This is a genomic window from Oceaniglobus roseus (assembly GCF_002869745.1).
Classification (GTDB): Bacteria; Pseudomonadota; Alphaproteobacteria; order Rhodobacterales; family Rhodobacteraceae; genus Oceaniglobus; species Oceaniglobus roseus.
Genome location: NZ_PNOS01000007.1, coordinates 1 through 110,721 on the forward strand (window position 1 = coordinate 1; position 110,721 = coordinate 110,721).

110 protein-coding genes, 2 tRNA genes, 1 pseudogene and 1 riboswitch are annotated in these 110,721 nt (G+C 68.8%); of the genes and pseudogenes, 53 read left to right on the plus strand and 60 right to left on the minus strand.

Annotation, left to right across the window (positions count from 1 at the left end):
* The 10 genes from A7B20_RS05115 to A7B20_RS05165 all read right to left on the minus strand — a co-directional run.
* Positions 1-577 (minus strand): DUF3618 domain-containing protein (locus A7B20_RS05115; RefSeq protein WP_157937602.1); only part of this gene is annotated, 577 nt, incomplete at its 3' end.
* Position 578: 1 nt separating this feature from the next.
* Positions 579-965 (minus strand): phage holin family protein, encoded by a 387-nt coding sequence (locus A7B20_RS05120; protein ID WP_102107483.1) that lies wholly within the window; start codon positions 963-965, stop codon positions 579-581.
* 3 nt (positions 966-968) lie between these two features.
* Positions 969-1,532: a hypothetical protein gene (locus A7B20_RS21185; protein WP_157937603.1), complete on the minus strand. Its 564-nt coding sequence runs from the start codon at positions 1,530-1,532 to the stop codon at positions 969-971.
* 522 nt (positions 1,533-2,054) lie between these two features.
* Positions 2,055-2,267 (minus strand): hypothetical protein, encoded by a 213-nt coding sequence (locus A7B20_RS05135; RefSeq protein ID WP_102107486.1) that lies wholly within the window; start codon positions 2,265-2,267, stop codon positions 2,055-2,057.
* A 382-nt stretch (positions 2,268-2,649) separates the two neighbouring features.
* Positions 2,650-3,003, minus strand: a complete 354-nt coding sequence (locus A7B20_RS21545) for a MarR family winged helix-turn-helix transcriptional regulator (protein ID WP_342747219.1) — start codon at positions 3,001-3,003, stop codon at positions 2,650-2,652.
* Between the two features lie 330 nt (positions 3,004-3,333).
* Positions 3,334-3,407 (minus strand) — tRNA-Cys (locus A7B20_RS05145).
* Positions 3,408-3,486: 79 nt separating this feature from the next.
* Positions 3,487-4,320, minus strand: coding sequence for a universal stress protein (locus A7B20_RS05150; protein WP_102107488.1), 834 nt, complete (start codon positions 4,318-4,320; stop codon positions 3,487-3,489).
* A 13-nt stretch (positions 4,321-4,333) separates the two neighbouring features.
* A complete protein-coding gene (locus tag A7B20_RS05155; protein WP_102107489.1) occupies positions 4,334-5,866 on the minus strand; it encodes a tripartite tricarboxylate transporter permease in 1,533 nt (510 codons plus the stop codon).
* A 10-nt stretch (positions 5,867-5,876) separates the two neighbouring features.
* Entirely contained in the window at positions 5,877-6,368 is a 492-nt protein-coding gene (locus A7B20_RS05160) for a tripartite tricarboxylate transporter TctB family protein (protein WP_102107490.1), read from the minus strand.
* 87 nt (positions 6,369-6,455) lie between these two features.
* Entirely contained in the window at positions 6,456-7,433 is a 978-nt protein-coding gene (locus A7B20_RS05165) for a tripartite tricarboxylate transporter substrate binding protein (RefSeq protein WP_102107491.1), read from the minus strand.
* Positions 7,434-7,609: 176 nt separating this feature from the next.
* Between A7B20_RS05165 and A7B20_RS05170 the strand changes: the two genes are divergently transcribed.
* Positions 7,610-9,016 (plus strand): helix-turn-helix domain-containing protein, encoded by a 1,407-nt coding sequence (locus tag A7B20_RS05170; protein ID WP_102107492.1) that lies wholly within the window; start codon positions 7,610-7,612, stop codon positions 9,014-9,016.
* An 8-nt stretch (positions 9,017-9,024) separates the two neighbouring features.
* Here the strand turns inward: A7B20_RS05170 and A7B20_RS05175 are convergent, their stop codons facing one another.
* The 9 genes from A7B20_RS05175 to A7B20_RS05215 all read right to left on the minus strand — a co-directional run bounded on the left by A7B20_RS05175 (position 9,025) and on the right by A7B20_RS05215 (position 17,415).
* Entirely contained in the window at positions 9,025-10,116 is a 1,092-nt protein-coding gene (locus tag A7B20_RS05175) for a zinc-binding dehydrogenase (protein ID WP_102107493.1), read from the minus strand.
* 78 nt (positions 10,117-10,194) lie between these two features.
* Entirely contained in the window at positions 10,195-11,403 is a 1,209-nt protein-coding gene (locus tag A7B20_RS05180; RefSeq protein WP_102107494.1) for a TCR/Tet family MFS transporter, read from the minus strand.
* Between the two features lie 29 nt (positions 11,404-11,432).
* On the minus strand, positions 11,433-12,782 hold the full coding sequence (locus A7B20_RS05185) for a lyase family protein (RefSeq protein ID WP_102107495.1): 1,350 nt from the start codon (positions 12,780-12,782) through the stop codon (positions 11,433-11,435).
* Positions 12,779-13,513, minus strand: a complete 735-nt coding sequence (locus A7B20_RS05190; protein WP_102107496.1) for an alpha/beta fold hydrolase — start codon at positions 13,511-13,513, stop codon at positions 12,779-12,781. Before A7B20_RS05190 ends, A7B20_RS05185 begins: the two co-directional genes overlap by 4 nt.
* 105 nt (positions 13,514-13,618) lie before the next feature.
* Positions 13,619-14,407: a 3-oxoadipate enol-lactonase gene (gene pcaD / locus A7B20_RS05195; protein WP_102107497.1), complete on the minus strand. Its 789-nt coding sequence runs from the start codon at positions 14,405-14,407 to the stop codon at positions 13,619-13,621.
* Positions 14,408-14,479: 72 nt separating this feature from the next.
* Positions 14,480-14,803, minus strand: a complete 324-nt coding sequence (locus A7B20_RS05200) for a hypothetical protein (RefSeq protein WP_102107498.1) — start codon at positions 14,801-14,803, stop codon at positions 14,480-14,482.
* A gap of 136 nt (positions 14,804-14,939) precedes the next feature.
* Positions 14,940-15,908 carry a threonine ammonia-lyase gene (locus A7B20_RS05205; protein WP_102107499.1) on the minus strand — a complete coding sequence of 323 codons (969 nt, stop codon included), beginning with the start codon at positions 15,906-15,908 and terminating at the stop codon, positions 14,940-14,942.
* Positions 15,905-16,735 (minus strand): alpha/beta fold hydrolase, encoded by an 831-nt coding sequence (locus tag A7B20_RS05210; RefSeq protein ID WP_102107500.1) that lies wholly within the window; start codon positions 16,733-16,735, stop codon positions 15,905-15,907. Before A7B20_RS05210 ends, A7B20_RS05205 begins: the two co-directional genes overlap by 4 nt.
* Positions 16,735-17,415, minus strand: a complete 681-nt coding sequence (locus A7B20_RS05215) for a haloacid dehalogenase type II (RefSeq protein ID WP_102107501.1) — start codon at positions 17,413-17,415, stop codon at positions 16,735-16,737. Before A7B20_RS05215 ends, A7B20_RS05210 begins: the two co-directional genes overlap by 1 nt.
* Positions 17,416-17,652: 237 nt before the next feature.
* On the opposite strand from A7B20_RS05215, the gene A7B20_RS05220 reads away from it, so the two are divergent.
* Positions 17,653-18,090, plus strand: a complete 438-nt coding sequence (locus A7B20_RS05220; RefSeq protein ID WP_102107502.1) for an FKBP-type peptidyl-prolyl cis-trans isomerase — start codon at positions 17,653-17,655, stop codon at positions 18,088-18,090.
* 387 nt (positions 18,091-18,477) lie between these two features.
* On the opposite strand, the gene A7B20_RS05225 is transcribed toward A7B20_RS05220, so the two are convergent.
* The 4 genes from A7B20_RS05225 to fabA all read right to left on the minus strand — a co-directional run bounded on the left by A7B20_RS05225 (position 18,478) and on the right by fabA (position 22,140).
* Positions 18,478-18,894 carry a hypothetical protein gene (locus tag A7B20_RS05225; RefSeq protein WP_102107503.1) on the minus strand — a complete coding sequence of 139 codons (417 nt, stop codon included), beginning with the start codon at positions 18,892-18,894 and terminating at the stop codon, positions 18,478-18,480.
* 224 nt (positions 18,895-19,118) lie between these two features.
* The gene (locus A7B20_RS05230) at positions 19,119-19,907 is read right to left on the minus strand and encodes an enoyl-ACP reductase FabI (RefSeq protein ID WP_102107504.1); all 789 of its coding nucleotides are present in this window, start codon (positions 19,905-19,907) and stop codon (positions 19,119-19,121) included.
* Between the two features lie 15 nt (positions 19,908-19,922).
* Positions 19,923-21,152, minus strand: a complete 1,230-nt coding sequence (gene fabB, locus A7B20_RS05235; RefSeq protein WP_102107505.1) for a beta-ketoacyl-ACP synthase I — start codon at positions 21,150-21,152, stop codon at positions 19,923-19,925.
* Between the two features lie 478 nt (positions 21,153-21,630).
* The gene (gene fabA, locus A7B20_RS05240) at positions 21,631-22,140 is read right to left on the minus strand and encodes a bifunctional 3-hydroxydecanoyl-ACP dehydratase/trans-2-decenoyl-ACP isomerase (protein WP_102107506.1); all 510 of its coding nucleotides are present in this window, start codon (positions 22,138-22,140) and stop codon (positions 21,631-21,633) included.
* 157 nt (positions 22,141-22,297) lie between these two features.
* Between fabA and irr the strand changes: the two genes are divergently transcribed.
* The gene (gene irr, locus A7B20_RS05245) at positions 22,298-22,714 is read left to right on the plus strand and encodes a Fur family transcriptional regulator Irr (protein WP_102107586.1); all 417 of its coding nucleotides are present in this window, start codon (positions 22,298-22,300) and stop codon (positions 22,712-22,714) included.
* A 169-nt stretch (positions 22,715-22,883) separates the two neighbouring features.
* Here the strand turns inward: irr and A7B20_RS05250 are convergent, their stop codons facing one another.
* Entirely contained in the window at positions 22,884-23,747 is an 864-nt protein-coding gene (locus tag A7B20_RS05250; RefSeq protein ID WP_102107507.1) for a hypothetical protein, read from the minus strand.
* Between the two features lie 130 nt (positions 23,748-23,877).
* Between A7B20_RS05250 and miaB the strand changes: the two genes are divergently transcribed.
* The 3 genes from miaB (at position 23,878) to A7B20_RS05265 (ending at position 27,302) form a co-directional block, all read left to right on the plus strand.
* Positions 23,878-25,185, plus strand: a complete 1,308-nt coding sequence (miaB, locus tag A7B20_RS05255) for a tRNA (N6-isopentenyl adenosine(37)-C2)-methylthiotransferase MiaB (protein ID WP_102107508.1) — start codon at positions 23,878-23,880, stop codon at positions 25,183-25,185.
* A gap of 482 nt (positions 25,186-25,667) precedes the next feature.
* Complete coding sequence (locus A7B20_RS05260; RefSeq protein ID WP_102107509.1) at positions 25,668-26,024, plus strand: hypothetical protein; 357 nt, start codon at positions 25,668-25,670, stop codon at positions 26,022-26,024.
* Positions 26,025-26,291: 267 nt separating this feature from the next.
* Positions 26,292-27,302, plus strand: a complete 1,011-nt coding sequence (locus tag A7B20_RS05265; protein WP_102107510.1) for a PhoH family protein — start codon at positions 26,292-26,294, stop codon at positions 27,300-27,302.
* A 378-nt stretch (positions 27,303-27,680) separates the two neighbouring features.
* Here A7B20_RS05265 and A7B20_RS05270 read toward each other — a convergent pair whose 3' ends face one another.
* A complete protein-coding gene (locus tag A7B20_RS05270) occupies positions 27,681-28,319 on the minus strand; it encodes a TetR/AcrR family transcriptional regulator (protein ID WP_102107511.1) in 639 nt (212 codons plus the stop codon).
* Positions 28,320-28,406: 87 nt separating this feature from the next.
* On the opposite strand from A7B20_RS05270, the gene ybeY reads away from it, so the two are divergent.
* The 16 genes and pseudogenes from ybeY to A7B20_RS05350 all read left to right on the plus strand — a co-directional run bounded on the left by ybeY (position 28,407) and on the right by A7B20_RS05350 (position 44,444).
* Positions 28,407-28,907 carry an rRNA maturation RNase YbeY gene (gene ybeY / locus A7B20_RS05275; RefSeq protein ID WP_102107512.1) on the plus strand — a complete coding sequence of 167 codons (501 nt, stop codon included), beginning with the start codon at positions 28,407-28,409 and terminating at the stop codon, positions 28,905-28,907.
* A 69-nt stretch (positions 28,908-28,976) separates the two neighbouring features.
* Positions 28,977-29,915, plus strand: coding sequence for a transporter associated domain-containing protein (locus tag A7B20_RS05280; protein WP_102107587.1), 939 nt, complete (start codon positions 28,977-28,979; stop codon positions 29,913-29,915).
* The gene (lnt, locus tag A7B20_RS05285; RefSeq protein WP_245866585.1) at positions 29,908-31,437 is read left to right on the plus strand and encodes an apolipoprotein N-acyltransferase; all 1,530 of its coding nucleotides are present in this window, start codon (positions 29,908-29,910) and stop codon (positions 31,435-31,437) included. The genes A7B20_RS05280 and lnt overlap by 8 nt, the downstream gene beginning before the upstream one ends.
* Positions 31,438-31,471: 34 nt before the next feature.
* A riboswitch (SAM-SAH riboswitch) is annotated at positions 31,472-31,522 on the plus strand.
* 6 nt (positions 31,523-31,528) lie between these two features.
* Entirely contained in the window at positions 31,529-32,710 is a 1,182-nt protein-coding gene (gene metK / locus A7B20_RS05290) for a methionine adenosyltransferase (protein WP_102107514.1), read from the plus strand.
* 204 nt (positions 32,711-32,914) lie between these two features.
* On the plus strand, positions 32,915-33,640 hold the full coding sequence (gene trmB, locus A7B20_RS05295) for a tRNA (guanine(46)-N(7))-methyltransferase TrmB (RefSeq protein WP_102107588.1): 726 nt from the start codon (positions 32,915-32,917) through the stop codon (positions 33,638-33,640).
* Positions 33,641-33,914: 274 nt separating this feature from the next.
* Positions 33,915-35,255, plus strand: a pseudogene (gene aroA, locus A7B20_RS05300) (3-phosphoshikimate 1-carboxyvinyltransferase); the annotation flags it as partial.
* A gap of 271 nt (positions 35,256-35,526) precedes the next feature.
* Positions 35,527-36,144: a (d)CMP kinase gene (locus tag A7B20_RS05305; RefSeq protein ID WP_102107515.1), complete on the plus strand. Its 618-nt coding sequence runs from the start codon at positions 35,527-35,529 to the stop codon at positions 36,142-36,144.
* Complete coding sequence (locus tag A7B20_RS05310; protein ID WP_102107516.1) at positions 36,141-37,139, plus strand: aldo/keto reductase; 999 nt, start codon at positions 36,141-36,143, stop codon at positions 37,137-37,139. Before A7B20_RS05305 ends, A7B20_RS05310 begins: the two co-directional genes overlap by 4 nt.
* A 135-nt stretch (positions 37,140-37,274) precedes the next feature.
* On the plus strand, positions 37,275-37,952 hold the full coding sequence (locus A7B20_RS05315; RefSeq protein WP_157937604.1) for a hypothetical protein: 678 nt from the start codon (positions 37,275-37,277) through the stop codon (positions 37,950-37,952).
* Between the two features lie 226 nt (positions 37,953-38,178).
* A complete protein-coding gene (rpsA, locus tag A7B20_RS05320; protein WP_102107518.1) occupies positions 38,179-39,855 on the plus strand; it encodes a 30S ribosomal protein S1 in 1,677 nt (558 codons plus the stop codon).
* Positions 39,856-40,208: 353 nt separating this feature from the next.
* A complete protein-coding gene (gene ihfB / locus A7B20_RS05325) occupies positions 40,209-40,490 on the plus strand; it encodes an integration host factor subunit beta (protein ID WP_102107519.1) in 282 nt (93 codons plus the stop codon).
* Between the two features lie 8 nt (positions 40,491-40,498).
* A complete protein-coding gene (locus tag A7B20_RS05330; protein ID WP_102107520.1) occupies positions 40,499-40,837 on the plus strand; it encodes a lipopolysaccharide assembly protein LapA domain-containing protein in 339 nt (112 codons plus the stop codon).
* Positions 40,838-40,859: 22 nt separating this feature from the next.
* Positions 40,860-41,501, plus strand: coding sequence for a phosphoribosylanthranilate isomerase (locus A7B20_RS05335; RefSeq protein ID WP_102107521.1), 642 nt, complete (start codon positions 40,860-40,862; stop codon positions 41,499-41,501).
* Between the two features lie 191 nt (positions 41,502-41,692).
* A complete protein-coding gene (locus tag A7B20_RS05340) occupies positions 41,693-42,154 on the plus strand; it encodes a GNAT family N-acetyltransferase (protein WP_102107522.1) in 462 nt (153 codons plus the stop codon).
* Positions 42,155-42,219: 65 nt separating this feature from the next.
* Positions 42,220-43,452: a tryptophan synthase subunit beta gene (gene trpB / locus A7B20_RS05345; RefSeq protein ID WP_102107523.1), complete on the plus strand. Its 1,233-nt coding sequence runs from the start codon at positions 42,220-42,222 to the stop codon at positions 43,450-43,452.
* A gap of 116 nt (positions 43,453-43,568) precedes the next feature.
* Positions 43,569-44,444 (plus strand): DUF7282 domain-containing protein, encoded by an 876-nt coding sequence (locus A7B20_RS05350; RefSeq protein ID WP_102107524.1) that lies wholly within the window; start codon positions 43,569-43,571, stop codon positions 44,442-44,444.
* A gap of 73 nt (positions 44,445-44,517) precedes the next feature.
* On the opposite strand, the gene A7B20_RS05355 is transcribed toward A7B20_RS05350, so the two are convergent.
* The 5 genes from A7B20_RS05355 to A7B20_RS05375 all read right to left on the minus strand — a co-directional run bounded on the left by A7B20_RS05355 (position 44,518) and on the right by A7B20_RS05375 (position 48,786).
* On the minus strand, positions 44,518-44,841 hold the full coding sequence (locus tag A7B20_RS05355) for a hypothetical protein (RefSeq protein WP_102107525.1): 324 nt from the start codon (positions 44,839-44,841) through the stop codon (positions 44,518-44,520).
* Between the two features lie 19 nt (positions 44,842-44,860).
* Positions 44,861-45,238 (minus strand): DUF2237 family protein, encoded by a 378-nt coding sequence (locus A7B20_RS05360; RefSeq protein WP_102107526.1) that lies wholly within the window; start codon positions 45,236-45,238, stop codon positions 44,861-44,863.
* 17 nt (positions 45,239-45,255) lie between these two features.
* Positions 45,256-45,972, minus strand: coding sequence for an aminoacyl-tRNA hydrolase (gene pth, locus A7B20_RS05365; protein ID WP_102107527.1), 717 nt, complete (start codon positions 45,970-45,972; stop codon positions 45,256-45,258).
* Positions 45,973-46,106: 134 nt separating this feature from the next.
* The gene (locus tag A7B20_RS05370; RefSeq protein WP_102107528.1) at positions 46,107-46,763 is read right to left on the minus strand and encodes a 50S ribosomal protein L25/general stress protein Ctc; all 657 of its coding nucleotides are present in this window, start codon (positions 46,761-46,763) and stop codon (positions 46,107-46,109) included.
* Positions 46,764-46,869: 106 nt separating this feature from the next.
* Complete coding sequence (locus A7B20_RS05375) at positions 46,870-48,786, minus strand: alpha-amylase family protein (RefSeq protein ID WP_102107529.1); 1,917 nt, start codon at positions 48,784-48,786, stop codon at positions 46,870-46,872.
* Between the two features lie 169 nt (positions 48,787-48,955).
* On the opposite strand from A7B20_RS05375, the gene A7B20_RS05380 reads away from it, so the two are divergent.
* Positions 48,956-50,125 (plus strand): alpha-hydroxy acid oxidase, encoded by a 1,170-nt coding sequence (locus tag A7B20_RS05380; protein ID WP_102107530.1) that lies wholly within the window; start codon positions 48,956-48,958, stop codon positions 50,123-50,125.
* 2 nt (positions 50,126-50,127) lie between these two features.
* Complete coding sequence (locus A7B20_RS05385; protein WP_102107531.1) at positions 50,128-50,829, plus strand: type 2 periplasmic-binding domain-containing protein; 702 nt, start codon at positions 50,128-50,130, stop codon at positions 50,827-50,829.
* A gap of 10 nt (positions 50,830-50,839) precedes the next feature.
* Here the strand turns inward: A7B20_RS05385 and trpA are convergent, their stop codons facing one another.
* The gene (gene trpA / locus A7B20_RS05390) at positions 50,840-51,631 is read right to left on the minus strand and encodes a tryptophan synthase subunit alpha (RefSeq protein WP_102107532.1); all 792 of its coding nucleotides are present in this window, start codon (positions 51,629-51,631) and stop codon (positions 50,840-50,842) included.
* 168 nt (positions 51,632-51,799) lie between these two features.
* On the opposite strand from trpA, the gene A7B20_RS05395 reads away from it, so the two are divergent.
* A complete protein-coding gene (locus A7B20_RS05395) occupies positions 51,800-51,991 on the plus strand; it encodes a hypothetical protein (protein WP_102107533.1) in 192 nt (63 codons plus the stop codon).
* A gap of 81 nt (positions 51,992-52,072) precedes the next feature.
* Here A7B20_RS05395 and A7B20_RS05400 read toward each other — a convergent pair whose 3' ends face one another.
* Complete coding sequence (locus tag A7B20_RS05400; protein ID WP_102107534.1) at positions 52,073-53,068, minus strand: endonuclease/exonuclease/phosphatase family protein; 996 nt, start codon at positions 53,066-53,068, stop codon at positions 52,073-52,075.
* Between the two features lie 421 nt (positions 53,069-53,489).
* Between A7B20_RS05400 and ychF the strand changes: the two genes are divergently transcribed.
* From ychF to A7B20_RS05420, 4 genes are all read left to right on the plus strand, one after another.
* Entirely contained in the window at positions 53,490-54,587 is a 1,098-nt protein-coding gene (gene ychF / locus A7B20_RS05405; RefSeq protein ID WP_102107535.1) for a redox-regulated ATPase YchF, read from the plus strand.
* Positions 54,588-54,653: 66 nt separating this feature from the next.
* Positions 54,654-55,253 carry a hypothetical protein gene (locus tag A7B20_RS05410; RefSeq protein WP_102107536.1) on the plus strand — a complete coding sequence of 200 codons (600 nt, stop codon included), beginning with the start codon at positions 54,654-54,656 and terminating at the stop codon, positions 55,251-55,253.
* A gap of 111 nt (positions 55,254-55,364) precedes the next feature.
* Complete coding sequence (locus A7B20_RS05415) at positions 55,365-55,589, plus strand: AbrB/MazE/SpoVT family DNA-binding domain-containing protein (RefSeq protein ID WP_102107537.1); 225 nt, start codon at positions 55,365-55,367, stop codon at positions 55,587-55,589.
* A 17-nt stretch (positions 55,590-55,606) separates the two neighbouring features.
* Positions 55,607-55,981, plus strand: a complete 375-nt coding sequence (locus tag A7B20_RS05420) for a type II toxin-antitoxin system death-on-curing family toxin (RefSeq protein ID WP_245866588.1) — start codon at positions 55,607-55,609, stop codon at positions 55,979-55,981.
* On the opposite strand, the gene A7B20_RS05425 is transcribed toward A7B20_RS05420, so the two are convergent.
* Together A7B20_RS05425 and A7B20_RS05430 are read right to left on the minus strand one after the other, a co-directional pair.
* Positions 55,978-57,393 (minus strand): UdgX family uracil-DNA binding protein, encoded by a 1,416-nt coding sequence (locus A7B20_RS05425; protein WP_102107539.1) that lies wholly within the window; start codon positions 57,391-57,393, stop codon positions 55,978-55,980. The two genes, A7B20_RS05420 and A7B20_RS05425, sit on opposite strands and share 4 nt — an antisense overlap.
* Positions 57,393-58,628 carry a putative DNA modification/repair radical SAM protein gene (locus A7B20_RS05430; protein ID WP_102107540.1) on the minus strand — a complete coding sequence of 412 codons (1,236 nt, stop codon included), beginning with the start codon at positions 58,626-58,628 and terminating at the stop codon, positions 57,393-57,395. Before A7B20_RS05430 ends, A7B20_RS05425 begins: the two co-directional genes overlap by 1 nt.
* Before the next feature lie 112 nt (positions 58,629-58,740).
* Here A7B20_RS05430 and A7B20_RS05435 point away from each other — a divergent pair, with 112 nt between their 5' ends.
* Positions 58,741-59,532, plus strand: a complete 792-nt coding sequence (locus A7B20_RS05435) for a 3-deoxy-manno-octulosonate cytidylyltransferase (RefSeq protein WP_102107541.1) — start codon at positions 58,741-58,743, stop codon at positions 59,530-59,532.
* A complete protein-coding gene (gene kdsA / locus A7B20_RS05440) occupies positions 59,532-60,371 on the plus strand; it encodes a 3-deoxy-8-phosphooctulonate synthase (protein ID WP_102107542.1) in 840 nt (279 codons plus the stop codon). Before A7B20_RS05435 ends, kdsA begins: the two co-directional genes overlap by 1 nt.
* Positions 60,372-60,407: 36 nt before the next feature.
* Here the strand turns inward: kdsA and A7B20_RS05445 are convergent, their stop codons facing one another.
* From A7B20_RS05445 to A7B20_RS05455, 3 genes are all read right to left on the minus strand, one after another.
* Complete coding sequence (locus tag A7B20_RS05445; protein WP_102107589.1) at positions 60,408-61,796, minus strand: phosphohexomutase domain-containing protein; 1,389 nt, start codon at positions 61,794-61,796, stop codon at positions 60,408-60,410.
* Between the two features lie 145 nt (positions 61,797-61,941).
* Positions 61,942-63,087 carry an iron-containing alcohol dehydrogenase gene (locus A7B20_RS05450; protein ID WP_102107543.1) on the minus strand — a complete coding sequence of 382 codons (1,146 nt, stop codon included), beginning with the start codon at positions 63,085-63,087 and terminating at the stop codon, positions 61,942-61,944.
* 121 nt (positions 63,088-63,208) lie between these two features.
* A complete protein-coding gene (locus tag A7B20_RS05455; protein ID WP_102107544.1) occupies positions 63,209-64,561 on the minus strand; it encodes a glutamine synthetase family protein in 1,353 nt (450 codons plus the stop codon).
* A gap of 308 nt (positions 64,562-64,869) precedes the next feature.
* On the opposite strand from A7B20_RS05455, the gene A7B20_RS05460 reads away from it, so the two are divergent.
* The 4 genes from A7B20_RS05460 to A7B20_RS05475 all read left to right on the plus strand — a co-directional run bounded on the left by A7B20_RS05460 (position 64,870) and on the right by A7B20_RS05475 (position 70,610).
* Positions 64,870-65,358, plus strand: coding sequence for a MarR family winged helix-turn-helix transcriptional regulator (locus A7B20_RS05460; protein ID WP_157937605.1), 489 nt, complete (start codon positions 64,870-64,872; stop codon positions 65,356-65,358).
* Between the two features lie 244 nt (positions 65,359-65,602).
* On the plus strand, positions 65,603-67,510 hold the full coding sequence (locus A7B20_RS05465) for a polysaccharide biosynthesis protein (RefSeq protein ID WP_425437123.1): 1,908 nt from the start codon (positions 65,603-65,605) through the stop codon (positions 67,508-67,510).
* Positions 67,511-67,680: 170 nt separating this feature from the next.
* Positions 67,681-69,867 carry a YjbH domain-containing protein gene (locus A7B20_RS05470; RefSeq protein WP_157937606.1) on the plus strand — a complete coding sequence of 729 codons (2,187 nt, stop codon included), beginning with the start codon at positions 67,681-67,683 and terminating at the stop codon, positions 69,865-69,867.
* Entirely contained in the window at positions 69,864-70,610 is a 747-nt protein-coding gene (locus A7B20_RS05475; RefSeq protein ID WP_102107548.1) for a YjbF family lipoprotein, read from the plus strand. The genes A7B20_RS05470 and A7B20_RS05475 overlap by 4 nt, the downstream gene beginning before the upstream one ends.
* Here A7B20_RS05475 and A7B20_RS05480 read toward each other — a convergent pair.
* Together A7B20_RS05480 and A7B20_RS05485 are read right to left on the minus strand one after the other, a co-directional pair.
* Positions 70,597-71,205 carry a sugar transferase gene (locus tag A7B20_RS05480; protein WP_102107549.1) on the minus strand — a complete coding sequence of 203 codons (609 nt, stop codon included), beginning with the start codon at positions 71,203-71,205 and terminating at the stop codon, positions 70,597-70,599. The genes A7B20_RS05475 and A7B20_RS05480 overlap by 14 nt on opposite strands.
* Positions 71,195-72,046 (minus strand): NAD-dependent epimerase/dehydratase family protein, encoded by an 852-nt coding sequence (locus A7B20_RS05485; RefSeq protein ID WP_157937607.1) that lies wholly within the window; start codon positions 72,044-72,046, stop codon positions 71,195-71,197. Before A7B20_RS05485 ends, A7B20_RS05480 begins: the two co-directional genes overlap by 11 nt.
* Positions 72,047-72,200: 154 nt before the next feature.
* On the opposite strand from A7B20_RS05485, the gene A7B20_RS05490 reads away from it, so the two are divergent.
* A complete protein-coding gene (locus A7B20_RS05490) occupies positions 72,201-73,325 on the plus strand; it encodes a polysaccharide biosynthesis/export family protein (protein ID WP_102107550.1) in 1,125 nt (374 codons plus the stop codon).
* Positions 73,326-73,344: 19 nt separating this feature from the next.
* Here A7B20_RS05490 and A7B20_RS05495 read toward each other — a convergent pair whose 3' ends face one another.
* On the minus strand, positions 73,345-74,508 hold the full coding sequence (locus A7B20_RS05495; protein ID WP_245866591.1) for a HupE/UreJ family protein: 1,164 nt from the start codon (positions 74,506-74,508) through the stop codon (positions 73,345-73,347).
* Here A7B20_RS05495 and A7B20_RS05500 point away from each other — a divergent pair.
* Positions 74,507-75,319, plus strand: a complete 813-nt coding sequence (locus A7B20_RS05500) for a DUF4198 domain-containing protein (RefSeq protein WP_102107551.1) — start codon at positions 74,507-74,509, stop codon at positions 75,317-75,319. The two genes, A7B20_RS05495 and A7B20_RS05500, sit on opposite strands and share 2 nt — an antisense overlap.
* A gap of 24 nt (positions 75,320-75,343) precedes the next feature.
* Here the strand turns inward: A7B20_RS05500 and A7B20_RS21190 are convergent, their stop codons facing one another.
* From A7B20_RS21190 to A7B20_RS05510, 3 genes are all read right to left on the minus strand, one after another.
* Positions 75,344-75,496, minus strand: a complete 153-nt coding sequence (locus A7B20_RS21190) for a hypothetical protein (RefSeq protein WP_157937608.1) — start codon at positions 75,494-75,496, stop codon at positions 75,344-75,346.
* Positions 75,497-75,595: 99 nt separating this feature from the next.
* Positions 75,596-76,000, minus strand: coding sequence for a hypothetical protein (locus A7B20_RS05505; RefSeq protein ID WP_102107552.1), 405 nt, complete (start codon positions 75,998-76,000; stop codon positions 75,596-75,598).
* The gene (locus tag A7B20_RS05510; RefSeq protein WP_102107553.1) at positions 76,000-77,205 is read right to left on the minus strand and encodes a pyridoxal phosphate-dependent aminotransferase; all 1,206 of its coding nucleotides are present in this window, start codon (positions 77,203-77,205) and stop codon (positions 76,000-76,002) included. The genes A7B20_RS05505 and A7B20_RS05510 overlap by 1 nt, the downstream gene beginning before the upstream one ends.
* 109 nt (positions 77,206-77,314) lie before the next feature.
* Between A7B20_RS05510 and A7B20_RS05515 the strand changes: the two genes are divergently transcribed.
* The 3 genes from A7B20_RS05515 to A7B20_RS05525 all read left to right on the plus strand — a co-directional run bounded on the left by A7B20_RS05515 (position 77,315) and on the right by A7B20_RS05525 (position 78,621).
* Positions 77,315-77,752, plus strand: a complete 438-nt coding sequence (locus A7B20_RS05515) for a helix-turn-helix domain-containing protein (RefSeq protein ID WP_102107554.1) — start codon at positions 77,315-77,317, stop codon at positions 77,750-77,752.
* Positions 77,749-78,042 carry an FAD assembly factor SdhE gene (locus A7B20_RS05520; protein WP_102107555.1) on the plus strand — a complete coding sequence of 98 codons (294 nt, stop codon included), beginning with the start codon at positions 77,749-77,751 and terminating at the stop codon, positions 78,040-78,042. Before A7B20_RS05515 ends, A7B20_RS05520 begins: the two co-directional genes overlap by 4 nt.
* A gap of 81 nt (positions 78,043-78,123) precedes the next feature.
* Positions 78,124-78,621: a MarR family winged helix-turn-helix transcriptional regulator gene (locus A7B20_RS05525; protein WP_102107592.1), complete on the plus strand. Its 498-nt coding sequence runs from the start codon at positions 78,124-78,126 to the stop codon at positions 78,619-78,621.
* 64 nt (positions 78,622-78,685) lie between these two features.
* Here the strand turns inward: A7B20_RS05525 and A7B20_RS05530 are convergent, their stop codons facing one another.
* The 5 genes from A7B20_RS05530 to A7B20_RS05550 form a co-directional block, all read right to left on the minus strand.
* Positions 78,686-79,441, minus strand: a complete 756-nt coding sequence (locus A7B20_RS05530; RefSeq protein WP_425437124.1) for a DUF1194 domain-containing protein — start codon at positions 79,439-79,441, stop codon at positions 78,686-78,688.
* Positions 79,442-79,515: 74 nt separating this feature from the next.
* Complete coding sequence (locus A7B20_RS05535) at positions 79,516-80,208, minus strand: DUF1194 domain-containing protein (protein WP_342747220.1); 693 nt, start codon at positions 80,206-80,208, stop codon at positions 79,516-79,518.
* The gene (locus tag A7B20_RS05540; protein WP_102107557.1) at positions 80,205-80,633 is read right to left on the minus strand and encodes a VOC family protein; all 429 of its coding nucleotides are present in this window, start codon (positions 80,631-80,633) and stop codon (positions 80,205-80,207) included. The genes A7B20_RS05535 and A7B20_RS05540 overlap by 4 nt, the downstream gene beginning before the upstream one ends.
* Before the next feature lie 214 nt (positions 80,634-80,847).
* The gene (locus A7B20_RS05545; RefSeq protein ID WP_102107558.1) at positions 80,848-82,209 is read right to left on the minus strand and encodes a porin family protein; all 1,362 of its coding nucleotides are present in this window, start codon (positions 82,207-82,209) and stop codon (positions 80,848-80,850) included.
* 7 nt (positions 82,210-82,216) lie between these two features.
* Positions 82,217-83,242 carry a hypothetical protein gene (locus A7B20_RS05550; RefSeq protein ID WP_102107559.1) on the minus strand — a complete coding sequence of 342 codons (1,026 nt, stop codon included), beginning with the start codon at positions 83,240-83,242 and terminating at the stop codon, positions 82,217-82,219.
* A 208-nt stretch (positions 83,243-83,450) separates the two neighbouring features.
* Here A7B20_RS05550 and thyX point away from each other — a divergent pair, with 208 nt between their 5' ends.
* Positions 83,451-84,371, plus strand: coding sequence for an FAD-dependent thymidylate synthase (thyX, locus tag A7B20_RS05555; RefSeq protein ID WP_102107560.1), 921 nt, complete (start codon positions 83,451-83,453; stop codon positions 84,369-84,371).
* Positions 84,341-85,435: a restriction endonuclease gene (locus A7B20_RS21135; protein ID WP_109791152.1), complete on the plus strand. Its 1,095-nt coding sequence runs from the start codon at positions 84,341-84,343 to the stop codon at positions 85,433-85,435. The genes thyX and A7B20_RS21135 overlap by 31 nt, the downstream gene beginning before the upstream one ends.
* A gap of 107 nt (positions 85,436-85,542) precedes the next feature.
* On the opposite strand, the gene A7B20_RS05560 is transcribed toward A7B20_RS21135, so the two are convergent.
* Positions 85,543-85,953, minus strand: coding sequence for a YkvA family protein (locus A7B20_RS05560; protein ID WP_245866597.1), 411 nt, complete (start codon positions 85,951-85,953; stop codon positions 85,543-85,545).
* Positions 85,954-86,129: 176 nt separating this feature from the next.
* On the opposite strand from A7B20_RS05560, the gene A7B20_RS05565 reads away from it, so the two are divergent.
* Entirely contained in the window at positions 86,130-86,456 is a 327-nt protein-coding gene (locus A7B20_RS05565) for an arsenate reductase family protein (RefSeq protein ID WP_102107594.1), read from the plus strand.
* A gap of 66 nt (positions 86,457-86,522) precedes the next feature.
* Positions 86,523-86,921 (plus strand): DUF2177 family protein, encoded by a 399-nt coding sequence (locus A7B20_RS05570; protein WP_102107562.1) that lies wholly within the window; start codon positions 86,523-86,525, stop codon positions 86,919-86,921.
* A gap of 6 nt (positions 86,922-86,927) precedes the next feature.
* On the opposite strand, the gene A7B20_RS05575 is transcribed toward A7B20_RS05570, so the two are convergent.
* From A7B20_RS05575 to A7B20_RS05615, 10 genes are all read right to left on the minus strand, one after another.
* Complete coding sequence (locus tag A7B20_RS05575) at positions 86,928-88,490, minus strand: D-aminopeptidase (protein WP_102107563.1); 1,563 nt, start codon at positions 88,488-88,490, stop codon at positions 86,928-86,930.
* 125 nt (positions 88,491-88,615) lie between these two features.
* Positions 88,616-88,690: transfer RNA gene (locus A7B20_RS05580), tRNA-Gly, on the minus strand.
* A gap of 97 nt (positions 88,691-88,787) precedes the next feature.
* Entirely contained in the window at positions 88,788-89,174 is a 387-nt protein-coding gene (locus A7B20_RS05585; protein ID WP_102107564.1) for an MAPEG family protein, read from the minus strand.
* Positions 89,175-89,214: 40 nt separating this feature from the next.
* A complete protein-coding gene (locus A7B20_RS05590) occupies positions 89,215-92,661 on the minus strand; it encodes a pyruvate carboxylase (protein WP_102107565.1) in 3,447 nt (1,148 codons plus the stop codon).
* 143 nt (positions 92,662-92,804) lie between these two features.
* Positions 92,805-93,509: a PAS domain-containing protein gene (locus tag A7B20_RS05595; RefSeq protein WP_172960969.1), complete on the minus strand. Its 705-nt coding sequence runs from the start codon at positions 93,507-93,509 to the stop codon at positions 92,805-92,807.
* Between the two features lie 60 nt (positions 93,510-93,569).
* Positions 93,570-94,724 (minus strand): alpha-hydroxy acid oxidase, encoded by a 1,155-nt coding sequence (locus tag A7B20_RS05600; protein ID WP_102107567.1) that lies wholly within the window; start codon positions 94,722-94,724, stop codon positions 93,570-93,572.
* A gap of 87 nt (positions 94,725-94,811) precedes the next feature.
* Positions 94,812-95,306 carry an autoinducer binding domain-containing protein gene (locus tag A7B20_RS05605; RefSeq protein WP_157937610.1) on the minus strand — a complete coding sequence of 165 codons (495 nt, stop codon included), beginning with the start codon at positions 95,304-95,306 and terminating at the stop codon, positions 94,812-94,814.
* A gap of 153 nt (positions 95,307-95,459) precedes the next feature.
* Positions 95,460-95,582, minus strand: coding sequence for a hypothetical protein (locus A7B20_RS21695; protein ID WP_281260089.1), 123 nt, complete (start codon positions 95,580-95,582; stop codon positions 95,460-95,462).
* An 89-nt stretch (positions 95,583-95,671) separates the two neighbouring features.
* Positions 95,672-96,340 (minus strand): acyl-homoserine-lactone synthase, encoded by a 669-nt coding sequence (locus tag A7B20_RS05610; protein WP_157937611.1) that lies wholly within the window; start codon positions 96,338-96,340, stop codon positions 95,672-95,674.
* 104 nt (positions 96,341-96,444) lie between these two features.
* Positions 96,445-97,062, minus strand: a complete 618-nt coding sequence (locus A7B20_RS05615) for a helix-turn-helix transcriptional regulator (protein ID WP_245866600.1) — start codon at positions 97,060-97,062, stop codon at positions 96,445-96,447.
* A gap of 318 nt (positions 97,063-97,380) precedes the next feature.
* Between A7B20_RS05615 and A7B20_RS05620 the strand changes: the two genes are divergently transcribed.
* A complete protein-coding gene (locus A7B20_RS05620) occupies positions 97,381-99,834 on the plus strand; it encodes an ATP-dependent helicase (protein WP_102107570.1) in 2,454 nt (817 codons plus the stop codon).
* 852 nt (positions 99,835-100,686) lie between these two features.
* On the opposite strand, the gene A7B20_RS05625 is transcribed toward A7B20_RS05620, so the two are convergent.
* On the minus strand, positions 100,687-101,010 hold the full coding sequence (locus tag A7B20_RS05625; protein ID WP_245866602.1) for a DUF1127 domain-containing protein: 324 nt from the start codon (positions 101,008-101,010) through the stop codon (positions 100,687-100,689).
* A gap of 144 nt (positions 101,011-101,154) precedes the next feature.
* Here A7B20_RS05625 and A7B20_RS05630 point away from each other — a divergent pair, with 144 nt between their 5' ends.
* The 8 genes from A7B20_RS05630 (at position 101,155) to mraY (ending at position 110,717) form a co-directional block, all read left to right on the plus strand.
* On the plus strand, positions 101,155-102,219 hold the full coding sequence (locus tag A7B20_RS05630; protein ID WP_102107572.1) for an Mrp/NBP35 family ATP-binding protein: 1,065 nt from the start codon (positions 101,155-101,157) through the stop codon (positions 102,217-102,219).
* A 753-nt stretch (positions 102,220-102,972) separates the two neighbouring features.
* A complete protein-coding gene (locus tag A7B20_RS05635) occupies positions 102,973-103,470 on the plus strand; it encodes a division/cell wall cluster transcriptional repressor MraZ (protein WP_102107573.1) in 498 nt (165 codons plus the stop codon).
* 4 nt (positions 103,471-103,474) lie between these two features.
* Positions 103,475-104,476 carry a 16S rRNA (cytosine(1402)-N(4))-methyltransferase RsmH gene (gene rsmH / locus A7B20_RS05640; protein WP_102107574.1) on the plus strand — a complete coding sequence of 334 codons (1,002 nt, stop codon included), beginning with the start codon at positions 103,475-103,477 and terminating at the stop codon, positions 104,474-104,476.
* Positions 104,473-104,829: a cell division protein FtsL gene (gene ftsL / locus A7B20_RS05645; RefSeq protein WP_102107575.1), complete on the plus strand. Its 357-nt coding sequence runs from the start codon at positions 104,473-104,475 to the stop codon at positions 104,827-104,829. Before rsmH ends, ftsL begins: the two co-directional genes overlap by 4 nt.
* Positions 104,826-106,613, plus strand: coding sequence for a peptidoglycan D,D-transpeptidase FtsI family protein (locus A7B20_RS05650; protein ID WP_102107576.1), 1,788 nt, complete (start codon positions 104,826-104,828; stop codon positions 106,611-106,613). Before ftsL ends, A7B20_RS05650 begins: the two co-directional genes overlap by 4 nt.
* Before the next feature lie 16 nt (positions 106,614-106,629).
* Positions 106,630-108,129: a UDP-N-acetylmuramoyl-L-alanyl-D-glutamate--2,6-diaminopimelate ligase gene (locus tag A7B20_RS05655; protein WP_102107577.1), complete on the plus strand. Its 1,500-nt coding sequence runs from the start codon at positions 106,630-106,632 to the stop codon at positions 108,127-108,129.
* The gene (locus tag A7B20_RS05660; RefSeq protein ID WP_102107578.1) at positions 108,126-109,631 is read left to right on the plus strand and encodes a UDP-N-acetylmuramoyl-tripeptide--D-alanyl-D-alanine ligase; all 1,506 of its coding nucleotides are present in this window, start codon (positions 108,126-108,128) and stop codon (positions 109,629-109,631) included. The genes A7B20_RS05655 and A7B20_RS05660 overlap by 4 nt, the downstream gene beginning before the upstream one ends.
* A complete protein-coding gene (gene mraY / locus A7B20_RS05665) occupies positions 109,632-110,717 on the plus strand; it encodes a phospho-N-acetylmuramoyl-pentapeptide-transferase (RefSeq protein ID WP_102107579.1) in 1,086 nt (361 codons plus the stop codon). It begins immediately after the preceding gene.
* Positions 110,718-110,721: the final 4 nt, after the last annotated feature.

Consider the following 110,721-nt stretch of genomic DNA (forward strand, 5'->3'; position numbering starts at 1 on the left):
GGTCGCGCGCGGGCCGGGCCCGCCGCGCGGCGGAGTCGCGCATGTGCGAAAGGCGCCCCTCGTCGCTGTCGTCGTCGGCAGCGAAATCGCGATCGGTCTCGTCCGGGTCGTCCAGCGCGTACATCCAGGCCGGATCCGTCAGGCGGCCCGAACCGCCGCCCGGAGCGCGGGAGGCGGCGCTGCCGTAGGTGTCGGTGCGACGCAGGGCGCCGCCGCCGTCGATGCCGCGGTCGCGGTCGCGGTCTCCGTACAGCGGGTCGCGGTCGTAGGACGCGGGCCGGCGGGCGCGATAAGCGGCGCGGTCGTGGTCGTCGTCGTCGTCGTGGTGCGACCGGCCGAACATCATCATCGCCAGCCCCGCGCCGACCAGGGTCAGGCCGACCGGATTGTGCTGCGCCGTGTGGCCGATCGAGCGGCTCAGGGCCTTGCCGTAGGTCTGCACGCCGTCGGCAAGCTCATGCATCAGGGCATCGGGCGAGATCCGCGACTGGATCTCGTCAATGGAACGGGACAGGTTCGAGCGCCGTCGTTCGAGGTCGCGTTCGATGTCTTCGGGTGTGCGGGTTTCACTGGGCATTTCAGGTTCCTTTCACAACGTCTGCGTCGCGTTTGATGTTCTCCACGGTGCGGCGTGGCGTCCGGGTGGCGCGGTTCAGGCCATGCATGCCGCGGGCCAGCAGGGCCCAGCCGATCAGGCCGAACGCCGCCCCCACCACGACGGCCGCCCAGCCCGGATCCAGCCCGAGTTCGGCCACCCCCGAAGTCAGCGCCGCGGCGAGCACGTTGAGCGCCGTCAGGAACAGCGCAGCCGCGGCCACGATCATGCCGATGGCCGCGACCGCGCCGCGGATCTGCTGGCCGACCTCGGCGCGCGCCAGATCCAGTTCCGCGCGGAACAGGTCCGTCGCCTGGTTGACGGTGTCGCTGAGGAGGGTGGCGGTCGATGTTCCGCGTTCGGGCTCCATGGCTCACACCTCTCCGGTATCCGACAGCGGAGTCCGGCCGAGGGGGCCGCCGCTGCCCGCCTCCGCGGTGCAGTGCGGCGCCGCGTCGGTGTGCATCCCGTCGTGCCGGTGGGTCGACTCCGGGTGCCGGGAGGACGCCCGCGCCATCCGGCTCGCCGCGAAGCCGAGCAGCGTCGCGCCGCCGAGGAAGGCCACGGGATTGCGGCGGCCGAAGCTGCTGACGCTGCGCACCAGCTCGTCCGGGTCCCGTCCGCTCATGGAATCCGCGAAGTCGGCGAGGGAGTCCGCCATCGTGGCGAAGACCTGCTCCTGGAGGGAGCCGCGGCGCATTTCCTGTGAGGCGGTCCGCAGCGCCTCTCCGACCGACGAGACTTCGTCGGCCACGCTGTCGCGGGCATCCTCGGCGCGGTCTTGCAGGTGGTCCCGCACGCCCTCGGCCAGGCCGTGCGCCTCGCGGCGGGCGTCGTGGCGGAGGTCCTTCAGGTCGTCGCGGGCGCTGCCGCGGGTCTCGGTCGAGGCACCCGCCGCGTCGGCGGGGCCGTGTCCGGGCATGTCGTTCGAGGTCATGTCTTTCGTCCTTGATCAGTTGAGGAAGCCGATGATCGCCAGGACGATCACCACGAGGCCGACAACGTAGATGATCGTGCGCATGGTCAGTCTCCGGGCCTGTTGCTTTCAGGTCCTCGAACCGGAGGTTTGCGTAAATGTTCCAGCCCGACGCGCCCACGGTTTCGTCCGGCTCTCATGCCTTGCGAAGGCATGCCGCGAGGGACGCAGGCGCGGGGAAGCAGGCATCGCGGCGCGCTCGATCCCTGAACCCGCTGCCGCGCCCGGTCGGTTCTCGGGGGCTGTTCCAGACGGTCTGACCCCACGTCATTTCCAGCGGTTCACCGCCGACAATGAACAGGGCCGCGAGGAGGAGCCCGCGCGGCCTTTTCAAGGGATACCGAAGAAAGCTGACGCCGGGAGCTTCAGGCCATGCGATCCCCGGCCGCCTTGGAGAGCGGCGGAAGCGTGGAAAGACCCGGGGGGATGAGGTGGAGGCACTGTTGATGACATCCGTGTCACCGCCTCATGTCACTGGTGACCCTAGAGCTTGGCCGGATTGGGGATCAAAGCGCGGCGGTCGAGGCAGACCCAGCGGCCCCCGTGGACAAGGACCAGACGGCCATTCTGGTGGGCACAGACGGCAGCCGCCTCCGAGGCATCGTCGTAACGCGCGATCTGCTCGACGTAGGAGTAGGCGATGGTGACTGCGGTGGAGACCACGAGGGAGACGAGGATGGTGGTGTGGAGGCGCATGCAGCGGGTTCCTTTCAGAGGGTGCGGGGGTCGCGTGTAAGGACCGCAATGACAGCACCGCACCCTCCTCGTCCACGCGGGTCTGAAGCGCCCGTTCGATGGCCGCGAGGCCGAAGTGGGAGTGCATGATGACGCGAGCTTCAATGTGGCCGTAGGCCATTTCCTGCCACCGATTTCAGGCCACTTCGAAGCCAACTGAGGGGAAAAACCCCTAGTTTGCTCGGGCGCAGCCGTAGCTCAACTCACTATGCCACCGATGGCGGCGCTTTCCCAGGTTCCCGCGGACGGCGAGGATCGCGCGGCGGGCGATGCGGATGGAGGTGGTCCGTTCGTTCTGCGTGATTTTCCGTAAGTGGACGTTATGGGTAAAAATACTTGGTCCCTAGCGGAGGTCGTCTAAAATGTTGGCGACGAGGGAATGACCCTTCTGGGTCAGTTGCAGGAGCTTGGCCCTGCGGTCCTCGGGGTCGTCCACCCACTCGATCAGACTCATTCCGGGCTTCCCGAGGCGGTGAAGCTTGGAGAGCAGCGCGATGTTCCGCGATGCCGATGAAGAGGGCAAGTCGAGAGCGGCCCGGAGGTCACGCTGCGTTCGACCCTCGTTGAGTGCGATCCAGGAGAAGATCTGGACTTGCTGTACGGTCGTTTCCGGCCAGATGGCGAGGAAGCGTCCCATCAGGCTCATCATCACCCGGAACTGTCTTCTATCCTCGTCATTCGCCCAATTTTTTACCATTACAGCTTCCCTTTAAATTGGTCCCGACAGGCTCCTCGTTGAGTCCAGAAGGAACACGACCATTCCGCTGCCTGCGTGGCTAGATAGTGCCAAAGCTGTCACGGCAGCAAGGTATGCCGAGAGAAGTCCCACCAATTCCGTTTCGGGCAACTGAGGGAAATGGCGGCGGTGAGTCGCGGCTCTGTTGACGGGCAATGCCCAAAAGCGGTGACCTGCACTTAAGGGGTTTGTCCGGGTGGGGATCCCTCCGCGCACGAAAACGAAAAGCTTCAAGGTCGAAAGGCCAACGGGCTTCGGGGCAGCCTATTATTTCACTAAGTGGTAATGCTCTGGAGGCGGGTACCGGAATCGAACCGGTCTACACGGATTTGCAATCCGCTGCGTAACCTCTCCGCCAACCCGCCGCTGCCGCGTGTCTTAGGGTTTTCGCCTCGGCTGCGCAAGGGGGATCGGGGGCGGTTTCCCGCTCCGGGGGCGCAGGGGTCAGTGACTCATCAGCACCGGCAGGCGGGCGCGCAGCGCGATGTCGTGGGTGACGCCGCCGATCAGTCCCTCGCGCAGGGGCGAATGCTCGTAGGCGCCCATCACCAGCAGCCCGGCGCCCACCGCCCCGCAATGCTCCACCAGCGTGTCGGCGATCGAGCGGCGGTCGCGGGGCAGTTCGGTCACCGTCACATCGATGTCGTGACGGTCGAGCACCTGGGCCACGTCGACCCCCGGCAGCGAGTTCTGGAACGGCGCGCGCCCGACCGAGACGATCTCGACCGACTTTCCGGTCTCGAGGATCTGCATCGCGTCCGCCAGCGCCCTCGCCGCCGCGCGCCCGCCGTCCCAGGCGACCACGGCGCGGCCGCCGAAGATGTCGCGGGCATGGTCGGGCGGGAAGATCAGCACCGGGCGGCCGCTGTCGAAGGCGACGCGGTCGGGGTAGATCTCGGTATGGCTCTGGCCGTATTCGCTGTTCCTGTCGTGCATGCCGACCACGGTCACGTCGAACAGGCGGGCGTAGGCCGCGACCGTGCGCTGCACCGGGCCGCCGCTGTCGATGTAGTGCCGCTGCGCCTTCGGCACCGGCGCGCAGATCTGCTCGAACCGGCTGCGCACCTCGCTGTGCGAGCGGGTGTCGGCCTCGAGGATCGCCTCCTGCACCGACTTCGGCATCCAGGGCTTCACATGGTGCGACAGGGACGAGCCGCCGTGGGCGAAGAGCCCGGTCAGATGCGCGTCGTAGTGCCGCTGGAGGCTGACCGCCCCGGCGAGCGCGGCGTCCGAGCCGCGCTGGCCGTTGATCGCGACGAGGATGTTCTTCAGCGCCATGGACCCGTCCTCCTCATTCCGCCGGTTCGTCGGCGAAGCCGGTGCTCCTGCCCGTGGCGGGGCGGCGCGCGTGCTTCAGGAGGGGCAGCAGGAAGAAGATCGCGCTGACGGCGAGGAAGCTGGCGGAGAGCGGCCGCTCGACGAAGGCCAGCACGTTGCCCTGTTCGGCGATCAGCGTCTGGCGGAAGCTCTTCTCCATCAGGGGTCCGAGGACCAGGGCGAGGACCAGCGGCGCCATGGGATAGTCGGCCTTCCGCAACAGGTAGCCGCCGACGCCGAAGACGACGATCAGCCAGACGTCGTGCATCTTCTGGCTGGGCGCGTAGCCGCCGACGATGCAGAGCACCAGCACCACCGCGCAGAGCACGGTGAACGGCATCCGGAGCGCCCAGACGAAGACCGGGATCAGCGCCAGGTTCACGACCACCGCGGCGACGTTGGCGGTGTAGAGCGACGAGATCAGGCCCCAGACGAAATCCTTCTGCTCGATGAACAGCATCGGCCCCGGCACCAGCCCCCACATCACCATGCCGCCGAGCAGCAGCGCGGTGGTGGGCGAGCCGGGGATGCCCAGCGTCAGCATCGGCAGGAGCGAGCCGGTGGAGGCGGCGTTGTTCGCGGTCTCGGGCGCGGCGACGCCCTCGATGTTGCCCTTGCCGAAGGTCTCGGGTTTCTTCGACGTCACCTTGGCGAGGCCGTATGCCATCAGCGCGGCGGGGGTGGCGCCGGCGGCCGGCAGCATGCCCACGAAGAAGCCGATGAGCGAGCCGAAGGACATGGTCTTCCAGAGCCTGTTCATCTCCTTCAGCCCCGCGCCGAGCTCCTTGAAGGTCAGCTTTGCGGGGGTGACGGCGGGGGCGGATTTCGAGGTCTCGATCGTGTGCAGCACCTCGCCGATGCCGTAGACGCCGATGGCGAGCACGAGGAAGGAGATGCCGGAATAGAAGCCGGGCTGGTCGAAGAAGATCAGCCGAGGCTGGCCCGAGATCAGGTCGAGCCCCACGGTCGACAGCGCAAGTCCGAGGCAGATCATCACGATGGTCTTCAGCACGTCGTCGCCGCCGAGGCCGACGAAGGTGGTGAAGGCCAGCAGCACCAGCGCGAACTCCTCGGCCGGGCCAAAGGCCAGCGCGAGGTCGGCGAGGGGGGCGGCGAAGAGGGTGAACAGGATCACCGAGATCGTGCCGCCGACGAAGGAGGCGGTGGCGGCGGCGATCAGCGCCAGCCCCGCCTTGCCCTGCTGCGCCATGGGCCGGCCGTCGAAGGTCGTTGCGACGGCGGTGGAGGCGCCGGGGATGCCGAGCAGGATCGAGCTGATCGCCCCCCCGTACATCGCCCCGTAATAGATCGCGGCCAGCAGGATGATCGCCGAGGACGGCGGCACGATGAAGGTCAGCGGCAGCACGATGGCCACCCCGTTGACCGAGCCGAGGCCGGGCATGGCGCCGATGAACAGCCCCGCCGTCACGCCGATCAGCACGATCAGCAGGTTCAGCGGCGTGAGCGACGTTGCGAAGCCGTCGGCGAGGGAGGTGAGCAGGTCCATGGGGGCGGCCTCAGAAGAACATCGCGTAGAGCGGGATGAAGAACGGCTCGGTCAGGCCCTTCGGCAGCAGGATCTGCAGGGCGACCTCGAAGAAGAAGAACAGAGCCACGGGGGAGGCGATGGCCATGATGCCGGTCAGAAGCCAGCCGTGGCCGCCGAAGATGCGCAGGTACCAGACCAGGAACAGCGGCAGCGCGACATAGGCGCCGAGCCAGGGGATCAGGGCGACCGTGACGATCAGCGCGATGACCACCTGCACGACCGATTGCAGCGTCTCAGGGTCGAAGAAGTTGCCGGAATACTGCGAGCGGCCGCGCAGGGAGCGCAGCAGGATCCCGCCCGCGGCCAGGAACATCCCCGCCGAGAGCCAGAACGGGAAGGCGCCGCCGCCGGGGCCCCCCGTCCGCCCGTTCCAGCCGATGGGCAGAACGGTGGCGTGCCACATGAAATAGGCCGACAGCACCATCAGGGCTGCCGCGATCAGTCGGTCTGCGGTGATCATCGTCTTTGGTCCGGATGCGGAGAGGGGCAGGGGAGGGAGCGGGGCAGGGCTGCCCCGCTCGCCGGGCTCAGGCCGTGCGGGAGAGGATCACGAGCCTTCGCCCATCGACTTCAGCAGCGCGGCGTGCTTGTCGCGCTCCTTCAGGAAATAGGCCTGGAGTTCGTCGCCGGTCATGTAGTCGGCGTCGAGCGAGTTCTCCTGGGTGTACTTCTGCCATTCCTCGGACTGGTTCAGCTTGTCGAACATCTCGGTGTAATAGGCGACCGCCTCGGGCGACATGCCGCCGGGCGCCACGAAGGAGCGCTGCATGGTATATTCCAGCGGGTGGCCAAGCTCGGTCATCGTCGGGGTGTCGGGGAAGGCCTCGATCCGCTCGGCGGTCAGGGTGGCGATGGGGCGCAGCTTGTCCGCCTTGTAGAAGCCGATCGCCTCGGAGGGGTTGTTGACGCTCGAGTCGATGTGGCCGCCGACCAGCGCCTTGGCCACGTCGCCGCCGCCGTCGAAGGGCACGTAGGTCATCTTGATGCCGAACTCCTGCTCCAGCATCGCCGTCACCAGGCTGTCCTCCTGGCCGGTGCCGGTGCCGCCCATCTTCCAGCTGTCGCCCGCGGCCTGCACCGCCGCCACGTAGTCGTCGAGCGTCTGGATCTCGCTGTCGGCGTTCACCCAAAGCACGAAGGTGTCGAGCGCCATGCGGGCGAGCGGCGTGAACTCCTCGATGTCGACGCCGATGTCGGTGCGAAGCGGCGTGGTGTAGTAGCTGTTCAGCGTCGCCATGATGACGTGGTCGTCGCCCTGCTTGTCCTTCAGATAGCGCAGCGCCTCGGCGCCCGAGCCGCCGCCCTTGTTGACGGGCAGGACCGGCATCTTCGACAGGTTCTCCTTCTGGATGATCGACTGGAACAGCCGCGCCAGCCGGTCGGCGCCGCCGCCGGTGCCGGCCATGATGACCATCTCCACGGGCTTCTGCGGCGACCAGTCCGCGGCGGTCGCGGGGGCGGCCGCGGCAAGGGCGGCGACGGCCGCGACAGACAGACGGAACCGGCGGATGAAGCTGTAATCCATGTAATGTCCTCCCTCAGACGTTTGCGCTGACCCGGGACGCTGCTGGCGGAAGCCGTTGTGCCTCGGGTCACTTTCAATATGGATGACCTAAGCAAAAGGAAAGAAAGTTGCACGATAAACCGGGTCCACATGTTAATTCTTGCGCACACAGATCGCGATAGTGTAAACTTGTAAACATGAAGAAGACCCTCGTCGGCTCCCAGCTGCGCCAGCTCCGGCGCGCCCGCAACCACACCCAGGCCGAGATGGCGCAGCAGCTGGGGGTGAGCCCGGCCTATGTGAACCTGCTGGAGAACAACCAGCGCAGTCTGTCGGTGAAGATGCTGCTGGCCCTGACCGAGGCCTATGGCGTCGACTGGCGCAAGCTCGTCAACAGCAACGAGGGCGTGCGGCTGGCCGACCTGCGCGGCGCGGTGCGCGACCCGGCCTTCGCGGGGCTGGAGCCCGACCTCCAAGAACTGCGCGCCGCCCTCGACCACGCGCCGCGGCTGGTCGAGCTGTTCCTGCACCTTTACCAGAATCACCGCAAGCTGCTCGACAACATGCTGCGGCTCTCCGCCAGCGGCCTGGTGTCCGAGATGATCGTGGCCTCGCCCGAGACGATGATCCACGACTTCTTCCGCGACCACTCGAACCATTTCGAGGCGCTGGAAGCCGCCGCCGACGCCGCCCGCGCCGCCATCGGCGGGGCGCCCGACGACCTTTACGGCAACCTCAAGCGCCACCTGCGCGAGGCCCACGGCATCGACGTCGCCGTGCGGGATCCAAGCGACATGACGGGAACCCTGCGCCTGTTTCAGGCGGAGAAGGGGCAGGTCCTGCTCTCGGCCGCGCTGGACCAGGTGAATCGCAACTTCCAGCTGGCCCATGTGCTGGCGCTGGCGGGGTGCGGCGAGCTGCTGGACGACCTGACCAACGACGCCGGGATCTCATCCGACGCCGGGCGCGCGCGCTGCCGGGTGGAGCTGGCGAACTACTTCTCCGCCGCGCTGCTGATGCCCTACGACGCGATGCTGGAGCTGGCCGAGGCCACCGCCTATGACATCGACCGCATCGCCGCGACCTTCGGCGTCTCGTTCGAGCAGGCGTGCCAGCGCCTGACCACGCTGCAACGGCAGGGGGCGCAGGGGGTGCCGTTCTTCTTCCTCAGGATCGACCGGGCGGGCAACGTCACCAAGCGGTTCAACGCCACCGCCTTCACCCTAGCCGAGCAGGGCGGCGCCTGCCCGGTCTGGAACATCCACAGCGCCTTCGCCGCGCCCGGCGTGATCGTGCCGCAGTTCGTCGAATTGCCGGATGCGGGGCAGTATTTCACCATCAGCCGCACCACCGACCGCCCCGTGGTCAGCCGGGTGAGCCAGGACCGCCGCCTTGTCGTGACGCTCGGCTGCGAGCGGGCGCATGTGCGGCGCATCGGCTATGCCGCCGCCTTCAACCCCGAGGACGAGGCGAACGTGGCGCGGATCGGCATCAACTGCCACGTCTGCACCCGCCAGGCCTGCGCGCAGCGCGCCCACGAGCCGCTGCATGCCGACCTTCCGGTGGACACCAACCGCCGCGGCTCCACCCGCTACGAAAGCTGAGGGCGCGCTCAGGCCTCGCCGAAGACGATGACGTTGCGCCGCGCGCCGCCGGTCTTGGTGTCGGCGATGGCCTCGTTGATCTGGTCGAGCCGCCAGCGCCCTGAGATCAGTTCGTCGAGCTTCAGGCGGCCCTGCCGGTAGAGGTCCACCATCCACGGGATGTCGCGCTGGATCACCACGTCGCCCATCTTCGAGCCGACCATGCCCTGTCCCGTCGCCGCCAGCATCACCGGCTCGTAGCTCGCCATCGCGCCGGAATGGGGCATCCCGACCATCACCACCTTGCCGCCCCGGGCCAGGTAGCGCGGCGCGGCCTCGTAGGCGGGCACGGCGCCCACCGTCACGATCACCGCGTCGGCGCCCCGGCCCATGGCGCCGATCGCCGCGTCCCAGGGCCGCTCGGCGGTCGCCAGCACGCCGTCGGTGGCACCGAACTCCTTCGCCATGGCAAGCTTCGTCTCGCTCATGTCCACCGCCACGATCCGCCGCGCCCCGGCGATCCGTGCGCCCTGGATCGCGTTCAGCCCGACGCCGCCGCAGCCGATCACCACCACGTCCTGCCCGGGGCGCAGACCGGCGGCGTTCACCACCGCGCCGACGCCGGTGATGACCCCGCAGGCCAGGAGCGACGCGGCCTCCATCGGCATGTCGGCGGGCAGCAGCGCGATCTGGCTCTGGTCCACCACCACCTTCTCGGCGAAGGCGCCGCTCGCCATAGCCTGGTGCAGCTTGCCGCCGTCCGCCGTCTTCAGCGGCCCGAGGTCGCCGTCGTAGGGCGTGGAGCAGGCCACCGGCGCGCCCGAGGCGCAGGAGGGGCAGGTGCCGCAGGCGCGGATCAGCGTGACCACTACCGGATCGCCCACCTTGCAGCCCTGCACGTTCGGCCCGATGGCCGAGATCCGCCCCGCCGCCTCGTGCCCGTAGACCGCGGGCAGGGAGCCGCCCCAGCCGCCGTCGATATAGGTGATGTCGGAGTGGCAGATGGCGCAGGCGGCCAGCGTCACCTCCACCTCGCGGCCTTCGGGGGCGCGCAGCTCGACCTCGTCGATGGTGAGGGGCTGGCCGAATTCGTGGCAGACGGCGGCTTTGATCCTGGGCATGTCGGTCTCCGGTTTTGCGGCGAGCCTGCGGCGGGGCGGACGCGCCTGCAAGCCGGAAAACGACGTCGTCCGGGCGACTTACGCCGGGGCAGGGGCGCGGCGGGTCAGGTAGACCGCGCCGCAGGCCACCATCAGCGCCATCGAGACGAGGAAGGGCGCGCCGGGCAGGTGGACGGGGGCATCGGCGGCGGTGAAGGCGCTGAAGACGCGGGTCATCAGCAGCGGCGAGACGATCATCGCCAGCGCCGCGGTGGAGGACAGGACGCCCTGCAGCTCCCCCTGCGAGTCGTCGGGTGCGGTCCGCGACATGATCCCCTGGAGCGCGGGCGTGACGACGGCGCCGAGCGCGGTCAGCGGCGTCAGGATCAGCGCCACCGTGCCATCGGTGACGAGCGCCAGGGCGAGGAAGGCGCAGAAGTTGAAGCAGAGGCCATAGATCACCGTCCCGCGGTCGCCGAGCCGCTTCAGGATGACGCCGATCAGCGCCCCCTGCACCAGCGCGATGGAGATGCCGAAGGAGGCGAGCGAGATCCCGATCATCCCCGGCGCCCAGCCGAACCGTGCCTCTGTGTAATAGGCCCAGACGGACGGGTAGACGAAGAAGGCGACCTGGTAGAGGAAGAACATGGCGATCAGTCGCCCCACGCCCGGCAGCGCGCCGATGTGGCGGAAGGCGCCGAAGGGATTGGCGCGCGCCCAGGAGAAGGCGCGGCGCGTGCGGTCGGTCACGGTCTCGGGCAGGATGAACATTCCGAAGACGAGGTTCAGCGTGGCGAGCGCGGCGGCGGCGTAGAAGGGTGCCCGCGTCCCCATCTCGCCCAGCACACCGCCAAGGAGGGGGCCGAGGACGAAGCCCACCCCGAAGGCCGCGCCGATCAGGCCGAAGCGGGCGGCGCGCTTCTCCTTCTCGGTGATGTCGGCCACGAAGGCCGAGGCGGTGGACTGCGTCGCCGCCGTGATCCCGCCGAGGATCCGCCCCGCGAGGAGCAGCCAGATCGAGCCCGCCAGCGCCATCACGAGATAGTCGAGCGCCATCACGGCGAGCGAGACCAGCAGCACCGGGCGGCGGCCGAACCGGTCCGACAGGCTGCCGACGGTGGGGCCGAAGAGGAACTGCATCACCGCGAAGGCGAAGGACAGGATCCCGCCCCAGACCGCCGCCTGGGCCAGCGAGCCGCCGTTCACCTCCTCGATCAGCGCCGGCATCACCGGCAGGATCAGCCCGATCCCCATGGCGTCGATCACCACGGTGATCAGGATGAAGACGAGGGGCAGGCGCGAGGGCATCCAAGGCTCCGGCTGGTGGCCGGCGAACGCTAAACCGGTGGGTTCACTTTGGCCAGTGCCCTTGCGGCGCGGGCGAACTGCCGCGCCTCCCCGGGAGCGGTGCCGAGCTGGGCCGAAGGCGTGCAGAGGGCGCGCCAGTCCTGCCCCGGGTGGTCGCGGTGCATCAGGTCGGGCAGGGCGGCGCCGGTCTGCTGCGCCTCGCGGCAGAGCGCCTTCAGCACCGCCTGTGCCTCGGGGCGGGGCATCCGGCGGGCGAGCGCGAAGGACAGGGCCTCGGCCCAGATGAGGCCGGTTCCGTCGTCGATCTGCCGGGCCATCGCCTCGGGCTCCGGGGCGGTCGTCTGCGCGATGTCGAGGGCCAGCGCCGTAGCGCGGCCCATGGCCATCAGCATCGGCGGCAGGCTCAGCCACTCGGTGAACCAGGCGGCGCCATCGCGCTGCTGGCCGTGGACCTGCGCGCCCTGCATCGCCGTGTTCAGCGCCGCCGCGTGGTGTGCGAGCGCCACCAGCAGTTCGGGGCCGACCGGGTTCTGCTTCTGCGGCATGGTCGAGGAGCCGCCGGTGGTGCCGAGGCGCACCTCGCCCCGCCCGCTCTGCGCCATCAGCGACAGGTCGCGGCCCATCTTGCCGAGGCTGCCGGTGACGGCGGCGATCCAGCCCGAAAGCTCGCCCATGGTGTCGCGGGTCGAATGCCAGCTTCCTCCCGGATCGTCGAGCCCGAGGCCCCGCGCGAGATCCGCCCTGAGTCCCGCCGGATCGGGCCCGAGCGCCGAGGCGGTGCCGGCCGCGCCCGAGAGCGAGACGCAGAGCAGGCGGGGCCGCAGCGCGTGCAGCCGGTCGAGGTGGCGCAGAAGCGGCTGTCCCCAGGACGCGACGACGGCCCCGAAGCTCGTCGGGCTCGCGATCTGGCCATAGGTGCGCCCGGCCATCGGGGTTTCGGCATGGGCATCGGCAAGGGCGGCGAGGGCGTGCAGCGTGTCGGTGAGGCGCGACTCCCACAGCAGCAGCATCTGGCGCAGGCGCAGCACCAGGGCGGTGTCCATGATGTCCTGGCTTGTCGCGCCCCAGTGGACGAACTGCGCGTGCTCGGGCGCCTCCATCGCCTTGCGGAAGGCGGCGACGAGGGCCGGGACGGGCACGCCGCTGGTCCCGGTCTCGGCGGACAGCCCGCCGGGATCGACCTGAAGCTCCAGGCTGGCGCGCTGGATCGCCTTCGCCGCCGTCTCGGGGATCACGCCGCGGGCACCCTGCACCTTGGCGAGCGTCCCCTCCACCAGCAGCATCGCGCGCACCGCGGCGGTGTCGGACATCAGCCGCTGGGTGGCGGCGTCGTGCAGCAGGTCGCGGAAGATCGCGCTGTCGAAAGGGGTGGCCGTCATGCGTCCGCGTCGCCTTCGGTGGCGATGTCGTGCAGCAGGTCGGCCAGCGCCTCGGGGTCCGCGAAGAAGGGCGAATGGCCGGTTTCGAGCCGGTGCACCGTGCCCGGCCGCCAGCCCTCCGTCATGTCGCGCTGCGCAGCGGCCGGAATGGCACGGTCCTTGCCGCAGAGGATATAGACCCGCGGCACGCCGTTGCCGCCCTCGGTCAGAGCGACGGGGGTGGTCGAGGGCGCGATCGGCTGTGGGCGCAGGCGTTCCTTGGCGAAGGCCACGGTTTCGGGCGGGCAGTCGTGGTAGAACAGCGCCTCGACCTCGTGATCGGCGAAGAAGGTGGTCAGCCCGTCGGCGCTGAACCGCGTCGCGTCCATCAGCATCTTGCAGCCCGCCGCCTGCCGCATGTCCCGCGCCGTCTGCCCGTTCACCGGCACCCAGGCGCAGAGGTAGATCAGCTTCGCGATCCTGTCCGCGGCCACTTCGGAGGCCTGGGTGATCGCGACGCCGCCGAGCGAATGGCCGAGCAGGTGCACGGGGCCGTCGAAGCCGTCGAGCGCCGCGGCGATGGCATCGACATAGCCCTGCAGCGTCACTTCGGCCGCCGGGGTCGGATCGTCGCCGCTGCCCGGCATGTCGATGGCGCGCGCGTCGTGGCCCATTTCCTCGAGCAGCGGCAGCACGTCGCGCCAGCACCAGGCGCCGTGGCCGGAACCGTGGATCAGCAGGAAATTCGCCATGTGCTCGCTCGCTTTCCGAAGGGTGCGCCTGTTGCGGGTTCGGGATGCCTCCGGCGGGAGTATTTCAGCAAAGAAGAAGGCGGGGGGACGGGAGAGAGGCGCGCGTCAGGCATGGCCGATGTCGCGCATGAAGCCGGTGAGGGCGGCCGCGAAGGCTTCGGGCTGCTCGACGCAGGGCAGGTGGCCCGCGCCGCGGATCAGCTGGAATCGGCTCCCCTTCACCAGCTCCGCCGTCTCGCGCACGAGGTCGGGCGGGGTGGAGCCGTCCTCCGAGCCCGCGATGGCGAGGGTCGGCAGGGTGAGGGTGGCGGTCGTCGCCATGAAGTCCGTGCCCGAGATCGCGGCCGAGCAGCCCGCGTAGCCGTCGGCGGGCTGGCGCACCAGCATGTTGCGCCAGAGGTGCAGCTCGGGCGTGGCGCGAAAGGATTTCGAGAACCATCGCTCCATCACCGCGTCGGCGAGGCTTTCGATGCCGCCCGTCTCGACGCCCCGGATGCGTTCGGCCCAGATCTCGGGCGTGCCGATCTTCGCGGCGGTGTTCGACAGCACCATGGCGCGCACCTGGTCGAGCCGTTTCACGGCGAGGCCCTGCGCGATCATGCCGCCGATGGAGAGGCCGACGAACAGGCAGTCGCGGATCCCGAGGTGGTCGATCAGCCGCTCGGCGTCCGAGATCAGTGTGCCCATGTGATAGGGCGCGGGCGGCGCATCGGTCAGGCCGTGGCCGCGCTTGTCGTAGCGGACAAGGCGCAGGCCCTTCGGCAGGTGCGGCAGCACCGCATCCCAGAGACGCAGGTCGGTGCCGAGGGAGTTGGCGAAGACGACCGGGGCGCCTGCCGGATCGCCCTCGTCCGTGTAGTGGACGTGGATGTCGTGCAGCTGGGCGACGGGCATGGCGGGCTCCTTGCAGGCTCGGAACCGACTGTGGCGCGATCCCTCCCGGCTTGGCAAGGGCGGGAAGGGTCGTCAGGCGGCGAGGATCAGGGTGCCGAGCAGGATGCAGGCGCCGCCCAGCATCTCGCGCGGGCCGAACTGGTCGCCGAGGAGGCAGGCGGCGGCGAGGACGGCGAGCGTCTCGAGGCCGAGGATCGTGACGTAGGTCACGCCGAGCGCCAGTCTGCGCATCGCCGCGATCTCGGCCATCACGGCCGTGCCGAGGCAGAACGCGACCAGTGCGAGGAGGGCGGGGGCCGGGCTGTGTGCGCTCGCCTTCATCGCCAGCGTGGCCCCCGCATAGCCGAGGGCGGAGATCAGGACCAGCGGCGCGGGGCGGAACAGCAGATCGGTCATCGAAGTCTCCGGGATCGGCGCGGCGGTCAGGCTGCGCCCTGAACCCAGTGTCGCCCTGGGCCGGTCAGCCGGTAAGTCCGGAAAACCTGACCCAGGGTCAAGGCGCCCGACCTGAGCTGCCAGTCTTCGAGTGCCTTCAGACCATTTCGAGCGCCCGCGCGAACATCGCCGGATCGACGTTGCCACCCGAGGCGACGGCGATGACATCGTCGCCGTCTTGCGGACTGCCGTGGAACAGCGCCGCGGCAAGGGCGATGGCGCCGCCCGGTTCCAGCACCAGCTTCAGATGCGTGAAGGCCAGCGCCATGGCGCGCAGGCAGTCCTCGTCGGGCACGACGATGCCGGGACCGCAGAGGCGCTTCAGGATCGGGAAGGTCAGGTCTCCCGGGCGCGGCGTCACGATCGCGTCGCAGATGCTGCCCGAGAGGCGGTCGTTCGAGAGGATCTCGCCGGCGGCGAGGGAGCGGGTCACGTCATCGAAGCCCACCGGCTCCACCGGGCGGACGCTGAGGTCGGGCGCCTCGGCGGCGAGCGCCAGCGCGATGCCCGAGGTCAACCCGCCGCCGCCGCAGCAGACCAGCACGTCGGCCGCGCCGATCCCGGATTCGGCGGCCTGCGCCGCGATCTCGAGTCCGGTGGTGCCCTGGCCTGCGATCACCTCGGGGTCGTCGAAGGGCTTGACCAGGGTCAGCCCGCGTTCGGCCGCGAGGCGGGCGCCGATGGCATCGCGGTCCTCGGTGGCGCGGTCATAGGGGACGACCTCGGCCCCGAGGGCGCGGGTGCCGTCGATCTTCGCCTTCGGGGCGTCGGCGGGCATGACGATGACGGCCGGTGCGCCCATGGCGCGGGCGGCGCGGGCGACGCCCTGGGCGTGGTTGCCGGAGGAATAGGCGATGATCCCGGCGCTCCGCTGCGCGTCGCTCAGGGCCGAGACCGCGGCCCAGCCGCCGCGGGCCTTGAAGCTGCCGGTGTGCTGGAGGCATTCCGCCTTGACCCAGACGCGGCGCCCCGCGATGGCGTCGAGCGCGGGGGAGGACAGCAGCGGCGTGCGGCGGATGTGGCCTTCGGCACGGGCGGCGGCGGCACGGATCTTCTCTATGTTCACAGGAGTTCGGTCCAGCGTTGGAGGGCGTCGAGCGCCTCGGGTTCGTCGAGGAAGGGAATGTGGCCGCGCCCCGGCACCTCGGCGAAGATCATGTCGGGGCGGCGGGCGCGCATCTTCGCGGCCGTATCCGTTGTCAGCAGGTCGGAGTTGGCGCCGCGGACCAGGGCGAGGGGCAGGCCCGCCATGGCGTCGAAGAGTGGCCAGAGGTCCGGCGCGGGCTGGTCGCCGGAGGCCTGGAAGGCGTCGCGCAGGGCGGGGTCGTAGTTGATCGTCAGACCGTCGGGCGTGGCGACATAGTGCTTCTTCGCCTCCTCTTCCCAGCGGCCTGCGGGCACGTCCCGGAACCCGGCCATGCGTTCGGACATCAGCTTCGCCGCCTCGGCATGGGTCTTCGCGGCGGGGTTGCGGCCGATGTAGCCGCCGATCACGGCAAGGCCCTCGGGCGCGATCTCGGGGCCGATGTCGTTCAGCGCGACGCCGAGGAGGCGGGGCCGGTGCGAATACGCCAGCATCATGGCGAGCAGGCCGCCGCGGGATGTGCCGAGGATCGCGGTCTTCTCCAGTCCGAGGTGGTCGAGAATCTCGATCGTGTCGCAGGCCTCCTGGGTCAGGGTATAGGACTTCGGATCCGCCCAGTCCGACTGCCCTCGTCCGCGGTAGTCGAGACGGATCAGGCGGTTGGCCGACAGATGGGGCGCGACGTGGTCGAAATCGGTGCCGTTGCGGGTGAGGCCGGCGAGGCAGAGGATGGGCGTGCCGGTGCCCCCGGACATGCCGGTGTCGGTATAGTGGAGCGTGAGGCCGTCGGAGGTCTGGAAGCGGGGCATCAGGCGGCGAGCTCCGGGATGTCCTTCAGGTCCTTCAGGATTCGGTGCGGACGGCCGGGCAGGCGGTCGACGGGTTCTCCCGCGCGGTTCACCCAGGCGGTGGTGAAGCCGTAGGCGGCGGCCGAAGCGGCGTCCCAGCCGTTGGAGGAGACGAACAGCACCTCGGACTTCGCGCAGCCGAAGCGCTGCCCGACCATGTTGTAGACCCGCGCGTCGGGCTTGAAGATCCTGACGGTTTCCACGCTGAGGCTGTCCTCGATCAGGTCGTCGAGGCCCGCGGAGTCGACGGCGGCCTTCAGCATCTCGGGCGAGCCGTTGGACAGGATGGCGCAGGTCTTTCCCCTGTCCTTCAGCGCCTTCAGAATCAAGGGCACCTCGGGAAACGCCTCGAGCTCCCAGTAAAGGGCGAGAAGGCGGTCGCGCAGCGCGGGATCGGTGAGCCCGGCCGCCTCCAGCGCCCAGTCGAGCCCGTCCTGCGTCACCTTCCAGAAGTCGCAGTGATCGCCGGTGATGGCGCGCAGCCAGCTGTATTCCAGCTGTTTCCGGCGCCAGTCGCGGGCGAGGGTCTGCCAGTGGTCGGCCAGCTGGCTGTGCCCGGGCTCGGACGCGGCGCGGCGGGCGGCGGCGCTGACGTCGAAGAGGGTGCCGTAGGCGTCGAAGATGCAGGTGGTGATGGGCATGGGGCCTTCCCGTGTGCGGTTCGCCCGCACGGTGCCACAGCGGGCGGGCGGGGGAAAGGCGGTGCGCGCGCTGTCGGCCCGACATGTGGCTGCAGGGCCGGATTGGCCGCATTTCTGCGGATTCTCACGATTTCCGGGGGTGGGGTTTACATCCGCGACTCGATTTGAAACCTTGCGTCCCGACTTTGGCGGGCCGAGGCGCGGCCCGTCGTCGATGCGAATTGAAAAGGAGATACCATGGCACAGGCCAAGGCAGGCGACACGATCAAGATGCATTACACCGGTTCGCTGGAGGACGGTTCGGTCTTCGATTCCAGCAAGGACCGCGCGCCGCTCGAGTTCGAACTGGGCTCGGGCCAGATCATCCCCGGCCTCGACGCCGCCGTGCAGGGCATGGCCGAGGGCGAGGAGAAGACGGTGACGATCCCCGCGGGCGAAGCCTATGGCGACCATCACCCCGAGCGGGTTCAGGCGGTGCCGAAGGCGCAGTTCCCCGACCACATCCCGACCGAGGTCGGCACGCAGCTGCAGGTGCAGACGCCCGACGGCCAGGCGATCCCGGTCGTGGTGGCGGACGTCACCGAGGACGCGGTGATGCTGGACGCGAACCACCCGCTGGCCGGCAAGGATCTGACCTTCGCGGTCGAGATCGTCGGGATTTCCCGGGCCGCCTGAGGCGGGCATCGGCGGCGGACACCGTCCGCCCCCCGTCCCACGAACATTTGCGCCGGGTCCGCCCCGGCGTCCGGACCCGCAAGGCGCGAGCGCGCCCTGCGGGTCTTTCTTCGGGATCCTTCCCCGCAGGGCCGGGTGTCCTGTCTGCCGCTGCGGGCCGCGGGCCCGCCTTTCTGAAGAAAAGCGGTGACGAAAATCTTCAGATTTTCGCTTTCCCCGCACGATCGCACGGGGCCGGGAGCCGCTTTTCTCAAGAAAAGCGGCGCGGACTTCTCGAGAAGTCCGCATGCCCGCCGGTCGCATGAAGGCGTGGCATCCGCCGCCTTCATGCGATCCGGTCCACCGCGATCCCCAGTCCGGCGCAACGCGCAGCGACGTAATCCGGGGTCAGAAGCAGCCGGAGTGGTCCTCTCCGAATCCGTGGAGGTAGATGACCGAGGGCGTGTTGCCGTTGCCGCAGACGAAGACTCCGACCCCGAACGGCCGGCCGCTGCGGGCCATGGCGGCGAGGCTGCCTCGGTCGTTGCCGCCCGCCGCGACCATCTGCGGGATGCGCGCGCGTGTGGCCTGGTCGGCGAAGACCGGATCGCCTTCGTCTTGGGGGTGGCGCAGGCCGAAGCGGTGGAAGTTGGCCCGGTCCTGCTGGATCACGCCGCCGAGCGAGGTCACGGGCTGGCCGCGCGAATTGCGCATGTCCTCGGGGCCGATCCAGGCGATGTAATAGGCCTGCTGGTTCCACTGCTGCGCCGGCAGGGGAGCCGGGAGCGTGCCAAGGGCGAGGGCGAGAATGACATTCCGAAACATGAAACTCTCCGAAATCGGTCGGGTGAAGATGTCTTGTCGTAAAATGGGGCGCGCAGTGGAGGAGGCCGCGCCGGAAGCGGGACCGGGCGCGCCGCGCGGACATTCGTGCCGCGCTGCGCTTCCGGACCTGACGCAAGGGTAGGTCGCGCCGCGGGGAACGGGCAAGCGGAATCGAGAGACGTTTGCGCGCAGCGCCCGTCGCGGAGAGACCGCGCGCGGGCGCCTCAGATGTGCTCGGGCTGGGGCATGCCGAGGACATGGTAGCCGCCGTCGACGCGGATGATCTCTCCGGTCGTGCAGCGGCCCGCGTCGGAGGCGAGGTAGACGGCGGTGCCGCCCACGGCCTCGAGCGTGGCGTTGGCGCGCAGCGGCGCGTTCGCCTCGGTCTGGCGGAAGGTGCGGCGGGCGCCGCCGATCGCGGCCCCGGCCAGCGTCTTCATCGGACCGGGCGAGATGGCGTTGACGCGGATGCCCTGCGGCCCGAGGTCGTTCGCGAGGTAGCGGACGGCCGATTCCAGCGCGGCCTTGGCGACGCCCATGACGTTGTAGAACGGGGTGACGCGGTTCGACCCCTGGTAGGTCAGGGTGATGAGCGTGCCGCCCTCCGGCATGATCTGCGAGGCGCGCTTCGCCACGTCGATGAAGCTGTAGCAGCTGATCGCGAGGGAGTGGGAGAAGTTCTTGCGCGTGGTGTTGATGAACCGGCCCGTGAGTTCGTTCTTGTCGGAATAGGCGATGGCGTGGACCAGGAAGTCGATGCTGCCCCATTCCGTCGTCAGCCGCTCGAAGGCCGCGTCCATCGAGGCGTCGTCGGTCACGTCGACATCCAGCAGGAACGAGCTGCCGACGCTGGCGGCCAGCGGTTCGACCCGCTTGCCGAAGGCTTCGCCTTGGTAGGAGAAGGCCAGTTCCGCCCCTTCGGCGGCCATGGCGGAGGCGATGCCCCAGGCGATGGAATGGGAGTTCGCGACCCCCATGATCAGCCCGCGCTTGCCCTTCATCAGATCGCCCATGTGCCTCGGTCCTTCCTACTCGTTATACTTCGACAGCAGCATCGAGCCGTTCGTGCCGCCGAAGCCGAAGCTGTTGGTCATCACCGTGTCGAGCCCGGCGTCGTCCATCCGTTCGGTGGCGATCTCGTCGGGGTCGAGGGCGGGGTCCAGGGTTTCGACGTTGATCGAGGGGGCGATGAAATCGTGTTCCAGCATCAGGAGGCAGAAGATCGCCTCGAGCGCGCCGGCCGCGCCCTGCGCGTGGCCGGTCATCGACTTGGTGGACGAGACGGGGGGCGTCGTGCCCTCGCCGAAGACGCGGCGCACGGCCTGGATCTCGCCCACGTCGCCGACGGGAGTCGAGGTGCCGTGGGCGTTGATGTAGCCGACCTTCCGGCCCTCGGGCAGCGACTGGAGGGCGAGCCGCATCGCCCGCTCGCCGCCCTCGCCGGAGGGGGCCACCATGTCGTGACCGTCGGAGGTGGCGGCGTATCCCGTGACCTCGGCATAGATCTTCGCGCCGCGGGCCTTCGCGTGCTCCAGCTCCTCCAGCACGACGATGCCGCCGCCGCCCGAGATCACGAAGCCGTCGCGCCCGGCGTCGAAGGCGCGGGAGGCCTTCGCGGGCGTGTCGTTGTACTTCGACGACATCGCGCCCATGGCGTCGAACAGGCAGGAGAGGGTCCAGTCCAGTTCCTCGGCCCCGCCCGCGAACATCACGTCCTGCTTGCCCATCATGATCTGCTCGGCCGCGTTGCCGATGCAGTGGAGCGAGGTCGAGCAGGCGGAGGTGATGGAATAGTTGATGCCCTTGATCTTGAACGCGGTCGAGAGGTTGGCCGAGATCGTCGAGGACATGCACTTCGGCACCGCGAAGGGGCCGATCCGCTTCGTGGCATCGGTGTTCAGCACCGACTGGTGCGCGGCGAACATGGCCGAGGTCGAGGGGCCGCCCGAGCCCGCGACGAGGCCGGTCCTGGGGTTCACGATGTGCTCGTCGCCCAGCCGCGCGTCCTCGATCGCCTGGCGCATCGCGATGTAGGCGTAGGCGGCGCCGGGGCCCATGAAACGCAGCGCGCGCTTCTCGACGTGGTCGGCGACGTCGATCTTCAGCGTCCCCGCGACGCGCGAGCGGAAGCCGTGCTCGGCCATTTCGGGCGAGGCCTCGATTCCCGAACTGCCCGCCCGGAGCGAGGCCAGCACCTCTTCGGCGCTGTTCCCGATGGACGAGACGATTCCCAGTCCTGTGACGACGACGCGGCGCATGGAGAGTGTTCCCGTTGCTGGACTTCGGCCCTGTTTAAAGGCCAAGCGCGCGCCGACGCAACCCGTTAGCGCGCCGTCGGCCCGGCGTCGCGGCAGGCGGGCCGACCGGGTGTTGCGGCGGCGCTCCGCCCCGGGGGGGGCGCGACGGCATCGTGGGACGGGCGCCGCCGGGCGGCATCGGGCGCGGCGTGCGGGGCGACGCCATGGGGGCGGCCCGGGCCGTTCGTCGCCGCTGCGGTGGGGATCTCCTGCGGTAGGCCCGGATCGCCCGCGCCGATCCGTTCGACGCTGCGCATCTGGCGATCGGTCAAGGGCCCTTCCCGATGCCGGTCCGACGTGCTTTCGTGCGGCGGAGCCGTGCGGCGCTTGACCCTGTCCCTTGCGCTCCCCGCGAGGCGTGCGCTCCGGAGAGGACGCACTTGCGGAGCTGAGGGTCGTCACAGGGCAGGGACGAGGCGCGTTACCGCTGCGCCGACCGTCAGCTTTCGCTGAGCGCGACCTTCATGTCCCTGACCTGGTAGATCACCTCGCCGTCGGCCTCGACCGTGCCGTCGGCGACGCCCATGGTCAGCCGCCGGCTCTGCACCGCCTTGGTGAAGTCGACCTTGTAGGTCAGACGCTTGCGGTCGGGCCGCACCATGCCTGTCAGCTTGACCTCGCCGACGCCGAGCGCATAGCCGCGCCCCTGCCATCCCCGCCAGCCGAGGTTGAAGCCGGTGAGCTGCCAGAGCCCGTCGAGCCCGAGGCAGCCGGGCATGATCGGGTTGCCGGGGAAGTGGCACTCGAAGAACCAGAGGTCGGGGGTGATGTCGAACTCCGCCAGCACGTGGCCCTTGCCGTGGGCGCCGCCATCGGCGCTGATGTCGGTGATGCGGTCCATCATCAGCATCGGCGGCAGCGGCAGCTGGGCGTTGCCGGGCCCGAAGAGTTCGCCCCTCGCGCAGGCCAGCAGCGCCTCCCTGTCGAAGGTGGTCGGATAATCGGCCATGATCTGCCCCCCAGGATCGCGTCGTTGCGGTGGTGCCCTCTAGCATCGCGCCCGGCGGTCCTGCAAGCCCGGGGTCCGCGCGGACTTCCCCGAATTCCAATTGAAACCCGGGGGCCTGCGGGCCTATATGGAGGGCATGGACGACACCGCGCCCGAGATGACCGAGAATGCCCTGGCCCGCGGGGCCGGATGGCTGGCCCGCGCCGACCTGCGCCCGACCCGCCAGCGCGTGTCGCTGGCCGCGCTGCTGGTCGGCGACGGGGAGAACCGCCACGTGACCGCCGAAAGCCTGCATGCCGCCTCCCGCGCCGCCGGAGAGGCCGTGTCGCTGGCGACGGTCTACAACACGCTGCGCGCCTTCTGCGAGGCGGGCCTGATGCAGGAAGTCACTGTCGACGGCACGAAGTCCTACTTCGACACCCGCATGGACGACCATCCGCACTTCTACTGGGAGGACACGGGCGTGCTGACCGACGCGCCCGCCGACCAGCTCGAGATCGTTGGAATGCCGGATGCGCCGGAAGGAACGGAGATTTCCCGCGTCGACGTGGTGATCCGGGTGCGGCGGGTGTGAAGCCCGGGTAGGATGGGTGATATCACCCATCCTGCGACGCTACCTTCGCTCCGCAGACTCACCCTGATCATCCCGAGACCCGGCCGCCGGGCGTTCCGCCCGTGTTCTGTTCCCGGCGTCCGGGACGTTTCGGTAGGATGGGTGATATCACCCATCCTGCGTTCGCCGGTCAGAACCACTGGCCCGGCTCCATCAGCCCGAGGTCCATCAGCTGCTGGCTGTTCCAGCGGAACGGCACGGAGTTGCGCCACTTGAAGGTCGCGATGTGGTCGCGGCTCCCGGGATTGGTGCGCAGGGCCTTCGCCGTGCGGAACGAACAGACGGCGGCGGTCAGGTTGTTGTGCCAGGGGCAGGCGTAGGTGTTGTATTCCGGATCGTTGAAGGTGTGGTCGGGGCGCAGCTCCAGTCCGGGCTTGGCGCGGAACAGGCCGATCCGGTCGATCCTGCGCTTGCGCCAGGGCACGTGCTCCTCGAACCGCCAGCGCAGGCCGCCGAAGAAGTCGAGTTGACGCTCCATCGGGGCCCAGTTCCGCGCCGGATCCTTGCGGGCCTGCGCATAGTAGCCCGACTTGTCGAGCCAGGCGTCCTTCAGCCCCACGGCGTCGGGGTGGGCGGCGAGATCACCGGCGTAGAGGTCGATCACGTAGGTCAGCATCGCGTCCCGGCGTTCCTCGGTGTGGAAGGCCAGCATCTCGGCGACCGAGCGGGTCTCGGCGAAGGGGTGGAACAGGTACTCGGCGTTGAAGAGGTAGGCCATCCACAGCCCCGGGCCCCTGGCGATCACCGCGTTCACCGCCCGCTCCATCGCGCCGAGGGCGCGGGTGTCGTGGTCGACCCGGATCAGCGGCGCGTCGCCGGCGGCGAGGGTCAGCTCGGGAGGCGCGAAGAGCACGGTGGTGGCGAACCCCGCGGCGCGGTGGTGGGCGAGGGTGCTTTCCACCTCGACCAGGTCCTCGGCCAGCAGGATCAGCACCGGGCCCTTGCCGAGGTCGGGCCTGGCGGTCATGAAGGCCTCGAGCGAGGGAAGGTGCATCGGGCGGGATCCGGAAGCTGCTTGCCCGAGGGTTTGCCCGATCCTGCGGGGATTGCAAGCGTTGCGGGCGGCCCGTCAATCGGGTAGGGAGCCGTTCCAGTTCCGACATGCGACCTGCGGGAGAGCCGACATGGGCGACGCGAAGAAGCTGTTCATCAAGACCTACGGTTGCCAGATGAACGTCTACGACAGCGAGCGGATGGCCGAGGCGCTGGGCGGCGCGGGCTATGCCGAGGTCGGCAGCGCGGCCGAGGCGGACATGATCCTGCTGAACACCTGCCACATCCGCGAGAAGGCGGCGGAGAAGGTCTATTCCGAGCTTGGACGGCTGCGCGCGCTGAAGGCGGAGCGTCCCGATCTGAAGATCGGCGTCGCGGGCTGCGTCGCCCAGGCGGAAGGGGCCGAGATCCTGCGCCGCGCGCCGGTGGTGGACCTCGTCGTCGGGCCGCAGAGCTATCACCGCCTGCCCGCCATGGCCGAGGCGGCGGCGCGGGGGGAGCGGGCGCTCGACACCGACTTCCCCGAGGAGGACAAGTTCGACCATCTCGCCGCGCGGCCGAAGGCGCGGCGCGCGCCCTCGGCCTTCCTGACGGTGCAGGAGGGATGCGACAAGTTCTGCGCCTTCTGCGTGGTGCCCTACACGCGCGGCGCCGAGGTGTCGCGCCCGGCCGCGCGGATCCTGGCGGAGGCGCGGGATCTGGTCGAGCGCGGGGTGCGCGAGATCACGCTGCTCGGGCAGAACGTCAACGCCTATCACGGGCACGCGGGCGGGCTTGCCGGGCTGGTGCGGGCCCTGGCCGGGATCGACGGGCTGGCGCGGATCCGCTATACGACCAGCCATCCCAACGACATGGACGATGCACTGATCGCGGCCCACGGGGACTGCGAGAAGCTGATGCCCTACCTGCACCTGCCGGTGCAGTCGGGCAGCGACCGGGTGCTGAAGGCGATGAACCGCAAGCACACGGCGGCGCAGTACCTGCGGCTGGTCGAACGGATCCGCGCCGCGCGGCCCGACATCGTGATGTCGGGAGATTTCATCACCGGCTTCCCGGGCGAGACGGAAGAGGACTTCCGCGCGACGCTGGAGCTGGTCGAGGCCGTGAACTACGGCATGTGCTACAGCTTCAAGTACTCGCCGCGCCCGGGCACCCCCGCGGCCGAGCGGGCACAGGTGCCCGAGGCGGAGAAGGACGACCGGCTGCAGCGGCTCCAGGCGCTCCTGACGGCGCAGCAGCGTGCCTGCCAGGAGTCCATGGTCGGCCGCGAGGTGAGCGTGCTGTTCGAGAAGCCGGGGCGCCTGGCGGGACAGATGGGCGGCAAGTCGGACTACCTCCACGCGGTCCATGTCCATGCGCCGGGGGCGCAGCCGGGGGACATCGCGCGGGTGCGCGTCACGGGCAGCGCGGCGAACTCCCTGGCGGGCGAACTCGTCTGACCCCGGACCGTCGGGCCGCATCTCGCCCTCCGGGACCCATCGAACCCGGGTGCCATGGCAGAGGGCGCGCCACGGCGCGGAGAGAGAATCACCCGGCGCGCAGGCGGCGGCCCTGGCCGGGAACTGGGGCGAACGATCCGGGTCCCGCCACGGTGCCGCCAGATTTTCGCCTCATTCCCCGTGCGCGGCGCACCAGTCCTTCGAGGCCCGGGAGACCGTTTCCGGGGCGGGGACAGCGCGCCGCTAATTTTCTTCCCAAAGGCTCAAAATCATCTAAATTCCAATGATGACGCGGGTGTAGCGGGGCTTGTCCCGGCAGGCGCCGGCGCAGGGTCCGCTCGGGGACCTGCGACGGGGGCTGGTGTTCGTGTCCGCCTCGGTCCGGTCGGCTTCGGGCCGCAGGCGCCGGAACAGCGGGCGGGCAGGGAAGTGGGGTTCGCTTCCGTCCGGCAAACGTAGATGTATTCTTTTGGAGTCTCGAAATGAAAAAGATCCTTGCCCTTGCCACGGTCCTTGCCGCGGCCCTCGCCACGCCGACGCTGGCCGACCACAAGCTGAACCACCCGGCCTACCGGTTCTCGCCCGACACGCCGCCGGGACGCCTTGTCGTCACCGTGAGCTGCTTCCGCGGCCCCTGGAAGGAGATCATCTGGGACCACGCCAACCCCGTGTTCATCGACAGCCTGGTGAACGTCGGCTACAGCTATGAAAGCGCAAGCGCCATCGCCAACCGGATCTGCCGCGACAAGTCGCTGGTGAACGACAACGAGGCGCTGCGGCTGGAAACCGTGCGGGTGCTGAACGGCTCGCCCTCCTATCAGTACCACTACAAGCACTGACCGCCGGGCCCGGTGGGGGCCGATGCACGTTTCCCGACGACTCCCTTGCGCCGCAGCCCGCCCAGGTTGCGGCGCATCGCTGTCCGGGGGGCGGTGGCGCGGCTGCGATGGGCCATGGCGTGACGCGACGTCGGGCATATCTGCCCGCCAGGCGTGCAGCCCTCCCAACATCTTGCGTGATATTTCGATGACACGCCCAGCTTGTGCTTGCGCCGGGGGGCTTGCCTTGGCAGTCTGATCCCAGTCCGCAAGCCATGGGAGCGATTATTGGGCCTCATCCCGCCGACCCCCCCGACCGTCGACGACGCCACGCCGGAACGCTTCGTCGAATTCCAGGACAACCGCCTGCTGATCGAACTCTGCGGTGAGTTCGACCGCAACATCGCCCAGATCGAACAGGCGCTCGACGTGCAGATCGCGCGGCGGGGCAACCAGCTGGCCCTGATGGGCGAGCCCGACGCGCAGGCGCGGGCGGGCGAGGTGCTCTGGGCGTTGTACCGGCGGCTGGAGTCGGGCCGCGGGATCGAACCCGGGGACATCGACGCCGAGATCCGGATGGGCCCGTCGCGGCAGGACACGGGCGTGCTGGACGGCGACCAGATGGAGCTGTTCCAGGGCGGCCCGGTCGAGGTCAAAACCCGCAAGAAGCTGGTGGAGCCCCGGACCGAGGCGCAGAAGGCCTACGTCCGGGCGCTGTTCGCGAACGAGCTGTGCTTCGGCATCGGCCCGGCGGGCACCGGCAAGACCTATCTCGCCGTGGCCGTCGGCGTGAACATGTTCATCGAGGGGCATGTCGACCGGATCATCCTGTCCCGCCCCGCCGTCGAGGCGGGCGAGAAGCTCGGCTACCTGCCCGGAGACATGAAGGACAAGGTCGATCCCTACATGCAGCCGCTCTACGACGCGCTGAACGACTTCCTGCCGGGCAAGCAGGCGGCGAAGCTGATCGAGGAGAAGCGGATCGAGATCGCGCCGCTGGCCTTCATGCGGGGACGCACGCTGTCCAACGCCTTCGTGGTGCTGGACGAGGCGCAGAACGCCACGACCATGCAGATGAAGATGTTCCTGACCCGGCTCGGGCAGAACTCGCGCATGGTCATCACCGGCGACCGGACCCAGGTGGACCTGCCGCGCGGCGTCGGCAGCGGGTTGCAGGATGCCGAGCGGCTGCTGAAGGGGATCGACCGGATCTCGTTCAACTATTTCACGGCCCGCGACGTGGTCCGCCATCCGCTGGTGGCGAAGATCATCGAGGCCTACGAGGCGGACAGCGCCTGAGCGGCAAAAAAAGGGACCATCCCGGTGGGATGGCCCCTTGGCTATCGAAAGGATTGCTGGAAATCGCCTTGTCGTCGCTGTGGCAGGAGACTGGGTCGCTCTGCCCCTGGCCGTCTGTGTCGTCTCTCAAATCATGTTCGGAATTCCGCGTGGCGCAGGATCCCCCCGTCAATATGTTAAGGAAACACTAACGTTACTGTGCTGTCAAAGTGCAGTTGCGGCGTTTTTCATTCCGGAAAAACCGTCGGCACCAAGCGGCCCGTCGAAGGCCCCGAGGTTCGCGCAGAGGGTGTGCGCAAACGCCGCAGGCACAACAAGAAAACAACTTCAGGTATATCGAAGTCCCCCTGAGCAACTGCGGAGATAGAGAATTTTCCGTCACGAAAGTCCGTCGCGCAGGGCCCAGGGGTGCCGTTGGGTCATCGTGGGGCGGTCTTCGTCCACGTAGCTGCGAATCAGGCGGTCCATCGCGGCGCGGGAGACGGCCCCGTGATCCGGGTGATAGCCGAGGCTCGCCACCATCTTCCAGTGTCCGTACATGAGCGAGACCATGAGAAACGAAAGCTCGCCCGCGGCGACGTGGTTCAGTTCGGGGTGCTGCACCCGGATCTCCGTCGCCACCACCTGGCCGAGCAGCCCGTACTGGGCGCGCAGGTGGCGGCGCACCGCCCCGGATCCGGCGGCCAGCGCGAACATGGCGTCGTAGACCTGGTCGTCGCGCGGCTTGGCCGGGTCGGCCACGATCCCGAAGTAGAAGTCGAGGAAGACCGTCAGCCGCTGGCCCGAGGGCACGGTGGCCACGCCCTTCACCAGCGCCGAGCGGTAGGTTTCGGCCAGAAGGTCGCAGAGCGCCAGCATCAGCGATTCGGCCTCGGGGAAGTGGTATCGTACAAGCTGCCGCGAGACACCCGCGCGCGCGGCGATCCGGTCGTAGGAAACTGCGGGCAGCCCCTCGGTCATCAGCGCGTCGAAGGCGCCCTGCAGGATCTGTTGCTTGCGTCTGTCGTCGGGTGACATTCCGTTTCTCCACGTTCAGCGTGGCTTGGCCGGGCGCTTCTGTCAAACCGTGCTTGACCGCGCCCCCGCACCGCCCCAAGAGACGCCATGGCCGAGATCGACTGCGTCATCGAACATGCGCCCTGGGCAGAGGCCGGGCTGGAAGCGCTGGCCGAACGGGCCTGCGGCGCCGCGCTGGCGCATCTCGGCATCGACGAGGCGGCCGCGATCGTGGTGCTGGGCTGCGACGATGGGCGCATCGCGGCGCTCAACGCCGACTTCCGCGGCAAGCCCGTGCCGACCAACGTGCTGAGTTGGCCCGCCGAGGATCTGTCGCCGGAGGTTCCGGGCGCGGCGCCGCTTTCCCCCGAAGCCGATGCGACGGGGGCGCTGGAACTCGGCGACATCGCCATCGCTTACGAGACATGCAGGCGCGAGGCCGAGGCGGCGGCGCGGACGCTCGCCGATCATGCCACGCACCTGCTGGTCCACGGCACGCTGCATCTCCTCGGCTACGACCATGTCGAGGATGCGGATGCCGAAAGGATGGAGGCGCTGGAGGTGGCGATCCTTCACAAGCTTGACATCGCCGACCCATATAGGGGATGACGCGCGATCCCTCGGGCGTTAGATTGCACTGCCGCCCCCGGGCGGCGCGGACACATGTGGAAAGGCGAGATGGGCGACCCCGACGAAGGATCGAGACACGCGGCGCAGGGCGCGCGTACCGAAGACCACGATGAAGACGAACCTCCGCAGAACCGCGGCTTCTTCGGCCGCCTGTTCGGCGCGCTGACCCCGGCGGAGGAAGAGGAGGCGGCCGCGAACGGCGACGAAACGCCCCGACCGTCCCCCGCGCCGCAGTTCCTGGGCCTGTCGAACCTGCGCCGGATGCGGGTCTACGACGTGGCGATTCCCACGGTCGAGATCGTGGCGGTGCCCAAGGACATCGGCAAGGACGACCTGGTGAAGGTGTTCCGCGAAAGCGGGCTGACCCGCCTGCCGGTCTATGCCGAAACGCTGGATCACCCGGTCGGCATGGTCCACCTCAAGGATTTCGCGCTGCTGCACGGCTTCAACGGCAGCGACACGCCGTTCGACCTCTCGGCGATGCTGCGGCCGCTGATCTATGCGCCGCCCTCCATGCCGATCGGCGTGCTGCTCCAGAAGATGCAGAACGACCGGATGCACATGGCGCTGGTGATCGACGAATACGGCGGGGTCGACGGGCTGGTGACGATCGAGGACCTGATCGAGCAGGTCATCGGCGAGATCGAGGACGAGCACGACATCGACGAGGGCCAGTTCTGGACCGAGGAGAAGCCGGGCGTCTATCTTGCGCAGGCGAAGGCGCCGCTGGACGAGTTCGAGGCCGAGATCGGCATGAAGCTGGTCGAGCCCGAGGACGAGGAGGAGATCGACACGCTGGGCGGGGTCGTCTTCGTGCTGACCGGCCGGGTGCCCGCGCGGGGCGAGGTGATCCCCCATCCCGCCGGCCCGCAGTTCGAGATCGTGGATGCCGACCCCCGGCGGATCAAGCGGATCCGCGTGCGCATGGCCGGGGCGGACCGCGCCGCCCCCGCCGTTGCGGCCCGCGGCCAGGTCTCGGGTGGCTGACGTCTTCCTGCGCGAGCGTGCCTCGCCGCTGGCCCTCCTGACCCGCCGCCCGCGGCTGCTGGCCCTCGCCACGGGGGTGGCGGCGGGGCTCGGGCAGGTGCCGTTCTCGCTGGTGCCGCTGGCGCTGGCCGCGCTGGTGCTGGCCTTCCTGCAACTGGAGCGCGCCGGTTCGGCACGGCGGGCGGCAGCGCTGGGCTGGTGGATCGGCACCGGCTACTTCGCCACCACGCTCAACTGGATCGTCGAGCCGTTCCTTATCGACATCGCCCGCCACGGCTGGATGGCGCCCTTCGCGCTGGTCTTCTGCGCCACCGGCTTCGCGCTGTTCTGGGGCGCGGCCTTCGGGCTGGCCCATCGCCTCTCGCGGCCCGGCCTGCCGCGGGCGCTCGCCTTCGCCGTGGCGCTCGGCGGGGCCGAGATGCTGCGCTCCTACATCCTCACCGGCTTCCCCTGGGCGCTCGTCGGCTATGTCTGGAGCGAGGGGCCGGGGGCGCAGCTGGCGGCCTTCGTCGGCTCCTACGGCCTGACCGTCCTCACGCTGCTCGGGGCGGGGCTGGCGGGTGTCGCCCTGCGGCGCGGTCCGGTTCAGGGCGCGCTGGCCTTCGCCGCGCTCTGGCTGCTGCCGCTCGGCCTCGGCGCCCTGCGGCTCGCGCCCGAAGACGTGCCCGCCGATGCGCCGGTGATCCGCCTCGTCCAGCCCGACGCGCCGCAGGACGAGAAGTGGGATCCCGACCGCGCCTGGGTCTACTTCTCCCGCGCGCTCGACTTCACCGCCGCGCCCGGCGAGGCGGGGCCGCCCGCGCTGACCGTCTGGCCCGAGACCTCGGTCCCCTACCTCGTCACCCCGGGCCATCCGGCGCTGGTGGATCTCTCGCGCGCCGCGGACGGGCGGCCGGTGGCTGTCGGCGCGCAGCGGCTGGAGGGCGACGACGTCTACAACAGCCTCCTGCTGCTCGGCGAAGAGGGTGCGATCGCGGACACCTACGACAAGCCCCACCTCGTGCCGTTCGGGGAATACATGCCGCTCGCCGCGCTGGCCGGACGGTTCGGGCTCCGGGGCCTGGCCGAGGTCGGCGCCTTCGGCTTCGCCGCCGGGCCGGGGCCGCACCTGGTGGATCTCGGCCCCCTCGGCCAGGCGCTGCCGCTGATCTGCTACGAGGCGATCTTCCCCCAGGACCTGCGCGGCACGGAGCGGCCCGGCTGGCTGCTCCAGATCACCAACGACGCCTGGTTCGGCACCTTCTCGGGTCCGTTCCAGCACCTCGCCCAGGCGCGGATGCGGGCGATCGAGCTGGGGCTGCCGCTCCTGCGCGCGGCCAACACCGGGATCACCGGCGTGGTCGATGCCCACGGCCGCCTCGGCGCGCAGCTCGGCCTCGGGCAGGCGGGGTTCCTCGACGTGCGCCTGCCCCGGGCGCTGCCGCCCACGCTTTATGCGCGCACCGGCGACACTCCCCTCGCGCTGCTGCTGATCGTCGCGCTTCTGGGCCTGGCATGGACGGCGCGGCGCAATACCGATTGATCTTGCGCGGCGCGCCCTGTACGCCCGCAATCCAAACCCTCCGCAACGGCTTCCTGGCGCGGACGGGTCAATTTCCAATGGAGCACGTCCCATGACACGCAAGAGCTATACCTTCACCTCCGAGTCCGTCTCGGAAGGCCATCCCGACAAGGTGTGCGACCGGATCTCCGACGCGATCCTCGACGCCTTCCTGGCCGAGCAGCCCGAGGCGCGGGTGGCCTGCGAGACCTTCGCCACCACCAACCGCGTGGTGATCGGCGGCGAGGTGGGGCTGTCGGACAAGGGCAAGCTCGACGAGTACATGGCCAGGGTCGAGGGGATCGCCCGCGCCTGCATCAAGGACATCGGCTACGAGCAGGAGAAGTTCCACCACGCCACCTGCGAGATCACGAACCTGCTGCACCCGCAGTCGGCGCATATCGCCCAGGGCGTGGACGCGCGCGAGAACAAGGACGAGGGGGCCGGCGATCAGGGCATCATGTTCGGCTTCGCCACGAACGAGACCGAGGCGCTGATGCCCGCGCCGATCCTCTATGCCCACGCGATCCTGAAGCGGCTGGCCGAGGCGCGCAAGGACGGCAGCGAGCCGACGCTGAGGCCCGACGCCAAGTCGCAGCTCTCGGTGCGCTACGAGAACGGCAAGCCGGTGGGCATCAGCTCGATCGTGCTCTCGACCCAGCACGCGGACGAAAGCCAGACCAGCGAGGACATCCGCGCCATCGTCGAGCCCTACATCCGCGAGGTGCTGCCCGACGGCTGGATCGACGCCGACACCGTCTGGCACGTGAACCCCACCGGCACCTTCGTGATCGGCGGCCCGGACGGCGACGCGGGGCTGACCGGGCGCAAGATCATCGTCGACACCTACGGCGGCGCGGCGCCCCACGGCGGCGGCGCCTTCTCGGGCAAGGACCCGACGAAGGTCGACCGCTCGGCCGCCTATGCCGCGCGCTACCTCGCGAAGAACGTGGTGGCGGCGGGGCTGGCCGAGAAGTGCACGATCCAGCTCTCCTACGCCATCGGCGTGGCGCGGCCGCTGTCGATCTATGCCGACACCTTCGGCACCGGCGAGGTCTCGCCCGAGGCGATCGAGAACGCCGTCGCCCAAGCGATGGACCTGACGCCCCGCGGCATCCGCCAGCACCTCGGCCTGAACCGCCCGATCTATGCCCGCACCGCCGCCTATGGCCACTTCGGCCGCGCGCCCGACGCGGACGGCGGCTTCAGCTGGGAGAAGACGGACCTGGTTGAGACCCTGCAGAAGGCGGTCTGACCCGCAACCCGCCGCTGCCCTCCGGATCGGGGGACGGCGACGGCCCCACGGAAAACGCGGGGTTGGGGGGCCTTCCCCCCATCTTTGCTTCTCAAATATCCTCGGGGGAAGGCGCGCAGCGCCGCGGGGGCAGACAGCCCCCGTCCGCGCCCTCCACCGGCACGCGGCTTGACCTTCGCGCGTCCCGCCGCCATCACGCCGCCCATGACCGAGAAAAGACACCCCTCCGGCGCGCCCTGGCGCAACTTCTACGGCCGGTTCCGCGGCAAGACCCTGCGCGACAGCCAGAAGACCTATCTCGACGAGGACCTGGCGGCGCTCTCGCCCGGGCCCGTGGGCTGGGACGTGAACCCCGAGCGGCGGCCGCTCGATCCCGGCGCCGTACTCGGCGGCCGGCCGCTCTGGCTCGAGATCGGCTTCGGCGGGGGCGAGCACCTGGTGCACCTCGCGGAGCGGCATCCGGACAGGGGGATCATCGGCTGCGAGCCCTTCATCAACGGCGTGGCGATGCTGCTCGGCAAGATCCGCGAGTCGGGGGCCGGCAACATCGCGGTGCATCCCGGGGACGCGCGCGACCTGTTCGACGTGCTGCCCGACGCCAGCATCGGGCGCGCCTACCTGCTCTATCCCGATCCCTGGCCGAAGGCGCGCCACCATCGCCGCCGCTTCGTGACGCCCGAGCACCTGGCGCCGCTTGCCCGGGTGCTGGCGCCGGGCGCGCTGTTCCACGTGGCGACCGACATTCCCGACTACGTCCGCCAGACCCTGCAGCAGGTGCCGCGCCACGGCTTCGACTGGCTGGCCGAGGGGCCGGACGACTGGCGGACACCCTGGGAGGGGTGGCTTTCGACCCGCTACGAGCAGAAGGCGCTGCGCGAGGGGCGGATGCCGCATTACGTCGTGTTCCGCCGGCACGGCGGGGCGGGGTAGGGAATTCCATACCTTACGTCATGGCGGGCGGCTGTTAACGTGACGTTAATAGTTTTCGGGGATTTCGCCCCGCAGTGTCGAGAGTCCGAGTTGCATACCGACCCTGCATTCTGCTGCTGCAATTTCCAATCGCTCGCCGTCCCGTCGCGCTGACCGCGGCGGGACGGTTTTTGCGCCCGCGACCGTCCCGAACCGGTCGTTTGCGCCTTGCGCCGGGGACGCCGCCGGCTAGTATCCGCGCGATTTTCCGACAGCGGCGACAGGAGGTGCGGCGATGTCCCGCCATGGCGAACCGATCCCGATGACAGGCCACCCCTCGGGGCCGCTTTCCGGCACGGCCGAGGTGCCGGGCGACAAGTCGATCTCGCACCGGAGCCTGATCCTCGGCGCCCTCGCGGTGGGCGAGACGCGGATCAGCGGGCTTCTCGAGGGGCAGGACGTGCTCGACACCGCGGCGGCGATGCAGGCCTTCGGGGCGGAGGTGACGAGCCACGGCGGCGGGAGCTGGTCGGTGCAGGGGGTGGGAGTCGGCGGCTTCTCGGAACCTGCCGAGATCATCGACTGCGGCAATTCCGGCACCGGGGTGCGGCTGATCATGGGGGCGATGGCGACGACGCCGATCACCGCGACCTTCACCGGCGACGCCTCGCTGAACGGCCGGCCCATGGGGCGCGTCACCGACCCGCTGGCGCTGTTCGGCGCGGCCGCCTACGGGCGGCGGGGCGGGCGGCTGCCGATGACCGTCGTCGGCGCGGCCGAGCCGGTGGCCGTGCGCTACGCGACGCCGGTGCCGTCCGCGCAGGTGAAATCCGCGGTGCTGCTCGCCGGCCTCAATGCCCGCGGCGACACGGTGGTGATCGAGCGCGAGGCGACGCGGGACCATTCCGAGCGGATGCTGGCGGGCTTCGGGGCAGAGGTCTCGGTCGAGGACACGTCCGAGGGGCGGGTCATCACCCTGGCCGGGCAGCCCGAACTGAAGCCGCAGAGGATCGCGGTGCCGCGGGATCCGTCCTCGGCCGCCTTTCCTGTCTGCGCGGCGCTGATCGTCGAGGGCTCGGACGTGCTGGTGCCTGGGATCGGGCTTAACCCGACCCGCGCCGGGCTCTTCACCACGCTGCGCGAGATGGGCGCCGACCTGACCTACGAGAACCCGCGCGAGGAGGGAGGCGAGCCGGTGGCGGACCTGCGCGCCCGGTTCTCGCCCGACATGAAGGGCATCGCGGTGCCGCCGGAGCGGGCGGCGAGCATGATCGACGAATACCCGATCCTCTCGGTCGTCGCCTGTTTCGCCGAGGGCGTGACCGACATGCAGGGGGTGAAGGAACTGCGCGTCAAGGAGAGCGACCGGATCGACGCCATGGCGCAGGGCCTGCGCGCCTGCGGTGCGGCGGTGGAGGAGGGCGAGGACTGGTGGCGCGTCACCGGGCTGGGGCCGAAGGGCCTGCCGGGGGGCGCCACCGTGGCCTCGCGGCTCGATCACCGGATCGCCATGTCCTTCCTGATCGCCGGGATGGCGGCGCAGCGTCCGGTGTCGGTGGACGACGTGGGGCCGATCACGCCCTCCTTCCCGATCTTCGAGGGGCTGATGGCCGGTCTCGGCGCGCGGCTGGAGCGTCGTTCCGGCTGGGGGGGCGGGGGGCTGCCGCCCCCCGCGCGGCCTTCGGCCTCCCCCCGCCGTCATCGGGTCCCGGCATCGCCCCGGGGGGAGGGGGCGGGACCGGGGGCCAGCCCCCGGACCCCCGGGATATTTGGGAAGCAAAGATGTGGGGAGCGGTGTGCCGGTCGGCAGGGGTCGGCCAGGAGGCGCTTCGGACCGGGTTCGGGCGCTCTTTTCAAGCGGTCGGGAGGGGGCTAGGGTGGACGTCCTTTTGCGAGGCAGGACATTCATGGCATTCACGGTAGCGATCGACGGCCCGGCGGCCAGCGGCAAGGGCACCATCGCGCGGGCGGTGGCGGCGCGGTTCGGCTTCGGCCATCTCGACACCGGGCTGCTCTACCGCGCGACGGGGCGGCGGATGCTGGACGGCGAGGATCCGCTGGAGGCGGCGCGCAACCTCCGGGCCGAGGACCTGCAGCGGTCCGATCTGCGGGGCGGCGACGTGGCCCAGGCGGCCAGCCGGGTGGCCGTCGATTCGGCCGTGCGGGCGGCGCTGCTGGACTTCCAGCGCGCCTTCGCGCGGCGCGGCGGCGGCGCGGTGCTGGACGGGCGGGACATCGGGACGGTGATCTGCCCGGATGCCGACGTGAAGCTGTTCATCACCGCGAGCGACGAGGTGCGCGCCGCGCGCCGCCATGCCGAGCTGAGCGCCGCCGGGGAGGACGTTACACTGGCTGCCGTGCTGGCCGACCTGAAGCAGCGCGACACCCGCGACGCGGCCCGCGCCACGGCGCCGATGAAGCCCGCGGCCGACGCGGTCCTGATCGACACCTCGGCCATGGGGATCGAGGATGCGGTCGCGGCTGCGGTGGCCGAGGTGTCGCGCCGGCTGGAGACCGTGCGATGAGGCGGCGGCGGCTGGGGGCCTCGGGGCAGGAGGTCTCGTGCGTCGGGGTCGGGGCGCTGTCCTTCTCGGATTTCTACGGGGCGACCTCGGAGGAGAACTCGCGCGCGGTGCTCGTGGCGGCGATGGAGGCGGGGGTGGATTTCATCGACACCTCCAACATCTACGGCATGGGACGCTCGGAACGGGCGGTCGGCGCCTTCCTGCGCGACGTGCCCGAGGCGCGGGAGGCGATGAAGATCGCCACCAAGGCGGGGATCACCACCGATGCCGGGGGGCGGCGCTGTTTCGACAACGCGCCGGAGCACCTGGAGGGGGAACTCGACGGTTCGCTGCAGCGGCTCGGGGTCGATTGCGTGGACCTGTTCTATGTCCACCGGCGCGAGGCGGCGCGGCCGATCGAGGAGGTGACGGAGACGCTGGCGCGGCTGGTCGCCAAGGGCAAGATCCGCGCCTTCGGGTTCTCCGAGATCGCGCCGTCCTCGCTGGCGCGGGCCGCGGCGGTGCATCCCGTGGCCGCGGTGCAGTCGGAGTATTCGCTGGCGACGCGGGCGCCCGACCTCGGGCTGCGGCAGGCCTGCGCGGCGGCGGACACGGCGCTGGTGGCCTTCTCGCCGGTCGGCCGGTCGTTCCTGACCGACCGGCCGCTGCCCGAAAGCGCGGTGCCGGAGCTGGCCTTCCTGAAGGTGAACCCGCGCTTCCAGCCGCCGCATTACGCCGAGAACATCCGCCGCACCGACGGCTTCCGCGCGCTTGCCGCCGAGATGGGCGTCCCCGCGGCGGGGCTGGCGGTGGCCTGGTGCCTCGCGCAGGGGGGACATGTGATCCCGATCCCGGGCACGCGTTCGGGCGCGCATCTGCGGGGGTTGCTGGCGGGGGCGGAGATCGCGCTCGGGGCCGGGGACCTGGCGCGGATCGAGGCGGTGCTGCCGGTCGGCTGGACCTCGGGCGACCGTTACTCCGAGGCGCAGTGGATGGGCGTCGAGCGCTACTGCTGAGGACTTGTGCGTCTATCATGCCGCCCGATGCGGCCGGTGGCCGATTTTTCCCCGCGGTCGGTCCCGTCGATGCCAGGCTGGCGCGGGCAGGACCCGGCGCGGTCCTGCGCCGGCGTCGTTCAGGCGGGGATCGCGATGGCGACTTTCATCTACTGCCCGGTGATGACCGGGGAAATGGCCTTTCTGGCGCGGAAGTGGAACGAGGGGCGGGCGGCCATCGGCAAGCCGCCCCATCTCGTGATCGGGGCCGCCGATTCCGGCAGGACCAAGGCGCTGCGCCGGGCCTTCGTCGGCGGCGACCTCGGCGCGGTGGCGGCCGACGACAAGCTCTATCTCCTGGCCCACGGATACTGGAACGCGGGAGAGGGCGCGGTGGTCGTGGGCGCGCGGCGGGGGGACTTCCAGACCGGCGGATCGCTTCAGGGCTACACGCTGACCGGCGGCGCCGACAAGATCTACACTCCGGACCAGCTGGCGCGGCATCTGGACAAGGAGGGGCTGCGCAAGGATTTCGTGGACCTGCGGCTGTTCTGCTGCGGCACCGGGCTGGATGCGGTCAGCCAGGTGCACGGGCCGCTCGCCCCCTACGCGCAGCGCCTGAGACTCGCCATGGCGGCCCGCGGCCATGACAGGGTCGCGGTGACGGGATACCTCGGCAGCGTCTCGGCCAGCCACGACGACCGGCCGGAGGCCGGGGTCATCTCGCTTTACGGCGCGGCGTTCCTCGGCCGCCACAAGGGGGTGGTTCTCCCCGGCGACCGATACGCGACGCGGGCCAGCGACCACCGGGTGCGCTTGCCGCCCGAGGACTGAGCGCATCGCCTCCGGCGCGGGCTGCGCGCCCTTGCCAGCGGGGCCGCTTTGGCCTATACGCGCAGCCGTCGAAGGGGCGGAACAGCTTCGGGCGGGGGTTGCAGGGTCGGTCATCACCGGCCCTTCTTGTTTTCCCGATCCGTGCCGCCTTCAGGCCAAATCCTGTCAAAGACCGGCGGAGACAACCGTTCGGCCAGCAAAACAGACCAAAGGACCAAACCGCCACATGAGCGCATCCGCATCCATGGAGGAATTCGAAGCCCTCCTGAACGAAAGCTTCGAGATCGATACCCCCGACGAGGGTTCTGTCGTCAAGGGCCGCGTCATCGCCATCGAGGCGGGCCAGGCCATCATCGACGTCGGCTACAAGATGGAAGGCCGCGTCGAGCTGAAGGAATTCGCCGAACCGGGCGAGCAGCCGAACGTGCAGGTCGGCGACGAGGTCGAAGTCTTCCTCCGCCAGGTCGAGAACGCCCGTGGCGAAGCCGTCATCTCGCGCGAGATGGCCCGCCGCGAGGAAGCCTGGGACCGCCTGGAAAAGGCCTATGCCGACGAGAACCGCGTCGAGGGCGCGATCTTCGGCCGCGTCAAGGGCGGCTTCACCGTCGATCTCGGCGGCGCCGTGGCGTTCCTGCCCGGCAGCCAGGTCGACGTGCGCCCCGTGCGCGATGCCGGCCCGCTGATGGGGCTGAAGCAGCCGTTCCAGATCCTGAAGATGGACCGCCGCCGCGGCAACATCGTGGTCTCGCGCCGCGCGATCCTGGAAGAGAGCCGTGCCGAGCAGCGCGCCGAGGTGATCGGCAACCTGACCGAGGGCCAGGCCGTGGACGGCGTGGTGAAGAACATCACCGAGTACGGTGCGTTCGTGGACCTTGGCGGTGTCGACGGCCTGCTGCACGTCACCGACATGGCGTGGCGCCGGGTCAACCACCCCTCGGAGATCCTGTCGATCGGCGAGACCGTGAAGGTCCAGGTCATCAAGATCAACAAGGAAACCCACCGCATCAGCCTTGGCATGAAGCAGCTGCAGGCCGATCCGTGGGATACGGTCGAAGCCAAGTTCCCGATCGATTCGGTGCACACCGGCCGCGTCACCAACATCACCGACTACGGCGCCTTCGTGGAGCTGGAGCCGGGGGTCGAGGGGCTGGTCCACGTCTCGGAGATGTCCTGGACGAAGAAGAACGTGCACCCGGGCAAGATCGTCTCCACCTCGCAGGAAGTGGAAGTCATGGTGCTGGAGATCGACAGCGCCAAGCGCCGCGTGTCGCTGGGCCTGAAGCAGACCATGCGCAACCCGTGGGAAGTCTTCGCCGAGACGCACCCCGAGGGCACCCACGTCGAGGGCGACGTCAAGAACATCACCGAATTCGGTCTGTTCATCGGTCTCGACAACGACATCGACGGCATGGTGCACCTCTCGGACCTCAGCTGGGACCAGAGGGGCGAGGAGGCGATCCAGTCCTACCAGAAGGGCGACACCGTGCAGGCCGTCGTGACCGAGGTGGACGTCGAGAAGGAGCGCATCTCGCTCTCGATCAAGGCGCTGGACGACAGCTTCACCGGCGCCACCGAAGGCGTGAAGCGCGGGTCGGTGATCACCGTCACCGTGACCTCGATCGAGGATGGCGGCATCGAGGTGGAGTATGAGGGCGCGAAGTCCTTCATCCGCCGCTCGGACCTGTCGCGCGACCGCGCCGAGCAGCGCCCCGAGCGCTTCCAGGTCGGCGACAAGGTGGACGTCCGCGTCACCAACGTCGACCAGAAGACCCGCCGCCTGGGCCTGTCGATCAAGGCCCGCGAGATCGCCGAGGAGAAGGAGGCCGTGGAACAGTACGGCTCGTCCGACTCGGGCGCCTCGCTTGGCGACATCCTCGGTGCGGCGCTGAAGGGCGACGACTGAGTCGCCACGCGCCCCGCACAGGGCAGCAACAGGACACCCCGCGCAGCCTGCGCGGGGTGTTTTCGTTTCCGCGCCATGTTGGCGTCAGCGGCGCAATAGTACGTCCGGCTGCCGTATGGAGGGGCGGACGAATCAAGCGCGGACCAGCGCGGCCGACTTGGCCCCGACGATGCGCGGCGCGGGTCGTCGGACGCGGAGGCGACACGATTTGCGTCTTTTAACAGCGATCTAGCCGGCAGATTGGCGCCGGCGCCGGTGCGGGCGCAGTTTCGCGCCGCGGATTAATCGCCTATACTCTCCGGGCGTCCGTGGTGGACCGGAGCCGCGGAATGACGTGATTGGGGGACCGATGCATGATCCGTTCTGAATTGATTCAGAAGATAGCCGACGAGAATCCTCACCTGTACCAGCGCGACGTCGAAAGGATCGTGAACACGATCTTCGAGGAGATCATCTCGGCCATGGCACGGGGCGATCGGGTGGAACTCCGCGGATTCGGGGCCTTTTCGGTGAAGAAGCGGGATGCGAGAGTGGGGCGGAACCCGAGGACCGGTGAATCGGTTCCGGTGGAGGAGAAGCACGTGCCGTTCTTCAAGACCGGCAAGCTGCTCCGCGACCGTCTGAACGAGGAATAGGATCCCGAATGCGCTACATCCGCTACATCGTGCTCGCCGCCCTGGCGGTCGTGCTGATCGTCATCGCCCTCGCCAACCGCGAGCCGGTGGTGCTGGAGCTGCTGCCGACCGAGCTTGGCACCTACCTCGGCGTGACCTGGTCCGTGCGCCTGCCGCTGTTCCTTGTCATACTCATGGGCGTCGCCGCGGGGGTCCTCGTCGGTTTCATCTGGGAATGGCTGCGCGAGCACAAGCACCGCGCCGAGGCCGCCCGCCGCCGCCGCGAGGCCGAGCGGCTGGAGGCCGAGGTGAAGCGCATGAAGGCGCCGCGCGGCCGCAGCGACGACGTGCTGGCGCTGCTGGAATAGGCGCGGACGAAGGGCCCTTTCGATGACTGGAGTGCGGGTGAAGATCTGCGGGCTGACCGAGCCCGTGGGTCTCGACGCCGCCGTGGCGGCGGGCGCCGCCTATGTCGGCTTCGTCTTCTTCCCGCGCTCGCCCCGCAACGTGAGCCCCGAGGCGGCGGCGGCGCTGGCCGACCGGGTGCCGCCGGGGCGTTGCAAGGTGGCCTTGACGGTGGATGCGGACGACGACGCGCTGGCGGCGATCCTCGACGTCGCGCCGATCGACATGCTGCAACTCCACGGCCGCGAGACCCCGGAGCGGGTGGCGGAGGTGCGCCGCAGGTTCGGGTTGCCGGTGATGAAGGCGGTGGGACTGGCGGCGGCGGAGGATCTGTCGGCGCTCGACCGCTACGCCGGGGTCGCCGACCAGATCCTGGTCGACGCGAAGCCGCCGAAGGATGGCGTGCTGCCCGGCGGCAATGGCCTCAGCTTCGACTGGCGGCTGCTGCAGGGGCGGCGCTGGCCGGTGCCGTGGATGCTGGCGGGCGGCCTCGAGGCCGGGAACGTGGCCGAGGCGCTGCGGCTGACGGGCGCGCGGCAGGTGGACCTGTCCTCGGGGGTCGAAAGCGCGCCGGGCATCAAGGATCCGCAGCGGATCCGGGCCTTCATGGCGGCGGCGCAGGCCTGACGCGGCAGGTGTCCGCGCGGGCGTCTGCCGCGGGGAAGCGGACTTCTCGAGAAGTCCGCACCGCTTTTCTGCAGAAAAGCGGTCGCGGTGCCGGAGGTCGGAGCGGGAGACCGGAATTCTCGAGAATTCCGGTCCGCTTTTCTTCAGAAAAGCGATGCCAAGGGATCGACCGTGGAAGAAGGAGGGGGGCGATGGAGCAGCGCGACGGGGTGATCTGGCGGAAGGCGGTGCGGCAGGACGTGCCGACGGTCGTCGCACTGCTGCGCGACGATGCGCTCGGGGCCGGGCGGGAAGACGGCGACGATGCGCTCTATCTCGCGGCCTTCGACGCGATGCAGGCCGAGGGCGGCAATCACCTGATCGTCGGCGAGGCGGATGGGCGCATCGTCGCCACCTACCAGATCACCTTCATCTCCGGCCTCTCGCTCACCGCGGCGCGGCGGGCGCAGGTCGAGTCGGTCAGGGTGGATGCCGCGCTGCGCGGGCAGGGGCTGGGCACCCGGCTCATGGCGGACGCCGAGGCGCGGGCCCGTGCCGCGGGCTGTGCGCTGATCCAGCTCACCACCAACGCCACCCGCACGGGCGCCCATGCCTTCTATGCCCGGCTCGGCTTCACCCCCAGCCACCTCGGCTTCAAGCGGCGGCTCGACTAGGCTCACGGCTTTACCGCGGCCTTCGGGCGGAGTAGGGGAGGGGGCCACCAGCGGGAGGGTTCACCATGGCCAACGATCTGTTCAACAGCTTCATGACCGGCCCGGACGAGAACGGGCGCTTCGGCGACTTCGGCGGACGCTTCGTGTCCGAGACGCTGATGCCGCTGATCCTGAGCCTCGAGGAGGAATACGAGAGGGCGAAGACCGACCAGGGCTTCTGGGACGAGATGAACCATCTCTGGACCCATTACGTCGGCCGCCCCAGCCCGATGTATTTCGCCGAGCGGATGACCGAGCATCTCGGCGGTGCCAAGGTCTATTTCAAGCGCGACGAGCTGAACCACACCGGCGCCCACAAGATCAACAACGTGCTGGGGCAGATCCTGCTGGCGCGGCGCATGGGCAAGACCCGGATCATCGCCGAGACCGGGGCGGGCCAGCACGGCGTCGCCACCGCCACCGTCTGCGCCAAGTTCGGGCTGAAGTGCGTCGTCTACATGGGCGCCCACGACGTGGAGCGGCAGTCGCCCAACGTGTTCCGGATGAAGCTGCTCGGCGCCGAGGTCGTGCCGGTGACCTCGGGCCGGGGTACGCTGAAGGACGCGATGAACGATGCGCTGCGCGACTGGGTGACCAACGTGCGCGACACCTTCTACTGCATCGGCACGGTGGCGGGGCCGCACCCCTATCCGGCGATGGTGCGCGACTTCCAGTCGATCATCGGCAAGGAGGCGAAGGCCCAGCTGATGGAGCAGGAGGGACGGCTGCCCGACACCATCATCGCAGCGATCGGCGGCGGCTCGAACGCCATGGGCCTGTTCTATCCCTTCCTCGACGACAAGGAGGTGTCGATCATCGGGGTCGAGGCCGGCGGCAAGGGCGTGAACGCGAAGATGGAGCACTGCGCCTCGCTGACCGGCGGCCGGCCCGGGGTGCTGCACGGCAACCGGACCTACCTGCTGCAGGACGACGACGGGCAGATCCTCGAGGGCTTCTCGATCTCGGCGGGGCTCGATTACCCCGGCATCGGGCCGGAGCACGCCTGGCTGCACGACATCGGCCGGGCGCACTACGTCTCGATCACCGATGCCGAGGCGCTGGAGGCGTTCAAGCTCAGCTGCGCTCTGGAGGGCATCATCCCGGCGCTCGAACCCTCGCACGCGCTGGCGCACGTGATGAAGATCGCGCCGGAGCTGCCGAAGGATCACATCATCTGCATGAACATGTGCGGGCGCGGGGACAAGGACATCTTCACCGTCGCCAAGCACCTCGCATGGGACATGACGGGGAGTTCCTGAGTCACACAAGCATGTGAAATCCGCTCGCTTTTTGATGATCGGCCCTTGATGCAACCTTTCTGCGCTGCGGCGGGTTGGTGGGCCGAAGCTTAGAAAAGCTGAAAAAGGAGTAACACATGTTTAACAAGTTCATCACCTCCACCGCCACCGTCGCCCTTCTGCTTGGTGCCGCCGGTGCCGCTTCGGCGCAGTCGATGATCGGAACCACGGGGGCGACCTTCAAGGGCTCCACCGTGACCTTCCCTAACGTCGAGGCGCCGAGCGATGGCTACCTCGTGATCCACGAGGTGCGTGGCGGCCAGGTGGTCGCGCCGCAGTCGCTGGGGTATACGCCGGTGATGGCGGGCGACAACGCGAACGTCGCCGTCGACATCGGCATGCCGTTCGAGGAGGGCATGACATACCAGGCGATGCTGCATGCCGAGACCAACGGCAACGACACCTACGACTTCGGCGAAGGCATGACCGACGTCGACACGCCGGTGGTGGCCTCGGGCGCGCCGATCACGCAGAACTTCATCGTGGCGAAGGGCGGGGTCGAGATGACCGAGCCGACGTCCGAATACGCCTCGGTGCCGAAGGTCGACGCGAACGATCCGAACGACAACCGCGACAACGTCCGGCAGGACGACACGTCGACGCGGATCGGCGAGGTCCCGATGTTCGCGGAGTCCTCGGTCGCCGTCTCGGGCGACACCGCCACCTTCCCGCGGGTCGATGCCGGGCAGCCGGGCTTCCTGACCATCCACGAGATCGCCAATGGCCAGCCGGTGCTGAACGAGTCGCTGGGCTATGCCGCGCTGCAGCCGGGTGAGAACGACAACGTGACCGTGGATGTCGACGCGCCCTTCGTGAAGGGCAAGAGCTATGTGGCCATGATCCACAACGACACGAACGACAACGATCGGTTCGACGCCAACGGCGGCGCCGAGGTGGACAGCCCCGCGCTGGACAACGGGCAGCCGGTGATGCTGGAGTTCACCGCGTCGTAAGACGCCCGCAGGACGAACTGCGGATCGAGACAGGGGGCCGTCCTTCGGGGCGGCCCCTTTCGTCATGATCGCATCAGGCGATGCTGAAGAAGATCACCGTGACGTCACGCCTGCCGTCTTCGGTCGGGCCGTAGATCTCGTCGAGGATCCGGCGCAGACCGTCGCGGCTGCGGGCCTCCGCGTCATGCTCCAGCGCCAGCAGCCCCTCGGGGATCTCGTCCAGCAGGCAGCGCAGGAGGCCGGTGATCGGCGCGGTGATCCGCCCCGCGTGCCCCTCGATCTGGAGCACATCGCCGATGGACGCGGTGCGTGCCCACTTGTCGCCGTGGCGCACGGTGATGTTCAGACCCTCGTGGAAGGTTGGATTGACGAAGTCGATCGGGTGCTGTCGGCTCATCGGCGTCGCTCCGGGAGGGTCAGGTGGCGGCGCTGTCGTAGCGGTGCAGCACGTCGAGCGGCACGATGTCGAGCGCGCGGATGTGGGTGGCGGCCAGGTTGACCCTGGGCGCGCAGCCCTCGTCGTGGGCCTGGAGGAAGCGGGCGGCGCAGAGGCACCAGCCGTCGCCGGGCTTCAGCCCCGGGAAACCGTACTCGGGGCGGGGGGTCGAGAGATCGTTGCCGACGTATTTCGAGAAGGCCAGGAATTCGGCCGTCATGGTGGCGCAGACGGTGTGGCTGCCGCGGTCGGCGGCGCAGGTGTTGCAGGCGCCGTCGCGGAAGAAGCCGGTCACGGGATCGGCCGAACAGGGCAGAAGTTCGCCGCCGAGGACGTTCACGGAGTTGTCTTTTTCCATCGTGTCACCTCCGGGGGTCAGCGGAAACGGTCGGCCAGGCGTTGCAGGGGCGAGCGGGCGGGCGCCTCCTCCGGCTCGGGCCCGGGCTCCGGTCCGGGTGCAGGCGCCGGGTCGGACGTGCTGTCGCGGGGCGCTGCCGCGGGCCGGGTGCCGGTCGAGGGGCGGGGGGGCGACATGCGCAGGGCGACGGCGTTGGAGAAGCCCGCGGCGTCGCCCCGGGCCAGCGCCGGCGCGCCGTCGGAGACGCCGCGCAGCATGTCGTCGAGCCAGTCGGCGTCGGCCTTGGCGAAGTCGCGCAGCACATAGCCCGGCACGGCGTCCTTGTGGCCCGGATGGCCGACGCCCATGCGCACGCGGTGATAGTCGGGGCCGAGATGGGCGTGGATCGAGCGCAGCCCGTTGTGCCCCGCATGGCCGCCGCCGGTCTTGACACGCAGCTTGCCGGGGGCAAGGTCGATCTCGTCGTGGAACACGATCACGTCGGCGGGGGAGAGCTTGTAGAAGCGCAGCGCCTCGTTCACCGAACGGCCGGAGTCGTTCATGTAGGTCTCGGGCTTCAGCAGCACGACCTTCTCGCCGCCCAGCGTGCCCTCGCTCACCCGGCCCTGGAACTTGGCGCGGAACGGGGCGAAGCCGTGATCCCCGGCGATCCTGTCCACCGCCATGAAACCGATGTTGTGCCGGTTGCCCGCGTATTTGGCGCCCGGATTGCCGAGGCCGACGAAGAGGCGCATGGGGCCTGATCCCTTTCGTTGCTCGGGCCGACTCTAGGCAAGGGGCGCGCGGGGTGCAACGCGCCCGGATGCGGAAACGGGGCGCAGTCGCCCGCGCCCCGTTCCCGTCGTTCCGATGGCCGAAGCGGCCGCGCTCAGTCCTCGGCGTCGCCTTCGGCTTCCGGGGCTTCCGCGGCGTCCTCTTCATCCTCGGCCTCCTCGCTGCCCTCGGCCGAGACGAGGCCGGCGGGCGCGGAGAGGTTGGCGATCACGAAGTCGCGGTCGATGGTCGGGCGCGTGCCCTCGGGCAGGGTCACGGACGAGATCGTGACGGTGTCGCCGATTTCCAGACCTTCGATCGAGATGGTGACGTGATCGGGGATGTCGCCGGCGGTGCAGCGCAGTTCGACTTCCGGGCGCACCATGGTCAGCACGCCGCCCTTCTTCAGGGCCGGGCATTTGTCGTGGCCCACGACCTCGACCGGGATGAACAGCGACACGCGGGAGGTGCGGCGCAGGCGCATGAAGTCGACGTGGATCGGCAGGTCCTTCACGACGTGACGCTGCACGCCGCGGCAGATGACGCGCACGTCGTCGTGGCCCTCGACCTTGAGGTTGAACAGGGTCGACAGGAAGCGGCCGGCCTTCAGGCGCTTCATCAGCGCGTTGTAGGGCAGGTTGATGGCGATGGGGTCAGCGCCGCCGCCGTAGACGACTCCGGGCACCATGCCCTCGCGGCGCGCGGTGCGGGCGGCCCCCTTGCCTGTCCCCGCGCGCGGCATCGCCTGGATGTCTGGAATTTGTCCAGCCATGGTTCGATCTCCTAGATTCGATGTTGCGGGCGGCCTCCAAGGGTGTCCGCCCATAAGCGCGCGCGTATAGGGCAGATCGAGGCGTTTGGAAAGCCCGAAACGTCCGTCAGGACTGCGGCACCAGCCAGACCCTGCCATAGGGCGGCAGCGACAGGGTGCCGCTGCCCGGCAGCGCCTCCTGGCCGGCCAGCGCGTCGAACTGGCGCTCGGCCGGGTTCAGGCCCAGCTTGACCCCGGCCACGTTCTGCCAGTGCTCGGAGAAGTTGAACACCGCCGTCAGCGGAGCCTCGTCGCCCGGGCGGCGGAGCGCGAAGAGGGCAGGGTTGGCCAGCGGGATGATCTCGGTCGGCACCGTTCCGGCCAGCTGCGGCGTCACCTTGCGGCGCGCCATGATGTGGCGCACGCCGCGCCAGATCCAGGCCTGGGGCGTGTCGGCGGTCGCGGCCTCCCCCGCCGTAGCCCAGTCCATCCGCGGCCGCTGCATCCAGCGCCCGTCGCCCGCAAGGTCGGGATCGTCGAGATAGGAGTGGTCGTTCAGCATCCCGATCTCGTCGCCCATGTAGAGCAGCGGCATCCCCCCGAAGGACGCGATCAGCGCGTGGCCCATCAGGATCCGGTCGACCGCGAGGCGGATCATGTGCGCATCGCCCGACTCCAGCGCCGTCTCCAGCCCCGCGAGCGAGGCGAAGGTGCCGTTGGTGCGCCGGTCGCCCGTCACCTCGTTCACCTGGAAATCCGCGCCGCGGGCGAAGCTGCCGGGATGGCGGGCGGTGAAGAAGTCGGTCAGGAACTTCCGGTGGCCGGGTCCGGTCAGGGGCGGGTGGCGTTCCGCGTCCGCCTCGGTGATCGCCCAGCCGATGTCGTCGTGGCAGCGGATGTAGGTCGCCCACTGGGCGTTGCGGAAGCTTTTCGGGAAATGGTGCGCCAGAACGTCGGCCATCATCCGCGCGTCGCGGCTGGCGAGCGTCGACCAGAACTGCACCATCAGGTTGTTGTGGTAGGCGAGGTTGCTTTCCCGCCCCGCGTGCCGCCCCTGCCCGAGGTAGGGGACGAGGTCGGTGGGCCCCACGATCGCCTCGGCCTTGTGGATCACACCGGGCGCCGCGATCCGCGTCGCCTGGACGATGGCCTGGAGCAGGTCGTGCACCTCGGGGAGGTTCTGGCAGATCGTGCCCATCCGCTTCCACATGAAGGCGACCGCATCCAGCCGCATCACGTCGGCGCCGTTGTTGGCGAGGTCGAGGATGATGCCGAGCACGGCCAGGAAGACCTCGGGGTTTTCCCAGTTCAAATCCCACTGGTATTCGTTGAAGGTCGTCCAGACCCATTTCTGGATGTCGGGATACCAGGTGAAGTTGCCCGGGGCCTGGTTCGGGAAGACCTCCAGCAGGGTATGTTCGTACTGGCGGGGCAGGATGTCGGTGTCGAACATGCGGTAGAAGGACTGGTAGAAGGCGTCGCCCGCCCGCGCCCTCTGCGCCCAGACATGCTCTTTTGCGGTGTGGTTCAGGACCATGTCGACGCAGGTCGAGATGCCGGCCGCCCGCAGCTTCGCCGTCGCCTTGCGGAAGTCGGCCATGGTCCCGAGCGCCGGGTTGATCGCGCCGTAGTCCATCACCGCATAGCCGCCGTCGCTGTCGCCGGGGCGCGGCTTCAGGCAGGGCATGAAGTGGGCGTAGGTGACGCCGAGCTCCTGGAGATAGGGGATCTTCTCGGGCAGGGCCTTCAGCGTGCCCGAGAAGCGGTCGATGTAGAAGACATAGCCGACCATCTGCTGCGACAGGAACCAGCCGGGGTTGATGTCGCGCGCCAGGTCCTGCGCGCGCAGGTCCGCCGGGCGGGCATCCCATTTCTCCTTCAGCAGCGTCTTCAGGCGCTGGCCGAGGGCGTCGATGTCGGTCGCTTCGCCGTAGAGCCGGTTCAGGGGCGTCATCAGGTCCATGGCGCCCCGGTCCCAGCGCCAGCGGAACAGGGTGTCGTCGTCCACGCTGGCGATCGTCGGCGTCTTGTCCTTGGTCGGCATCGGGCCCTCCGGTCGGTGTCGTAGCGCTTTGGATACGCCGATGGGGGCAAGGGGGCAACGCCCTTGCCCCTGACCCGACCCCGGCCCTCGCCCTGCCGTGCCGGACACTTTGCGATTGCCCGGCCAGCCCGGCATTGGTAACAACTTTTGACCAATCCGGAGGAGTGCCATGCCCACCATCACCGAGATCGAGGACCTGAAGCGCATCTACAAGCGCCGGGTGCCGAAGATGTTCTACGACTACTGCGAGTCGGGGGCCTGGACCGAGCAGACGTTCCGCGAGAACTCGACCGACTTCGACCTCCTGCGCCTGCGCCAGCGGGTGGCGGTGGACATGGAGGGACGCTCGACCGCGACCCAGATGATCGGCGAGGACGTGACGATGCCCGTCGCGCTCGCCCCCGTGGGCATGACGGGGATGCAGCACGCCGACGGCGAGATCCTGGCGGCCAAGGCGGCCGAGAAGTTCGGCGTGCCGTTCACGCTGTCGACCATGTCGATCTGCTCGCTCGAGGACATCGCGCGGCACACGAGCAAACCCTTCTGGTTCCAGCTCTACGTCATGCGCGACCAGGACTTCGTGGCCAACATGATCCAGCGGGCCAAGGACGTGGGCTGTTCGGCGCTGGTGCTGACGCTGGACCTGCAGATCCTCGGCCAGCGCCACAAGGACATCAAGAACGGCCTCTCCGCGCCCCCCAAGCTGACGCCGAAGACCATCGCCAACCTCGCGACGAAGTGGGGCTGGGGGCTGAACATGCTTCAGACCCACCGCCGCACCTTCGGCAACATCGTCGGCCACGCCAAGGGCGTGTCGGACATGGGGAACCTGTCGTCCTGGACGGCCGAGCAGTTCGACCCCCGGCTCGACTGGGACAAGGTGAAGCGGCTGAAGGACCAGTGGGGCGGCAAGCTGATCCTGAAGGGGATCCTCGATGCGGAGGACGCGAAGATGGCGCTGCAAGTCGGCGCCGACGCGATCATCGTGTCGAACCACGGCGGCCGCCAGCTGGACGGCGCGCTGAGTTCGATCCGGGTCCTGCCCGAGATCGTCGAGGCGGTCGGCGACCAGGTCGAGGTCCATGTCGACGGCGGCATCCGCTCGGGGCAGGACGTGCTGAAGTGCATCGCGCTCGGCGCCAAGGGCACCTACATCGGCCGCGCCTTCATCTACGGCCTCGGCGCCATGGGGCAGAAGGGGGTCGAGACGGCGCTGGAGGTGATCCGCAAGGAGCTGGACATCACCATGGCGCTGTGCGGGCGGAAGAAGATCCAGGACGTGGACCGCGACGTTCTGCTGATCGACGACGACTTCCACCGCTGGCGGCGCAACATCTGACGATGGAACGTCCGCCGCTTCTCGAAGACCTCGACAGCCTGCCGCGGGGCGGCAGCCTGCGCGTCGCCATCAACACCGGCAACAAAGCGCTGGTGCAGGTGCAGGACGGGATCCCGCTGGGAGTCTGCCCGGCGCTCGCCCGGCGGCTGGCGATGCGGGTCGGCGCCGATTTCGTGCCGGTGGTCTATGACGGAGCGGCCGCGGTGATCGCCGATGCCGACAGGGATGCCTGGGACGTGGGGTTCCTCGCGCTCGACGAGGATCCGTCGAAGAAGCTCTGCTTCACCCGCCCGTTCCTGAGCGCGGCGGCCGCCTTCGCCGTGCGCACGGAGGGCGACCTGCACGACGCCGGGGACATCGACCGCGAGGGACATAAGGTGCTGGCCGCCGCGGGAACCGGGTACGAGATGCACCTGCGGGCGCATCTGCACCATGCCACGCTGGAGACCGCCGTCACCCCGACCGAGAGCTTCGCAGATTTCCGGGCGGGGCGGGGCGACGCGGTGGCGGGTCTGCGCGACACGCTGGAGCGCTATTTCGACGGCGACCACGCCGTGCGGATCCTCGACGGCGCCTTCGCGCAGGTCGACCAGGCGATGGTGCTGCCCGGCCCCGCGCATCCGGGCCTGCCCGCGCTCGACGCCTTCGTGGCCGAGGCACTGGACGACGGCTTCATCGACGCGGCGGTGCAGGACGCGGGCTGACGCCCGCCGCTCAGGCCCGGTGGGCGCCGTCGGACAGCGACTTCACGAAGGACAGAACCTCCTCCACGCCGCGCCCGCTGGCCAGCTCCGACACGATGGCCGAGCCGACGACGCAGCCGTCCGCGATCCCGGCGATCGCCTCGGCGGCCTCGGGCGTGCGGATGCCGAAGCCGACGATCACCGGCAGGTCAGTCTGCGCCTTGATCCGCGCGACCTCGGGGGCCACGTCCGACGGTTCGGGCGCGGCGGCGCCGGTGATGCCGGTGATCGAGACGTAATAGACGAAGCCCGAGGTGTTGGTCAGCACCTTCGGCAGCCGCCTGTCGTCGGTCGTGGGTGTCGCGAGGCGGATGAAGTTCAGCCCCGCCGCCTGGGCGGGCAGGCACAGCTCGTCATCCTCCTCGGGCGGCAGGTCGACCACGATCAGCCCGTCGATGCCGGCCGCCTTCGCCTGGTCAAGGAACTTCGCCACGCCCCGCGAATAGATCGGATTGTAATAGCCCATGAGCACGATCGGCGTCGTGTCGTCGCCCTGGCGGAAGGCGCGCACCAGCTCCAGCGTCCGGTCCAGCGTCATGCCGCCTTCAAGCGCCCGCTGCCCCGCCACCTGGATCGTCGGGCCGTCCGCCATCGGATCGGTGAAGGGCAGGCCCAGTTCGATGATGTCGACGCCCGCGCCCGGCAGGCCCTTCACCACGGCGAGCGAGGTGTCGAAGTCCGGATCGCCCGCCATGATGTAGGAAACGAAGGCCTTGCGGCCCTGGTCCTTCAGCTCTGCGAACTTGGCGTCGATCCTTGTCATGTCGTGGCTCTCCCTTGCGTCCGGGCGGGTGTGCGCGAAAGCGGCGCCGATTTCAATGCTCCGTTGCAGCACCCGTGTCGGCGGTTCCCTGCAAAGTCCCTTCTGCGGTCAGATATTTTCAGTGTTACGCCCCTTAACATTGCGCGGGGGCACCCCATCTGATGTGCCATGAACTATGTACTCGCACTTTTCCTCCCTCCGCTCTCGATCCTGTTCACGGGCCGCATCCTGCTGTCGATCCTGGTGTTCGTCATCTGGGTGCCCTCGATCCTGATCTCCGGCGGCCTCGGCCACCCGATCTTCATCCTGCTGGCCTGGATCCTGATCTACCAGGGCCACGCCGACCGGCGCGGCACCTGAGATCCGGCATCCCCCGCGCCGCATGACAGCGGCTCCGGCCCGCCCCGCCCTTGTGCGGAGCGGGCCTTTCGCGTCGGCACCTCAGAGGATGTCGAGCGTCACCGGAAAGTGATCCGAGGCCGCCATCAGCGCCTCCTTCAGGGGCTTCGCCTCTTCGCTCTGGAACGGGTTCCAGACCCGCGCCGCGCCGGTGCCTGCGGGCGTCAGGTGGCGCGAGGCGAGGATGTGGTCGATCAGCGCGTTCACCGTGTCGCCGGTGAAGATGTCGCGGAAGCGCGCCGTCGAGGGTTCCCAGCCGAAGCGCCCCCACTCCGGCGGGCCGACGTGGTTCCTGAGGATCCCGTCGGGGCTGAACAGGTCGCCCATGATGAGTTCGACCGCCGACCGCCCGAACCGCCCCTCGTAGTAGTCGAAGCCGGGGCCGTCGTTGATGTCGCCCATCACCACCACCGCCGTGCCCTCCGCCAGCCAGTCGTCCACCCGGCGGCGGATCGAGGAGCATTCGGCGAAGAGCTTGCGGCGGTTGCGGTCCGAGGTGCGCTCGTAATGGATCCGGTCCATCGCGGTGAAGATGCCCTTGGACTTGGCATGGACCACCATGGCGCGGAACGGCGGACCGCCATCGGCGCGGGTGACGGACAGTTCCAGCGGCGGGCGGTAATGCCTGTAGACCTCGCGGATGCCGTCGGCGTCGCTGTCGATCTCGAAACTCTCGTCGAAGGGTGGACTGGTTCTCGACCCCGCCCGTCCGCCCGGCGCATGGGTCGCGGCAAGCACCGCGGGATCCCAAAGCGCCGCGATCTCCTGACGGCCGGGGGAGGGGAAGCCGATGACCGCCTTCGCGGTGCGCAGGCCTTTCGCGGCGGCGAAGCCCTCCAGCGCCGAGACGGTGTCACGCATGCCGGTGGTCGTGGTGGTGTTCGGGCCTTCGGTGATGCCGATGAGGTCGGGGTCGAGGGTGCGGATCACCTGCGCGATGGCGTCGAAGCGTTTCGCCGATGTCGCGTCGGCCTTCATGGAATTGTCGGGCTCGAACAGGTCGTCGAACCATTCGATGTTGTAGGACATGATGCGCATGGGGGGCTCCGGAATGGTCTGGCTTGAAATCAATGTTGCCAGGGACGCTGACTGCAACGATACCGTTCAGCACCTAGGGCAGCCCCCGACCGCGGGCGGGGGAGAAGCCCCCGCCCGTGGGGGCGGTCGGGGGCTGCCCGGCGTTGCCGCCGGGCGAGACATCTCCGCAGTACATGCCCTGAGCCATTCGCCGAGCCTATCACAACCCTGCGATGATTTGACGACAAACCGAACCAGGCCGCATCGCCACACGTGCCCGGGCTGAAGCAAGAGTACGCAAAGCGCTTTGGACCAGAGGCGGGGAATTGTGCCGGCCGCGAAAGCTCTCGCCTCACGCCACGCACCCCCGACCGCCTTGCGTCCCCGCGCGCCGCACCCTAGAACCGGGCCGGTTCCGCACAGCAGGGCAAGGAGAACGGCCGTGGGCTTCAAGATGGGTATCGTCGGACTGCCGAACGTCGGCAAGTCGACCCTGTTCAACGCGCTGACCCGCACCGCCGCGGCGCAGGCGGCGAACTTTCCCTTCTGCACGATCGAGCCGAACGTGGGCGAGGTCGCGGTGCCCGATGCCCGGCTCGACAAGCTCGCCGCCATCGCCAAGTCGAAGCAGATCATCCCGACCCGGATGACCTTCGTCGACATCGCGGGCCTCGTGAAGGGCGCGAGCAAGGGCGAGGGGCTCGGCAACCAGTTCCTTGCCAACATCCGCGAATGCGACGCCATCGCCCATGTCCTGCGCTGTTTCGAGGACGGCGACGTCACCCATGTCGAGGGCCGCGTGGACCCGGTGGCCGATGCCGAGACCATCGAGACCGAGCTGATGCTGGCCGACCTCGAGAGCATCGAGCGGCGTCTCCAGAACCTCAGCCGCAAGGTGCGCGGCGGCGACAAGGAGGCGGTGGACCAGGTGCGCCTGCTGGAAGCCGCGCAGGCCGCCCTGAACGACGGTCGGCCCGCCCGCACCGTCGAGGTGGCGGCCGAGGACGCCCGCGCCTGGCGGATGCTGCAGCTGCTGACGACGAAGCCTGTCCTCTACGTTTGCAACGTCGAGGAATCGGCGGCCGCTTCCGGCAACGCCCAGTCCGCCCGCGTGGCCGAGATGGCGAAGGCGCAGGGCAACTCGGCCGTCGTGATCTCGGCGAAGATCGAGGAGGAGATCAGCCAGCTCGACCCCGAGGAGGCCGAGATGTTCCTGGGCGAGATGGGACTGGAGGAGGCCGGGCTCGACCGGCTGATCCGCGCCGGCTACGCGCTCCTCCACCTCCAGACATACTTCACCGTCGGCCCCAAGGAGGCGCGCGCCTGGACGATCCCGCAGGGCACGCTGGCGCCGCAGGCGGCCGGCGTGATCCACGGCGACTTCGAGAAGGGCTTCATCCGGGCCGAGACCATCGCCTACGACGACTTCGTGTCGCTGAACGGCGAGACGGGGGCGAAGGAGGCCGGCAAGATGCGGGTCGAGGGCAAGGGATACACGGTGCAGGACGGCGACGTGCTGCATTTCCTGTTCAACACCTGAGCCGCAGGGGCTTGATTCCCCGGGGCCCGGACGTCTTGATGACGTGACGGAACCCTGGGAGAGCCGATGGACCTTGCCGCGCTGACCGCCGCCGTCCCGATCGGGCTGCTGGCCTATGTCGCGTTCCTCTTCAAGGTCTCGGGCTTCCTCGTCCGCGACGAGCTGATCCTGCGGCTGCTGGTGTCGGTCGGCCTGCTTTTCGGCCTCTGCTTCCACCTCTTCCGGGCCGAACCGGCGTGGGACGCCGTCTTCGCCGAGGGGGCGATGGCGGCGGTCAACCTCTGGCTCGTCTGCGTGATCCTGGCAGAGCGCACGCGCATCGGTCTCGACGCGGCCGAGCGGCGGCTGCTGGCGGCATTCGGCACCGTCACGCCCGGGCAGCTGCGCAGCCTGTCGCGCCGCGCGGACTGGGAGGTGCTGGAGGCGTCCTGTACCCTGATCCAGGAAGGCGCGCCGGTCACGCGGCTGTTCTTCGTCGACGCGCCCGAGGTCACGCTGGTCGAGGACGGCCTTGCTCGCGTGATCGAGGGGCCAGCCTTCGCCGGCGAGACCGTGTTTCTCCGGGGCGGGGGCAACGGTCGTGTCGTGGGACCACGCCGATCTGCAGCGGATGATGCGCCGCTCGCAGCCGCTGAGGAACGCGCTGATCGCCCGGTTCGGCGGTGAACCGGCGGGCCGGCGCGCCACCGCCCAACCGATGGAGCGGGGGCTTCGGGAGGCTTGACCGCCTCAGCCGCCGTATATACATCTGTACGTGTATACGGATGGAGCCCCGCAATGTTCGAAACCAAGATCCGCAAGGTCGGCAACTCGGCCGTCATCACCCTGTCGAAGGAGGCGCTTGCCGTGCTCGACGCGGCGGAGGGCGACACGGTGTACCTGGTGCGCACCGACGACGGTTCGCTCGCCATACGCGCCCACGAGGATGACTTCGCGGCTGCGATGGAAGCGGCGGAGATCGGCCAGAACCGCTATCGCAAGTCGATGCAGGAACTCGCGTGACGGCGGATCCGCGGTGGGTGCCCATCGCAGCCGTGCGGGCGATTCATGATCGGCAGATTGCGCGGCACGGTGGAAGCCCGGGCCTTCGGGATACGGCCCTGCTTGAAATGGGGTGCGCCCGGCCGCTGAACCTCTGGGCCTATGGCGAACCGGATTTATGCGATCTCGGTGTCGCCTACGCCTTCGGGCTCGCAAAGGCGCACGCCTTCATCGACGGAAACAAGCGGACGGCGTTCCAGACGGCCTTCGCGTTTCTGTATCTCAACGGTCTCGATCTGTACGTGCCGGACAGGGAGGTCGTGGACATGATGGAAGGTCTGGCGGAAAGCCGTGTGCCGGAGGCCGAGTTCGCGGCGTGGCTCCGTCAGGGTGTGAGGCCGCTTCAGAACTAGGCTGCGCCGCGCACCATCTCGGCCACCCGGCGCAGATCCTCGCGGAACCGCTCGGTCTCGGCCTCGCGCAGGGCGGCGTCGGGCAGGCGCAGCAGGTACGACGGGTGGACGGAGAGGTAGACCGGCGTGCCGTCCTCCGTCTGCTCGACGCTGCCCCGACGCCTGGTGATGCCCTTGCCCGTCCCCGTCAGGCTCGCCGCCGCGGTCGCGCCCAGTGCAAGGATCAGCTTCGGCTTCACCAGCTGGCGCTCGGCCTCCAGCCACCACTTGCAGGCCTCGACCTCGCCCGCGTCGGGCTTCTGGTGGATGCGCCGCTTGCCGCGGGGGGTGAACTTGAAGTGCTTCACGGCGTTCGTGACGAACGCCGCCGGGCGCTCCAGCCCGGCTTCCTCCGCGATCCGGTCGAAGAGCTGCCCGGCGGGCCCGACAAGCGGGCGGCCCGCCAGATCCTCGTTGTCGCCGGGCTGTTCGGCCACGATCATCAGCGCGGCGTCCAGCGGCCCTTCGCCCGGCACCGCCTGCGTCGCATCCTTGTAGAGCGGACAGCGGGTGCAGGCGGCAAGCTGGCGGTGAAGCTCGGGGCGGGTGTCGGGGGCTTTGGGCATGGCGAGGATCCGGTCGGAGAAGACGGGCGGCAGGGTGGGCGCCGCCGCCTCCATGGCGCGGGCGCGGGACTGGGCAGAGGCGATCAGGCCCGGGATCAGTTCGGCCTCGGGCAGGTTCTTCCAGTATTTCTTCGGCATCTCCGAGGTCATGGCCGAGACCTTGAGCCGCGCGGGATTGAAGATGTTGGAGAAATAGGTCCGCCAGAGCTCTTCGGTCGCGTCCTCGGGCAGCGGCGGCTTGGACGCGCCTTCGGCGAAGCGAATCTCGCCGTTCTCGAAATGCGCGGTCAGGTGCGGCGTCTGGATCACCCAGTCCATGTCGCCGAACCGCTTGGCGAAGAAGGGCGCCGTGGGCTCCAGCGTGTAATGCGAAGGCTCGAACCAGGCGGCGAAGCGGCGCCTCGGGCCGGTGGCCTCCAGTTCTCGGAAGCGGACGAAGGCCGTCATCTTGTGCTTGTCCCGGCGCACCGCCTTTTCCATCTGGCGGAGCCTGGCAAGGGCCGGGTCGGCGCGGTCCTCCATCAGCTTCGGCCGGTCGCGCAGGCGCCAGAGCAGGGCGTAGAGGCGGGCGAATCGCTCGGGATCGGCATGCCAGACCACGGCGCGCATCAGCTCGACGAAGCTTTTCGGCACGGTCAGCGCGGCACCGGACGTCGGCGCTGGCGCGGGGTCGGCGAAGAGATCGGGCGCGGCGCTGCAGAAATGCCAGCTCAGCGCCTCGGGCGGCACCCCCGCGGCCGCCTGCGCGCGGGCGGCGTCGCGGAAGGCGGCCTCGGTGCCGATGGTGGGGAGCGTGACGGTGGGCATCAGAACAGCGACAGCTGCTCGGGCGGCGGCGCGAAGGCCGCGCGCAACCGGGCGCTGTCGGTCAGCGCGCCGGGCGACCAGTCGGTCAGCGTGATGAAGGGCCGCGCCTTCTTAAGGATCGCACCCATCCTTGTCAGGTCGTCATAGCGCAGGGAGCGATGGCGCCGCGTCGTCAGGATGCGCCCCACGGTCTTTGTGCCGAACCCCGGCACCCGCAGCAGCATCTCGCGGCTCGCCCGGTTCACGTCCAGCGGGAAGTGATGCCGGTTCGCCAGCGCCCAGGCAAGCTTCGGGTCGATGTCGAGGTCGAGGTTGCCGTCCTTCGCGCTGCCGGTGATCTCGTTCACGTCGAAGCCGTAGAAGCGCAGCAGCCAGTCTGCCTGGTAGAGGCGATGTTCCCGTGCCAGCGGCGGACGGATCAACGGCAGCTTGGCCGAGGCGTCGGGGATCGGCGAAAAGGCGGAATAGTACACGCGCTTCAGCTTGTAGCTTGAGTAAAGCCGCGTCGACTGGCCCAGGATTGTCGCATCCGTGCTGTTGTCGGCGCCGACGATCATCTGCGTCGACTGCCCCGCAGGGGCGAAGCGGGGGGGGCGCTTGCCGGTGTGGGACCTCTCCTTGCTCGCCTCCTTCCGCAGACGCACGTCGGCCATGGCGCGGCGTATTCCCTCGGGGTCCTTCTCGGGCGCATAGGACTTCACCGCCGCGTCCGTTGGCAGCTCCACGTTGATCGAGATCCGGTCGGCGTGCAGCCCCGCCTCGGCGATCAGCTCGGGCGCCGCGTCGGGGATCGTCTTGAGGTGGATATAGCCGCGGAAATTGTGCTCCACCCTCAGCGTCCGGGCGATCCTCACCATGTCGCCCATGGTCTGGTCGGGCGAGCGGATGATGCCCGAGGACAGGAACAGCCCCTCGATGTAGTTGCGCCGGTAGAACTCCAGCGTCAGCTGCACCACCTCCTCGGGGGTGAAGCGCGCCCGTTCAACGTTCGAGGAGACACGGTTCACGCAGTAGGCGCAGTCGAAGATGCAGAAGTTCGTCATCAGGATCTTCAGGAGCGAGATGCAGCGCCCGTCCGGCGCATAGGCATGGCAGATGCCGCTGCCCGTCGTGCTGCCCAGCCCCGAGCCGTCGCGCGACGAACGGCGGTCCGTCCCGCTGGAGGCGCAGGAGGCGTCGTACTTGGCGGCGTCCGAGAGGATCGCCAGTTTCTGCTGAAGCGTGCGTGGGGCCATGCGTTCACTATATGTTCACGAACGGGAACGGCAAGGGGGCGGGCTGCGGCGTTTTGGCGTGGCACCCCGCGCCGCCCTCGCATAGGTTCGGCGCGAAGCCACGGAGCGCCCCATGAAGACCGTCATCCTGATCCCCGCGCGCTATGCCTCGACCCGCTATCCCGGCAAGCCCCTGGCGATGCTGACCCTGCCCGACGGCACGCGGAAGAGCCTGATCCAGCTGACCTGGGAGGCGGCGATGCGCGCGTCGGGCGCCGATGCCGTCCATGTCGTGACCGACGACGACCGCATCCGGGAGGCGGCGGAAGCCTTCGGCGCCTCGGTGCTGATGACCTCGTCCGACTGCCGCAACGGCACCGAGCGCTGCGCCGACGCGCTGGCCCGCCACGACATCGAGGCCGACCTGATCGTGAACGTTCAGGGCGACGCACCTCTGACGCCGCCCTGGTTCGTCGAGGACCTGATCGCCGCCATGGCCGCCGACCCGGCGGCCGACGTGGCGACGCCGGTGCTGCACTGCGACGCCCGCTCCTACGCCAACTTCATCGAGGACCGGCAGGCGGGGCGCGTCGGCGGCACCACCGCCGTCTTCGCCGCCAACCAGCACGCGATGTACTTCAGCAAGGAAGTGCTGCCCTACATCGACCCGCAGGAACGCGGACGCGGCGACCTGCCGGTCTATCACCACGTCGGCATCTACGCCTACCGCCCCTCCGCCCTTGCCGCCTACATGTCCTGGCCTGTGGGCCGGATGGAGGCGCTGGAGGGGCTCGAGCAGCTGCGCTTCCTCGAGAACGGGCACGCCGTGCGCTGCGTCATCGTCGAGGGCCGCGGCCGGGTGTTCTGGGAGCTGAACAATCCTGCCGACGTGGCCCGGATCGAAGCCGTGCTGGGAGAGATGTGATGGTCGTCACCGTCGGAGACATCGAGATCGGGGGCCTCAACCCCTTCGTGCTGATCGCGGGGCCCTGCCAGCTGGAAACGCTGGACCACGCGCGGATGATGGCCGACGGCATCGCCGGGGCCTGCGCCGCCACGGGAACGCGCTTCGTGTTCAAGGCCAGTTTCGACAAGGCGAACCGGACGTCCCTCGGCTCGGCCCGCGGCGTCGGGATCGAGGCGGGGCTGGAGATCCTCGCGAGGATCCGTGACGAGTTCGGCTGTCCGGTCATCACCGACGTCCACGACATCCCCCAGGCCGAGGCGGCGGGGCAGGTGGTGGACATCCTCCAGATCCCCGCCTTCCTGTCGCGCCAGACCGACCTCCTGCTCGCCGCCGGAGAGACGGGGCGGGCGATCAACGTCAAGAAGGGCCAGTTCCTCGCGCCATGGGACATGGCGAAGGTGGCCGAGAAGATCGCCTCGACCGGGAACGAGCGGATCCTGCTCTGCGAGCGGGGCGTCTCCTTCGGCTACAACTCCCTGGTCAGCGATTTCCGCGCGCTGCCGGTGATGGCGGCCACGGGATACCCGGTGGTCTTCGACGCCACCCACTCGGTCCAGCAGCCGGGCGGGCAGGGGGCGACCAGCGGCGGCCAGCGCGAGTTTGCGCCGGTGCTGGCCCGCGCCGCCTGTGCGGTGGGGGTGGCGGGGCTGTTCATCGAGACGCACCAGGACCCCGACACCGCGCCTTCGGACGGGCCGAACATGATCCCGCTCGACCGGATGGCGGCGCTGATCGCCGAGCTTCGTGCCTTCGACGACGTCAGGAAGGCGCAGATGGCGGCCGAGCTGCACGGCTAGGCGCCAGGCGACCCGGCCTGGGCGAACGTACCGGTCTCAGCCGTAGTCCCGGCGCACCGCCGCCAGCACCGAGGACACCATCTCCGCCGCCCGCGCCTCGCTTTCCGCCTCGGCGTAGCAGCGCAGTTCCGGCGCGTTGCCGGAGGGGCGCAGGTGCACCACCTCGCCGCTTTCGAAGGCCACGCGCAGCCCGTCGGTCAGGTCCACCCCGGCCTCCGCGCCATATTCCCCGAGCAGCGCTGCCCGCGCCCGGGGGTCCGCCGTCAGCCGCTCGATCATCGCGCGCGACGTCTCCGTCGGCAGCCCCTGAAGCCGGTCCGCCGCGGTCCGCCGCTGAGGCAGCCCGCCGAGCAGCGCCCCGACCCCGCCCGCCTCGCGCGTCTGCGCCAGCGTGGCGAGCAGCGGCAGCACCGCGTCCCGCGTCATCAGGGGCGCGAGCTGCCCCGCAGGTCCCGCCGCGTCGAACCCCAGCAGGAAGCCCCCGTTCGCCTCGTACCCCACGACCCGCGCCGCAGGATCGGCCGCCAGCGCCGCCTCCATTCCCGCGATCACGTAGGGCGAGCCGATGCGGGTGCGCATGACCTCGCCCAGTCCCATCGCCTCGACCATCGTGTTCGAGGACACCGGCGTCACCACGCAATCCGCGCTGAGGCTGCGTGCCGTCAGCGCGCCGAGGATATCGCCCGGCACCACATGGCCCGTCGCGTCCGTCAGGAGCGGCCGGTCGGAGTCGCCGTCGAGCGACACGAGGGCGTCCAGGCCGCCCTCCCGGGCCCATCCGGCCAGCATCTCCCGCGTCCCGGCGTCCACCGCCTCGGTATCCACCGGAATGAAGGTCTCGCTCCGTCCAAGCCGCCGCACCGTGGCACCGAGCGCCGACAGGATGTCGTGCAGCACGTCCCGCCCGACCGCCGAATGCTCGTAAAGCCCAACCGTCAGGCCCGACAGCGCCGCCGACCCGAAGGAGTCCGCGAACCGGGCGACGTAGCGCGCGTTCACCCCCTCATGCGCGGGCACCCCGGAAAGTGTCACCGCCCCCTCCCAAGGGGCGAGCGCCGCCAGGATCGCCGCCTCGTCGGCTTTCGTGATCTCGCCGGTGCGGGTATAGAACTTCAGCCCGTTGCGGTCGGCCGGGATGTGGCTGCCCGTCACCATCACCGCCGGAGCCCCGAGCCGCGCCGCCTCAAGCGCCAGCGCGGGTGTCGGAACCGCGCCGCAATCCCGCACCTCGACCCCGAGCGCCGCCGCCCCGACCGCCACCGCCGCGAGGTGCCGCGGCGAGGAGGGGCGCAGGTCGCGCCCGACCAGCAGCACCCCGTCATGGGGCGTCACGGTCAGGAAGGCACGCACATGGGCGGCGCAAACCTCGTCCGTCAGCTCGGTGACGAGACCCCTGAGCCCGCTGGTTCCGAATTTCGCCGCCATCCGCGCCTCCCCGCCGTGCTGCCCCATTCCGGCCTACACGACGCGGGCCGGTCGCGCACCACCCCTGTTTCCTCTTTGCACCAAATACTCCCGCCGGAGGCTCCCGCACCCTCCGCCCGCGCAGGGCCGGACGCGGGGCGCAGGCTCAGAAGCAGCTTTCCAGTAGCGCGCGCATGTTGACGGGCCCGAGCGTCACCGGGTTGCCGCCGCAGGACGGGTCCGCCAGCGCCGCCGTCACCAGCCGGTCGAGGTCGGGATCCGTCACGCCGAGCGCCGTGAGGTTCTTCGGTATCCCGAGCGCGCGGTTCAGCCCCTCGACGAAGTCGCAGAGCCCGTCGAATCCGCCCGCGAGCCCGAGATAGGCGGCCGCCGCCGCCAGCCGGTCCTCCACCGCCGCCCGGTTGAACCGGAGCACCGGCAGCATCACCACGGCATTGGTCGTGCCGTGGTGGGTGTGGTGCACCGCGCCGATCGGGTGGGACAGGGCGTGGATCGCGCCGAGTCCCTTCTGGAACGCCACCGCCCCCATGGCCGCCGCCGCCATCATGTGGACGCGGGCTTCCAGATCTCCGGGCGTCTCGAAGGCGCGCAGCAGGTTCTCCTTCACCAGCCGCATCCCCTCCAGCGCGATCCCCTGCGACATCGGGTGGTAATGGGGCGAGCAGTAGGCCTCGAGGCAATGGGCGAAGGCGTCCATCCCGGTTCCGGCGGTGATCGCGCGGGGCATGCCCACGGTCAGCTCGGGGTCACAGATCACCTGACCGGGCAGCATTCCGGGGTGGAAGATGATTTTCTTCGTGGCCGTGGCGCTGTCGGTGATGACCGCGGCGCGCCCGACCTCGCTGCCGGTGCCCGCGGTCGTCGGCACCGCGACGACGGGGCGGATGGCGGAGGCATCGGCGCGGGTCCACCAGTCTCCGATATCCTCGAAATCCCAGAGCGGCCGGGTCTGCCCGGCCATGAAGGCCACCGCCTTGCCGAGGTCCAGCGCCGAGCCGCCGCCGAAGGCCACCACCCCGTCGTGGCCGCCGTCGCGGAACGCCCGGAGGCCCGCCTCGACGTTTGCATCGGTCGGATTGGCCTCGGCCTCTCCGAAGAGCCCGGCCGCCAGCCCCGCCTCGGAGAGCAGCGACAGGGCACGGTGCGCGACCGGGAGCGCGGCGAGGTCGGGGTCGGTGACGAACAGCGGCCGCGCGAGGCCGAGCGCGCGGCAGGCCTCAGGCAGTTCGGCGATGCGCCCCGCGCCGAAGCGGATGGCGGTGGGATAGGACCAGGTGGCAGCAGCGATCATCTGTGGAAAACCTTCGTGGATGTCGTCTCTTCGGGCCGCGGTGGCACCGCCGCCCCACGCATCATGGCGTCGCGGGCGGGGCCGGCGCAATGGCGCGAGCACGGACGCGGGGGCATCGCGCTCAGGCCCGTTCGAACCCGCGGGCGATCTCGTGATCCGTCACCGCGCGGTCGAAGGCCTCCTGCTCGATCTCGGCGCAGCGCACGTAATGCTCCACCACCTGCTCTCCGAAGGCCGCGCGCAGCATGTCCGACCCCGCCAGCAGAGCGGTCGCGTCGCGCAGGTTCGCGGGGATCCGCGGCGCGTCGCCCCGGTAGAGGTCGCCCGTGACCGGCGGCTCCAGCGGGAGCCCGCCCTCGATCCCGGCGATTCCCGAGGCGATCTGCGCGGCGAGCGCGAGGTAGGGATTCAGGTCCGATCCGCCGATCCGGCACTCGACCCGCACCGCCCGGCTGTCGGCGCCGCAGAGGCGAAAGCCCGCGGTGCGGTTGTCGACGCTCCAGCCCGTGGTCGTCGGCGCGAAGGTGCCTGCCGCGAAGCGCTTGTAGCTGTTGACGTAGGGCGCGAGGAATACCGTCGTCTCGGCGGCATGGGCGATCAGCCCGGCGGTCCAGGCGCGCATCGTCCCGGACATGCCGAACTCGGCCCCCGGCGCGAAGAAGGCGCTTTCGCCGCCTTTCCAAAGGCTCTGGTGGATGTGGGAGGACGATCCCGCCCTGTCCGCGTGCCACTTGGCGAGGAAGCTCGCCGCGTGGCCCTTCGCCCAGGCGATGTCCTTCACCGCCTGCTTGGCCAGCGTGTGGTGATCGGCGCAGAGCAGGGCGCCCGCGTGGCCGATGTTCAGCTCGTGCTGCCCGGTCTCGGCCTCGCCCTTGGTGTTCTCGACCGGGATGCCCGCGGCGTGGAGGTGGTTGCGCAGCGGCCGCATCACCGCTTCCTCGCGGCTGGTCTGCTGGATGCTGTAATCCTCGTTGACGCCCGACAGCGGCTCGAGGTCGCGGAAGCCGCCGCGCCGGATCGTGTCGTAGTCGCGGGCGAAGAGGAAGAATTCCAGCTCGGTCGCCATCTGCGCCTCGAACCCCATCGCGTCCAGCCGCGCGACCTGGGCCTTCAGGACGGCGCGGGGCGAGTGGGGGACGGGGGCGCCATGGTGGTCCAGCACGTCGCACAGCACCGCCGCCGTGCCGTCGAGCCAGGGCAGACGGCGCAGCGTCGACAGGTCGGGGCGCATCGCATAGTCGCCGTAGCCGTTGCGCCAGGAGGTCGCGGCATAGCCTTCCGGCGTCGACATCTCCAGGTCCGTGGCCAGCAGGTAGTTGCAGCAGTGGCTCTCGCCGCCGCCGGTGTCGAGGAACCGGCGGACGTGGAACCGCTTGCCCATCAGGCGGCCCTGCATGTCGACCATGCAGACGAGGACGGTATCGACCTCTCCGCGGTCCGCGAGGGCTTCGAGATCGCTCAGGGTCAGCGCCATGTCTTGTCTCCCGCGGATCGGCCGGGCAGGTTTGTCCGCCCCCGGCAAGTCTTGCCGCCCGCCGCGGCGTTGGCAAAGCCTTTCCTGGCCTGGCGGGCGACAGGTTCCGGCCCTGGCCACGGTCCCGCGACAGGGATGCCGTCTGATGCAAACGGGACACGATTGTCCGCGCCGCGACCTTCCTTGACGAAACAAAATCGAGGCGGTTGAGTTGTCCGTCGAACGGATCGCCCTGCGGGCTTGCCTGCCCGCACCGGTTCCGAAGCTTGTAGTGTCAGGAGGCGCGCGTGTATTTCCAGGCGAAACTTTTGTCGGGTTCCCGGGACGACCGGGACGGCGTCGAGACGATGGAGCGCATCCTGTCGTACCGCATTGCCCGGCTACACCAGTCGTTGAGCGTGCAGGCGACGAACATCCTGGCCCAGTACGGTGTCAGCCTCAGCAACTGGCGGGTGCTGTCGGCGATCTGGGTCGAGCAGACGCGCACTTCGCGGGAGCTGGCAGAGAAGAGCGGCTTCGATCCGGCCCAGATCAGCCGCGCGCTGCATGCCATGGCGAAACAGGGGCTCCTGACCCTCGCGAACAGCGAGACCGATCGCCGGGTGCTGACGATCGAGATCACCGACGAGGGCAACCGCCTGTTCTCCGACGCGCTGCCGATCATGAAGGCGCGCCACGATGCGCTGCGCGGCGCGCTCGGCCCCGAGGAACTGGAGACGCTGTTCGTCATCCTCGACAAGCTCGAGGCCGTCGCTCAGTGCGACCCGGACCTTCTGCGCCAGCAGCCGACGGAATAGCGGGGAATGACGCGTTCCAAGCGGTATGCCGGGATGCCTTTTCCGCCCCCGCAGGTTCGGCAGGTTTCTGCACATGCACGAGAATCACCTTGTGCGCAGAAATTGCGCGCGCGTATATTCAGAAGGCTTCGGGATCAGACGGACAGCACATTTTTTAATCGAATAGTTGAACGCCTTTGCCTGATGTAACTCATGCAGCGAGATCGCCTTACCGGCACGAGGCATTCCCAGCATGGTGGAATTGATGAGACCGATGGTTAAGCCGATGATCTCCAAGTTCGTGACAACGCTCCCGCGGCACTACAAGCGCGCGCTCCTGCTGGCGGTCGACGTGTTACTGGTCCCGGTTGCCTATGCCTTCACGGTCGCGGTCCAGCGCGACACCTACGGTGCGCTGACATCGGCCATCAACATCACGCTGGTGGTGCTGCTGCTGATGGGGCTGGCAGGCGCCGTCTCGACGCTGCTGCGGATTCCGCACATCCGCCTGATCGACCTCAACGTGAAGACCATGGGCCGGATGGCGCTGCTGTCGGCCCTGATCGCGGTGTGCGGCGCGGCGCTGCACCGGATCGCCGGGGCCGAGCTTGCGGTGGGCACCTACGTGGTGTTCGGCATCGTCTATTTCCTGTTCTCGGCGGCCGGGCGGATCGTGCTGCTCGAGGTCGCGATGAACATGTACCGCCGCGTGAACGCCCGCTGCCGGGTGCTGATTTACGGGGCAGGGCACACGGGGCGGCAGCTGGCCCTGGCGCTGACCGCGCATCCGACGATCGACGCGGTGGCCTTCGTCGACGACAACACCGCGCTGCAGGGTCTGACGATCACCGGACTGCCGGTGCTGAGGCCAACCGACATCGACGAGATCGTGAAGACCAAGCGGGTGGACCGCGTGCTGCTGGCCATGCCTTCGGCGCCGCAGCCGAAGGTGACCCAGATCGCCTGGCGGATCGAGCGCAAGGGGCTGGAAGTGCAGTCGCTTCCGAGTTTCGCGCAGCTGATCGGCGAAGAGCGGACCCTGGTCGAGAAGCTGGTGCCGGTTCCGCCTTCCAATTTCCTCGGCCGCAAGCCCTATCGCCAGCCGACCTCGATGGGCTGTTCCCATGTCGTCGGGCGCAACGTGCTGGTGAGCGGCGGCGGCGGCTCCATCGGGGCCGAGCTGTGCCGCCAGGTGATGTGGTGCAAGCCGTTGAAGCTGGTCATCTTCGAGATCAGCGAGTTCGCGCTTTTCGAGGCCGAGCGGTCGCTGCGGCCCCTGGCGCAGAAGTTCGGGATCGAGCTGGTGCCGGTGCTCGGCTCGGTGACGGAGGCGCGGCTGGTGCGCCGGATCCTCCAGGATCACGACATCCACGTCGTTTTGCACGCCGCCGCCTACAAGCATGTCCCGATGGTCGAGAACAACCCGCTGGTCGGTCTCGCCAACAACGTGCTGGGCACCTGGACCATGGCGCGGGAAGCGCGCGAGGCGGGGGTGGAGCGGTTCATCCTGATCTCGTCTGACAAGGCGGTGCGCCCGACCAACGTCATGGGCGCCTCCAAGCGCCTGGCCGAACTGGTGGTGCAGGATCTTGCCGCCCGGTCGCCGGACACGATCTTCGCCATGGTGCGGTTCGGCAACGTGCTCGGCTCCTCGGGGTCGGTGGTGCCGCTGTTCCAGGAACAGATCGCCCGTGGCGGTCCGGTCACCGTCACCCACCGGGACGTCACCCGCTTCTTCATGACGATCGAGGAGGCGGTCAGCCTGGTCCTGATGGCTGGCTCCTTCGCCAAGGGGGGCGAGGTCTTCGTGCTGGACATGGGCAAGTCGCGGCGCATCTGGGACATGGCGCGCCAGGTGATCGAGGACGCGGGCTATACCGTCAAGGACGAGGCCAATCCGGACGGCGACATCGAGATCCAGGAGATCGGACTGCGTCCCGGCGAGAAGCTGCACGAGGAGCTGCTGATCGGCGAGGGTCATGTCACCACGGCCCACGAGAAGATCTTCGCCGCGCACGAAGCCAAGCTGTCGGAGATCGAGGTCGCCTCGGCCATCCGCGCCCTGCGCGAGGCGATGGCGACGGGCAACGACGCCGCCGCCCTGGCCGTGGCGCAGCGCTGGGTCGAGGGGTACTGCCCCGCGCAGCGCGACGCGGCATCCGGCATTGCCTGACCCCCGCGCGCAGGGGACGACATCCGGACGTCGGCGTTGGAAATCGGCCACACCGCGCCGAAGTTGCCGTCGGCCCCGAGGATCGCTTTGCATCGTCCGGAGCAGCCGCGCTAGGGTCGGCGCGCAGGTGAGCGTTGCCTGAAACCGTGCAACCCAGTGAAAGACCAGCCGTGACAGCAAAGGCGGACGCCAAGGACAGATCGCCGCGCCGCGGCTTGCGCCGGGCCGGGTACGCGGCGCTGGTGGTCTGCGTCACCCTGCCCACGGGGGTGCGCGCGCAGGAAGACGTGTCAGCCTTCACCGACCGACCCTCGCTCAACTTCTACGGCGTCACCGGCCTGATCGACATGCCGAGCGCTCAGGGCCAGCCGGACGGTCAGCTGTCGGTCACGGTGTCGCATTTCGGCGGCCTCACCCGCTCGACCCTGACGTTCCAGATCCTGCCGCGCATCGAGGGCAGCTTCCGCTACTCGCAGTTTTCCGGCCTGAATTTCGCGGGCTTCCCCGACTACTTCGACCGCAGCTTCGACATCTCGCTGCGGCTGCTGAACGAATCGCGCTACCTGCCGGCGGTGAAGGTGGGCCTCCAGGACTTCGTCGGCACCGGTCTGCTGTCGGGCGAATACCTCGTCGCGACCAAGACGCTCTCGCCGCGGCTGAAGGTGACGGCGGGTCTGGGCTGGGGGAGGCTCGGCAGCGCCCATTCCATCGGCTCGCCCTTCGGCAACCGGCCGGCCGCCGACATCGGCACCGGTGGCAAGCCGAACTTCGGCCAGTGGTTCCGCGGCCCGGCCTCGCCCTTCGCGGGCATCGAATACCGGGTCAACGACAAGCTGTCGCTGCTCGCCGAATACTCGTCCGACGCCTACGACATCGAGACGGGCAACGATCCGCGCCGCCCCTCGACCGCGATGTTCGACCGCAAGTCGCCGCTGAACTTCGGGTTCAACTACCGGATCAACGACGCGGTGACGCTTGGCGGCTACTACATGTACGGCTCCGAGGTCGGGCTGAACCTGAACATCTCGCTGAACCCCTACAACCCGCCGCGCCGCGGCAGCCAGGGTCCGGCGCCGATCCCGGTCTCGGCGCGCCCCGACCGGCAGGCCAGCCCCGACATCTGGGGCACCGCTTGGTCGCAGTCGCCGAAGGCCAGCAGCAACCTGCTGGCCACCGTCTCGGCCCAGCTCGAACCCCAGGGGATCATCGTCGAATCCCTTGCCGCCACGGCGTCCAGCGTCGATGTCCGGGTGCGCAACTCCGGCTTCGACGCGCCCGCGCAGATGGTCGGCCGGGTGATGCGGGCCCTGACCCTGTCGATGCCCGCCTCGGTCGAGACCTTCCGCATCGTTCCCGTGGTCAGCGGCATCCCGAGTTCCGCCGTCACGCTGCGCCGCTCGGACATCGAGGCGCTGGAGTCCGCGCCGGACGCATCCGATCGGCTGCTGGCGGTCGCGGGGATCACCAATGCCGGGCCGCGCCCCGCGGGGTCGGCCCTGAACGACGAACTGTTCCCGCGCTTCAGCTGGAACCTCGGCCCCTACCTGCGGCAGAGCTACTTCGACCCCTCGCGGCCCTTCCGCTTCGAGTTCGGCGCCGAACTCAGCGCCGCCTTCGAGCCGGTGCCGGGCCTGATCTTCTCGGGCGCGGTGCAGAAGAAGGTCTACAGCTCCATCGACGATTCGACCCGGGTGCCCGGCTCGCGCCTGCCCGGCGTGCGCACCGATGGCTACTACTACGACAAGGAGGGCGATCCGGGCATCGCCAACCTTCAGGCCGCCTATTACTTCCGTCCCGGCGAGAACCTCTATGGCCGGATCACCGCCGGCTATCTCGAGCGGATGTTCGGCGGCGTCTCGGGCGAGATCCTGTACAAGCAGCCCGGCAGCCGCTTCGCCATCGGGGCCGAGCTGAACTATGTCAAGCAGCGCGACTACGACCTGATGTTCGGCTTCCGCGACTACGACGTGGTGACCGGACACGTCTCGGGCTACTACGCCTTCGACAACGGCTTCCACGTCCAGGTCGATGTCGGCCGCTACCTCGCGGGCGATTACGGCGCGACTCTCATCCTCGACCGCGAGTTCCGCAACGGCTGGAGCGTCGGCGTCTTCGCCACGCTGACCGACGTGCCGTTCAGCGACTTCGGCGAGGGATCGTTCGACAAGGGCATCCGGCTGAAGATCCCGGTCTCCTGGTTCCTCGGCAATTCCGACCGCCGCACCATCGCAACCACGGTGCGTCCGATCACCCGCGACGGCGGCGCCAAGCTGAACGTGGCGGGACGGCTTTACGAGCAGGTGCGCGGCTACCACCGCAATGCCCTGGAAGATCAGTGGGGACGGGTCTGGAGATGACGACGGATCGGCGCTCGGGCGCGTCCCTGCGGGCCATCGCCCTCTTCGCCCTCGCGGCCCTCGCGGGCTGCGGCACCGACGGCAGCGGCGTCATCGGCGCGGCCGCCAAGGTCGCCGTCGGCTCCCTGCGCGGGGCTGACGCGAGCGTGGGCAAGGTCACGGCCACCGACGCCGCCCTGCGCAACTTCGGCGCGCCGCTGGTGAAGGTCACGCAGCTGAAGAACGGGTTCGAGGCGGTGATCGGCATCGTGTCCGAGCGTGGCGACACGGTGATCTGGGAATCCGCCGACCAGAAGCAGATCACGCTGCGCCGCGGGATCCTCGTCGGCACCACCGGCTTTGCCTACGACATGACCTCGGCGGAAGAGCCCGACATCCGCAAGGGCAGCGGCGAGGTCGTGCGCGACCACTACTATCTCGGCGGTGACGAACTGATCTACCGGGCGCGCTTCTTCTGCAACCTCGCCTCTCCGGGGCGGCAGCGGATCGTCGTCACCGGCGTCGCCATCGACACCCGGCTGATCACCGAGACCTGTGAAGGGCGCGGTCTCAGGTTCGAGAACCGCTACTGGGTCGAGGGCGACGGCACCATCCGCAAGTCGGTGCAATGGGCGAGCGAGGCCACGGGAGCGCTCCAGATCGAGCTGATCCCCCAGGGCCGCGCGGCGAACGTCGCCCAGACGGCGGCGGCGGCGGCGGCGGCGCCGGCCGCTCAGGACGCGAGCGTCGTCATTTCGGAATGAGCCGGCTGAAGGTCTGGCCGATCAGCTTCAGATCGAAACACAGCGACTGGTTCCTCTGGTGGATGAGGTCCAGCGCCGCCTTCCTGGGCACGCAGCGGCGCACATAGACGGCATCCGTCTCTTCCGGGCTGTCGCAGGCGGCCAACAGCCGCTCTTCCGTGCGGTGATAGCGCAGGGTGGCCAGTCCGGTGATCCCCGGGCGCGCCTTCAGCACCTCGCCGTAGATCCCGGGGAAGCGCTCGACATATTCGCGCAGGGGCGGGCGGGGCCCGACGAAGGTGATGTCGCCCCGAATCACGTTCCAGAGCTGCGGCAGCTCGTCCAGGCGGGTGCGGCGCAGCAGTCGGCCGATGCGCGTCACCCGCCGTGCCTTGTGGCCCCCCGACACGCCGCGGTCGGACTTGTCCACCGTCATCGTGCGCAGCTTCCACAGGGTGAAGGCGGTGTCGGGCGTCTTCATACGCTCGGAGCCGTAGAACAGCGGCCGGTGGCCCGCGATCAGCAGGACCAGCAGCAAAAGCAGGAACAGCGGGCCGAGGACCACCGCGAGCAGCAGGCACAGCACCAGGTCGAAGGCGCGTTTCTCAGGCGTCATGGCGCATCTCCGACGTGACGGCGCGCACTTCGCGCACCAGGGCCGCGGCATCGCCGTCTTGGGGGTCGATGTCGGGAACCAGCCGCATCAGCGCCCGGGTGTCCAGGTGGACCCGGTGCAGCGCCGTCTGCGGGGCAGGGGCCCAGGCGAAGGGCACGCCGAGCACGGACAGGATGGCGGACATCGTGGTGGGTCGGGGCGCGGCAACGTTCAGCACCGGCGGCAGTTCCTCCTCGGCGGCGACGAGGTCCGACAGCCGGGCGAAGCAGTGCGCCAGGGTCAGCGGTCCGACGAAGCTCCGGCTCGGCCCCGGGCCGTCGGGGAAGCGGTCGGGCGTCAGGGGCCGGGTCCCGGCCGCGGCGGCGGCGTCGAAGGGCTGGCCCGCGCCCGCCACGTTCCCGAGCCGCAGGATCGTCACCGGCGGTGCCCCCGGCACGGCAGCGGCGTCGCGCAGCGCGGTCTCCATCGCCACCTTGGCCGCGCCGTAGTCGCCCGCCGGATGCAGGCGCGCGTTCTCCCGCGCCCCGGCCATGTCGGTCGCCCCGTAGACCGACGAGGAGGACATCACGAACAGCCGGGCCGCGCCCCACTCCCGTGCCGCCTCGAGCGCGGCGAGGGCAAGGGCAGTGTTGTGTCCGAGCGGCGCGCCCGAGCGGGGCGTGACGCCGGCAAAGCTGAAGACCGACACGCCGTCCGGGGCCAGGAGCCGCGGGCGCGGCGGCGGCGGGCGATCCATGTCCCAGCGCAGGCAGATGTCCGCCGAAGCGGTGCGGGCAACGGCGAGCGGCGCCTCGCCAAGCTCGGGAAAACGGCCGAAGGCAGCCCGCAGAAGGCTCGGCACCCGTCCGCCGGCCCCCAGAAAAACGCGCCGCGTCACGCCAAAATGCCTGTCACTGCCCAACATCCTGCTGTAGTCCTTCCCGGGACGCGCCGGCCCGCATGCGGGTGTAGCAACGGGCTGCCTTCGGCGCCAGACCGATCGTTTGGGGTATTGCATGACTGCACAGCGCGCGGGGCTTCTCTTCGTCACCGGTCTTGTGGCCCTCCTGTCGGGATGCGCCAGCCTGCCCCAGGGCGCCGCGATGCGTACCGACATCACCCGTGACGCCGACACCACCGGCCAGGGCTTCGCCTTCTATCCCGTCACCCGCGCGCTGCTGCCGTCGATCGAGGCCTGGCCGCAGGTCAACCCGGAACTGTCGAGCGGCTGGCCCCACGCCACGCGCGGCTCCACCGGGCAGGTGATCGCACCCGGTGACATCGTCAACGTCACGATCTGGGACAACCAGGAGAACTCGCTGATCCTGGCCGACGGCCAGCGCGCGACGAAGCTCGACGGAATGGCGGTCTCGCCCTCGGGGCGGGTCTTCATTCCCTATGTCGGCGACGTGCGCGTGGCGGGCATGTCGCCCGACCGGGCGCGCGGGGTTCTGCAGGACCGGCTGGTGGACATCTCGCCCTCGGCGCAGGTGCAGCTGACCCTCGTGGCGGGGCGGCAGAACACGGTCGACCTGGTCTCCGGCGTCAGCAGTCCCGGCAGCTACCCGCTGCCCGACGGCAACTTCTCGGTGCTGAGCCTGATCTCGCAGGGCGGAGGGGTGCCGCCCAGCCTGCGCAATCCGCGCGTCAAGCTGCTGCGCGGTTCCAGGACTTACCTGACGACGGTGGACCGGCTCTATTCCAACCCCGAACTCGACGCCGTGCTGACCGGCGGCGACAAGGTCATCGTCGAGCAGGACGACCGCTTCTTCCTCTCGCTCGGCGCCGCGGGGAAGGAGCAGATCGTCTATTTCGACCGCGACCAGATCACCGCGCTCGAGGCGATCTCGATGATCGGCGGTCTCACCGACAGCCGAGCCGATCCTGAAGGCGTGCTGATCCTGCGCGAATATCCACGCTCGGCCCTGTCCGCCGGGGTACGCGGCCCGCGCGAGCAACGGGTGGTCTTCGCCATCGACATGACGACGGCCGACGGGTTGTTCTCGGCCCGCAACATGCTGATCCAGCCGGGCGACGTGGTGCTGGCCACCGAAAGCCCCGTGACCCGTGTGCAGACCATCGTCGGGCTGATCGGCTCGGGCTTCGGGCTGATCCGCGCGGCCAACAACGCCGGCAACTGACCGGCGCGGGCACGGTGCGTCAGAGCACCGTGCGCTCGACCACCCACCAGGCGCCCACCAGCGAGATCGCGATGGAGGCCGGGTTCGAGATCACCGGGCGATACCAGTCCTTGCGGCCGAACCAGAGGCCGACCAGCAGGAAGGCGACGGCGATCACCGACAGCTGGCCCAGCTCGACCCCGACGTTGAAGCCGATCAGGCCGGTGACGAAGCGCGCCGGGTTCAGCCCGATGTCCCCCAGCACCGCGGCGAACCCGAGGCCGTGCAGCAGGCCGAAGCAGAACACCACCACCGGGCGCCAGGGCGACAGGCCGCGCGCCAGCACGTTCTCGACCCCGACGTAGACGATCGAGGCGGCGATCAGCGGCTCGACGATCTGCGGCGGCACGCTGACATAGCCGAGGATCCCGAGCGCCAGGGTGACGGTATGGGCCAGGGTGAAGGCCGTGACCTGCATCAGCAGCGGACGCAGCCGCGGCGACAGGAAGAACAGGCCCAGCACGAACAGGATATGGTCCAGCCCCTTGGGGATGATGTGCTCGTATCCGATCTTGATGTAGTTCAGGAACGCCGCGCCCGCGGACTCTTGGGCCACGCCGGTGCGCGGGATCGGCTCGGACAGGGCGCCGGAGGTCAGGTAGCCGCTGTAGGCGTCGGTGCCCGCCCCCATCTGCCGCACCACCAGCGCGCCGAAGGCGCTGTCCCAGCCCAGCGTCACCGGCGCGTCGCCCTCGGGCAGCAGCGCGGACAGGCGCAGCCGCGACAGGCGGGGCAGGGCGGTGTCGCCCACCTCGGGCACGTCCACGCCGACGAGGTCGGGCAGGATCCGGCTGTCGCCGACGCGGATCACGATCCCCTCGCGCATCTCGGGCCAGTAGGTGCGGAACGCCTTGTCCAGCGCCGCGGGGGCCAGCGCGCGCAGCCGGTCGATCTCGTCCGCCTCGGACGAGGCGTTGGTGTCCTCCAGCCCCTCGAGATCCGCGCCCGCGATCAGCGGCTCCAGCGTCAGGGCGATGTCCCAGTGCAGCTCCCGCCCCTCGACGGTCACGTCCGACACCGCGGGCTGCACCTCGTGCGCGGAAGCCGCGAAGGCCGACAGCGCGAGGAGCAGGCAGGCCACCACGCTTGACACCATGCCGTCCAGCGCCACCCTATGCCACACACCCAGCGGAGCCGTCCCCATGTTCACGTCCCTCAGATTGTCCCTTGTCGCGCTGGCACTTAGCACGTCCGCCGCAGTTGCCCACGAGTTCTGGATCGACCCGCAGGATTTCACGCCCGATCCCGGCGCGAACATCGTCGCCGACATCCGCGTGGGCCAGAGCTTCAACGGCTCGTCCTATGCCTACATCCCCGACAACTTCCGCCTGTTCGAGCTGGCGCAGGGCGAAACCCGCACGCCCGTGGAGGGCCGCATCGGCGACCGGCCCGCGCTCGACGCGGCGCCGCTTGGCGAGGGGCTGAACGTGATCCTGCACGTCACCCGGGACTATGCCCTGACCTGGAAGGAGTGGCAGAAGTTCGCGGACTTCGTGACCCACAAGGATTTCGACGGCGTGATCGAGGCGCATCGCGCGAAGGGCCATCCCGAGAAGGACTTCACCGAGATGTATTCGCGCTATGGCAAGAGCCTCGTCGCGGTGGGGGAGGGCGCGGGGCAGGACCGGGCCTATGGCCTGCTGACCGAGATCGTGGCGCTGAAGAACCCCTATACAGACGACCTGTCCTCGGGACTGCCGGTGCGCGTGCTCTACCAGGACGCGCCGCGAAAGGACGTGCAGGTGGAAATCTTCGCCAAGGCGCCCGACGGCAGCGTGACCACCACCACCACCCGCACGGACGACAAGGGCGAGGCGACGATCCCCGTCACCCCCGGCGACACCTATCTTCTCGACGCCGTGGTCATGCGCGAACCCTCGGCGGAACTGGCCGCGAAGACCGGCGCGCTGTGGGAATCCCTCTGGGCCAGCCTGACCTTCCGGGCGCCCGAGTGATCCGGTGATCGGCGGCGGCCCGGATCAGACCGGGCCGCGGTCCTTCTTCACCCGAAGGTCATCGAGGCGCAGGGCGCGCCACAGCCGCGGCGGCTGCAGGGCGCGGCGAAGTTCGGGGATGGCGATGAGGCTCAGCGCCGCGACGATTATTCCGTCCAGTCCGTAAGGCAGTCCCATTCCGGCAATCCTTCACGCTTCACACACCGTTCAACTCGGAGTGAAGCAGATTGGTTTCCGAAGTGTGAAACCGGAAGGGTTGAAATGCGAGACGTGACCTCAGTCGTCCTGCGCGGCGCGTTCGGCGCGCTTGCGGATCAGCACCGAGCGCAGGTCGTGCATCGCCAGCAGCAGGTCGTCCGTCACCGCGTCGATCTGCGCCTCGCTCGCCCGGCTCTGGATCCAGTGCGCCGTGGTGTTCAGGACTTCGACCGCGCGGTGGATCTCGTCGATCTCGCGTGCGGCGAGGGTCGCGCGCCGCTTCGTCATCCAGTCCTCGATCGCGGCCAGGTCGGCGGCGCTCAGTTCCCGTCCGCCCTGCGGCTTTACCTCGCCGTTGCGGATGTTGAGGACCGCGATCTGGTTCATCTCGACCCGCCGCTGCCGCGGATCCTGCTCGACCGCGAAGACGAAGGCGCCGTTTTCGCGGACGCGGAAATAATAGTCGGGCAGCCCGGCCGCCATCAGTCCTTCAGCCCGGCGCAGAAGGCCTGGATGCGACGGCAGGCCTCGGTCAGCTGTTCGTCCGAGGTGGCATAGGAGACGCGGAAGTTCGGCGACATCCCGAAGGCCGCGCCGAACACCACGGCGACGCCGTTCTCCTCCAGCAGCGCCGTCGCGAAGGTCTCGTCGTCCACGATCTTCGTGCCCGCGGCCGAGGTCTTGCCGATGCAGCCCGAGATCGACGGGTAGACGTAGAAGGCGCCGTCGGGCACCGGGCAGCGCACGCCCTCGGCCTCGTTCAGCATCGACACCACGAGGTCGCGCCGCCGTTCGAACACGCGGCGGTTCTCGGCCAGGAAGTCCTGCGGCCCCGTCAGCGCCTCGACCGCCGCCCACTGGCTGACGGAACAGGGGTTCGAGGTGGACTGCGACTGGATCTTGCGCATCGCGCGGATCAGTGGCTCGGGGCCCGCGGCATAGCCGATGCGCCAGCCGGTCATCGCATAGGCCTTCGAGACGCCGTTGCAGGTCAGCGTCCGGTCGTAAAGCCGCGGCTCGATCTCGGCGGGGGTGCAAAACTTGAAATCGCCGAAAGTCAGATGCTCGTACATGTCGTCGGACATCACCCAGACGTGGGGATGGCGCAGCAGCACGTCGGTCAGCGCCTTCAGCTCCTCCGCCGTATATCCCGCGCCGGTGGGGTTCGAGGGCGAGTTGAAGATCAGCCACTTGGTGCGGTCGGTGATCGCCGCCTCCAGCTGGTCAGCGGTCAGCTTGAAGCCGGTCTGGATCGACGCCTCGGCGAAGACCGGCGTGCCGCCCGCCAGCAGCACCATGTCGGGGTAGCTGACCCAGTAGGGCGCGGGGATCACCACCTCGTCGCCGGGGTTCAACGTCGCCATCAACGCGTTGTAGAGGATCTGCTTTCCGCCGGTCCCCACGCTGACCTGCGCGGGGGTATAGTCCAGCCCGTTCTCGCGCTTGAACTTCTCGCAGATCGCGCGCTTCAGCTCGGGGATGCCGTCCACCGCCGTGTATTTCGTCCTGCCGCCGTCGATGGCGGCCTTCGCGGCGGCCTTGATGTTCTCCGGCGTGTCGAAGTCCGGCTCTCCGGCACCCAGTCCGATCACGTCGTGGCCCGCCGCCTTCAGCTCGGCCGCCTTGTTCGACACGGCGATCGTCGGGCTCGGCTTAACGCGGTCCAGTGTCGCGGACAGAAACTGCATCGTCGCCTCCCGGTGGATGTTTGCGGCGCCTTGTCTTAGGGTCGCACCATTCGCGGATCAAGGGCCAAACCGAGGCCCCTCCGCCTGCTGCGACGAAAAGGAGAGACCGATGTCGGACGCCGAGAACCGGACCGCCAGCGACGCCGCGACGCCGGGCGCGGACGAGCACAACTGGTATTCCAACGACACCGCCACCTTCGGCGACCGCCTGGCCGACGCCCGCGAACACGTCGGCATGAGCCAGGAGGACCTGGCCCGTCGCCTGGGCGTCAAGCTGAAGACGCTGACCGCCTGGGAAAACGACATGGCGGAACCGCGCGCCAACAAGCTTTCCATGCTGTCGGGCCTGCTGAACGTCTCGCTGCGCTGGCTGATGACCGGAGAGGGCGACGGTCTGCCCCATCCCGACGACGCCCGCACCATGCCCGAGGACGTGAACAAGATCCTGACCGAGCTGCGCCAGACCCAGAGCGACCTCGTGCGCATGGCCGACCGGGTGGGGCGGCTCGAGAAGCGGCTGAAGACGGCCTGGAGCGCGCCGCGATGATCGACCTGCGCCCGCCCGAGAACCCGGACGAGACGCCGGAGAACCGGATCCGGCGCATGGCCATGCGCTCGATGCGCCGCGGGATCAAGGAGATGGACCTGATCCTTGGCAGCTACGCGGCCGCGGGACTGGACCGCCTGCCGCCCGAGCGGCTGGAACTCTACGATGCGCTGCTGCACGAGAACGACCACGACCTCTACCGCTGGGTCACCGGGCAGGCCCCCGCGCCCGATCCCTACGGCCCGCTGATCGAGGATATCGCGACCCATGCGGGCTGGCGGCGGACCTAGGTCACTTCGCGGCAAGATTTGCGATTAATTAAGGAATCTCCGCCATTTGTCGTTCGACCAGGAGCAATGGCGGAGATCGAGATGAGCGTACACGAACGGCTGACCGGCGCCCCCGACCGCGGTTTCATGTCCGAATACCTGGAGAGCCTTTCGCTGGTCGAACGGCTGCACCGTCTGCTCCTCGACGTGCTGAAGGACGAGTTCGAGCGTGTCGGGGTGCTGGAGATCAATCCGGTGCAGGCGCTCCTGCTGTTCAACGTCGGCGATCACGAGGTGACGGCGGGCGAACTGAAAAGCCGAGGCTACTACCAGGGCTCCAACGTCTCGTACAACCTGAAGAAGCTGGTCGAGATGGGATACATGCACCACCAGCGCTGCGGCATCGACCGCCGGGCGGTCCGGGTGCGGCTGACGGCGAAGGGTCGGGCGGTGCACGACGTTGTGCGCAAGCTGTTCGAACGTCACGCCGAGGGGCTGCAATCGCGCGGCGTTCTCGGTGCCGACGGGATCGAGACGATCAACAGCTCGCTGCGCCGGGTGGAACGCTACTGGACCGACCAGATCCGCTATATCTACTGAATACCCGCCCGGCGCATCGGGCGGGACGGGGGCCTTGCGATCGGCAGAATGCCTGATCCGGGTCTCAGTCCGGTGCCGCGGCACCGACGGCCATCACCTGCAACTCGCGGAGCAGCTTGCGCTGCATGGCCCGGGCGTAATCCTCGTACCCCAGTGCCACCTCGACGAAGGCTTCCGGGCCGCGGATCACGTTGACGCGGAAGTAGGACGACAGTTCCTTGACCTCCGCCTGCCGAAGGTCGGTCGCCACGTCCGTGTCGCTGCCGACCACCAGCGCGTTCACAACTGTCTCCGCAGCCGTCTCCACCTTCTGCGGCCGCGGTCCCGTGTTCGACATGCCGTCGCCGGAGATGTCCAGCACCTGCCGCCAGCAGGCGCCGCGCTGCGCCAGCAGGGTGTCGCCAAACAGCAGCGCCGCGCCGATGGCGGTGGAGGGATCCGTCCCGGTCCGCAGGGTGCCGGCCAGCCGCGCGATCACCGCGTCGACCGCGGCATCGTCCGCCAGCGTGATCCAGGGCTGGATCACCCGCGCATCCGCCGGCCCGGCCCATTCGAACACCGCCAGGTCCACGGGGGCGTCCGGCATCGCGGCCAGCGCGGAGCGGACCTCGGCCGAGCCCAGGGCCGTTGCCACACCGTCGAGCTGAAGCCGGTACTCCGCCGCATCCACCGACCCCGACACGTCGAGCCCGAGGACCAGCGCCTGCCGGCATGCGGCCCCGGCGGCCCCGACCGACAGCAGGAGCGCGAGGGCCGGTAAGATGGCCGCGCGAGATGCGGCGAGTGGGCGGGGCCGCGCGGAATTGCCCGGATCCTTAATTCCTGCGCGACACCAGCACCGCAGGACCGCGCCAACCTTGCACATTTGCGACATTACGAAAGTGCGCCTCGCCCTCATTCCAGCGCCCCCAGCATTCTTGCGCCCATCTCGCGCAGAAGCTTCCGGCGCATCGCCCGGGCGAAGTCCTCGAAACCGTCCGCGATCTCCAGAAAGGCCCCCGGCCCGTGCAGCACCGTATCGGTGTAGTAATCCACCAGCCCGTCGCTCGCCCCCGTGATCGCCAGGGCGTTCACGGTCGCCTCGCGGTAAAGTGGAAGACGATAGGCCGCGATGGGCGAGGGGCCGTCGTTGTGCGTGCCGTCGCCCGACAGGTCCAGCGTCCTGTAGAGACAGGGCGGCGCCGTGGCGAAGAGCGCAGCGGCGAAGATCAGGGCCTGGCCGATGGCCGTTGGAAACTCGGCGTAACTGCGGCGCGAGCGCGCGATGCGCTCCGCCGCCGCCTCCAGATCCTCCGGCGCGCGCAGGAGGGTCCAGTCCAGCACCAGGTCCTGCTGGTCCCGCCCGCTCCACTCGAAGACCGCAAGCGCCACGGGCTCGGCACTCGCGAAGACGGCCGCGGCGACCTCGGGGGCGCGCAGGGCGGCTGCCAGGCCCTGCCGCTGCAGCGCGTCCTCGGCCGCATCGACCGAGGACGAGATGTCGAGCCCCAGCGCCAGCGCCAGCCGGCAGGCCCCGTGGCCCGGGGCCGCGGCCAGGAGCGGGGCCGCGAGGGCCAGCCCCGAAAGCAGGGCCGGCCCGGACCTCACCAGTGGCCCGTGTTTTCCATGCTCGCCCAGGGCTCCTGCCTGGGCAGCGCCTCGCCCATCTGCAGCAGCTCGACCGAGACGTTGTCGGGAGAGCGGACGAAGGCCATGTGGCCGTCGCGGGGCGGTCGGTTGATGGTCACGCCGTTGTCCATCAGGTGCTGGCACATCTCGTAGATGTTCTCGACCGCATAGGCGAGGTGACCGAAATGGCGGCTGTCGCTCGGCAACCCCTCGTCGCCGTCCCAGTTGTAGGTCATCTCGACCGCCGCATTCTCCTGTCCCGGCGGCGACATGAAGACGAGGCTGAAGCGGCCGCCCTCGTTGTCGATGCGCCGGGTCTCCTCGAGGCCCAGAAGCTCGTAGAATGCCTTGGACTTCTCGAGATCCTTCACGCGGACCATGGTGTGTAGATAATTGATCTTCATCGGGTACTCCTTCCTTCTGGCGCCAAGGTAATCCTATGGGCGGGGAGGTGAAGGGAAAACCGCAGGGCGACGCGGGAGAGGGGGCGGGGGGGGGGGGGCCCCCTCCCCCCCCCCCCCCCCCCCCGCCCCCCCCAGCGAAAGGGTCGCGGGGCCGGGCCCCCCCCCCCGGGTCGTGCCGGGCGCGGGCGATCGACGTCCTGCGGAGGAGGGGCGCTCAGAACACCGAGCGGATGCCGATCTGCAGCCCGAGGTTGCGGGTGTCGTAGAGATCGACATTGGAATCCCGGCGCGTGCCCTGGAAGGTCACCGTCGGCGCGAACCCGTAGAAGTCGCGGTTGGCGAAGAACAGGTCGACGCCCAGCCCCTGGCTGACATCGCGCCGCCCGCCCGCGCGGTATGGCGAGTTCTCGAAGTCGCGCAGCCCCATCTCGGCCCGGAGCGTCACCTCGGCCCCGAGCACCGGCTTCGCCAGCCGCCAGCTGGCCGCGACCGACGCGCGGGAATAGTCGAGGTCGAACCGGTCGGACAGGCTGCGCTCGGCCACCACGCCGAAGCTCAGCTGCCCGCCCGTCGGCAGGGCCCGGAACAGCGTGGCATCGAGCGTCAGGCTGCGGGCGTTGGCCGCGCGCCCGTCGAAGCGGCGCAGCACCTCGGCCTCGGCCGCGACGCGCAGCAGGGTCGTCCGGTTCAGCGCGAAGCGGCGGTCGGCGCCGAGTTCGGCGAAGCGCGACAGCACCTCGCCGCCGTACCAGTTCTGCCCGAAGTCCAGGTGCCAGCCGGTGAAGGCGCGGGCCAGCCCGTCGCCGGTGATCCACTCGCGCGCGATGCCGCCGGTGATGGCGCTGTAGGCGAAATCCGATCCCTCCACCCCCGGCGCAGCGGTGCGGGCGCTGTCCGACAGGCGGTAGGTTGTGTGCTGGAGGCCGAGGTTCAGGTCGGTCTTGGCGCGCGCGCTTTCCTTCAGCCGGTAGCGCAGCTGTGCCGATCCGGCGAACTGGACGCCAGAAAGCGCCTTGGCGGCCCCGTTCAGGGTCAGCGGCAGGCCGAACAGCTCGAACGTGTCCTGGGTCGACCCGCCGTTGGCGTTCGAGGTCGGCGCGATGCTGAAGTTGAGGCTGGCCGAGAAGGGATTGCGCGCCCGGACATAGCGGAAGTCACGGATCGCCAGGTCGCGCATCTGCTCGGTCGGGGCGTTCTGCGCGGCGCGGCGCAGCCAGAACTGGGCGCGGGTCCGCTTCTCGGCCGAGGCCAGGGCCTGGGCCACCAGCATGGCGGCGCGGTAGCGGTCGGCCGGGCTGTCCGCGCTCGCCCAGGTCTCGCGCGCGGCGGCCTCGGCCTCGGCGTTGCGGCCGAGGTCGCGCAGCGCCCGGGCCCGCACCTGCAGCGCGGTCTGGTCGCCGGGATCGCGCGCGAGCAGCGACGAGGCCATGGCCAGGGCAAGGTCGGGCCGCCCCGCCGCCACCGCCTGCACCGCCGCCACCCGCATCTCCGCGGGCGCGAGGGATTCGGCGCGCAGGGGCCGGGCGGGGGCCAGCGCCAGCAGGAGGGCGGTGGCCAGGGCAGCGGCAGCTTTCACGGGGCGATCACCTGTAGACGATGAATCCGCCTGTCTCGCGGACGGTCGGGGTGCTGGGGAAGCGCGGATCGGTCGAGGTGACGACGACGACGCCGGTGATCTCCTCGGCGTTGGGGCCCGCCATCATGGCGTAGAAATTGCCCGCCTCGAAGCCCTCGCCGCCGATGTTCGAGAATGCCTCGCCCGCCAGCTCGCCGTTGGCGTCCGCCACCCCGTCGCCGATGCGGAACCGGATCACCGGCAGGGCGCCGATGGTGTTGGTCGGGTTGGCGGTGTTCCACGCCGAGATCACGTCCTGCGTCACGTCGTTGCCGGCGATGTCGAAGATCCGCCGGTTGGTGATCTGCGCCGTCACGCCCTGGCCGTCGTTGAAGTCCTCGAAGTCGACCTGAACCGCCGCATCGCCCTGCGTGTATTCCAGCCCGCCGACGCCGTCGAAGTCCCGGAGGCCGGCATACTGGCCGGTGTAAGAGCCCTGTCCCGTGGTGGGCAGGGTCACGCCGGTGTCGCGCTGGTAGATGAAGCCGCCGAAGCCGTAGTTGACGTAGCTGCCGGTGCGCACGATGGCGAACTGGGTGTTGCCGCTGTTCGACACGCCGTAGATCGCCCGGTAGGCGAACTGGTTGATCGGCTGGCCGTTGAACACGTCGTCGGCCACGGTCGCGCTTTCGTAGACGGCAAAGGGCCCGAGGCTGCTGACCGCGGTGCCGCGGGCATAGACGCTCTGACCCGAGGTCACGCCGTCGAAGGCGAGGTTGTCGACGAGAAACGTGTCGGTCGTCCCGTCGTAGGCGATGTTCTCGGCGTAGCCATTGCCGTTCGCGTCGCGGGCTTCCTTGCGGAAGATGGTGCTGGAGGGCGTCGGGCTGGCGGTGCCGGGCGGAAGTCCGTCGCGGGTGATCGGGGTGCCGTCGTCGCCGCCGCCATTGCCTCCGCCATTGTCGCCGCCGGTGTCGGGATTGAACGGGTTCACGCCGCCGCTGCAGGACGCCAGGGCGACCAGCGCGCCGACCGCCAGAAGTTTCTTGATCATGAGGTTCGCCTGTACGCTGCCTGTTGTTTTTCGGCATTGGTCGCAGCCGGGTCACGCTTCTGTCAAGCGCGCCCCGGCGGTCGGTGTCGATTGGCGGGGGCTTGTGGGAAATCGACACCATCCCCGCGGTCGTCGGACGGCCTGGCGATGGCGGATCCGTCCCGGCGCCGCTATGGTCGCCGCGATCACCGAGCGAAGGAGCGCGCCCATGACCCTGACCCCCGAGCAGCAGGCCGAGATCGACGCCCTGCGCGCCAGCCCGAAACCCACCCTGCGCGCGGTGTCCGAGGGGATGGAGAAACATCTCTACGTCGCCCACCCGGTGCTCGACCACGGCTTCGTGCGGGTGATCGACTACATGGGCGACGACGCGGCGATCTGCCAGGCGGCGCGGGTCAGCTATGGCCGCGGCACCAAGTCGGTCAGCAACGACGAGGGGCTGATCCGCTACCTCATGCGGCACTGGCACTCGACCCCCTTCGAGATGTGCGAGGTCAAGCTGCACGTGAAGCTGCCGGTCTTCGTCGCCCGCCAGTGGATCCGCCACCGCACCGCCAACGTCAACGAATACTCCGCCCGCTACTCGATCCTCGACCGCGAGTTCTACATCCCCGAGCCTTCCGCCCTCGCCGCCCAGTCCACCGTCAACAACCAGGGCCGCGGCGCGGTGCTGGAGGGGGCCGAGGCGGCGCGGGTGCTCGATCTCCTGAAATCCGACGCCAACCGCGCCTACGACCATTACGAGGAGATGCTCTCGGACACCGCCCCCGACGGCACCCCGCAATCGGGCCTCGCGCGCGAGCTGGCGCGGATGAACCTGCCCGCCAACATCTACACCCAGTGGTACTGGAAGGTGGACCTGCACAACCTGTTCCACTTCCTGCGCCTGCGTGCCGACGCCCACGCCCAGTACGAGATCCGCGTCTACGCCGAGGCCATCGCCGCCTGCGTCGCCGACTGGGTCCCGGCGGCCTACGGCGCCTTCGAGGACTACCGCATGGGCGGCGCGACGCTGTCGGCGACGGCCATCGACTGCCTGAAGCGGATGCTGAAGGGCGAGCAGGTGACCCAGGAGACCTCCGGCATGAGCAAGGGGGAATGGCGGGAGTTCATGGGGGTGTTGGGGTGAGCGAACGCGCGGAGCTTGCTGCTCAATTCGAGACATTAGTCGGCGAAATTCTTCGCAAATACATTAAGGGTGCGGATGTTTCCAGAAACAGAAAGGTGGATGAACAATTTGGGTTTGTGGATCTAATACTAAGTGCCTCTGGAAAAAGATATGCAGTCGAAGTGAAGATATTTGGTGATCTGCATATTCCCGATTTTTACCTGCGCGACAGCTTCCGACAGGTTAGAAACTGCTTAGCTCATGGAGCTTTCGACTATGGATTGCTAGTAGTAAGCGGTCTTGTTTCTCAAGCAGGGAGAAAAACTGCCGAGCGCCTCTCCGACCGAGTTTTGTTACTCGATCTGCAGGATCTATTGGGAATGGCATTGCAGACCGGACATCAAACTATACTCAAAAACCTTATTTCAATGCTGGCTCCGTTCTCTCAGATTGAGCCACAGCCAAATATTTCTAGTGAAATGCCTTTGGAGCTTTTCCATCTTGAGCGGACCTTGGTGGAAAATGAAACTGATGATTCAAGCGAGACGTTATTGCATTCAGAAGAGTTCAAAAGACAACTGAATGCTCTCCGCTGTGGGCGTGCTTCAGCTCGAAGCTACGAAAATCTCATCGAAAGTATTTTGAAACGTTTGTTATCTGCGCACTTGGAAAATTGGCAAAGTCAGGTGCGGAGTGACACCGGGATGTCTCGAAACGACTTTGTTGCACGTGTAAATTCTCAACATGATTTTTGGTCTGTGGTAAGGGATCACTTTAACTCACTATATGTGATTTTTGAGATGAAAAATTATTGTGATACAGTGGGTCAAGATCAGATATTTGCAACAGAGCGATATCTTTATCGTAATGCGCTGCGCAATTCCGCGTTCTTGTTCTCTAGGCGGGGCCTTACGGAGAATGCAGATAAGGCGGCAAAGGGCGCGCTTCGAGAGCATGGTAAGCTCATTTTGGGGTTTAATGATGCAGACTTGGCTGAAATGTTGGACCTGTGGGGATCTGGGGATGATCCAGTCATCGTGATGTCGCAGAAACTAGACAAGATGCTCATTGAGATAGAACGATAGTTTGACTTCTAATCTGCTCCCTTAGATCATAGTATCTTTTTGGATTTGGTATGGTGTAGAAAGATCGGTCGTGCCGGTGGTGATCTCATTTTTCTGATCAAATAATGCTAGTTTTTGAGCCATGCAGCAATTTCTGTGTGCATGGGAATGGCAAAAATCATGACCCCAACCCAAACCCCCACAACCACCACCGCAGCCATCCAGCTCCGCGGCCGCGCCTCCATTTCCGCCGCCCGCGCCCGGAACTCCGCCATCAGCGGCCCCGGGATCAGCCGCACCGCCAGCATAAGCCCCAGCGGTACGATCAGCAGGTCGTCGAGCAGCCCCAGCACCGGGATGACATCCGGGATCAGGTCGACGGGGCTCAGGGCATAGGCGGCGGTCAGCGCGCCCACTAGCCGGGCGGACCAGGGCGTGCGCCGGTCCCGCGCCGCGAGCCACACCGCCAGCACGTCGCGCTTCACCCTCCGCGCCCAGCCCCGAAGCCGGTCGAGCCCCTTCGCCATGCCCGATGCCACGCCCCATTCCCCTTTGCACGGATCGTCCGCCACCCGTCATACGTGGGTCGTCCGCGTCTCACACGCCGATTTTCGTCGCTCCCGAGGGATGACAGATGCGTGAACTTCGGCCATGATTCGGCGCGATCCCGGGCGCCCTCGCGGCGCCTCCAACCCGAAGGCCCCCGATGACGACCCTGACGCTTTATGGCATCCCGACCTGCGACACCTGCAAGAAGGCCATGAAATCCCTCGAAAATGCCGGTCACGAGGTCGCCTTCCGCGACGTCCGGGCCGATCCGCTCAGCTCGGCCGAATGGGACGAGCTGCTGCTGGAGTTCGGCGACCGGCTGGTCAACGTCAACTCGACCACCTACCGCGGCCTGTCGGACTGGATGAAGGCCTCGGACCCCGAGGAGCAGCTGGCCGCCCACCCGACCCTGATGAAGCGCCCGGTGATCCGCAGCGACGAACGGATCTGGCTCGGATGGGACAGCGGGGTGCAGGCGGCGCTTCTCGACTGACGGGAAATGATGCAACCGGTTGCGGCCCTGGTGCGTAGACGACAGGAACCGCAGCCGGAGCCGCCAATGCAGATCGCCATCCTCTACGCCGTCGCCACCGTCGTCTTCCTTGCCGCCGACGCGGTGATGCTGCGGCTGGTGATGAAACCGCTCTTCACCCGCCACCTCGGCGACGCCATCCTCGACAGCCCGCGCCTTGGCGCCGCGGTGGTGTTCTATCTCTTCTACGTCGCGGGCGCCGTCTATCTCGTCGCCCTTCCGGCCCTGCGCGCCGACCAGCCGACTATGGCGCTGCTGAACGGCGCGCTGCTGGGCGCGGTCGCCTACGGAACCTACGAGTTCACCAGCTACGCGGTGATGCGCGACTGGTCCCTGCAGCAGGTGGCGGTCGACGGCATCTGGGGCACGGTCCTGACCGGCGTCAGCCTGTGGCTGGGCGTGCTGGCCGCCCGCGCCTTCGCCTGAGCGCCGTCAGCCGACCCTGCGGTAGTCGATCCCACGGGCCAGCCAGCAGCCGACGGTCAGCCCGTCGACCCGCCCGCCCGCGTCGCGCCGGGCGCGCAGGGTCCAGTCCCCCGGCGCCGGCGCATCCATCGACCGGCGCGTCGCGAGGATCCACGTGTCCTGCCCGACGGGGTGGACCGGTTCGATCCGTCCCTGGCCCAGCATCCCCGCGCACCACGCGGCGAGGGCGCCGTCCCGCGCCTCGACCGTGAGGCGGGCGCCGAGTTCGGCGCTCTCGTAGACGCCCGCGATGGCTTCGCGGTCGCCGGCGGTCACGGCGGGCAGGGGCTGCATCAGCGTCTCCAGGTGCTCCCCCTCGCGCCGCATGCGCAGCGCCTCGCCCTCGCGGTGCAGCGTGACGCCGGGCGCGCCGATGCCGCCGCCCGAGACCTGCGTCAGTGCCTGCGCGCCGGTGGCGTAGTGCAGCTTCAGCGTGTCGCCGTCCCGGAGGATTCGCGCCAGCAGCCCGGTCTCGGGACAGATCCATTGCCCCTCCCAGCCCGGAGGCGGCGCCGCGGTCGCGGCCGGGGCGTGGTCCAGGGCGGCCTCCATAACCTCGCGGGCGGCGCCCCGCGCATCGGCCTCGTGGTTGAACATCACCACCACGGACAGCCGGGCCGCCGCGGCGTGGATCCGGTGCGCCCGGAACCCCCGAAGCGCACCGCCATGGCCCGTCGTCGGCAGCCCGGCGACCGTGTCGTGGCCCAGCCCGAAGCCATAGCGCGCCGGGGTGCCGTCGGCGAAGACCGGAGGGCGGGAGAGCCGGGCATAGAGCGCGTCCGGATCGTCCCGCGTCGCGTCGATCCAGCATTCGTAGGCGAGCATGTCGTCGAGGGCGGCCGAGATGCCCGCGTCGCCGATCCAGAAGATGCCGTTCTCCGCCGGGAAGAAGCCGGTGGCGGGGGTGCCCTCGTACCCTGTCACGTCGTCCGCGGGTCGGCGGGTGTCCGCCGTGAGCGTGGCCGTCTTCATCCCCGCCGGGCGCCAGATGTGTTCCGCATAGAGCGCGGCCAGATCCTCCCCGGTCTCCGCCTCGATGATCTCGGCGAGGATGCGGAAGTTGCCGTTCGAGTAGGAATAGCCGGTGCCGGGCGCGAAATGGCCGGACTTCATCCGCCCGATCAGCGGCAGCGCGTCCTCGCGGCGGAAGGTCTGCTCGGCCAGGGCGCCGTGGAGGATCGACAGCGCCCAGTAGTCCCGCAGCCCGGACTGGTTGTCGCAGAGCTGCCGGAGGCGGGGCAGGGGGCCCTCGAAATCGGGCAGGAACGCGCGGACCCGGTGGTCGAACCCTTCGGGTTCGCCCAGTCGCGACAGGAGGACGCCGCAGGTGAACTGCTTGGTGATCGAACAGATCGGCAGCCGCGTGGCCGCGGTCATCGGGCGGCGCGCGGTCAGGTCGGCATGGCCCCAGGCCCGCGCCGCGACGATGCGCCCTTCGTGGACCACGCCCGCGACGCCGCCCGGTCCGGCAAAGCGCTGGTGCAGCGCGTCGAGGGCATCGCGCAGGCGAGAGGTGTCTGGTGTCGTCATGGATGTCCTGCGTTCGGCCGGGCGCTTCGGGAAGGGCGCCGCCTCACAGTCGGACCAGAACGCGCGCATGTCCATGGCACCCGGTTGAGGTGGCTGAACATTCGCACTGTCTTGGTGGTTCCCATTGGAGCGGGCGATGAGATTCGAACTCACGACCCTAACCTTGGCAAGGTTATGCTCTACCCCTGAGCTACGCCCGCGTCCTTGGGTGAGGGGGAGATATCCAGACTCGCGGGTGGCTGCAAGGGCAAATTTCGACCCGGCCGCGAAAAATCCGCCTCGGCCGCGGCGCCCCGGTCAGAGCACGCCCTCGACCAGCAGGACGGCGGCGGTCACGCCGATCTGGGTGAAGGTCAGGCCCATGCCCGCGACGCGGAACGCCTGTCCCGCGCCCTCGAACGACAACGCATAGGCGTGGCTGAGGCGGCCGAGCAGCAGCATCAGGCCCAGCAGGTGCACCCAGGGGCCGGGCAGGCCGCCCGCTTCGGCGAGGGCCAGAAGGAACAGCCCGAACACCGCATATTCGGCGCAGTTGCCGTGGGCTCGGATCCGGCGCTGCAAGGCGGGATCGCCGCCGTCGCCGAGAGAGACGCTGGCGCTGCGGCGCGCGAAGATGACCCGCGCCGACAGGACCAGGAACAGGGCGGCAAGGAGGGCGGCATAGGGCGACGTGGCGGCAAACATGGCGCTCTCCTTCGGCGGCCGATCCCCGATCTACGTGCGGCTACTCCAACTCGATCAGCAGATCCTTCGCGTCGATCTGGTTGCCCGGGCTGACGTGCACCGCCTTCACCTTGGCCTTCCTGTCGGCGTGGATCCCCGTCTCCATCTTCATCGCCTCGATGGTCAGCAGCAGGTCGCCCTCCTTCACCGTCTTGCCGACCTGGGCCGCGACGCTCGCCACGACGCCGGGCATCGGCGCGCCGATGTGCGAGGGGTTGCCCGCCTCGGCCTTGGGGCGCTTCGCCGCGGTGCCGGTGACCTTGCGGTTCGGCACGCGGATCAGGCGGGGCTGGCCGTTCAGCTCGAAGAAGACCTTCGCCTCGCCCTCGTCGTTGGTCTCGCCGATGGCCTGGCAGCGGATCTCCAGGGTCTTGCCGGGGTCGATCTCGGCCGTGATCTGCTCACCGGGCTCCATGCCGTAGAAGAAGGTGTGGGTGGGCAGGGTGCGCACCGGGCCGTAGTCGAGGTTGCGGCGGCGGTAGTCGAGGAACACCTTGGGATACATCAGGTAGCCGTTCAGATCCTCGTCGTCGACCTCGACATCCTCGCCGATGCTGTCGGCGACCTCCTTGCGCGCGGCCTCGATATCCACGGGTTTCAGGTGCTTGCCGGGGCGGTCGGTGTTCGGCTTCTCGTCCTTCAGGATCTTCTTCAGGATGCCCCCGGGCCAGCCGCCCGGGGGCTGGCCGAGGTTGCCGCGCATCATGTCGATGACCGAGTCGGGGAAGCTGACCTCGACCTTCGGATCCTCGACCTGCGCGCGGGTCAGCCCCTGGGAGACCATCATCAGCGCCATGTCGCCCACCACCTTGGAGGACGGCGTGACCTTCACGATGTCGCCGAACATCTGGTTCACGTCGGCATAGGTCTGGGCGACCTCGTGCCACCGCTCCTCCAGCCCCAGGGACCGCGCCTGGGCCTTGAGGTTGGTGAACTGGCCGCCGGGCATCTCGTGCAGATAGACCTCGGAGGCCGGGGCCTGCTGGCCGGTCTCGAACGCGGCGTAGTGGGCGCGCACCGCTTCCCAGTAGTTCGAGATCTCGCGCACGGCCGAGATGTCGATGCCCGTCTCGCGCTCGGTATGGGCCAGCGCCTCGACGATGGTGCCGAAGGTGGCTTGACTGGTGTTGCCCGAGAGCGAATCCATCGCGCAGTCCACCGCGTCCACCCCCGCATCGGCGGCGGCGAGGATGGTGGCGCAGGCGATGCCGGCGGTGTCGTGGGTGTGGAAGTGGATCGGCAGGCCGACCTCCTCCTTCAGCGCCTTGATCAGGATCGTGGCCGAGGCGGGCTTCAGCAGCCCCGCCATGTCCTTCAGTCCGAGGATATGCGCACCGGCCGCCTTCAGGTCCTTGCCCATGGCGACGTAGTATTTCAGGTCGTACTTCGCGCGGTCGGGGTTCAGCAGGTCGCCGGTGTAGCAGATCGTCCCCTCGCAGACCTTGTTCGCGGCGATCACCGCGTCCATGGCCACGCGCATGTTCTCGACCCAGTTGAGCGAGTCGAAGACGCGGAACACGTCGACACCGGACAGCGCGGCGCGGGCGATGAAGCTTTGCACGACGTTGTCGGGGTAATTGGTATAGCCGACGCCGTTGGAGGCGCGCAGCAGCATCTGCGTCATCAGGTTCGGCATGGCCTTGCGGATGTCGCGCAGCCGCTGCCAGGGACATTCCTGGAGGAAGCGGTAGGCGACGTCGAAGGTCGCGCCGCCCCAGCATTCCACCGAGAAGAGCTGCGGCAGGTTCGCGGCATAGGCGGGCGCCACCGCGATCATGTCGATCGAGCGCATCCGCGTCGCCAGCAGCGACTGGTGCGCGTCGCGCATGGTGGTGTCGGTGATCAGCAGCTGCTTCTGCTCGGCCATCCAGTCGGCCACGGCCTCTGGGCCGAACTCCTCGAGGATCTGGCGGGTGCCGGGGGTCGGGTTGTCGGTCCTGAGTTTCGGCGGCTTCGCGGTCTTGACCTCGGCGGGGGGCTTCGGGCGGCCCTCCGTCTCGGGGTGGCCGTTGATGGTGATGTCGGCGATGTAGGTCAGGATCTTCGTCGCCCGGTCGCGCCGCTTCTTGAAATCGAAGAGTTCCGGCGTCTGGTCGATGAACTTGGTGTGGTACTCGTAGTTCAGGAAGGTCGGGTGCTTCAGCAGGTTCTCGACGAAGGCGATGTTCGTCGACACGCCGCGGATGCGGAACTCGCGCAGGGCACGGTCCATGCGGGCGATGGCGGCCTCGGGGGTCGGGGCCCAGGCGGTGACCTTCTCCAGCAGCGAGTCGTAGTAGCGGGTGATGACGGCGCCGGAATAGGCGGTGCCGCCGTCCAGCCGGATGCCCATGCCCGTCGCGCCGCGGTAGGCGGTGATGCGGCCGTAGTCGGGGATGAAGTTGTTGGTCGGATCCTCGGTGGTGATCCGGCACTGGATCGCGTGGCCGCGAAGCTGCACGTCGTATTGCGAGGCGGTGCCGGTCGCCTCGACCAGCGACTTGCCCTCGGCGATCAGGATCTGGGCGCGGACAATGTCGATGCCCGTCACCTCCTCGGTCACGGTGTGCTCGACCTGGACGCGGGGATTCACCTCGATGAAGTAGAAGGCGCCGGTCTCCATATCCATCAGGAACTCGATGGTGCCCGCGCATTCGTAGCCGACATGCTCGGCGATCTTCTTGCCGAGATTGCACAGCTTCTCGCGCTGCGCGTCCGAGAGGTAGGGGGCGGGCGCGCGCTCGACCACCTTCTGGTTGCGCCGCTGGACCGAGCAGTCGCGCTCCCACAGGTGGTAGATCGCGCCGTACCGGTCGCCGAGGATCTGTACCTCGACGTGGCGGGCGCGCAGGATCATCTTCTCGAGATAGCCCTCGCCGTTGCCGAAGGCGGCCTCCGCCTCGCGGCGGCCCTCGCGCACCTTCTCCTCCAGCTCCTTCGCGCTGTTGATCGGCCGCATCCCCCGTCCGCCGCCGCCCCAGGAGGCCTTCAGCATCAGGGGATAACCGATCTCCTCGGCCTGCTCCGCGATCTTCTTCATGTCGTCGCCCAGCACCTCGGTCGCGGGGATCACGGGCACCCCGGCCTCGATCGCGACGCGGCGCGCGCTGGCCTTGTCGCCGAGCTGGCGCATGGTCTCGGCCTTGGGGCCGATGAAGACGATGCCGTTCCGGGTGCAGGCATCGACGAACTCGGGGTTCTCGGACAGCAGGCCATAGCCGGGGTGGATCGCGTCGGCGCCGGACATCTTGGCGACGCGGATCATCTCGTCGATGGAGAGGTAGGCGGCGACAGGCCCCAGGCCCTCGCCGATGCGATAGGCCTCGTCGGCCTTGAAGCGGTGCAGGCAGAGCTTGTCCTCTTCGGCGAAGACGGCGACCGTCTTCTTCCCCAGCTCGTTGGCCGCCCGCATGACACGGATGGCGATTTCGCCGCGGTTGGCGATGAGGATCTTCTTGAACTCGGCCATGTGTGCTTACCCTTGGTGTGCAGGTGCAGCATAACCCGGCGTTTCCACGGGGGAAGGGAAATCTGGCGCGACTTTCGGCTTGGTCGGCCCGGAACGCCGTGGCCGGGGACCGGAGCCGCGTCGAAGCGGGCGCCGGCCTGGTGTCAGTGCCCGCGGCCCAGAAGGCTCGACAGGTTGCGCAGGCTCTGGGGTGCGGTCGCCGTCGCGCCGTTGGCGTGCAATCCGTCGGCAATCAGCGTGCGGGTCGCCTGGCCAGGATCGCGGCGGGGTTCGGCGAGGCTGCGGATATCCTCGAGCGCGCGGTCGACGGCGCGGCAGAGGCCCGACAGCACCTTGAGGTCGACGGCGCGGAAGCCGTGTTCCGCATCCTCCGCGATCCGGTCGAGATGGGTCGAGACGTTGGACAGGTGGAACTGCGACTGGGTCGAGAAGTAGAGGATGTCGTCGAACACCCGGCGCGAGCCGTCGGGACGATCCTCCATCCGGGCGACGACCGCGGTGCCGATGATGCGCTGCATGCCCGACGGCGTGACCACGGGAAGCAGCGTGGTGTTCCAGTCGCTGGTGCGCCCGAGGATCGTCAGACGCTCGCGATAGCTGAGGGGCGCCCCGCTGTCGCTGCAGGCGCTGTAGCGCTGTTCGACCAGCGCCACCTCCTCCGGCGGCAGAAGGTCGGCGACGGTCCGGCCGTGGATCGCATCGTGGGCCAGCCCGGTGAGGTTCTGATAGGTGCGATTGACCGTGAGCAGACGGAAATCACCGCCCGGCGGACGTTCCGCGGCGAACATCGGCACCTGGAACATGTTGAGCAGGCCGTGCAGTTCTTCGACGTCTTCGTTCACGAACATGGGCATTTTCCGGCAGTGTCGGCTGTTCCGGATGATGGCCCGGAAGTTGTTAAGGAACGCTTATCGGTCGAGGGGCGACGGCAACGTCGCCGATCGCGGATCCTTGACGAGGTCGCGCCAGCCGAGCTGCCCCATGTCCGCGAGGAGCCCCGCGCGCAGGACGTGCACCACGTGGGCGGCCCCGCGGGCGCCGAACGCGCCGAGGCCCCAGTGCGGCGCGCGACCGAGCATCACGAAATCCGCCCCCCGCACCAGCAGGCGCAGGATATCGGTGCCCGAGCGCACGGCGCCGTCGGCGATCAGTGGATAGTCGGGGCCGACCGCGTCGCGGATTGCGGGCAGCACGTCGGCCGGGGCGGGGGCGGCATCGAACTGGCGGCCGCCGTGGTTCGAGACCCAGACCGCGTCCGCCACTTGCGCGATGCGGCCCGCGTCCTCGGGCGACAGCACGCCCTTCACCACCACCGGGCCGTCCCACTCGGCCTTCACGGCGTCGAGATAGGCCCAGTCGGGGGCGGTGCGCAGCTGGTAGCCGATGTGCTCGGTCCCGCTGCGCGAGGTCTTCGTGTCGCCGTACTTCTCCAGGAACTTGAGCGAGGGCATCCCCTGCCGCGCCATCCCGACGGCCCATTCCGGGCAGAGCGCGACCTGCGCCAGGATCCGCGGCGTCAGCTTCATCGGATTGGTGACGCCCGCGCGCTGCAGTCTTTCGCGGCGGCTCGCCACCGGCACGTCGGCGGTCAGGATCAGCGTGTGGAAGCCCGCGTCCTTCGCCCGCTTCAGCATGTCGGTGCGGATCTCGGGCTGGCGCGGGGCGTAGAGCTGGAACCAGCCCTGGTCTCCGACGTAGGGCGCCAGGTCCTCGGGCGTCTGGGCGGCGACGGTCGAGAGGCCGTAGGGGATGCCCTCCTGCACGGCGAGGCGCGCGAGGATGCCCTCGGCGTCGGGCCAGACGAGGCCCGACATGCCCACGGGCGCGAAGCCGAAGGGCAGGGGATAGGTCCGCCCCATCAGCGGCACCGACAGGTCCGGCTTCGGAGCGCCGTGCAAGGCGCGTGGCGTCAGCACGATACGGTCCAGCGCGGCGGCGCTGCGCGGCGCGGCGGTGTCCGATCCGGTGCCGCTGTCGAGGTATTCCCAGACGAAGGTCGGCAGCCGGCGGCGGGCACGGCGGCGCAGGTCGTCGAGGGCGGGATGGGTCTGGTCGAGGTCCATGGAAAGTCGGTCCGGATCGGGGGAGGGGGCGAACCCCAGGGTTGCACGCATGCGCCGACCGCGCGTCCGGTCGGCTCCGGTGCCGGGCTATTCGGTATCGCGATGCGTGTGCTGGATCGACAGGTCGTGCAGCATCTTGCCGAAACCCGGATCGCTCTCGGGGCCCTGGAGCGTCAGCAGGTGCAGGCGCTGGAAGTCGGCGAAGACCGCCTCGCGCTCCTCGTCCGAGAAGGGGGCGTCGCCACGGGAGAAGGCGCCGATGCTTTTCGAGCCGCGCTCGCTCGTCGCGACCACGCACCAGTGATGCAGCCCGTATTCCGCGGCCTTCTCGAAAACCTTGTGGCTGTCCATCGCCACGAGATCGGCCCAGGGCGCGATGCCGTCATGGGAGAACCCCCAGCGCACCGCGGGGTCCTTCATCACGAGGCCCGAGGCGGAATAATAGGTCATCCAGGCATCGTCGTAGGTCTGGAAAAGGTACTTGGGCGTCGCGAAATCGACGTGGAACGCCGCCGCGAATCCCTGTGGCGCCATGGTCTTGAGGTTCGTCAGCAACAGACGAAGTTCGTCGATAAGACTCATAAAGAGCCACACCTCCCCCGGTACTTGACGGAACCCGATATTCCTTCGTGTCCCGGGGAGTTTAGCACCCTCGGACCCCGCTGACCACATCGCGGAAGGCCCTGAACCGGCCTCCGCCCGAAATAGTTCGGGCCGGAGGCCGGTTCCAGGAGATCAGCGCAACTTCACCGGGGCGATCTCGCGGACCGGCCGGTTCAGATTCGCGACAGGTACGAGCAGGACCATGAAGTCCGGTTCGAAATATCGCGCGGTCGTGTGCTCAATGACGTCTTGCATCGCTTCGGTGTCCCTTGCTCCCCGCAAGCTAGATCCTCGAAGGCGTTAATAGTGTGACTGCATTCGGGTTGCTTCCGTACAATAAAGTGTCAAATGTTTGCTTTGCGGGGCACGAATCCCTCGTTGGCAGGCAGCATCTGCGGCTTGTCCGAAGCGACGGCGGCGTGGCGGGCGGGCATGCGCAGAATCGCATAGGACCGTCCATCCATGTCGTTCTGGTATTTTTCGCCCAGTTGATCCACGCCATATCCCAGCTTCCGCAGCGAACGACGGAACCCGGGGACGGTCAATGTCACCAGTTCCCTGGTTCCCTGGGCGATGGCCAGGCTGACAAGTCCGGCGACGACCAGGCTGAGCGCTTGCTGCCGCTCGCTCGTGGACGTGAGTTTATCCGAAAGGACAAGCCGCGTACACTCCGATGCATGGGCAAAGCTGCGGTCGCGGGGCAGGAGATCCTCGGGGATGCCGGGGATGCGCCCCTCGGCGGCGTCCTGCAACATGCAGCCGTGGATTCCCCAACGGTCGGCGAAGCGCATGATTCGCGCACCCCCGACCACCTCGCCGTCGCGCAGCGCCAGAGAATATTCGGCGGTCGGATTGTCGTATTGATCCATCTCGACCGCGTCGTTGTGGGGAATCTGCCAGTTCAACGTGTCGACGAAGAACCGCTTCCGCAGGCCGAGGAACTGGTAGAAGGCCGAGCCATGCTCGTGAAGATCGGGAAAGCCGAACGTTACTCCGACGATTTTGCTTGTCATTGTCAGTACCATTTTTTGCAGGACACAGATAGAAAACTCGCGGGATTGGCGAGTTGGCGTTCACGCTAAGGGTGAACATATGACACTTACGTGTCCGATTTCTATCAAATCCAGCCGTACTGTTTCGCAATGCTGACGGCCTGCATCGTCGTGCGCGCATTCATCTTCACGCGCGCGTTTGAGATCCGCAGTTTTACGGCGCTTTCGCTGATTCCGAGGCGATGTGCCACTTCCTTGAGCATGAGGCCCGCCGACAACAGGTGCAGCGCCTCGATCTCGGCGTTGGTGAGGACCCGGGTGGGCTGAAGCGCACCGTGCATGTTCGCGACGGCTTCCGCCAGCAGGGCCAGCTCGGAATCGGTGAAGTCGCGATCTGCCCTCGCGAACGAACCGAAGGAGCGCAGCCCGACCTCCTGTTCGTCCATGATGCTGACGGCGGCGCCGAATCGCAGATCGTACTCGGAGGCGGCGGCCAGCACGCCACGTTCGTCCTCGACATCGATCTCGCTCCACCGGGTCGTGCCGGTATTGTCGTATATCCAGCGGATGACCGGATCGAACAGCATGAGTCCCTGCCGGGTATACCGGTCGACCCAGGCGCGGGGCAGGGTGTTGCGCTCGAATTCGGGAAACGCGAATCCGACCCGCAAGGCAAGGTGGTAGCCCGCATCGGCGAGCCTGCCAAAGCCGCTGTTTTCCAGAAGACGTTCCATCTCATCCATGATCTTGGAGAGATCCTTTTCCTGCCTCGGGCCGCCTTATTACCTGCGGTTGTGGGCGAGCCATGCGATACACTTGAACCAAAATTAGAACCGGTGGAGATATGAAACGGCGAGTTGGTATGAACAAGTAGTTAACGAAAAACGCCGCGTAACACCAAAAGTCTTGGTTAAGCGGCGCTGCAACACAGCAAAGTACTTGCCGCGACACGATATTGTTTCGCCGCGGGAACGGCAAGCCGCCAGACTCACCTTTGCGGAGAGTGGAACGGAAGGCGAACGGCGCTTTCCCTCGGGCGGCGCCGGGTCTATATATGCTCCATGAGCAGCTTTGACGAGAGTGACGCCTTCGAGGCGGCGGTGCCGCTGTCGCAGCGTGCCATGGCCAGCCGCCCGGCACCCTATCTAGACGGGCTGAACCCGGCGCAACGCCAGGCCGTCGAGACGCTTGACGGTCCGGTGCTGATGCTCGCCGGGGCGGGGACCGGGAAGACGAAGGCGCTGACCGCCCGCATCGCCCACCTGATGATGACCGGGCGCGCCCGCCCGAACGAGATCCTCGCGGTGACCTTCACCAACAAGGCCGCGCGCGAGATGAAGGACCGGGTGGGCCGGCTTCTGGGCCAGACGGTCGAGGGGATGCCGTGGCTCGGCACCTTCCACGCGATCTGCGTCAAGCTGCTGCGCCGCCATGCCGAACTGGTGGGGCTGAAGTCGAACTTCACGATCCTCGACACCGACGACCAGATCCGGCTCATGAAACAGCTGATCCTGGCCGAGAACATCGACGAGAAGCGCTGGCCCGCCCGCCAGCTGGCCGGGATCATCGACGGCTGGAAGAACCGCGCCTGGACGCCCGCAAAGGTGCCCGCCGCCGAGGCGGGGGCGTTCAACCACCGCGGCACCGAGCTTTACGATTATTACCAGCAGCGGCTGAAGACCCTGAACGCCGTGGATTTCGGCGACCTGCTGCTGCACTGCCTGACGATCTTCCAGGAACATCCCGACGTGCTGGAGCAGTACCAGCGCTGGTTCCGCTTCATCCTGGTGGACGAGTACCAGGACACCAACGTCGCGCAGTACATGTGGCTCCGGCTGCTCGCGCAGTCGCACCGCAACATCTGCTGCGTCGGCGACGACGACCAGTCGATCTATGGCTGGCGCGGGGCCGAGGTGGGCAACATCCTGCGGTTCGAGAAGGACTTCCCCGGCGCCACCGTGGTGCGGCTGGAGCAGAACTATCGCTCGACTCCGCACATCCTTGCCGCGGCCTCGGGCGTGATCGATTCGAACAAGGGGCGGCTCGGCAAGACGCTGTTCACCGACCTGACCGAGGGCGAGAAGGTGCGCCTGATCGGCCACTGGGACGGCGAGGAGGAGGCGCGCTGGATCGGCGAGGAGGTCGAGGCGCTGCAACGGGGCACCCGCGGACTCGACCCGGTCAGCCTCGACGACATGGCGATTCTCGTCCGCGCCTCGCACCAGATGCGCGCGTTCGAGGATCGGTTCCTGACCATCGGGCTGCCCTACCGCGTGATCGGCGGCCCGCGCTTCTATGAACGGCTCGAGGTCCGGGACGCCATGGCCTATTTCCGGCTGGCGGTCTCTCCCGACGACGACCTGGCCTTCGAGCGGATCGTGAACACGCCGAAGCGGGGCCTTGGCGACAAGGCCCAGCAGAACATCCAGAAGGCGGCGCGCGAGAATGGCGCGACGCTGGTGGACGGCGCGCGGATCCTGCTTTCGGAAGGCGGGATCGGCGGCAAGGGCGCGGGCGAGCTGCGGCACCTCGTCGACAACATCGCCCGCTGGCACGACATGGCCGCGCGGCAGACCGCGGCGACGGGCGGGGCCGGGGATGGCGAGGTGCTGGAGACGGTTTCGCCGAAGGGCCCCGGCATCAGCCACATCGAGCTGGCCGAGCAGATCCTGGAAGAGTCGGGCTATGTCGCGCACTGGCAGAACGACAAGACGCCCGAGGCGCCGGGGCGGCTGGAGAACCTCAAGGAGCTGGTGAAGGCGCTGGAGCAGTTCGACAACCTCCAAGGCTTCCTCGAACACGTCTCCCTGATCATGGACAACGAATCGGACGCGGGCGGCGCGAAGGTCTCGATCATGACGCTGCACGCGGCGAAGGGGCTGGAATTTCCGGCCGTGTTCCTGCCGGGTTGGGAAGACGGGCTGTTTCCCTCGCAGCGCTCGATGGACGAATCTGGTCTCAAGGGGCTCGAGGAGGAACGGCGGCTGGCCTATGTCGGCATCACCCGGGCCGAGCGGCTGGCGACGATCAGCTTCGCGGCGAACCGGCGGGTCTATGGCCAGTGGCAGTCGGCCCTGCCGTCGCGTTTCATCGACGAACTGCCTTCCGCCCATGTCGACGTGCTGACTCCGCCGGGCCTTTACGGCGGCGGATACGGGGCCGCGGGCATGGCGGCGCAGGCTTCTCCGTCGATCTCGATGGGCGCGGAATCGAGCCTCTACCAGAAGGCGGCCGATGCGAACGTCTACAACTCGCCGGGCTGGAAGCGGATGCAGGCCCGCAGCGCGTCGCGCCCCATGAGCCAGCCGCGCGAACAGCGCAACATGGTGATCGACCTCGATGCCGTGGCCGCCTACGGCGCCGGCGACCGGGTATTCCACACCAAGTTCGGCTACGGCACGGTGATGGGCATCGAGGGCGACAAGCTGGATATCGAGTTCGACAAGGCGGGCGCGAAGAAGGTTGTCGCCAAGTTCGTCGTCGACGCCGACAGCGCGGGCGACGTGCCGTTCTGAGGGCGGCGCCCCACCTGCGCGTTGCGGTCAGCGATATCGGGAAAGGGGTGCACCGGCAGCCGGGAGGAGGTGACTGCCGGTGCGTGTCCCACGGGCCGATTGGGAGGAGAGGCCCGCGGTTCCTGGAGGGCGCATCGGCGCCTGCTCCGTATCCTTGGCAGGGTCGGCGGTGCCCGGGAGGAGGTGGACACCGCCGCTCTGCGCATGCGTCCCCGATGGGAGGATCGGTTCCGCATGTCTCTCGGGTCGGGGCCTGTCGAAGGCCGGGACCCTGAAACCGGGGGGCGACGGTGCCCGGGAGGAGGTAGGCACCGCCGCTCTCTTCAGCACGTCCCCGATGGGAGGATCAGGACCGCGCATCTCTCGGGTCGGGGCCTTTCGGCCGGAACCCTGAAATTGGGGGCGACGGTGCCCGGGAGGAGGTAGGCACCGCCGCTCTCTTCAGCGCGTTCCCGATGGGAGGATCAGGTTCGCGCATCTCTCGGGTCGGGGCCTGTCGCAGGCCGGGACCCTGAAACTGGGGGGCGACGGTGCACGGGAGGAGGTAGGCACCGCCGCTCTCTTCAGCACGTCCCCGATGGGAGGATCAGGTTCGCGCGTTCCTTGGATCGAGGCCTGTCGCAGGCCGGGACCCTGAAACTGGGGGGCGACGGTGCCCGGGAGGAGGTAGGCACCGCCGCTCTCTTCAGCGCGTCCCCGATGGGAGGATCAGGTTCGCGCGTTCCTTGGATCGAAGCCTGTCGCAGGCCGGGACCCGGTTGAGAAAAAAGCGGCGACATCCGGGAGGAGGTGAATGTCGCCGCCAGAAACAGATGACCCCGGGAGGAGGTGGGGCCCTCTGATCTCGTGACGTCAGCGGCGCCCGTAGGCGGCTTCGGTCGCAATGCTGGTGATCATCGACCGGTTGATGCCGAGATCCGCCAGGTCACGGTTGCTGAGCGCGGAAAGCTCGGCATGGGTGCGGCGGTACACTCGGTACTGGTCGAAACGAACACCGATATTCTTCAGGGTGGCCGAAAGACGGCCGGTGATCTCTGCGCGGTCGGCGCGGCTGCCGGATGCTGCGTATGCCATTTTGCTACCTCGTTCTCGGGCTGTCAGTTCGCCCCGTTCGTTGATCCTGAAGATAGACAAATGCTGCACCTGCACAACGTCCCAAATGCTCATTGCTGCCATGCGGCAAATGCATATGTATTGCTGACCTATCGTTAACCTCTCCCGGCGGCCGATGCCTTTAATCCCGGCAGTTGAAAAACCTGCGGGCCTTGCTGCCCGAGTCGGAAGGTGCATCTGTGGAGCCGATCAAAGGAAGGACATCCCATGACCGTGACCCGCCAGACGATCCTCGACACCCTCGCGCGGCTGCAGCTGCCCGGCGGCGGCACGCTCGTCTCCGAGGACATGGTGCGCGCCGTGACCGTCGAGGGCGGCGCGGTCCGATTCGTGATCGAGGCGCCGAGCCCGGACGTGGCGCGGCGCATGGGCGCGATCCGCGAGGCGGCCGAGCGGCTGGTGGCCGAGCTGCCCGGCGTCACCTCGGCCTCGGCGCTCCTGACGGCGCACGAGGAGAAGGCGCCGCCGAGCCTGAAGGTGGGACGCCATCCCACCCCGCAGGCGCCGGGGCGCCAGGGCGTGCCGGGGGTCGACCGGATCCTGGCCGTCGGCTCGGGGAAGGGGGGCGTGGGCAAGTCCACCGTCGCCTCGAACCTCGCGGTGGCGCTGGCGAAGGCGGGGCGGCGGGTCGGCCTGCTTGACGCCGACATATACGGACCCTCGCAGCCCCGGATGATGGGCGTCTCTGAGAGGCCCGCTTCGCCCGACGGCAAGACGATCCTTCCCCTGACCGCCCACGGCGTCACCGTCATGTCGATCGGGCTGATGCTGGAGGCGGACAAGGCGGTGGTCTGGCGGGGCCCGATGCTGATGGGGGCCCTCCAGCAGATGCTGGGGCAGGTGGCCTGGGGCGACCTCGACGTGCTGATCGTGGACCTGCCGCCGGGGACGGGCGATGTGCAGCTGACTCTGTGCCAGCGCCACGAGGTGACGGGGGCGATCGTGGTCTCGACCCCGCAGGACGTGGCGCTGCTGGATGCGAGGAAGGCGCTCGACATGTTCGCGACCCTCGGGACGCCGGTGCTGGGCCTGATCGAGAACATGTCGGTCTTCGTCTGCCCGCACTGTGGGGGGCAATCCCATATCTTCGGCTCCGGCGGCGTCCGGGCCGAGGCGGCGCGGCTTGGCCTGCCGTTCCTTGGCGAGCTGCCGCTCAGCCTCGATGTCCGGCTCGCGGGCGATTCCGGCGTGCCCGCGGCCGCGAAGGGCGGGGCGGAAGCCGCGGCCTACCTCGACCTCGCGCAGCGGCTGATCGACCGCGGCGCCGCCTGAAGGAGCGTGCGGGGCGGTTCCCATGGAATCCCATGGGACGGACCCCCCGAGGGGCGACACGGGATTTGGGAAACCGTGGGAACGCCTGACACGCCTACCTCGAACGGCGTAGGTCGGCGCAAAGATGCGGATGTACCTGGCCCGATCACGCGAGTTCGAATCAAATCACAGGTAAATGATTCGCGCTTCGAAGCGCCAATCTGGCAGAATCTGTGGATAACAGTGGGGATAACGCTGTCTCGGGCGTTATGTTCCTGCCGCGCCGCCTGCGAAGCGCAAGTTTTTTGCGCAGCCGACAACCACAACATGTAGTTGCCCATGCCTCGCCTTCATCAATAGGCGCATCCTAATACGCTGAAATCGCGCGCATTAACCACTGTTGCCCCGAGGACACTGGCAGGGGCCGGAGTGTCGGGAAATGGCCGATGGGGCAATTTCCCATTGCTTCCCATGTATTCCCATGGCATCCCTAAATCATCGAAGAGCAGGGCAGACAGGGACACCGAACGATCCCGAAAGCACTAGCAAAAACAAGCAGATGGCAGGCTTCATACAGGCAGTTCTCTCTTTGAAAAACTGAGATCCGGCGCGCGGGCGAGCAGACATCCCCCCAGGTGGCGCGCGCAGTCGGAAACCCCGGAAACGGGTTGAGGGCGGCGAACCGAACAGTGGCAGCAGTTCGGTTCGCCGTTTTCAGTTTCAGGGGGTCGCAGGGACAACCTGAAGTTTAACGCAGGAAGGAATGATCGGGCCGTGTTGGAAGTGTTCATCGGCGAACACGACAACAAGATCGACACCAAGGGCAGGATGTCGGTGCCGGCCGATTTCCGTCGCGTCCTGGAAGAGGGCGACCCCAAGTGGGAGCCCGGCAAGAATGCAAGCATGGCGATCGTCCACGGGACCGAGGCACGGAACTACCTCGAAGTGTTCACCATGACCAGTTTCGAGCGCGTGCACAAGAAGATCAGCAAGTTGCCGCCCGCCTCGAAGCAGCGCCGCGCGCTCGAGATCCTCTACGCAGCCAAGACCGTCACCGCGACCCTGGACGAAACCGGGCGGATCGTCCTGCCCGCAAGGCTGCGCGACAAGCTCAACCTCCAGGGTGCCGTCAAGATCGTGGGCAGCGGGCAGACCTTCAAGATCTGGGAGCCCGCCGTCTACGAGGCCGAGAACGCGATGCAGTTGATGGAGGACGAGGATTTCGATCCGAACGTCGACGCTTCGGTCTACCTGCCGGGCGACGAGGACTGATGCCGTGTCCCCGGCTGCCGTAACTCCCGAAAAACCCCATGTTCCCGTCCTGTTGCGCCCGCTTCTTGAAGCGGTGGCGCCGGTCGGGGGCCGCTGGCTCGACGGCACGTTCGGGGCCGGTGGCTATGCCCGCGGGCTGCTGGCGGCGGGGGCTGACCTGGTGATCGGCGTCGACCGCGATCCGTCGGTCTTCGCGATGGCAAAGGAATGGGCAGGGGAACATGGCGGCCGGCTCAGGCTGGTCGAGGGCACCTTCGGCCGGCTCGACACCTATTGCGACGCGCCGCTCGACGGGGTGGTGCTGGACCTCGGCGTCAGCTCGATGCAGCTCGACCAGGCCGAACGGGGCTTCTCGTTCCAGAAGGACGGCCCGCTCGACATGCGCATGGGCGGCGCGGGGCCGAGCGCCGCGGACCTCGTCAACGGGCTGGACGAGGGGACGCTGGCCGACATCCTGTTCCACTACGGAGAAGAGCGCGCGGCCCGCCGCATCGCCCGCGCCATCGTGAAGATCCGCGCCGAGGGACCGATCGAGACCACCCGGCACCTGGCCCGCGTCGTCGAGGGGTGCCTGCCGCGGGCGAAGCCCGGCCAGAGTCACCCCGCGACGCGCAGCTTCCAGGCGATCCGCATCGCCGTGAACGACGAGTTCGGCGAGCTGGTGGCGGGGCTTGAGGCGGCCGAGCGCGCGCTGGCGCCGGGCGGAAAGCTGGCCGTCGTCAGCTTCCACTCGCTCGAGGACCGCATCGTCAAGCGCTTCCTGACCGCCCGCTCGGGCGGCGGGGGCAGGGCGAACCGCTATGCGCCCGAGGCCGACACGCCCGATCCGGCCTTCACCGCGGTCTCGAAGGGCATCGGCCCCGATGCCGCGGAGCTCGAGGCGAATCCCCGGGCCCGCTCGGCCCGGCTGAGAGTGGCCACGCGCACCGCCACCGCCGCCGCGCCGGTGGACCGCACCGCACTGGGACTGCCGAAATTCGACCATCTGGGGGACTTGCGCACATGAAATCCGTCTTCTTCATCCTCACGGCCCTGTCGGTGATGGGGCTCGCCTTCTGGGCCTACCAGGAGAACTACAGGACGCAGGAATCCCTGCGCATCGTCGACCGGCTCCAGCGCGACATCGGCGACCGGCGCGAGGCGATCGCGGTGCTGAAGGCCGAATGGGCCTACCTCAACCGTCCCGCCCGCCTGCGCGATCTCGCGGCGCTGAACTTCGACCGCCTGGGCCTGCTGCCGCTGGTGCCCGAGCAGTTCGCCCGCGTCGACGAGGTGGCCTTTCCTGCCCCCGAGCTGCCCGCGATGGATCTCACCGGCACCGTCATGACCAGCGGCACCAACGAGGAGCAGGAGCCATGATCCGCACCCCCCTTCGCCCCCTGGCCCGCATCCTGCGCGCCCGCGAGACCGGCGAGAACCCGGACGCCATCGAGGCCGAGAACCTGCGCCTGCGCCACGAGGCGCAGCGCGACCGCGCGCGGATGCAGGCCGAGGGGCGGCTCCTGGTGCTGTCGGTGTTCTTCTTCTGCGCCTTCGGCGTCGTCGGCGCCCGCATGGGGCTGATGGCGGCCTCCGTCCCGGAGGAGCCGCGGGTGCAGGCCGGCGGCACCGCCATCGTCGCGCAGCGCGCCGACATCGTCGACCGCAACGGCCGGGTGCTGGCGACGAACATGTTCACCCACTCGCTCTATGCCCAGCCGCCGCTGATGATCGACAAGGAGAAGGCTGCGCGCGAGCTGGCGAAGATCTTCCCCGAGCTGGACGAGCAGAAGCTGCTGAAAGACTTCACCGGCAAGCGCAAGTTCCTGTGGATCCGCAAGAAACTCAGCCCCGAGCAGAAGCAGGCGGTGCACGACATCGGCGATCCGGGTCTCCTGTTCGGCCCGCGCGAGATGCGCCTCTATCCGAACGGCAGCCTTGCCGCCCATATCCTCGGCGGGGCGAGCTTCGGGCGCGAGGGCGTCCATTCGGCCGAGGTGATCGGCGTGGCTGGCGTCGAGCGGGCGTTCGACGACTACCTCCGCGACCCGGCCGAGGAGGGCAGGCCGCTGCAGCTGTCCATCGACCTCACCGTCCAGTCGGCGGTGCGCGAGGTGCTGTACGGCGGCATGAAGCTGATGAACGCCAAGGGTGCCGCTGCGGTGCTGATGGACGTGCACACCGGCGAGGTGCTGTCGATGGTGTCGCTGCCGGACTTCGACCCGAACGACCGCCCGCCGCCGCTGCTGAAGGGCGATCCCGCGGACAGCCCGCTGTTCAACCGCGCGCTCCAGGGGGTCTACGAGCTGGGCTCGACCTTCAAGATCTTCACCGTCTCGCAGGCGATGGAGATGGGCATGGTCCGCCCCGAAACCATGGTCGACGCCAACGCGCCGATGAAATGGGGCCGCTTCAAGATCCACGAGTTCCAGAACCACAACTACGGCCCGCTGCTGTCGGTGACGGACGTGATCGTGAAATCCTCGAACGTCGGCACCGCGAAGATCGCCCTCAGGATCGGCGGCGAGCGGCAGAAGGCGTTCCTGGGCGAACTCGGCTTCCTCCAGCCGACGCCGATCGAGATGGTCGAGGCGCCCGGCGCGGCGCCGATCTATCCCGGCAACTGGAGCGAGATCACCACGATCACCGCCTCCTACGGCCACGGCATCGCCGCATCGCCGATGCATCTCGCGGCGGCCTATTCGTCGCTCCTGAACGGCGGTACGCGGGTCGTGCCGACGCTGCTGAGGCGCAACACGGTCGAGAAGGGCAAGCGGATCGTGTCCGAGGAGACCTCGCGCGCCGCGCGCGAGATGCTGCGGCAGGTGGTGGTGCGCGGCACGGCCAGCTTCGGCGCCGTCGCGGGCTACGAGGTGGCGGGCAAGACCGGGACGGCCAACAAGCCCAAGGGCAACGGCGGCTACTACCAGGACAAGAACGTCAACACCTTCGCCAGCGTCTTTCCCGCGTCGGACCCGAAATACGTCCTGATCGTCACCATGGACGAGGCCTCGGACACGTCGGGGGACGAGCCGCGCCGCACCGCCGGCTGGACGGCCGTGCCCGTCGCCGCCGAGGTGATCCGCCGCGCCGCGCCCCTGCTGGGACTGGCCCCGATCATTGAAACTCCCGACCTGACTGCGGTAAGGCATACCTCGAACTGAAGGGGGCAGGGCAGCCATGGGCAGGACGAACGGCAAGGTGAAGGAGGCGGCGCTCGCCGATCTGGGGCTGACCGCGCAGAACGGGCGCGAGGCGGTGGTGACGGGGCTTTCCGTCGACAGCCGGACCCTCGCACGCGGCAACCTCTTCGCGGCGCTGCCGGGGGTGAAGGTCCACGGCGCCCGCTTCGTGGAGGGCGCGCTGGCCCGCGGCGCCTCGGCCATCCTGACCGACCGCGAGGGCGCGCAGATCGCGGCCGCGGCGCTGGACGGATCGGACGCCGCGCTGGTGGTGGCCGAGGATCCGCGCCAGACCCTTGCCCTGGCCGCCGCGCTCTGGTTCGAACGCCAGCCCGAGGTGATCGTCGCCACCACCGGCACCAACGGCAAGACCTCCGTCGCCACCTTCGCGCGCCAGATCTGGATGCTGCTGGGCGAGCAGGCGGTGAACCTCGGCACCACCGGCGTTCAGGGCGCCTATGCCGCGCCGCTGCGCCACACCACGCCCGAGCCGATCACGCTCCACGCCATGCTGGCCGAGCTGGAAGCCGCCCACATCACCCACGTCGCCATGGAGGCGTCGAGCCACGGGCTGGCCCAGCGGCGGCTCGACGGCGTGCGGCTCTCGGCGGCGGCCTTCACCAACTTCAGCCAGGACCACCTGGATTACCACGCGAGCTTCGAGGAATATTTCGCGGCGAAGGCGGGCCTGTTCGACCGGGTCCTGCCGGAGGACGCCATCGCCGTCATCAACATCGACGATCCCCGCGGCCCCGACATGGCCAACATCGCCGAGATGCGCGGCCAGGACGTTCTCCGGATCGGCCGGGCCGGGGATGCCGCGCTCCGGATCCTGTCGCAGCGCTTCGATGCCACCGGGCAGGACCTGCGGTTTTCCTGGAACGGCGTCACGCGGCAGGTGCGGCTGAACCTGATCGGCGGCTTCCAGGCGGGCAACGTGCTGGCCGCGGCCGGGCTGGTGCTGGCCTGCGGCGAGGATCCGGCCCGCGTCTTCGACACATTGCCCCACCTGGTGACGGTCGCCGGGCGGATGCAACTGGCCGCGACGCGGGACAACGGTGCCGCGGTCTTCGTGGACTACGCCCACACGCCCGACGCGATCGCCACCGCGCTGTCGAACCTGCGCCCCCACGTCATGGGGCGGCTGGTGGTCGCCTACGGAGCGGGCGGCGACCGCGACCGCGGAAAGCGGCCGCTGATGGGCAAGGCGGCGGCGGAGAACGCCGATGTTCGAATAGTGACAGACGACAACCCACGGAGCGAGGATCCGGCCGAAATAAGGTCACAGATCCTCAAGGCCGATCCCGACGCGATCGAGGTCGGCGACCGCGCGGAGGCGATCCTGAGGGGCGTCGACATGTTGGAGGCCGGCGACGCGCTGCTGATCGCGGGCAAGGGCCACGAGACCGGGCAGACCGTGGGCGACGCCGTCTTCCCCTTCGACGACGTGGAACAGGCAAGCGTCGCCGTCGCGGCGCTGGACGGGCGCGTGGCATGACCCCGCTCTGGACCTCCGCCGAGGCGGTCGAGGCGACCTGGGGCGTGACGACGCGTCCCTGGACCGCCACCGGCGTCTCGATCGACACCCGCACCCTGCAACCGGGCGACCTGTTCGTGGCGCTGTCGGACGTGCGCGACGGCCACGATTTCGTGGCGCAGGCGCTGGAGAAGGGCGCCGCCGCCGCCCTCGTCTCGCACATCCCCGCGGGGCTGGACGAAACCGCGCCGCTGCTGATCGTCGACAAGGTGCTGCCCGCGCTCGAGGCGATGGGGCGCTTCGCCCGCGCCCGGACCTGCGCGACGGTGATCGGCGTCACCGGCTCGGTCGGCAAGACCTCGGCCAAGGAGATGCTGCGCACCGTGCTGAGCGCCGCCGGGCGCACGCACGCGGCCGAGGCGAGCTACAACAACCACTGGGGCGTGCCGCTGACGCTCGCGCGGATGCCGAAGGACGCCGATTTCGCGGTGATCGAGATCGGCATGAACCACCCGGGCGAGATCGAGCCCCTGTCGCGCATGGCCGCGCCCCATGTCGCGATGATCACCACCATCGCGGCGGCGCACCTCGAGGCCTTCGAGAACCTCGAGGGCATCGCCCACGAGAAGGCGTCGATCTTCGGCGGGCTCGTCGCCGGGGGCACCGCCGTCGTCAACCGGGACGTGCCGCAGGCGCGGATCCTGCTCGACACCGCCCGCGCCCATGGCGCGCGGATCATAGGCTTCGGCGAGGCGCCGGAGGCGGACTATCGCCTGCTCGACGCGCGCCCGGCGGGGGGTGCCACGGTCGTGCAGGCGCAGCACGGGGAGATGCCGCTGCTGTTCAAGGTGATGACCGGCGGGCGTCACTTCGCGATGAACGCGCTGGCGGTGATCGCGACGGCCGAGGCGGCCGGGGCCGATCCCGCGATCCTCGTGAGGGAGATCGCGAACTGGGCTCCCCCCGCGGGCCGCGGCACCCGCGAGAAGATCGCGCTCGACCCCGCGAACGAGGCGCTGACGATCGAGCTGATCGACGACGCCTTCAACGCCAACCCCACCTCCATGGCCGCCGCGCTGGAGGTGCTGGCCGACAGCACGCCCGTTTCGGGCATCGGAAGGATCGGCAAGGGGCGGCGCATCGCCATCCTCGGCGACATGCTGGAACTCGGTCCCGACGAGGCGGCGATGCACCTTGCCCTCGGCGATCTCGACAGCCTGCGCGCGGTCGACATCGTCCACGCCGTGGGCCCCCGCATGAAACCGCTGTTCGACAGCCTGCCCGAGCACATGCGCGGCCGCTGGGTGGCCTCCGCCCACGATCTTGCCGAGAAGGCGCACGGCCTGGTCGACGCGGGCGACGTGGTGCTGGTGAAGGGCTCGAAGGGCAGCAAGGTGAGCCTTGTCGTTGACGCCATCCGCAAACTGGGTCATCGCGTGCCGGGCCGCGGCATCCTGTCCGGCGGCGAAGGGGCGATGCCCGCCGTCGAGGCGGCCGCCCGGCCCGACGGAGGGGCGATCTGAGTGCTTTACTGGCTTACCGAATTCTCTGACGGCGGCGACGTCTTCAACCTGTTCCGCTACATCACGTTCCGGGCGGGGGCGGCGTTCTTCACCGCGCTCGTCTTCGGCTTCATGTTCGGCCGCCCGCTGATCAACCTGCTGCGCCGTCGCCAGAAGCACGGCCAGCCGATCCGCACCGACGGCCCCGAAAGCCACATCGTGACCAAGGCGGGCACGCCCACCATGGGGGGCGTGCTGATCCTCGGCGCTCTGATCGTGTCGACCCTGCTCTGGGCACGGCTCGACAACCCCTATGTCTGGATGGTGCTGTTCGTCACCATCGGCTTCGGCCTGATCGGCTTCGCCGACGACTATGCCAAGGTGACGAAGAACAGCAACGCGGGCCTCTCGGGCAAGTCGCGGCTCGCCATCGGCTTCGCCATCGCCGCGCTCGCCTCGGTCTGGGCGGCGTATTTCCACCCGGCCGAGCTGAGCTACAACCTCGCCTTCCCGATCTTCAAGAACGTGCTGCTGCACCTCGGCTGGTTCTTCATCCCCTTCGCCATGTTCGTCATCGTCGGCGCCGCCAACGCGGTGAACCTGACGGACGGTCTGGACGGTCTCGCCATCATGCCGGTGATGATCGCGGCCGGCACGCTCGGCGTCATCGCCTATGCCGTGGGCCGGGTCGACTTCACCGACTACCTCGATGTCCACTACGTCCCCGGAACCGGAGAGCTGCTGATCTTCACCGCCGGGCTGATCGGCGGCGGGCTCGGGTTCCTCTGGTACAATGCGCCGCCCGCGGCGGTGTTCATGGGCGACACCGGCTCGCTCGCGCTCGGCGGCGCGCTCGGCGCCATCGCTGTCGCGATCAAGCACGAGCTGGTCCTGGGCGTGGTCGGCGGCCTCTTCGTGGTCGAGGCGCTGTCGGTCATCATCCAGGTCTTCTATTTCAAGCGCACCGGCAAGCGGGTGTTCCTGATGGCCCCGATCCACCACCACTTCGAGAAGCGCGGCTGGGCCGAGCCGCAGATCGTCATCCGCTTCTGGATCATCTCCCTGATCCTCGCGCTGATCGGACTGGCGACGCTGAAGCTGCGTTAACGTC

Excerpts from the sequence above, each read along its gene's own strand:
- A7B20_RS05120 (WP_102107483.1), bottom strand. The coding sequence starts at position 965 with ATGGAGCCCGAACGCGGAACATCGACCGCCACCCTCCTCAGCGACACC.
- A7B20_RS21185 (WP_157937603.1), bottom strand. The coding sequence starts at position 1,532 with ATGACCTCGAACGACATGCCCGGACACGGCCCCGCCGACGCGGCGGGT.
- A7B20_RS05135 (WP_102107486.1), bottom strand. The coding sequence starts at position 2,267 with ATGCGCCTCCACACCACCATCCTCGTCTCCCTCGTGGTCTCCACCGCA.
- A7B20_RS21545 (WP_342747219.1), bottom strand. The coding sequence starts at position 3,003 with ATGGTAAAAAATTGGGCGAATGACGAGGATAGAAGACAGTTCCGGGTG.
- A7B20_RS05150 (WP_102107488.1), bottom strand. The coding sequence starts at position 4,320 with ATGGCGCTGAAGAACATCCTCGTCGCGATCAACGGCCAGCGCGGCTCG.
- A7B20_RS05155 (WP_102107489.1), bottom strand. The coding sequence starts at position 5,866 with ATGGACCTGCTCACCTCCCTCGCCGACGGCTTCGCAACGTCGCTCACG.
- A7B20_RS05160 (WP_102107490.1), bottom strand. The coding sequence starts at position 6,368 with ATGATCACCGCAGACCGACTGATCGCGGCAGCCCTGATGGTGCTGTCG.
- A7B20_RS05165 (WP_102107491.1), bottom strand. The coding sequence starts at position 7,433 with ATGGATTACAGCTTCATCCGCCGGTTCCGTCTGTCTGTCGCGGCCGTC.
- A7B20_RS05170 (WP_102107492.1), top strand. The coding sequence starts at position 7,610 with ATGAAGAAGACCCTCGTCGGCTCCCAGCTGCGCCAGCTCCGGCGCGCC.
- A7B20_RS05175 (WP_102107493.1), bottom strand. The coding sequence starts at position 10,116 with ATGCCCAGGATCAAAGCCGCCGTCTGCCACGAATTCGGCCAGCCCCTC.
- A7B20_RS05180 (WP_102107494.1), bottom strand. The coding sequence starts at position 11,403 with ATGCCCTCGCGCCTGCCCCTCGTCTTCATCCTGATCACCGTGGTGATC.
- A7B20_RS05185 (WP_102107495.1), bottom strand. The coding sequence starts at position 12,782 with ATGACGGCCACCCCTTTCGACAGCGCGATCTTCCGCGACCTGCTGCAC.
- A7B20_RS05190 (WP_102107496.1), bottom strand. The coding sequence starts at position 13,513 with ATGGCGAATTTCCTGCTGATCCACGGTTCCGGCCACGGCGCCTGGTGC.
- pcaD (WP_102107497.1), bottom strand. The coding sequence starts at position 14,407 with ATGCCCGTCGCCCAGCTGCACGACATCCACGTCCACTACACGGACGAG.
- A7B20_RS05200 (WP_102107498.1), bottom strand. The coding sequence starts at position 14,803 with ATGACCGATCTGCTGTTCCGCCCCGCGCCGCTGGTCCTGATCTCCGCC.
- A7B20_RS05210 (WP_102107500.1), bottom strand. The coding sequence starts at position 16,735 with ATGCCCCGCTTCCAGACCTCCGACGGCCTCACGCTCCACTATACCGAC.
- A7B20_RS05215 (WP_102107501.1), bottom strand. The coding sequence starts at position 17,415 with ATGCCCATCACCACCTGCATCTTCGACGCCTACGGCACCCTCTTCGAC.
- A7B20_RS05220 (WP_102107502.1), top strand. The coding sequence starts at position 17,653 with ATGGCACAGGCCAAGGCAGGCGACACGATCAAGATGCATTACACCGGT.
- A7B20_RS05225 (WP_102107503.1), bottom strand. The coding sequence starts at position 18,894 with ATGTTTCGGAATGTCATTCTCGCCCTCGCCCTTGGCACGCTCCCGGCT.
- A7B20_RS05230 (WP_102107504.1), bottom strand. The coding sequence starts at position 19,907 with ATGGGCGATCTGATGAAGGGCAAGCGCGGGCTGATCATGGGGGTCGCG.
- fabB (WP_102107505.1), bottom strand. The coding sequence starts at position 21,152 with ATGCGCCGCGTCGTCGTCACAGGACTGGGAATCGTCTCGTCCATCGGG.
- fabA (WP_102107506.1), bottom strand. The coding sequence starts at position 22,140 with ATGGCCGATTATCCGACCACCTTCGACAGGGAGGCGCTGCTGGCCTGC.
- irr (WP_102107586.1), top strand. The coding sequence starts at position 22,298 with ATGACCGAGAATGCCCTGGCCCGCGGGGCCGGATGGCTGGCCCGCGCC.
- A7B20_RS05250 (WP_102107507.1), bottom strand. The coding sequence starts at position 23,747 with ATGCACCTTCCCTCGCTCGAGGCCTTCATGACCGCCAGGCCCGACCTC.
- miaB (WP_102107508.1), top strand. The coding sequence starts at position 23,878 with ATGGGCGACGCGAAGAAGCTGTTCATCAAGACCTACGGTTGCCAGATG.
- A7B20_RS05260 (WP_102107509.1), top strand. The coding sequence starts at position 25,668 with ATGAAAAAGATCCTTGCCCTTGCCACGGTCCTTGCCGCGGCCCTCGCC.
- A7B20_RS05270 (WP_102107511.1), bottom strand. The coding sequence starts at position 28,319 with ATGTCACCCGACGACAGACGCAAGCAACAGATCCTGCAGGGCGCCTTC.
- ybeY (WP_102107512.1), top strand. The coding sequence starts at position 28,407 with ATGGCCGAGATCGACTGCGTCATCGAACATGCGCCCTGGGCAGAGGCC.
- A7B20_RS05280 (WP_102107587.1), top strand. The coding sequence starts at position 28,977 with ATGGGCGACCCCGACGAAGGATCGAGACACGCGGCGCAGGGCGCGCGT.
- metK (WP_102107514.1), top strand. The coding sequence starts at position 31,529 with ATGACACGCAAGAGCTATACCTTCACCTCCGAGTCCGTCTCGGAAGGC.
- trmB (WP_102107588.1), top strand. The coding sequence starts at position 32,915 with ATGACCGAGAAAAGACACCCCTCCGGCGCGCCCTGGCGCAACTTCTAC.
- A7B20_RS05305 (WP_102107515.1), top strand. The coding sequence starts at position 35,527 with ATGGCATTCACGGTAGCGATCGACGGCCCGGCGGCCAGCGGCAAGGGC.
- A7B20_RS05310 (WP_102107516.1), top strand. The coding sequence starts at position 36,141 with ATGAGGCGGCGGCGGCTGGGGGCCTCGGGGCAGGAGGTCTCGTGCGTC.
- A7B20_RS05315 (WP_157937604.1), top strand. The coding sequence starts at position 37,275 with ATGGCGACTTTCATCTACTGCCCGGTGATGACCGGGGAAATGGCCTTT.
- rpsA (WP_102107518.1), top strand. The coding sequence starts at position 38,179 with ATGAGCGCATCCGCATCCATGGAGGAATTCGAAGCCCTCCTGAACGAA.
- ihfB (WP_102107519.1), top strand. The coding sequence starts at position 40,209 with ATGATCCGTTCTGAATTGATTCAGAAGATAGCCGACGAGAATCCTCAC.
- A7B20_RS05330 (WP_102107520.1), top strand. The coding sequence starts at position 40,499 with ATGCGCTACATCCGCTACATCGTGCTCGCCGCCCTGGCGGTCGTGCTG.
- A7B20_RS05335 (WP_102107521.1), top strand. The coding sequence starts at position 40,860 with ATGACTGGAGTGCGGGTGAAGATCTGCGGGCTGACCGAGCCCGTGGGT.
- A7B20_RS05340 (WP_102107522.1), top strand. The coding sequence starts at position 41,693 with ATGGAGCAGCGCGACGGGGTGATCTGGCGGAAGGCGGTGCGGCAGGAC.
- trpB (WP_102107523.1), top strand. The coding sequence starts at position 42,220 with ATGGCCAACGATCTGTTCAACAGCTTCATGACCGGCCCGGACGAGAAC.
- A7B20_RS05350 (WP_102107524.1), top strand. The coding sequence starts at position 43,569 with ATGTTTAACAAGTTCATCACCTCCACCGCCACCGTCGCCCTTCTGCTT.
- A7B20_RS05355 (WP_102107525.1), bottom strand. The coding sequence starts at position 44,841 with ATGAGCCGACAGCACCCGATCGACTTCGTCAATCCAACCTTCCACGAG.
- A7B20_RS05360 (WP_102107526.1), bottom strand. The coding sequence starts at position 45,238 with ATGGAAAAAGACAACTCCGTGAACGTCCTCGGCGGCGAACTTCTGCCC.
- pth (WP_102107527.1), bottom strand. The coding sequence starts at position 45,972 with ATGCGCCTCTTCGTCGGCCTCGGCAATCCGGGCGCCAAATACGCGGGC.
- A7B20_RS05370 (WP_102107528.1), bottom strand. The coding sequence starts at position 46,763 with ATGGCTGGACAAATTCCAGACATCCAGGCGATGCCGCGCGCGGGGACA.
- A7B20_RS05375 (WP_102107529.1), bottom strand. The coding sequence starts at position 48,786 with ATGCCGACCAAGGACAAGACGCCGACGATCGCCAGCGTGGACGACGAC.
- A7B20_RS05380 (WP_102107530.1), top strand. The coding sequence starts at position 48,956 with ATGCCCACCATCACCGAGATCGAGGACCTGAAGCGCATCTACAAGCGC.
- A7B20_RS05385 (WP_102107531.1), top strand. The coding sequence starts at position 50,128 with ATGGAACGTCCGCCGCTTCTCGAAGACCTCGACAGCCTGCCGCGGGGC.
- trpA (WP_102107532.1), bottom strand. The coding sequence starts at position 51,631 with ATGACAAGGATCGACGCCAAGTTCGCAGAGCTGAAGGACCAGGGCCGC.
- A7B20_RS05395 (WP_102107533.1), top strand. The coding sequence starts at position 51,800 with ATGAACTATGTACTCGCACTTTTCCTCCCTCCGCTCTCGATCCTGTTC.
- A7B20_RS05400 (WP_102107534.1), bottom strand. The coding sequence starts at position 53,068 with ATGCGCATCATGTCCTACAACATCGAATGGTTCGACGACCTGTTCGAG.
- A7B20_RS05410 (WP_102107536.1), top strand. The coding sequence starts at position 54,654 with ATGGACCTTGCCGCGCTGACCGCCGCCGTCCCGATCGGGCTGCTGGCC.
- A7B20_RS05415 (WP_102107537.1), top strand. The coding sequence starts at position 55,365 with ATGTTCGAAACCAAGATCCGCAAGGTCGGCAACTCGGCCGTCATCACC.
- A7B20_RS05425 (WP_102107539.1), bottom strand. The coding sequence starts at position 57,393 with ATGCCCACCGTCACGCTCCCCACCATCGGCACCGAGGCCGCCTTCCGC.
- A7B20_RS05430 (WP_102107540.1), bottom strand. The coding sequence starts at position 58,628 with ATGGCCCCACGCACGCTTCAGCAGAAACTGGCGATCCTCTCGGACGCC.
- A7B20_RS05435 (WP_102107541.1), top strand. The coding sequence starts at position 58,741 with ATGAAGACCGTCATCCTGATCCCCGCGCGCTATGCCTCGACCCGCTAT.
- kdsA (WP_102107542.1), top strand. The coding sequence starts at position 59,532 with ATGGTCGTCACCGTCGGAGACATCGAGATCGGGGGCCTCAACCCCTTC.
- A7B20_RS05445 (WP_102107589.1), bottom strand. The coding sequence starts at position 61,796 with ATGGCGGCGAAATTCGGAACCAGCGGGCTCAGGGGTCTCGTCACCGAG.
- A7B20_RS05450 (WP_102107543.1), bottom strand. The coding sequence starts at position 63,087 with ATGATCGCTGCTGCCACCTGGTCCTATCCCACCGCCATCCGCTTCGGC.
- A7B20_RS05455 (WP_102107544.1), bottom strand. The coding sequence starts at position 64,561 with ATGGCGCTGACCCTGAGCGATCTCGAAGCCCTCGCGGACCGCGGAGAG.
- A7B20_RS05465 (WP_425437123.1), top strand. The coding sequence starts at position 65,603 with ATGAGACCGATGGTTAAGCCGATGATCTCCAAGTTCGTGACAACGCTC.
- A7B20_RS05475 (WP_102107548.1), top strand. The coding sequence starts at position 69,864 with ATGACGACGGATCGGCGCTCGGGCGCGTCCCTGCGGGCCATCGCCCTC.
- A7B20_RS05480 (WP_102107549.1), bottom strand. The coding sequence starts at position 71,205 with ATGACGCCTGAGAAACGCGCCTTCGACCTGGTGCTGTGCCTGCTGCTC.
- A7B20_RS05490 (WP_102107550.1), top strand. The coding sequence starts at position 72,201 with ATGACTGCACAGCGCGCGGGGCTTCTCTTCGTCACCGGTCTTGTGGCC.
- A7B20_RS05500 (WP_102107551.1), top strand. The coding sequence starts at position 74,507 with ATGTTCACGTCCCTCAGATTGTCCCTTGTCGCGCTGGCACTTAGCACG.
- A7B20_RS05495 (WP_245866591.1), bottom strand. The coding sequence starts at position 74,508 with ATGGGGACGGCTCCGCTGGGTGTGTGGCATAGGGTGGCGCTGGACGGC.
- A7B20_RS21190 (WP_157937608.1), bottom strand. The coding sequence starts at position 75,496 with ATGGGACTGCCTTACGGACTGGACGGAATAATCGTCGCGGCGCTGAGC.
- A7B20_RS05505 (WP_102107552.1), bottom strand. The coding sequence starts at position 76,000 with ATGGCGGCCGGGCTGCCCGACTATTATTTCCGCGTCCGCGAAAACGGC.
- A7B20_RS05510 (WP_102107553.1), bottom strand. The coding sequence starts at position 77,205 with ATGCAGTTTCTGTCCGCGACACTGGACCGCGTTAAGCCGAGCCCGACG.
- A7B20_RS05515 (WP_102107554.1), top strand. The coding sequence starts at position 77,315 with ATGTCGGACGCCGAGAACCGGACCGCCAGCGACGCCGCGACGCCGGGC.
- A7B20_RS05520 (WP_102107555.1), top strand. The coding sequence starts at position 77,749 with ATGATCGACCTGCGCCCGCCCGAGAACCCGGACGAGACGCCGGAGAAC.
- A7B20_RS05525 (WP_102107592.1), top strand. The coding sequence starts at position 78,124 with ATGAGCGTACACGAACGGCTGACCGGCGCCCCCGACCGCGGTTTCATG.
- A7B20_RS05540 (WP_102107557.1), bottom strand. The coding sequence starts at position 80,633 with ATGAAGATCAATTATCTACACACCATGGTCCGCGTGAAGGATCTCGAG.
- A7B20_RS05550 (WP_102107559.1), bottom strand. The coding sequence starts at position 83,242 with ATGATCAAGAAACTTCTGGCGGTCGGCGCGCTGGTCGCCCTGGCGTCC.
- thyX (WP_102107560.1), top strand. The coding sequence starts at position 83,451 with ATGACCCTGACCCCCGAGCAGCAGGCCGAGATCGACGCCCTGCGCGCC.
- A7B20_RS21135 (WP_109791152.1), top strand. The coding sequence starts at position 84,341 with ATGGCGGGAGTTCATGGGGGTGTTGGGGTGAGCGAACGCGCGGAGCTT.
- A7B20_RS05570 (WP_102107562.1), top strand. The coding sequence starts at position 86,523 with ATGCAGATCGCCATCCTCTACGCCGTCGCCACCGTCGTCTTCCTTGCC.
- A7B20_RS05575 (WP_102107563.1), bottom strand. The coding sequence starts at position 88,490 with ATGACGACACCAGACACCTCTCGCCTGCGCGATGCCCTCGACGCGCTG.
- A7B20_RS05585 (WP_102107564.1), bottom strand. The coding sequence starts at position 89,174 with ATGTTTGCCGCCACGTCGCCCTATGCCGCCCTCCTTGCCGCCCTGTTC.
- A7B20_RS05590 (WP_102107565.1), bottom strand. The coding sequence starts at position 92,661 with ATGGCCGAGTTCAAGAAGATCCTCATCGCCAACCGCGGCGAAATCGCC.
- A7B20_RS05595 (WP_172960969.1), bottom strand. The coding sequence starts at position 93,509 with ATGTTCGTGAACGAAGACGTCGAAGAACTGCACGGCCTGCTCAACATG.
- A7B20_RS05600 (WP_102107567.1), bottom strand. The coding sequence starts at position 94,724 with ATGGACCTCGACCAGACCCATCCCGCCCTCGACGACCTGCGCCGCCGT.
- A7B20_RS05605 (WP_157937610.1), bottom strand. The coding sequence starts at position 95,306 with ATGAGTCTTATCGACGAACTTCGTCTGTTGCTGACGAACCTCAAGACC.
- A7B20_RS21695 (WP_281260089.1), bottom strand. The coding sequence starts at position 95,582 with ATGCAAGACGTCATTGAGCACACGACCGCGCGATATTTCGAACCGGAC.
- A7B20_RS05610 (WP_157937611.1), bottom strand. The coding sequence starts at position 96,340 with ATGACAAGCAAAATCGTCGGAGTAACGTTCGGCTTTCCCGATCTTCAC.
- A7B20_RS05615 (WP_245866600.1), bottom strand. The coding sequence starts at position 97,062 with ATGGATGAGATGGAACGTCTTCTGGAAAACAGCGGCTTTGGCAGGCTC.
- A7B20_RS05620 (WP_102107570.1), top strand. The coding sequence starts at position 97,381 with ATGAGCAGCTTTGACGAGAGTGACGCCTTCGAGGCGGCGGTGCCGCTG.
- A7B20_RS05625 (WP_245866602.1), bottom strand. The coding sequence starts at position 101,010 with ATGGCAGCAATGAGCATTTGGGACGTTGTGCAGGTGCAGCATTTGTCT.
- A7B20_RS05630 (WP_102107572.1), top strand. The coding sequence starts at position 101,155 with ATGACCGTGACCCGCCAGACGATCCTCGACACCCTCGCGCGGCTGCAG.
- ftsL (WP_102107575.1), top strand. The coding sequence starts at position 104,473 with ATGAAATCCGTCTTCTTCATCCTCACGGCCCTGTCGGTGATGGGGCTC.
- A7B20_RS05650 (WP_102107576.1), top strand. The coding sequence starts at position 104,826 with ATGATCCGCACCCCCCTTCGCCCCCTGGCCCGCATCCTGCGCGCCCGC.
- A7B20_RS05655 (WP_102107577.1), top strand. The coding sequence starts at position 106,630 with ATGGGCAGGACGAACGGCAAGGTGAAGGAGGCGGCGCTCGCCGATCTG.
- A7B20_RS05660 (WP_102107578.1), top strand. The coding sequence starts at position 108,126 with ATGACCCCGCTCTGGACCTCCGCCGAGGCGGTCGAGGCGACCTGGGGC.